109 protein-coding genes and 2 tRNA genes (2 of these 111 cut by a window edge) are annotated in these 115,343 nt (G+C 35.0%); 49 read left to right on the plus strand and 62 right to left on the minus strand.

What is annotated here, in order from left to right; all coding sequences use genetic code 11:
- Together LUA91_RS10840 and LUA91_RS10845 are read right to left on the minus strand one after the other, a co-directional pair.
- A protein-coding gene (locus tag LUA91_RS10840) for a ferritin-like domain-containing protein (protein ID WP_231426063.1) crosses the window boundary here: on the minus strand, positions 1-690 show its 5' portion. 171 nt of this gene lie to the left of the window's left edge; 690 of the gene's 861 nt are visible here — the first part of the coding sequence; it begins with the start codon at positions 688-690; its stop codon lies off the left edge, out of view.
- A 17-nt stretch (positions 691-707) separates the two neighbouring features.
- A complete protein-coding gene (locus tag LUA91_RS10845) occupies positions 708-1,430 on the minus strand; it encodes a ferritin-like domain-containing protein (RefSeq protein WP_231426064.1) in 723 nt (240 codons plus the stop codon).
- A 123-nt stretch (positions 1,431-1,553) separates the two neighbouring features.
- On the opposite strand from LUA91_RS10845, the gene LUA91_RS10850 reads away from it, so the two are divergent.
- The 5 genes from LUA91_RS10850 to LUA91_RS10870 all read left to right on the plus strand — a co-directional run bounded on the left by LUA91_RS10850 (position 1,554) and on the right by LUA91_RS10870 (position 7,621).
- Positions 1,554-2,339 carry a LytTR family DNA-binding domain-containing protein gene (locus LUA91_RS10850; protein ID WP_231426065.1) on the plus strand — a complete coding sequence of 262 codons (786 nt, stop codon included), beginning with the start codon at positions 1,554-1,556 and terminating at the stop codon, positions 2,337-2,339.
- 121 nt (positions 2,340-2,460) lie between these two features.
- The gene (locus LUA91_RS10855; RefSeq protein WP_231426066.1) at positions 2,461-5,331 is read left to right on the plus strand and encodes a two-component regulator propeller domain-containing protein; all 2,871 of its coding nucleotides are present in this window, start codon (positions 2,461-2,463) and stop codon (positions 5,329-5,331) included.
- A gap of 251 nt (positions 5,332-5,582) precedes the next feature.
- Positions 5,583-6,149, plus strand: coding sequence for an SMC-Scp complex subunit ScpB (gene scpB, locus LUA91_RS10860; RefSeq protein WP_231426067.1), 567 nt, complete (start codon positions 5,583-5,585; stop codon positions 6,147-6,149).
- An 88-nt stretch (positions 6,150-6,237) separates the two neighbouring features.
- Positions 6,238-6,429 carry a hypothetical protein gene (locus tag LUA91_RS10865; RefSeq protein WP_010601824.1) on the plus strand — a complete coding sequence of 64 codons (192 nt, stop codon included), beginning with the start codon at positions 6,238-6,240 and terminating at the stop codon, positions 6,427-6,429.
- A gap of 73 nt (positions 6,430-6,502) precedes the next feature.
- Positions 6,503-7,621 (plus strand): GNAT family N-acetyltransferase, encoded by a 1,119-nt coding sequence (locus LUA91_RS10870; protein ID WP_231426068.1) that lies wholly within the window; start codon positions 6,503-6,505, stop codon positions 7,619-7,621.
- Between the two features lie 111 nt (positions 7,622-7,732).
- Here the strand turns inward: LUA91_RS10870 and LUA91_RS10875 are convergent, their stop codons facing one another.
- From LUA91_RS10875 to mce, 11 genes are all read right to left on the minus strand, one after another.
- Positions 7,733-8,053 carry a helix-turn-helix domain-containing protein gene (locus tag LUA91_RS10875; RefSeq protein WP_231426069.1) on the minus strand — a complete coding sequence of 107 codons (321 nt, stop codon included), beginning with the start codon at positions 8,051-8,053 and terminating at the stop codon, positions 7,733-7,735.
- Positions 8,053-9,405: a UDP-N-acetylmuramate--L-alanine ligase gene (murC, locus tag LUA91_RS10880; protein WP_231426070.1), complete on the minus strand. Its 1,353-nt coding sequence runs from the start codon at positions 9,403-9,405 to the stop codon at positions 8,053-8,055. The genes LUA91_RS10875 and murC overlap by 1 nt, the downstream gene beginning before the upstream one ends.
- Positions 9,406-9,500: 95 nt before the next feature.
- A complete protein-coding gene (gene prmA, locus LUA91_RS10885) occupies positions 9,501-10,340 on the minus strand; it encodes a 50S ribosomal protein L11 methyltransferase (protein ID WP_231426071.1) in 840 nt (279 codons plus the stop codon).
- Complete coding sequence (tpiA, locus tag LUA91_RS10890; RefSeq protein WP_231426072.1) at positions 10,340-11,101, minus strand: triose-phosphate isomerase; 762 nt, start codon at positions 11,099-11,101, stop codon at positions 10,340-10,342. Before tpiA ends, prmA begins: the two co-directional genes overlap by 1 nt.
- 43 nt (positions 11,102-11,144) lie before the next feature.
- Positions 11,145-12,317, minus strand: a complete 1,173-nt coding sequence (locus LUA91_RS10895; protein WP_231426073.1) for a putative sugar nucleotidyl transferase — start codon at positions 12,315-12,317, stop codon at positions 11,145-11,147.
- A gap of 72 nt (positions 12,318-12,389) precedes the next feature.
- On the minus strand, positions 12,390-12,638 hold the full coding sequence (locus tag LUA91_RS10900) for a type B 50S ribosomal protein L31 (RefSeq protein ID WP_025142617.1): 249 nt from the start codon (positions 12,636-12,638) through the stop codon (positions 12,390-12,392).
- A gap of 240 nt (positions 12,639-12,878) precedes the next feature.
- Entirely contained in the window at positions 12,879-13,568 is a 690-nt protein-coding gene (locus tag LUA91_RS10905; RefSeq protein WP_231426074.1) for a hypothetical protein, read from the minus strand.
- A 93-nt stretch (positions 13,569-13,661) separates the two neighbouring features.
- Complete coding sequence (locus tag LUA91_RS10910) at positions 13,662-14,309, minus strand: response regulator transcription factor (protein ID WP_231426075.1); 648 nt, start codon at positions 14,307-14,309, stop codon at positions 13,662-13,664.
- Between the two features lie 59 nt (positions 14,310-14,368).
- The gene (locus LUA91_RS10915; protein ID WP_231426076.1) at positions 14,369-16,117 is read right to left on the minus strand and encodes a tetratricopeptide repeat-containing sensor histidine kinase; all 1,749 of its coding nucleotides are present in this window, start codon (positions 16,115-16,117) and stop codon (positions 14,369-14,371) included.
- 41 nt (positions 16,118-16,158) lie between these two features.
- A complete protein-coding gene (locus tag LUA91_RS10920; RefSeq protein ID WP_231426077.1) occupies positions 16,159-16,443 on the minus strand; it encodes a hypothetical protein in 285 nt (94 codons plus the stop codon).
- Positions 16,444-16,646: 203 nt separating this feature from the next.
- On the minus strand, positions 16,647-17,057 hold the full coding sequence (mce, locus tag LUA91_RS10925) for a methylmalonyl-CoA epimerase (RefSeq protein ID WP_231426078.1): 411 nt from the start codon (positions 17,055-17,057) through the stop codon (positions 16,647-16,649).
- A 116-nt stretch (positions 17,058-17,173) separates the two neighbouring features.
- Between mce and LUA91_RS10930 the strand changes: the two genes are divergently transcribed.
- From LUA91_RS10930 to LUA91_RS10960, 7 genes are all read left to right on the plus strand, one after another.
- Complete coding sequence (locus tag LUA91_RS10930) at positions 17,174-18,385, plus strand: IscS subfamily cysteine desulfurase (protein WP_231426079.1); 1,212 nt, start codon at positions 17,174-17,176, stop codon at positions 18,383-18,385.
- Between the two features lie 175 nt (positions 18,386-18,560).
- Complete coding sequence (gene iscU, locus LUA91_RS10935) at positions 18,561-18,974, plus strand: Fe-S cluster assembly scaffold IscU (protein ID WP_010602054.1); 414 nt, start codon at positions 18,561-18,563, stop codon at positions 18,972-18,974.
- Between the two features lie 83 nt (positions 18,975-19,057).
- Entirely contained in the window at positions 19,058-19,384 is a 327-nt protein-coding gene (locus LUA91_RS10940) for an iron-sulfur cluster assembly accessory protein (protein WP_025142623.1), read from the plus strand.
- A gap of 324 nt (positions 19,385-19,708) precedes the next feature.
- On the plus strand, positions 19,709-21,625 hold the full coding sequence (locus LUA91_RS10945) for a long-chain fatty acid--CoA ligase (RefSeq protein ID WP_231426081.1): 1,917 nt from the start codon (positions 19,709-19,711) through the stop codon (positions 21,623-21,625).
- Between the two features lie 149 nt (positions 21,626-21,774).
- On the plus strand, positions 21,775-22,233 hold the full coding sequence (locus LUA91_RS10950; RefSeq protein ID WP_231426082.1) for a MaoC family dehydratase: 459 nt from the start codon (positions 21,775-21,777) through the stop codon (positions 22,231-22,233).
- A gap of 117 nt (positions 22,234-22,350) precedes the next feature.
- On the plus strand, positions 22,351-24,060 hold the full coding sequence (gene lysS, locus LUA91_RS10955) for a lysine--tRNA ligase (protein WP_231426083.1): 1,710 nt from the start codon (positions 22,351-22,353) through the stop codon (positions 24,058-24,060).
- A 104-nt stretch (positions 24,061-24,164) separates the two neighbouring features.
- On the plus strand, positions 24,165-24,377 hold the full coding sequence (locus LUA91_RS10960; protein ID WP_231426084.1) for a hypothetical protein: 213 nt from the start codon (positions 24,165-24,167) through the stop codon (positions 24,375-24,377).
- Between the two features lie 93 nt (positions 24,378-24,470).
- On the opposite strand, the gene LUA91_RS10965 is transcribed toward LUA91_RS10960, so the two are convergent.
- From LUA91_RS10965 to LUA91_RS10975, 3 genes are all read right to left on the minus strand, one after another.
- On the minus strand, positions 24,471-25,025 hold the full coding sequence (locus tag LUA91_RS10965) for a pyridoxamine 5'-phosphate oxidase family protein (RefSeq protein WP_231426085.1): 555 nt from the start codon (positions 25,023-25,025) through the stop codon (positions 24,471-24,473).
- Between the two features lie 223 nt (positions 25,026-25,248).
- Positions 25,249-26,496 (minus strand): sodium:proton antiporter, encoded by a 1,248-nt coding sequence (locus LUA91_RS10970; protein WP_231426086.1) that lies wholly within the window; start codon positions 26,494-26,496, stop codon positions 25,249-25,251.
- 148 nt (positions 26,497-26,644) lie between these two features.
- Positions 26,645-27,184: a DUF2892 domain-containing protein gene (locus LUA91_RS10975; protein ID WP_231426087.1), complete on the minus strand. Its 540-nt coding sequence runs from the start codon at positions 27,182-27,184 to the stop codon at positions 26,645-26,647.
- Between the two features lie 115 nt (positions 27,185-27,299).
- Between LUA91_RS10975 and LUA91_RS10980 the strand changes: the two genes are divergently transcribed.
- Positions 27,300-27,818, plus strand: coding sequence for a thioredoxin family protein (locus tag LUA91_RS10980; RefSeq protein ID WP_231426088.1), 519 nt, complete (start codon positions 27,300-27,302; stop codon positions 27,816-27,818).
- A gap of 77 nt (positions 27,819-27,895) precedes the next feature.
- Positions 27,896-28,576: a uracil-DNA glycosylase gene (gene ung, locus LUA91_RS10985; protein WP_231426089.1), complete on the plus strand. Its 681-nt coding sequence runs from the start codon at positions 27,896-27,898 to the stop codon at positions 28,574-28,576.
- 257 nt (positions 28,577-28,833) lie between these two features.
- On the opposite strand, the gene LUA91_RS10990 is transcribed toward ung, so the two are convergent.
- Entirely contained in the window at positions 28,834-29,304 is a 471-nt protein-coding gene (locus tag LUA91_RS10990; protein ID WP_056850310.1) for an Lrp/AsnC family transcriptional regulator, read from the minus strand.
- Positions 29,305-29,430: 126 nt separating this feature from the next.
- Between LUA91_RS10990 and LUA91_RS10995 the strand changes: the two genes are divergently transcribed.
- Together LUA91_RS10995 and LUA91_RS11000 are read left to right on the plus strand one after the other, a co-directional pair.
- Positions 29,431-30,093, plus strand: coding sequence for a metal-dependent transcriptional regulator (locus LUA91_RS10995; RefSeq protein ID WP_231426090.1), 663 nt, complete (start codon positions 29,431-29,433; stop codon positions 30,091-30,093).
- Complete coding sequence (locus tag LUA91_RS11000) at positions 30,080-31,942, plus strand: Nramp family divalent metal transporter (protein ID WP_231426091.1); 1,863 nt, start codon at positions 30,080-30,082, stop codon at positions 31,940-31,942. The genes LUA91_RS10995 and LUA91_RS11000 overlap by 14 nt, the downstream gene beginning before the upstream one ends.
- Here LUA91_RS11000 and LUA91_RS11005 read toward each other — a convergent pair whose 3' ends face one another.
- Positions 31,943-32,422, minus strand: coding sequence for a redoxin domain-containing protein (locus tag LUA91_RS11005; protein ID WP_231426092.1), 480 nt, complete (start codon positions 32,420-32,422; stop codon positions 31,943-31,945).
- Positions 32,423-32,644: 222 nt separating this feature from the next.
- Here LUA91_RS11005 and smpB point away from each other — a divergent pair, with 222 nt between their 5' ends.
- Positions 32,645-33,094 (plus strand): SsrA-binding protein, encoded by a 450-nt coding sequence (gene smpB, locus LUA91_RS11010; RefSeq protein ID WP_231426093.1) that lies wholly within the window; start codon positions 32,645-32,647, stop codon positions 33,092-33,094.
- Positions 33,095-33,161: 67 nt separating this feature from the next.
- Here smpB and LUA91_RS11015 read toward each other — a convergent pair whose 3' ends face one another.
- Positions 33,162-33,818: a protein-L-isoaspartate(D-aspartate) O-methyltransferase gene (locus LUA91_RS11015; protein WP_231426094.1), complete on the minus strand. Its 657-nt coding sequence runs from the start codon at positions 33,816-33,818 to the stop codon at positions 33,162-33,164.
- A 189-nt stretch (positions 33,819-34,007) separates the two neighbouring features.
- On the opposite strand from LUA91_RS11015, the gene LUA91_RS11020 reads away from it, so the two are divergent.
- Positions 34,008-34,688, plus strand: coding sequence for a hypothetical protein (locus LUA91_RS11020; protein WP_231426095.1), 681 nt, complete (start codon positions 34,008-34,010; stop codon positions 34,686-34,688).
- Here LUA91_RS11020 and priA read toward each other — a convergent pair.
- Both priA and LUA91_RS11030 read right to left on the minus strand, forming a co-directional pair.
- A complete protein-coding gene (gene priA / locus LUA91_RS11025; protein ID WP_231426096.1) occupies positions 34,685-37,165 on the minus strand; it encodes a primosomal protein N' in 2,481 nt (826 codons plus the stop codon). The two genes, LUA91_RS11020 and priA, sit on opposite strands and share 4 nt — an antisense overlap.
- The gene (locus LUA91_RS11030; protein ID WP_231426097.1) at positions 37,165-37,551 is read right to left on the minus strand and encodes a DUF423 domain-containing protein; all 387 of its coding nucleotides are present in this window, start codon (positions 37,549-37,551) and stop codon (positions 37,165-37,167) included. The genes priA and LUA91_RS11030 overlap by 1 nt, the downstream gene beginning before the upstream one ends.
- Positions 37,552-37,639: 88 nt before the next feature.
- Here LUA91_RS11030 and LUA91_RS11035 point away from each other — a divergent pair, with 88 nt between their 5' ends.
- Both LUA91_RS11035 and LUA91_RS11040 read left to right on the plus strand, forming a co-directional pair.
- A complete protein-coding gene (locus tag LUA91_RS11035) occupies positions 37,640-39,208 on the plus strand; it encodes a hypothetical protein (protein ID WP_231426098.1) in 1,569 nt (522 codons plus the stop codon).
- Positions 39,209-39,237: 29 nt separating this feature from the next.
- A complete protein-coding gene (locus LUA91_RS11040; RefSeq protein WP_231426100.1) occupies positions 39,238-40,650 on the plus strand; it encodes a DUF5723 family protein in 1,413 nt (470 codons plus the stop codon).
- 1 nt (position 40,651) lies between these two features.
- On the opposite strand, the gene tsaB is transcribed toward LUA91_RS11040, so the two are convergent.
- The 7 genes from tsaB to LUA91_RS11075 all read right to left on the minus strand — a co-directional run bounded on the left by tsaB (position 40,652) and on the right by LUA91_RS11075 (position 45,250).
- Positions 40,652-41,338, minus strand: a complete 687-nt coding sequence (gene tsaB, locus LUA91_RS11045) for a tRNA (adenosine(37)-N6)-threonylcarbamoyltransferase complex dimerization subunit type 1 TsaB (protein WP_231426102.1) — start codon at positions 41,336-41,338, stop codon at positions 40,652-40,654.
- A gap of 62 nt (positions 41,339-41,400) precedes the next feature.
- A complete protein-coding gene (gene yidD, locus LUA91_RS11050) occupies positions 41,401-41,631 on the minus strand; it encodes a membrane protein insertion efficiency factor YidD (RefSeq protein ID WP_231426103.1) in 231 nt (76 codons plus the stop codon).
- Positions 41,615-42,013: a ribonuclease P protein component gene (locus LUA91_RS11055; protein ID WP_231426104.1), complete on the minus strand. Its 399-nt coding sequence runs from the start codon at positions 42,011-42,013 to the stop codon at positions 41,615-41,617. Before LUA91_RS11055 ends, yidD begins: the two co-directional genes overlap by 17 nt.
- Positions 42,014-42,080: 67 nt before the next feature.
- Complete coding sequence (gene rpmH / locus LUA91_RS11060; protein WP_010601723.1) at positions 42,081-42,239, minus strand: 50S ribosomal protein L34; 159 nt, start codon at positions 42,237-42,239, stop codon at positions 42,081-42,083.
- A 406-nt stretch (positions 42,240-42,645) separates the two neighbouring features.
- Entirely contained in the window at positions 42,646-43,380 is a 735-nt protein-coding gene (locus LUA91_RS11065) for a LytTR family DNA-binding domain-containing protein (RefSeq protein WP_231426105.1), read from the minus strand.
- The gene (locus tag LUA91_RS11070) at positions 43,358-44,419 is read right to left on the minus strand and encodes a sensor histidine kinase (RefSeq protein ID WP_231426106.1); all 1,062 of its coding nucleotides are present in this window, start codon (positions 44,417-44,419) and stop codon (positions 43,358-43,360) included. Before LUA91_RS11070 ends, LUA91_RS11065 begins: the two co-directional genes overlap by 23 nt.
- Before the next feature lie 69 nt (positions 44,420-44,488).
- Positions 44,489-45,250 carry a LiaF domain-containing protein gene (locus tag LUA91_RS11075; protein ID WP_231426107.1) on the minus strand — a complete coding sequence of 254 codons (762 nt, stop codon included), beginning with the start codon at positions 45,248-45,250 and terminating at the stop codon, positions 44,489-44,491.
- A 128-nt stretch (positions 45,251-45,378) separates the two neighbouring features.
- On the opposite strand from LUA91_RS11075, the gene LUA91_RS11080 reads away from it, so the two are divergent.
- Positions 45,379-46,251 carry a ChaN family lipoprotein gene (locus LUA91_RS11080; protein WP_231426108.1) on the plus strand — a complete coding sequence of 291 codons (873 nt, stop codon included), beginning with the start codon at positions 45,379-45,381 and terminating at the stop codon, positions 46,249-46,251.
- 40 nt (positions 46,252-46,291) lie between these two features.
- On the opposite strand, the gene mscL is transcribed toward LUA91_RS11080, so the two are convergent.
- The gene (mscL, locus tag LUA91_RS11085; protein WP_231426109.1) at positions 46,292-46,741 is read right to left on the minus strand and encodes a large conductance mechanosensitive channel protein MscL; all 450 of its coding nucleotides are present in this window, start codon (positions 46,739-46,741) and stop codon (positions 46,292-46,294) included.
- A 163-nt stretch (positions 46,742-46,904) separates the two neighbouring features.
- On the opposite strand from mscL, the gene rpoN reads away from it, so the two are divergent.
- Positions 46,905-48,377 (plus strand): RNA polymerase factor sigma-54, encoded by a 1,473-nt coding sequence (rpoN, locus tag LUA91_RS11090; RefSeq protein ID WP_231426110.1) that lies wholly within the window; start codon positions 46,905-46,907, stop codon positions 48,375-48,377.
- A gap of 52 nt (positions 48,378-48,429) precedes the next feature.
- Here rpoN and LUA91_RS11095 read toward each other — a convergent pair whose 3' ends face one another.
- Positions 48,430-49,440: a type IX secretion system membrane protein PorP/SprF gene (locus LUA91_RS11095; RefSeq protein ID WP_231426112.1), complete on the minus strand. Its 1,011-nt coding sequence runs from the start codon at positions 49,438-49,440 to the stop codon at positions 48,430-48,432.
- A gap of 2 nt (positions 49,441-49,442) precedes the next feature.
- On the minus strand, positions 49,443-52,934 hold the full coding sequence (locus tag LUA91_RS11100; RefSeq protein ID WP_231426113.1) for a PKD domain-containing protein: 3,492 nt from the start codon (positions 52,932-52,934) through the stop codon (positions 49,443-49,445).
- A gap of 268 nt (positions 52,935-53,202) precedes the next feature.
- Here LUA91_RS11100 and LUA91_RS11105 point away from each other — a divergent pair, with 268 nt between their 5' ends.
- Positions 53,203-53,613, plus strand: coding sequence for a hypothetical protein (locus LUA91_RS11105; protein WP_231426114.1), 411 nt, complete (start codon positions 53,203-53,205; stop codon positions 53,611-53,613).
- 11 nt (positions 53,614-53,624) lie between these two features.
- On the opposite strand, the gene LUA91_RS11110 is transcribed toward LUA91_RS11105, so the two are convergent.
- From LUA91_RS11110 to LUA91_RS11120, 3 genes are all read right to left on the minus strand, one after another.
- Positions 53,625-53,822: a hypothetical protein gene (locus LUA91_RS11110; protein ID WP_231426115.1), complete on the minus strand. Its 198-nt coding sequence runs from the start codon at positions 53,820-53,822 to the stop codon at positions 53,625-53,627.
- A 91-nt stretch (positions 53,823-53,913) separates the two neighbouring features.
- Entirely contained in the window at positions 53,914-54,054 is a 141-nt protein-coding gene (locus LUA91_RS11115) for a twin-arginine translocase TatA/TatE family subunit (RefSeq protein WP_231426116.1), read from the minus strand.
- 64 nt (positions 54,055-54,118) lie between these two features.
- Complete coding sequence (locus tag LUA91_RS11120; protein WP_231426118.1) at positions 54,119-54,973, minus strand: HD domain-containing protein; 855 nt, start codon at positions 54,971-54,973, stop codon at positions 54,119-54,121.
- 215 nt (positions 54,974-55,188) lie between these two features.
- On the opposite strand from LUA91_RS11120, the gene LUA91_RS11125 reads away from it, so the two are divergent.
- Positions 55,189-55,842, plus strand: a complete 654-nt coding sequence (locus LUA91_RS11125; protein ID WP_231426120.1) for a TetR/AcrR family transcriptional regulator — start codon at positions 55,189-55,191, stop codon at positions 55,840-55,842.
- A 5-nt stretch (positions 55,843-55,847) separates the two neighbouring features.
- On the plus strand, positions 55,848-57,152 hold the full coding sequence (locus tag LUA91_RS11130) for an AarF/ABC1/UbiB kinase family protein (protein WP_231426122.1): 1,305 nt from the start codon (positions 55,848-55,850) through the stop codon (positions 57,150-57,152).
- Here LUA91_RS11130 and LUA91_RS11135 read toward each other — a convergent pair whose 3' ends face one another.
- Positions 57,153-57,509 (minus strand): two-component system response regulator, encoded by a 357-nt coding sequence (locus tag LUA91_RS11135; protein ID WP_231426124.1) that lies wholly within the window; start codon positions 57,507-57,509, stop codon positions 57,153-57,155.
- Between the two features lie 424 nt (positions 57,510-57,933).
- On the opposite strand from LUA91_RS11135, the gene LUA91_RS11140 reads away from it, so the two are divergent.
- A complete protein-coding gene (locus LUA91_RS11140) occupies positions 57,934-58,536 on the plus strand; it encodes a GIN domain-containing protein (protein ID WP_231426125.1) in 603 nt (200 codons plus the stop codon).
- 91 nt (positions 58,537-58,627) lie between these two features.
- Here LUA91_RS11140 and LUA91_RS11145 read toward each other — a convergent pair whose 3' ends face one another.
- The 6 genes from LUA91_RS11145 to LUA91_RS11170 form a co-directional block, all read right to left on the minus strand.
- A complete protein-coding gene (locus LUA91_RS11145; protein ID WP_231426126.1) occupies positions 58,628-61,042 on the minus strand; it encodes a GAF domain-containing protein in 2,415 nt (804 codons plus the stop codon).
- Positions 61,043-61,182: 140 nt separating this feature from the next.
- Positions 61,183-64,788 (minus strand): BamA/TamA family outer membrane protein, encoded by a 3,606-nt coding sequence (locus tag LUA91_RS11150; RefSeq protein ID WP_231426127.1) that lies wholly within the window; start codon positions 64,786-64,788, stop codon positions 61,183-61,185.
- Positions 64,789-64,827: 39 nt separating this feature from the next.
- Positions 64,828-65,733, minus strand: coding sequence for an SdiA-regulated domain-containing protein (locus LUA91_RS11155; RefSeq protein WP_231426129.1), 906 nt, complete (start codon positions 65,731-65,733; stop codon positions 64,828-64,830).
- An 11-nt stretch (positions 65,734-65,744) separates the two neighbouring features.
- Positions 65,745-67,787 (minus strand): polyphosphate kinase 1, encoded by a 2,043-nt coding sequence (gene ppk1 / locus LUA91_RS11160; protein WP_231426130.1) that lies wholly within the window; start codon positions 67,785-67,787, stop codon positions 65,745-65,747.
- On the minus strand, positions 67,787-69,004 hold the full coding sequence (locus tag LUA91_RS11165) for a Pycsar system effector family protein (RefSeq protein WP_231426131.1): 1,218 nt from the start codon (positions 69,002-69,004) through the stop codon (positions 67,787-67,789). Before LUA91_RS11165 ends, ppk1 begins: the two co-directional genes overlap by 1 nt.
- A 195-nt stretch (positions 69,005-69,199) precedes the next feature.
- On the minus strand, positions 69,200-70,561 hold the full coding sequence (locus LUA91_RS11170; protein WP_231426132.1) for a putative sensor domain DACNV-containing protein: 1,362 nt from the start codon (positions 70,559-70,561) through the stop codon (positions 69,200-69,202).
- Between the two features lie 239 nt (positions 70,562-70,800).
- On the opposite strand from LUA91_RS11170, the gene LUA91_RS11175 reads away from it, so the two are divergent.
- The 7 genes from LUA91_RS11175 (at position 70,801) to LUA91_RS11205 (ending at position 76,544) form a co-directional block, all read left to right on the plus strand.
- Complete coding sequence (locus tag LUA91_RS11175) at positions 70,801-71,085, plus strand: hypothetical protein (protein WP_231426133.1); 285 nt, start codon at positions 70,801-70,803, stop codon at positions 71,083-71,085.
- A gap of 24 nt (positions 71,086-71,109) precedes the next feature.
- Positions 71,110-71,313 carry a hypothetical protein gene (locus tag LUA91_RS11180; protein ID WP_231426134.1) on the plus strand — a complete coding sequence of 68 codons (204 nt, stop codon included), beginning with the start codon at positions 71,110-71,112 and terminating at the stop codon, positions 71,311-71,313.
- Between the two features lie 69 nt (positions 71,314-71,382).
- Entirely contained in the window at positions 71,383-71,727 is a 345-nt protein-coding gene (locus LUA91_RS11185; RefSeq protein ID WP_231426135.1) for a hypothetical protein, read from the plus strand.
- A gap of 207 nt (positions 71,728-71,934) precedes the next feature.
- Positions 71,935-73,020 carry a glycosyltransferase family 4 protein gene (locus LUA91_RS11190; protein ID WP_231426136.1) on the plus strand — a complete coding sequence of 362 codons (1,086 nt, stop codon included), beginning with the start codon at positions 71,935-71,937 and terminating at the stop codon, positions 73,018-73,020.
- Entirely contained in the window at positions 73,020-74,168 is a 1,149-nt protein-coding gene (locus LUA91_RS11195) for an acyl-CoA dehydrogenase family protein (RefSeq protein WP_231426137.1), read from the plus strand. Before LUA91_RS11190 ends, LUA91_RS11195 begins: the two co-directional genes overlap by 1 nt.
- A complete protein-coding gene (locus LUA91_RS11200) occupies positions 74,155-75,480 on the plus strand; it encodes a bifunctional PIG-L family deacetylase/class I SAM-dependent methyltransferase (protein ID WP_231426138.1) in 1,326 nt (441 codons plus the stop codon). The genes LUA91_RS11195 and LUA91_RS11200 overlap by 14 nt, the downstream gene beginning before the upstream one ends.
- Positions 75,481-75,485: 5 nt before the next feature.
- Positions 75,486-76,544 (plus strand): glycosyltransferase, encoded by a 1,059-nt coding sequence (locus tag LUA91_RS11205; RefSeq protein WP_231426139.1) that lies wholly within the window; start codon positions 75,486-75,488, stop codon positions 76,542-76,544.
- 85 nt (positions 76,545-76,629) lie between these two features.
- On the opposite strand, the gene LUA91_RS11210 is transcribed toward LUA91_RS11205, so the two are convergent.
- Entirely contained in the window at positions 76,630-77,832 is a 1,203-nt protein-coding gene (locus tag LUA91_RS11210) for a glycosyltransferase family 2 protein (protein ID WP_231426140.1), read from the minus strand.
- 392 nt (positions 77,833-78,224) lie between these two features.
- Here LUA91_RS11210 and LUA91_RS11215 point away from each other — a divergent pair, with 392 nt between their 5' ends.
- The 5 genes from LUA91_RS11215 to LUA91_RS11235 are packed head-to-tail and all read left to right on the plus strand — an operon-like array spanning position 78,225 to position 82,456.
- The gene (locus LUA91_RS11215) at positions 78,225-78,734 is read left to right on the plus strand and encodes a DUF892 family protein (RefSeq protein ID WP_231426141.1); all 510 of its coding nucleotides are present in this window, start codon (positions 78,225-78,227) and stop codon (positions 78,732-78,734) included.
- 54 nt (positions 78,735-78,788) lie between these two features.
- Positions 78,789-78,995 (plus strand): hypothetical protein, encoded by a 207-nt coding sequence (locus tag LUA91_RS11220; RefSeq protein WP_231426142.1) that lies wholly within the window; start codon positions 78,789-78,791, stop codon positions 78,993-78,995.
- 38 nt (positions 78,996-79,033) lie between these two features.
- Positions 79,034-80,164 carry a UDP-galactopyranose mutase gene (glf, locus tag LUA91_RS11225; protein ID WP_231426143.1) on the plus strand — a complete coding sequence of 377 codons (1,131 nt, stop codon included), beginning with the start codon at positions 79,034-79,036 and terminating at the stop codon, positions 80,162-80,164.
- A gap of 1 nt (position 80,165) precedes the next feature.
- Positions 80,166-81,311: a glycosyltransferase gene (locus LUA91_RS11230; RefSeq protein ID WP_231426144.1), complete on the plus strand. Its 1,146-nt coding sequence runs from the start codon at positions 80,166-80,168 to the stop codon at positions 81,309-81,311.
- Entirely contained in the window at positions 81,311-82,456 is a 1,146-nt protein-coding gene (locus LUA91_RS11235) for an amine oxidase (RefSeq protein WP_231426145.1), read from the plus strand. Before LUA91_RS11230 ends, LUA91_RS11235 begins: the two co-directional genes overlap by 1 nt.
- Before the next feature lie 69 nt (positions 82,457-82,525).
- On the opposite strand, the gene LUA91_RS11240 is transcribed toward LUA91_RS11235, so the two are convergent.
- The 5 genes from LUA91_RS11240 to LUA91_RS11260 form a co-directional block, all read right to left on the minus strand.
- Positions 82,526-83,107, minus strand: coding sequence for a hypothetical protein (locus LUA91_RS11240; protein WP_231426146.1), 582 nt, complete (start codon positions 83,105-83,107; stop codon positions 82,526-82,528).
- Between the two features lie 146 nt (positions 83,108-83,253).
- On the minus strand, positions 83,254-83,871 hold the full coding sequence (locus LUA91_RS11245; RefSeq protein WP_231426147.1) for a hypothetical protein: 618 nt from the start codon (positions 83,869-83,871) through the stop codon (positions 83,254-83,256).
- A 159-nt stretch (positions 83,872-84,030) separates the two neighbouring features.
- Positions 84,031-84,210 (minus strand): hypothetical protein, encoded by a 180-nt coding sequence (locus LUA91_RS11250; protein ID WP_231426148.1) that lies wholly within the window; start codon positions 84,208-84,210, stop codon positions 84,031-84,033.
- Positions 84,211-84,321: 111 nt separating this feature from the next.
- Entirely contained in the window at positions 84,322-84,819 is a 498-nt protein-coding gene (locus LUA91_RS11255; RefSeq protein ID WP_231426149.1) for a DUF4385 domain-containing protein, read from the minus strand.
- A gap of 23 nt (positions 84,820-84,842) precedes the next feature.
- Positions 84,843-85,619: a DUF72 domain-containing protein gene (locus tag LUA91_RS11260; RefSeq protein ID WP_231426150.1), complete on the minus strand. Its 777-nt coding sequence runs from the start codon at positions 85,617-85,619 to the stop codon at positions 84,843-84,845.
- A gap of 118 nt (positions 85,620-85,737) precedes the next feature.
- Between LUA91_RS11260 and LUA91_RS11265 the strand changes: the two genes are divergently transcribed.
- On the plus strand, positions 85,738-86,085 hold the full coding sequence (locus LUA91_RS11265) for a hypothetical protein (RefSeq protein ID WP_231426151.1): 348 nt from the start codon (positions 85,738-85,740) through the stop codon (positions 86,083-86,085).
- Between the two features lie 2 nt (positions 86,086-86,087).
- On the opposite strand, the gene LUA91_RS11270 is transcribed toward LUA91_RS11265, so the two are convergent.
- The 6 genes from LUA91_RS11270 to LUA91_RS11295 form a co-directional block, all read right to left on the minus strand.
- Positions 86,088-87,131 carry a PAS domain-containing sensor histidine kinase gene (locus tag LUA91_RS11270; protein ID WP_231426152.1) on the minus strand — a complete coding sequence of 348 codons (1,044 nt, stop codon included), beginning with the start codon at positions 87,129-87,131 and terminating at the stop codon, positions 86,088-86,090.
- 83 nt (positions 87,132-87,214) lie between these two features.
- Positions 87,215-87,862 carry a response regulator transcription factor gene (locus tag LUA91_RS11275; protein ID WP_231426153.1) on the minus strand — a complete coding sequence of 216 codons (648 nt, stop codon included), beginning with the start codon at positions 87,860-87,862 and terminating at the stop codon, positions 87,215-87,217.
- Between the two features lie 187 nt (positions 87,863-88,049).
- The gene (locus LUA91_RS11280) at positions 88,050-88,553 is read right to left on the minus strand and encodes an RNA polymerase sigma factor (RefSeq protein ID WP_231426154.1); all 504 of its coding nucleotides are present in this window, start codon (positions 88,551-88,553) and stop codon (positions 88,050-88,052) included.
- Between the two features lie 264 nt (positions 88,554-88,817).
- Positions 88,818-88,891, minus strand: a tRNA-Ile gene (locus tag LUA91_RS11285).
- Between the two features lie 102 nt (positions 88,892-88,993).
- On the minus strand, positions 88,994-89,497 hold the full coding sequence (locus LUA91_RS11290) for a 2'-5' RNA ligase family protein (protein WP_231426155.1): 504 nt from the start codon (positions 89,495-89,497) through the stop codon (positions 88,994-88,996).
- Positions 89,498-89,590: 93 nt separating this feature from the next.
- The gene (locus LUA91_RS11295) at positions 89,591-90,145 is read right to left on the minus strand and encodes a hypothetical protein (protein ID WP_231426156.1); all 555 of its coding nucleotides are present in this window, start codon (positions 90,143-90,145) and stop codon (positions 89,591-89,593) included.
- A 328-nt stretch (positions 90,146-90,473) separates the two neighbouring features.
- On the opposite strand from LUA91_RS11295, the gene LUA91_RS11300 reads away from it, so the two are divergent.
- The 4 genes from LUA91_RS11300 (at position 90,474) to LUA91_RS11315 (ending at position 94,774) form a co-directional block, all read left to right on the plus strand.
- Complete coding sequence (locus LUA91_RS11300; protein ID WP_231426157.1) at positions 90,474-90,815, plus strand: hypothetical protein; 342 nt, start codon at positions 90,474-90,476, stop codon at positions 90,813-90,815.
- Positions 90,816-90,929: 114 nt separating this feature from the next.
- Complete coding sequence (locus LUA91_RS11305; protein ID WP_231426158.1) at positions 90,930-91,934, plus strand: ABC transporter transmembrane domain-containing protein; 1,005 nt, start codon at positions 90,930-90,932, stop codon at positions 91,932-91,934.
- Positions 91,927-93,291, plus strand: a complete 1,365-nt coding sequence (locus tag LUA91_RS11310) for an HlyD family secretion protein (RefSeq protein WP_231426159.1) — start codon at positions 91,927-91,929, stop codon at positions 93,289-93,291. Before LUA91_RS11305 ends, LUA91_RS11310 begins: the two co-directional genes overlap by 8 nt.
- Positions 93,292-93,304: 13 nt before the next feature.
- Complete coding sequence (locus tag LUA91_RS11315) at positions 93,305-94,774, plus strand: TolC family protein (RefSeq protein ID WP_231426160.1); 1,470 nt, start codon at positions 93,305-93,307, stop codon at positions 94,772-94,774.
- Positions 94,775-94,871: 97 nt separating this feature from the next.
- Here the strand turns inward: LUA91_RS11315 and LUA91_RS11320 are convergent, their stop codons facing one another.
- Positions 94,872-97,310 carry a PAS domain S-box protein gene (locus LUA91_RS11320; RefSeq protein WP_231426161.1) on the minus strand — a complete coding sequence of 813 codons (2,439 nt, stop codon included), beginning with the start codon at positions 97,308-97,310 and terminating at the stop codon, positions 94,872-94,874.
- A 189-nt stretch (positions 97,311-97,499) separates the two neighbouring features.
- Here LUA91_RS11320 and LUA91_RS11325 point away from each other — a divergent pair, with 189 nt between their 5' ends.
- Entirely contained in the window at positions 97,500-98,294 is a 795-nt protein-coding gene (locus LUA91_RS11325; protein ID WP_231426162.1) for an HAD-IIA family hydrolase, read from the plus strand.
- Between the two features lie 46 nt (positions 98,295-98,340).
- On the opposite strand, the gene LUA91_RS11330 is transcribed toward LUA91_RS11325, so the two are convergent.
- The 6 genes from LUA91_RS11330 to LUA91_RS11355 form a co-directional block, all read right to left on the minus strand.
- On the minus strand, positions 98,341-102,369 hold the full coding sequence (locus LUA91_RS11330; protein WP_231426163.1) for a two-component regulator propeller domain-containing protein: 4,029 nt from the start codon (positions 102,367-102,369) through the stop codon (positions 98,341-98,343).
- A 50-nt stretch (positions 102,370-102,419) separates the two neighbouring features.
- Entirely contained in the window at positions 102,420-103,496 is a 1,077-nt protein-coding gene (locus LUA91_RS11335) for a cellulase family glycosylhydrolase (protein ID WP_231426164.1), read from the minus strand.
- Positions 103,497-103,536: 40 nt separating this feature from the next.
- Positions 103,537-104,583 carry a family 43 glycosylhydrolase gene (locus tag LUA91_RS11340; RefSeq protein WP_231426165.1) on the minus strand — a complete coding sequence of 349 codons (1,047 nt, stop codon included), beginning with the start codon at positions 104,581-104,583 and terminating at the stop codon, positions 103,537-103,539.
- 1 nt (position 104,584) lies between these two features.
- Entirely contained in the window at positions 104,585-105,667 is a 1,083-nt protein-coding gene (locus LUA91_RS11345; protein WP_231426166.1) for a family 43 glycosylhydrolase, read from the minus strand.
- 168 nt (positions 105,668-105,835) lie between these two features.
- Positions 105,836-107,371 (minus strand): RagB/SusD family nutrient uptake outer membrane protein, encoded by a 1,536-nt coding sequence (locus LUA91_RS11350; protein WP_231426167.1) that lies wholly within the window; start codon positions 107,369-107,371, stop codon positions 105,836-105,838.
- 17 nt (positions 107,372-107,388) lie between these two features.
- Complete coding sequence (locus LUA91_RS11355; RefSeq protein ID WP_231426168.1) at positions 107,389-110,556, minus strand: TonB-dependent receptor; 3,168 nt, start codon at positions 110,554-110,556, stop codon at positions 107,389-107,391.
- Between the two features lie 426 nt (positions 110,557-110,982).
- On the opposite strand from LUA91_RS11355, the gene LUA91_RS11360 reads away from it, so the two are divergent.
- Positions 110,983-111,831, plus strand: a complete 849-nt coding sequence (locus LUA91_RS11360; protein WP_231426169.1) for a hypothetical protein — start codon at positions 110,983-110,985, stop codon at positions 111,829-111,831.
- Here the strand turns inward: LUA91_RS11360 and LUA91_RS11365 are convergent.
- Both LUA91_RS11365 and LUA91_RS11370 read right to left on the minus strand, forming a co-directional pair.
- On the minus strand, positions 111,828-112,346 hold the full coding sequence (locus tag LUA91_RS11365; protein ID WP_231426170.1) for a DinB family protein: 519 nt from the start codon (positions 112,344-112,346) through the stop codon (positions 111,828-111,830). The two genes, LUA91_RS11360 and LUA91_RS11365, sit on opposite strands and share 4 nt — an antisense overlap.
- Positions 112,347-112,430: 84 nt before the next feature.
- Positions 112,431-112,667 carry a hypothetical protein gene (locus LUA91_RS11370; protein ID WP_231426171.1) on the minus strand — a complete coding sequence of 79 codons (237 nt, stop codon included), beginning with the start codon at positions 112,665-112,667 and terminating at the stop codon, positions 112,431-112,433.
- A 142-nt stretch (positions 112,668-112,809) separates the two neighbouring features.
- Here LUA91_RS11370 and LUA91_RS11375 point away from each other — a divergent pair.
- The 4 genes from LUA91_RS11375 to LUA91_RS11390 form a co-directional block, all read left to right on the plus strand.
- A tRNA-Cys gene (locus LUA91_RS11375) sits at positions 112,810-112,881 on the plus strand.
- A 16-nt stretch (positions 112,882-112,897) separates the two neighbouring features.
- Positions 112,898-113,686, plus strand: a complete 789-nt coding sequence (locus LUA91_RS11380; protein WP_231426172.1) for an SDR family oxidoreductase — start codon at positions 112,898-112,900, stop codon at positions 113,684-113,686.
- Between the two features lie 218 nt (positions 113,687-113,904).
- Positions 113,905-114,711: a phytanoyl-CoA dioxygenase family protein gene (locus LUA91_RS11385; protein ID WP_231426173.1), complete on the plus strand. Its 807-nt coding sequence runs from the start codon at positions 113,905-113,907 to the stop codon at positions 114,709-114,711.
- A 156-nt stretch (positions 114,712-114,867) separates the two neighbouring features.
- Positions 114,868-115,343: the 5' portion of a CDP-alcohol phosphatidyltransferase family protein gene (locus tag LUA91_RS11390; protein WP_231426174.1), read on the plus strand. Its footprint extends 196 nt past the window's final position; the window shows 476 of its 672 coding nt (coding positions 1-476); its start codon is at positions 114,868-114,870; its stop codon lies off the right edge, out of view.

The following is a 115,343-nucleotide window of genomic DNA, read 5'->3' on the forward strand; positions in this document are numbered from 1 at the left end:
AGGATCTACTTGAGGAACTCCAGTATCGTTAGAAACTCCATTTGCACCTAAACCTACCCATGGTTTCAGCGGAACATTTAAAAATGCTGCCGTCATTTGGCGTAAGTGTGAAGCGTGACGTGCTTCTACTGAGTGAATTTGTAATGCAGTAGTTAACACTGGCATGCCTTTTAATATAGGCGCCTGACCTTTGTAAGCTCTAACACCAGTATCTTCGAAAGCTGTAGCAACTTTTAAGAATGTTCCGTAGTTTGTGAAAACATCGCCAAAAGTATTTCCAGCAGTAAAATCAAAGTTAGCCTCAGTTAATGCAATTGGTGTACCACCTGCACCTGTAATTGCGCTTCTCAATAAGTTAACGTGAGCCAACTCATGTGTACGAATTGTAGTAATTGCAGTTGTTGCAGCACCAGCCGGAATTAAACCAGTACTTAATAAAGCTCTGTTGTAAAAGTTATATTCTAAATGCTCCAATGCCAATGCAAAGTTTAATACTTCGGTAACATTTGCCGGGTTTGATTGTCCGTAAGCTTTTTGAAACATAGAACCTAAAGCCAATGGTAAAGCTGCCAAAGAAATTTTCTTTCCAACGTTGAAGAAACTCTTCATTGCTGCTCTACGTGGATTTAATCTTTCATAGATCTCTCCATCAACTTTTTCAATTTCGTCTAATATATTTATGATATTCATGATTTCTGAGTTTAAGATTATAGGTTGATAACGTTAATTTTTGTTTTGATGAATGGAGCAGCTAATGGCAACACTTTATCTGGTGTTAATGCACCATCTAATCCATTTGCATCTACAGCGCCGAAAGCAGTAAGTGTACCTAAATCAGCAAATGTACCGTTAGAAATCTGATCTCTAACATATGCAGCATGACGTGCTTCAACAGAAACAATCTGACCAGCCAATACTAAATAAGCAGTTTCTTTCAATCTTACTCCAGCACCGTTATAAGCCGCAACACCTAAATCTTCAAATGTTTTTGCAGTAGCTAAAACACTTGCACCACTAGTGAAATCTACAGCCGAGAAGTTAACTTCTAAGCTACCAATTGCAGCTGTACCCAACGCTTTTTTGAAAAACTCCCTGTGAGCAATTTCATGAAATTGAACATCTTGGAAATATGCTTTTTGTGCTGTAGTAAATCCTGATGGATTAGAGTTAGCAACCTGAATGTAAAATGCTGCTTCTAATTGCTCTAATGCATAAGCATAATTTAATACACCAAAATCATCTTTAAAATCAAGCGTTACACCAGCAACAGGGTCGGTATAATTACGATCTTTTCTACAACCTGCTGCTACTAAAGCTAAAACGGCTGCACTTGCACCAGCATATTGAAGAAAGGATCTCCTACCTACTGTGCTTTTTAATAAACTTTCCTCTTGAAGTTCACTTTTTGTTTCTAGTTCATTGTTTTTCATAGTGACTATGTTTAGGGTTTTTTGAATTCGTTGATGATACATACGTGACAATTCTATGCCCGGTTTTTTGTTTTTACATTTTTTTTTATTAATCGATTTTGATACATTCACAAACCCATAAATATGACTGTATTTAAAGCCATTATTGTTGATGATGAGGAGTTTGCACGATCATCATTATTTTTTTTGCTTCAGCAAAATTGTCCTGAAGTAGAAATTACCGGCATAGCTAGATCTGTTGCAGAAGCAAAAGATATTTTAGCCCATCATCCCATCGATTTAATTTTTTTAGATATTGCCATGCCTGGCGGAAATGGCTTTGATTTAATACCTGATGCACAAAAGCATAATGCTGCAGTTATTTTTACAACAGCTTATGATCAATATGCGCTAAAAGCGATAAAGGCGAATGCTTTGGATTATTTATTAAAGCCTATCGATATTGATGAATTGAAAATTGCGGTTGACAAAGTATCGCAACACATTAAATTATTTAAAAATCAAAATGCAAACGATGAAAGGATAAGCAATCTGGCATCGAACCTGGCATCAAAATCAGAAATCAGAAAATTGACTTTACCTTACGGACAGGGCTTTAAAATGATTGATGTTGATGATATTATTTATATCGAAGCTGATAGTAATTACTCCATTGTTCATCTGAGCAATCAAGAAAAAATTACAGTTTCAAAGGTTTTAAGAGAATTTGAGGAGTTACTACCTACAGAACAGTTTGTTCGGGTACATAAATCTACCATCATCAATTTAAATCATTTAAAAGAATACAATTCGAAAAATGGATTGCAGGTATTTTTAAAGAATGGCGAAAGTATTAATATCTCAAGAAGAAGAGCTAGCGATTTTTTTGATAAAATAAAATCTTTTATAAAGGCGGGCAGTGATCATTAAACAAAATAAGTGTGAAAATAAAATAGCCTCCAGTGCTTCCTTCCTATATTTTAGGAACTACTTCTTCATTGCTTGTTTATTTTTTATAAGCATCACACAAAGCCAAGTTGCTACAGCTCAAATGACATATTTGCCGCACTATACCTCTAAAAATGGTTTGGCAAGCAATAATTGTTATTTTATCCTTCAAGATCAAAAAGGCTTTATCTGGATTGCAACGGATAATGGAATAAGTCGTTTCGATGGTACAAATTTTCAAAACTTTACCATTGAAGATGGATTGCCCGATACCCAAATTCTTCAAATGAAGGAAGATCAATTTGGAAGAATTTGGTTTTTTGCACTAAACGGGCAACTGAGCTATTTACAAGATGGAAAATTTTATAATCGCGATAATAGCGAGCTTTTAAAAAAATTAAGTCTGAATACTGTTATTGTTTCTTTTTTAATGGATAAGCAAGGTAGAATCTGGCTGGGAACAAATTCAAATTTGATTGTTTGTTGGGATGGAAAAAGAATAAATAAATACGTTTCTCCTAATGCAAATGATAAATTTATCAATGCTTTTATCCACGAAGATGATAAGGGAGACATCTATTCTTATAGTGATTTAAGTATTCAAAAGTTTGATGGAAAAACCTTTTCGGTGATTAAATCAGATGTTCAGCCACTCTCTTACATGACTGCGGTTAACACCAAAAACAAATCGCTTTTATATTTAGATAAGGGTGGATTAAAGGAATTGGATAAAGGAAAAATCACCTCCATCATTCCAATCCCGCAAAACCTGATTAAAAACATGTCGGGCTATTTTTATTATGATAATGATGCGAAGGAAGTTTGGATTGCCAATGCAAATGGTTCGTTCGCACTGGATAAAAATGGGAAAACTGTTCAATACCTTCAAGATATTCCGGTTAATCAGGTTATAAAAGATAGCAACCAAAATATGTGGTTTGCTACAAGCATTGGAATTTACATGTTGCCAAATGCAAATAATCGTTTATCTATCATCGATGCAGAATCTGGTTTGAGCAGTAATGTAATTAAAAGCATTACAAAGGATGGAAAAAACAGACTTTGGCTAGGCACTGATGATGCTGTTATTGATGTTTTAACCATCAGTAATTATCAGGTTAATGAAATTGGATTGGATGATTTTAAAAAATACAAAACGGTAAAACAGCTAAACTTCGATCCAAAAAACCAATCGATATATTTTTCCTCTGATTATGGAATGGGGGTTTTTAAAAACATTTACAATACCACCAATGAGGTTGCCTATTTAAAGGAAACCAATAATTCCATGTTTGTAATTAAACATTTTAGTGTAGATGAAAAAAGTAACCATTTGGCTTTGGCGCTTTCATCAGGAGTGGTTTTTCTTTCCGATCGGTTGAATAATTTTGAATTCAACTCCTTAAAATATAGGGAGAAAGAAGATTTTTTTAAAGATCGCTCCTATCATGTTTTCTATGATCGTAATGGTAGTTTATGGTTTTCAAACATCAACGGCCTGTCGCAATTTGCCAACGGAAAACTGATCAAACATTTTGAAAAAAATCCCTTGTTAACAAAAAGGATCAATGATATTCAACAACTAAGTGATGGCACATTAATTTTGGCCACCGATGGTTATGGATTGCTATTTTATAAAAATGATCAAATTATAAAACAGATTACGCTGAAAGATGGCTTAACCAATAACATTTGCACCAAAATTTTTATCAAGAACAATGAAATTTGGGTATTAACAAATAAGGGCGTAAACAAAATTGCAAATTACCCTAGGCAGCCTAGTGTGGCGAATTTTGATTATGGGAAAGATTTGCTAAGCGATGATATTAACAGTTTATTTATTGATGACAGCACAGCTTATTTTGCTACCAATAAAGGTTTAATACTTTTCAAATACAATAATAAAAACATCAGCCGGAATTTACCTAAAGTTTATGTTACTTCCATAATTAAGGATAATGAAAGATTACCAGTTAACCAGAAAAATTTTACCTTCGAAACTGGTAATAACACCATTTTATTTACTTTTAGTGCAGTTGATTTTACTACGAGCGATATAACCTATCGTTATCGGTTAAGCGAAAATTCGGCTTGGGTAGAAACCAGAACAAGGCGACTGGATTTCTCTTCTCTTCAATCGGGAGATTATAATTTCGAAGTTTCTGCAAAAAGCCAAAACGGAAATTGGGGTCCATCAGCAAAAATCGCATTCACTATTACTAAACATTTTTGGCAAAGCTTATGGTTTTTATCTATCCTAATTCTCCTGGTGGCTTATATTTTTTACAAGGGCGCAGTTTATATAACCAGGAAACAGAAAGACAAGGAGCAAGAACAATTATTGCTAAAAAACAAAGTGCTGATGTTGGAGCAACAGGCTTTGCAGGCTATGATGAATCCACATTTTGTTTTCAATGTAATGAATTCAATTCAGCACTACATTAACACACAAAATACGGCTTCGGCAAATAGGGTGTTAACAGGCTTTGCCCGATTGATAAGAAAGAATTTAGAAATTTGCACCAAAAGTTATATCACACTTGATGAAGAGCTTGAATATTTAAATCTCTATTTAAAATTGGAAAAAAATCGATTTGGAGAGAAGCTAAAATATAGTTTTTCTATTGATGAAGAGATAGATAAAGAAGAAACTTTAATCCCATCAATGTTATTGCAACCTTATGTAGAAAATGCTATATGGCATGGCATTATGCCGAAAGAAACAGGAGGAGAAATTCAGATTAATATTAAAATACATCATACTGATTATTTAAATATCGACATTATTGATGATGGTATTGGGATTAATAATTCGTTACGTGATAAAAAGGAAACACACACAAGTAAAGGAATGCAGATGACCAAAGAGCGTTTGAATCTTTTAAGCCAGATTGGAGCAAAACCTATACACTTAAATGTAAAACAATTGGCTACCAATGGTACAATTGTATCTATATCAATTCCCTTAAAATAACAAATTTACCGTTTACTCAATTATTAATACCACTCACTAAATAGAAGTTACACTGCACCATGTTTAGCCTTAAACTTGTGTTAGAAATAAACGATAGTGTTTATCAAAACGTTCTTATAGAATTGATATAGATATTTAATAACCTAACCTAAAACTATATCTTAATTCAGGTTTCATTTGTGTGTTGAAAGCGGTCTTGTTTTTTAAAAGCGAGACCGCTTTTTTTATGGCCAAAAATTATATTTTTGTGTATGCCCCAAATTAATATCACCAGGCACATAGAAGCCCTTATATTTTCTTCAGTTCAAAGCATTACCGTACAAGAAATCTTATTGGCATTAAATGCAGTTTTTGAAACAGAACATATTGAGCAACAAGTTTTCGAAAGCTTGGATCATATTCAAGAAAAATATAACCATGAAGATTTTGCAATTGAATTGGTAAATCTGAACAAGGGTTATCAGTTTTTAACCAAAAAAGATTACCACGAAACGGTAAATCAGCTGCAATTACATCGCTCAAAGAAAAAACTTAGTCAGGCAGCGATGGAAACACTGGCCATAATTGCTTATCGCCAACCCATTACCAAGTTAGAAATCGAACAAATTAGAGGTGTAAATTCTGATTATTCAGTACAGCGATTGCTGGAAAAAGAATTGATCAGCATTGATGGCAAGGCTGAAACTCCTGGTCGCCCGATACTGTACAGCACCAGCGGTATTTTTATGGATTATTTTGGTTTAAATCACATCAATCAACTTCCACAATTAAAAGATATCGCCAAAGAAGAAAATACCGTTGGAGAAAATGTTGATTAGAATAATTTAATTTATTTGTTTTCAGGTTGTTATTAGAAAAAGTTTTTTTGTATTTTTAAAGTATAAAAGCAATTTTTATTTTTGTGATATGAAAGCGCCAAAGAAACTCCCTACTAAGCCGACTACCAAAAAACAGGTAGATGAAGATGATGATCTTGAAGATGACGATATTCAAACTACGAAAAAGAAATCTCAAGATGAAGACGAAGATGATTTTGATATGCCATTAGATGATCTTGATAATTTCGACAACTTCGATGACGATGATGACGATTACTAATCATTAAAAAACTATATATTTGAAGGAGCATCCTGCCATTTGGCTGGATGCTTTTTAATTTTAAAATCTGCCCATGCAAATTATATCAGTAAGCAATTCATCTCTTAAAAAAGATTTCTTAACCGTTCCAAAAATCCTTTATAAAAACGATAAAAACTTTATTTGTCCTTTAGATAGTGAAGTAGAGAATGTCTTTAATCCTGAAAAAAACAACTTCTTTAATCACGGCAAATGTACTCGTTGGATTTTGAAAGATGATGGAGGAAATTTAATCGGACGTGTGGCGGCATTTATTAACGAAAAAAAAGCCCACAATTATGAGGATCCTACTGGTGGAATGGGCTTTTTTGAATGTATTGACGATGAGAAAGCAGCTTTCTTATTATTTGATACTGCAAAAACCTGGTTAATTGAAAACGGCATGAAAGCCATGGATGGACCTATAAACTTTGGAGAAAATGATTCGTTTTGGGGTTTATTAGTAGAAGGTTTTACACCTCCATCTTTTGGAATGAACTATAATTTTCCATATTATCAAAAGTTCTTTGATGCTTATGGCTTCGCAACTGAATACGAGCAGCTAACCAACCACATCAATTTAACCATTCCATTTCCAGAACGTTTTACCAAAATAGCCAATTGGGTAAGAAATAAACCTGGCTATACTTTTGAATATTTTAGCAAGACAAATTCTGAGAAATACATTAACGATTTAATGGAAATTTACAACGATGGTTGGCAGGATTTTGAAAATTTCGTTCCCATAAAGAAAGAAACTTTGGAAGAAAGCTTTAAAAGTATGGAACCCATAATGGATGAGCATTTAATTCAATTTGCCTATTTTAATGGAGAGCCAGCGTCTTTCGTGGTACTGATTCCAGATGCGAACCAAATGATTAAAGGCTTTGATGGCAAATTAGGCTTACTAGAGAAACTGAAATTTGCTTATCGCCGTTGGGTTGGAGTTACGCGTATGCGGGCAATTGTGATGGGAACAAAACCTAAATTCCAGAAGCACGGATTAGAATCAGTTCTCTTCATCAGGTTAGGAGAATATGTATTACCAAAAAATCAGTACAAAGAATTGGAATTAAGCTGGGTTGGCGATTTTAACGAGCAAATGATTGCTATACACAAAGCTACCGGCGCCACTTTTGGCAAAAAGCACTTAACTATGCGGAAGGTTTTTTAATAGGAATAATGAGCAAGGAATAAAGATTCAAAATCTAAAGAGTTAAATCCGTTATTCTTTTATTATTTATCTTTGCTCTTTTATCCTTGTTCTTTCTCCTTGCACCTGCTGCTACACCCCCAATTTATCATAGAGCTCAATAACCTTTTTGCGAAGTTTATTGAGCTCTTCATCTTTTTCCAGGAGCTGTTGTTTCAAGTCTGATACATCTTCCAAAGATTCAGTTCCTGCAGCCATACCTGTAATTAATTCTGCCGCTGAAATTTTAAATAATTTAGATATTTGGAGTAATCTGGAGAGGTTTAAATCCGTTTGGCCAGTTTCTATTTTACAAAATGCCGGAGTGGAAATGTTAAGAAGTTTTGCTACATCAGCCTGACTTAAACCTGATTCTACCCTACACTTCTTGATATGATCACCGATGCTCTTCATTATTTTGTTAACGAAGCTGCTAACTCAGGCAAATCAAAACCTGCATAATTGCCCGAACTCATCATTAAAAGATTGGCATCCTTATAATTTAAACTTAACAAATAAGCTTTCAATTTGGACGCCTCATTAAAAAATTTAAGATTTGGGTTAGCAAAAGCTTGCTGAACATCGTTTTCTGAAAAAGGTTCCATTCGTTTTTGCTCAAAGGATTTCAGATCAATAAATACGATAGCCTCATCAGCTTTATCCATTGCTCCTGCATATTCCTTTAAAAAATCCTTATTTAAACTGCTAAAAGTATGTAGTTCGATACAGGCCACTAACTTACGATTGGAAAATTGTGATTTAACGGCATCAATAGTTGCTTTAAGTTTTGATGGAGAATGTGCAAAGTCTTTGTAAACATTTGTCGATTCATCTGCCGAAATAACTTCCAAACGCTTTGCAGCGCCAGTAAATGATGCAATTGCTTCATTAAAATCATTTGCACTAATATTCAATTTCTGGCAGACTAATTTTGCAGCATTTAAATTCATCAGATTATGGTCGCCAAATATTTTTAACGCCGTCTTATTTGGCAATAAATAAGTGATTCCATTTACGATTTCATGGTTTGGAATTCCATAACCGATTTTATTGATTTTAGCTGTCGACTTTATTGCAATCTCATTTAAATCATGATCAGCCTCACAATATATTAGAGTACCATTTTCTTCAATCGTATTGATAAACTTATCAAATTGCGAAGTATAATCGGCATAAGTTGGAAACACATTGATGTGATCCCATGCAATACCGCTAATCACAGCAACGTTGGCTTTGTAAAGATGAAACTTTGGTCTCCTATCAATTGGAGAAGATAAATATTCATCTCCTTCAATAATCATAACAGGTGCCTCTTCAGTAACTTTAACCATAGTTTCGAAACCGGCCAGCTGTGCACCAACTAAATAATCAAAATCGCGATTATAATAATTCAGCACATGCAAAATCATGCTGGTTATGGTTGTTTTACCATGACTCCCGCCAATTACTACCCTCAATTTATTTTTACTTTGTTCGTAAATATATTCAGGATATGAATAAATTTTAACACCCAGTTCCTGCGCTTTTAGTAATTCAGGATTATCAATTCTGGCATGCATTCCTAAAATTACAGCATCAAGATGGGTAGAAATACGATTCTCATTCCAACCCATTTCAGCAGGCAATAAACCATATTTATCCAAGCGGGATTTAGCTGGCTCGAAAATCACATCATCCGAACCAGAAATTTGATAACCTTTTTTATGTAGTGCAATGGCTAAATTGTGCATCGCACTTCCACCAATTGCAATAAAATGTATACGCATATGAATTAATTATTGGATGAATAAATAATTGAATGATAGAATGGGAATGCATCGAAAACTCAGCTTCCAACATTCAATCATTCAAAATTCAATCCTTATTTTTTCTCAAACTGAGCCGCAACCCAATCGCCATTTTGCTTATGATCCAAATATTTAATTCCATATTTGGCACATTCAGCCGTAATCATTCCCAAATCGGGATCTAGATAAAATCCACTGAAAAAGATTTTTCCTTCTGCCTTTAAAACTTCAGCATAACGATGAATCTGATCAAGGAGGATATTTCTGTTGATATTAGCAAAAATCACATCGTATTGTTCGCTTGGAATAACCTCTTTACTCCCGCAAATTGCTTGTAGATTATCTACATTGTTCAAAGCTGCATTTTCGATAGTACTTTCGTAGCAAATATCATCATAATCAATAGCAACCAAGCTTTTAGCGCCTAGCTTAGCAGCTAAAATTGCCAGAATAGCCGTTCCGCAGCCCATATCCAATACTTCCTTATCCTTTAAATCGGCAGCTAAAATATACTGCATCATCATGGTTGTAGTTTGATGATGCCCTGTACCGAACGACATTTTCGGATCAATCACAATTTCATACGGGTACGACGGTTGTGGCTCGTGAAAAGTAGCTCGCACATAGCACACATCATCAATAACCAGCGGACTGAAATTCTTTTCCCATTCTGCATTCCAATTTTCATCGCCAACATCTTCTAAAAGATAATCAGAAGCGAAATCGTCAGCATAACGGTAAAGCAAACCTTGTAATTCCTGTTCGCTAAAATTATCTTTCATGATAAATGCAGTGAAACCGTTTTCACTGTCTTCGAAAGTATCAAATCCCAGTTCAGCAAGATCACTAATAAGCAAATCTTGCTGAAATTCTTCGATATTTTCGAATTTAAATACTGCTTTTATATATTGCATTAGCTATTTAATGCTTTAATAATATCTGTAAAATCACGAGATTTTAATGATGCGCCACCAATTAAGCCTCCGTCAATATCTTTTTGAGCAAACAGACTAGCTGCATTACCTGGATTACAACTTCCGCCATAAAGTATTGTAGTATCATCGGCAATATTAAATCCATAATTGGCTTCAATCTCACTACGAATAAAAGCATGAATATCTTGTGCTTGCTCCGGTGAAGCCGTTAAACCTGTTCCAATGGCCCAAACTGGCTCATAAGCAATAACAATTTTAGAAAAATCAGTATCGCTTAAACTGAAAACACCTTCTACCAATTGTTTCTTTAATACTTCGAAATAACTTCCATTATTGCGCTCATCTAAAGTTTCGCCGATGCAAAAAATTGGTGTTAAGCCATTAGCCAAAGCAATTTTAGTTTTTGCCGCTAAAAGTTCATTACTTTCAGCTTGATATTGTCTGCGTTCTGAATGGCCTAAGATTACATATTCAACACCAACAGATTTTATCATTTTAGCAGAAATTTCGCCAGTATAGGCGCCACTTTCTTTATCATGGATATTTTGAGCGCCAATTTTCACATCGTTTCCTCCCAATTTCGCTAAACTGTTCAGATGAATAAACGGAGCACAGATAATAGCCAATTGATCGCCTTTGCGTTCATCTTTAACCATATTAACAATTTCGCTGAATAACGAAATGCCTTCGTTATAATCTAAATTCATTTTCCAGTTACCTGCAACTATTTGTTTTCTCATTGTATATATTGATTTAATGATCTTTGTATAGACCGTGGTTATATTAAAAATTTCTGTAAGTAGCCGTTAACTCATAGATTTTAGTTAAAATATTTTTATCTAAATCGTTAAATTTTAGATTTTTACGGGCTAAAACTTTTTCTGTTGTGTCGAACATTTTATGGAGCTTATAGCTTTCGAAACCATCGGCACCTCCCCAACTAAAATCAGGAATATGACTTGGCGGCAAACCACCACCAAAAACATTTGCACTAACGCCAACAGTAGTACCTGTATTGAACATGGTATTGATACCCGATTTAGAATGATCGGCCATGATTAGCCCACAAAACTGCAAATTTGTATTACGCATATTTTTGTTTTCATAATCATAAAGCTTTACCTCGGCATAATTGTTTTTCAAGTTAGAGTTATTGGTATCTGCTCCAATATTACACCATTCGCCAAGCACCGAATTTCCTAAATACCCATCATGCCCTTTCGCCGAATTCCCCCAAATAACTGAATTGTTAATTTCACCACCCGCCCGACTATTAGGGCCAATGGTTGTACCTGAATAAATCTTAGCACCCATTTTAATAGATGAATTTTCACATAGTGCAAAAGAACCACGAATCAAACTTCCTTCCCAAATTTCGGCATTTTTACCTACATAAATTGGACCATAGCCACTATTTAAAACGCTACATTCGGCTTTTGCACCTTCCTCAAAAAAGACATCATCTCCTAATAATTGGTTTGTACTACTTATTTTAGCCGAAGTACGTCCTTTTGTTAGCAGTTCAAAATCCTTTCTAATTTCTGAAGGATTATTAGTGAAAATATTTTCAAGAAAATTGATCTTTACAAAATCAGTTCCGTAATTAATTGGCTTAAGTTGTTGCCTGGCCTGTTCATACGTTAAATTTTCATTAACTGCATAGGCAATTATAATATCACCAGATAAGAGAACGTCTCCGGTTTTAAGAGCAGAAATGGCGCTGAGTAAATTATGATCAGGACATATGGATCCATTAACAAATAAGCTCGCATTTGATTTTGAAGCATATTTTATGGAAAGATAATCTTGAGTATTAAAACCGAAATCGGCATCGAAATATTTTGCCCATTTTTCTGCGATGGTTAAAATACCAATACGCAAATCAGCAACAGGTCTTGTAAAAGTAAGCGGACGGAGAGACGCCCAACTCGCATCATCAAAAAAATTGATTGTCATAAGCAACAAAAATAAAAAAAGTCCCGATGCTTTTGGCAAAGGGACTTTAAAAAATGCTTTTTACAGCTAAAATTATTTCTTAGCGTAACGGTTTTTGAATTTATCGATACGTCCTGCAGTATCAACCAATTTCATTTTACCAGTATAAAAAGGGTGTGAAGTGTGAGAAATCTCTAATTTATATAGAGGATATTCGTTACCATCTTCCCATTTAATAGTTTCTTTAGTATCTACACAAGATTTTGTTAAGAAAGCATATTCGTTAGACATATCTTTGAAAACAACTGGTCTGTAGCTTGTAGGGTGCAAATCTTTTTTCATCGTATTTTTATTTTCTTTTAATTTTGATGAAGCTATCTCGCTAACGCTTCGATGGTTTCATCTGAATATTATATTAAGTTATTTGTGCGAAAACATCAAGAACATTCTTGCAATTTGCTGGCAACAACGCTTATGACATTTTCTATTATTCTTTTATACCTCTATTTTAGAGGATGCAAATATCCTAATTTTATTTTTGATTTACAAGGGAGTATTAAAATATTTTCTCAGGAATTAATTTTAAAAAGGTTTGGCACTGCCAAATATCTGAAATAATTCTTTACCCCTGGTAATGGCCAGAAAATCTTGCGCTGTAATTGCCGTCGAAAGCCCATCGCTTTCTACAATAACCCTGCCCTGCCCTTCTTTAATAAAAGTTGCATCACTGCCATTTTTGTTTGAGATACAGATCAAGCCATATTTAAATCCCCGAATAGTTTTGTTTTCTAGCGTTCCCGAAAAAATTATTGCAAATTCTGCAACCTTACCTCCTTGAGTAGATTTAATTTTGCCATATACGGTAAAATTATTTCCAGTACCAGAAACTGCAGTTACCAAACTGGTATCTCTACTCGATACAAAATTTTTCCCTAACAACTTAATACTAAAATCGTCTTTTTGCTGCGACAAATTAACTCTTGCATCTGCAAACTTGTAACCTATAACGTAATCGCCTTTAATATTGGTTGATTGAAGAATCAGCGGATTGATGGCATAATTTCCTTCAACATTTACGGGAGAAACTCCGGTATTTATGGTTAACCCTAATTTTTTCAATGAATCTAAATATTGATCTGGGATAACCTGTTGAATTTGTTTTTTCTGAATTTCAGCTTGATTAATTTCTTCCGTAAGTTCTTTGTTTTTCGAGCATGATGATAGTCCCAAGACAACAATTGCAACAATAATGGTAAAATTTAAAGATTTCATGAGATTTGATTTTAGTTTGCGATAATTAATTTACACCACAAAACTCAATCAAATTAAAGGGATTAGAAATACCACATTGAGTGATTTTTAAGACTAAAACAATCCTTGCTGTTTAGCCTTTAAAATAGCTTCAGATCTGGAAGCAACATGAAGTTTTTTATAGATGTGCTTAACATGTGTACGAACGGTTTCATAACTTATAAAAGCCTTGTCTGCAATTCCACGATAGTTATTTCCATCAACCATTAATGATAAAATTTCCTTTTCCCGGGCGCTAAGTTCAAAATCAGTTTCTTCTGGCTGAACTAAAATCACGTTTTTTCGCACAAAGAACTGCATCACTTTTTGTGCGATAGCCGATGACATTGATGCCCCTCCATTATAAACCTCCTCAATGGCCTGTAAATGCTTTACAGGAGAATCAGTTTTTAAAATGTAGCCAGAAGCTCCAGCACAAAGCGCATTGAATATTTTATCACTATCGTTGAAAACAGTTTGAATCAGCACCTTAACTTCAGGAAATTGTTCAGTAATAATTTTTGTCGCTTCAATGCCTGTCCTCCCTGGCATTTCTATATCCATGAGCACCACATCGGGTCGACTAAACAAAATATCAGCTTCAACTTGATTTACATTAGGAAATGTTCCCGAACATACAAAACCAGGCGTTCCATTTATAATGGTTTGCAAAGCCTCACGAATGAGTTTATTGTCTTCGAAGATTGCTATTTTTATTTCCATTGTTGATTGTAAACATCAAATATGAGCATGACTAATAAGTTTTGACATACCTCATTGGGTTATTTAATTGATAGGCGGATTTTGGTTCCAAAACCAATTATGCTCTCCATTTTCAAATCTGCATTAATTTCCCTTGCCCTACTCGCCATGTTAGTCAAACCGTTTCCCTTTCTCACTTCATCAATCAAAAACCCACTGCCATCATCGTTTATAATAATTTGAATGAGCCTTTGATAATGAGTAACTTTCACTATTATAGTTTTGCAATTACTGTACTTAACCGCATTGTTAATACCTTCTTTACAAATGAGATAAATATTTTTTCTCTGTTCCATGCTTAATTTTAACATGGCAAGAGATTCAGAAATATCAAATACGAGTTGAATATTTTTAACAGTGGTTAATTGAGCAGCAAAATCTTTCAATCTCTCCAAAAGGGAAAATAAATTATCCTGGTGTGGATGAACAGCCCAAACAATATCGTTCAGCTTGGCTACCATTTCGCCAGCGTTGTCTTTAATTATATCAAGAGAATTGTTAACCGAATCATGTTCTTGATTTTTGATTTGTTCTTTTGTAATGTAACTATACATAGCAATGCCGCTTAAAGTTGCACCAACTTCATCATGTAAATCCTGACTGATTTTACTCCTCAAATTAGCCAATCGTAAACGTTGTAAGGCATAATAGCGATAAGCGATAAATGCAATAATTATAGACAACAACACCAATAACAATACATAAACTCTTGTATTTGCCAAACTTTGTTTATTTTCCGATTCGGCAAGTTCCAAATTAAAGATCAGTTTTTCGTTTTTTAAACCTGTTAGCAACAAGGTTTGAATTTGAGTATTGTTCCTGGCATATGTAGACGTTTGAATACGATTTTTCAATTCAAGCGTTTTAATAAGCTTTATTTGATCATTATATTTCTTGTATAGTTTGATGGCTGTTTCTAAAAACATCAAGCTGTAAAAATCATTTAATTGAGGATACTTTTTGAGCAACATGAACCCCATTTCCAACTTTGAGAGCGCTTCTTTTTCCTGATCGTATGCTGCAGCACAATTTGCCAATCCGCTGTAACTATTTAATTCAACATCAAAATCATTTCCTGCTAGGGCAGCAATTCGGGTAGATTCAAAATATTTCTTCGCACTATCGATATTATTTTTCTGAAAATAAGCATTCCCTAAATTTAAGAAAGCCGTTGCTGTACCACGTTTGGAATTTATTTGTTTTGATTCAGTTAATGATTCCCTGCTGTAGTATACGGCACTATCAGATTGATGCAGCTTTTCAAAAGCCTCTGCTAAATTACCGTTGATGTGATGCGGTTTAGAAAGTTCGATATATTCTGCCGGGTATGGTGGCTGATGTGCAAATTTTAAACCCTTTCTAAAATATTTTACAGCATCTTTTAACTTATTATTATTCATATAAAACAAGCCTATGAAATTGCATGCATCGGCCATGAGAATGCTATCCTTTAATACGGAGGCGATGTTTTCTCCTTTAAAGGCTTCCTGTAAACCAAGTTCATGCAAATTATTATAATAGTAAACCTCCGCTTGCCTGGAGGTTAAGAAATAAGAGAAGAGTGATGGTTTACGATAACTAACTTTTAGATAAATTTTATTTAGCCAAAGTTGCGCCGAATCATAGTGATCGGAGTTCATGTAATTATCAGCATTGTTAAATGCTTTTAAAATAAATTGCTCATCTTGCTTATTTAGATCGGGATTTGAATGCCCTTGGGCCGAAACAAATAAAGGGAACAATAAGAGTATGAGGAGGCGGCAATTCATTGATTAAAGATATTAAAATATCAAACAATCAATTCATTAAATCAAATTTGTGTTTTACTATATTTTTTCCAGGTTTCGAGTTTAGCCATTTGTCGGACTATATAAGCATCGGCAATTATTTCTGCAGAGCTTTTCCCTTCCACCGTTTCCAGCAGTTCTTTAAGTTTGTATTGATCAACATCAGCTTTATATAAAATCTGAATCAGTTTCTGGAAATCGTTATCTATCAGATAGGTAAAGGCATCAACCATTGCTGCCCTCAATTGATTTTCTGTGAGATTTTCATTGATGTCGAAATCTTTGCTGATAATTTGAATTAATGACACTGAACTGGATTTTTACGTTAATAGATTTTAAGATTATTGTTGGCCATTTAGTATTAAGCAATGAAACATGAACAAGATTTTTAGGATTTAGAGATTTTAAGATTATAGTTGACCACTTCGCATTAACCATTTCCCATCTTCCATTTTCCACTTCCTATTTTCCATTCCCTATTAACCATTTCCCATTTTACCTCTACCATCCCTTAAATCCATTTAATTTCCTGACAAAGCTCTATTAAAACCCCATTTGTACTTTTAGGATGCAAGAAACAAACCATTTTATTATCGGCACCTTTTTTTGGCACCTCATTTAGCAACGTAAAACCATTTGCTTTCAGTCGCTCCATTTCTTCGAGAATATTATCAACCGCAAAGGCAATATGATGAATCCCCTCTCCTTTTTTCTCTAAAAATTTAGCGATTGCGCTATCATCAGATGTTGCTTCCAAAAGCTCAACTTTATTTTCACCAGTTTTTAAAAACGCTGTATTTACATGCTCTGAAGCCAAGATTTCGGTTTTATAACACGAAGTATTTAACAAAAGTTCGTAAAGCGGAACAGATTTATTCAGGTTGTTTACGGCAATACCAATATGTTCTATCTTGTTCATCATTTAAAAAGGTTGGTTGAATGTAAAAATGCATGTTTTATCTATAACCTCATAGGGATTATTTATAATTGTTCGAAAAGTTTTTTCGTATCTTTGTTTTAATAATTAACAGAACAGAGATGAAACAGCCGATATATTTAGATAATAACGCCACAACACCTTTAGATCCTAGAGTGTTGGAAGCGATGCTACCTTACTTTACTGAGAAATTTGGAAATGCCGCAAGCCGTAATCACGCTTTTGGATGGGTGGCTGAAGAAGGAGTAGATTATGCTCGTGAGCAAGTAGCCAAATTAATCGGCTGTACTGAGAAAGAAGTGATTTTTACATCGGGCGCAACCGAAGCTGATAACTTGGCAATTAAAGGCGTGTTCGAAATGTACAAAGATAAAGGAAACCACATTATTACTGCGGTTACTGAACATAAAGCTGTATTGGATACTTGTAAACACCTTGAAAAAAATGGTGCAAGAGTAACTTATTTAGGCGTTAAAGAGGACGGTTTAGTTGATTTAGCTGAATTAGAAGCGGCGATGACTCCTGAAACGATTCTAGTATCGATTATGTATGGCAATAACGAAATTGGTGTTATCCAACCGGTTAAAGAAATTTCGGCAATTGCACACAAGTATGGTGCTTTATTTATGACTGATGCAACGCAGGCGGTTGGTAAAATTCCGGTTGATGTTAATGCAGATGGAATTGACTTAATGGCTTTTTCAGCACACAAAATGTATGGCCCTAAAGGTGTTGGTGCACTTTATGTTCGTAGAAAGAACCCAAGAGTAAAAGTAACTTCGCAAATGGATGGTGGTGGCCACGAACGTGGAATGCGTTCTGGTACGTTGAACGTTCCAGGTATTGTTGGTTTAGGTAAAGCTTGCGAACTTTGCCGTTTAGAAATGGAAAGCGAAACCATTCGTTTATCTGCATTACGCGATAAACTTGAATCGACTTTAAATAAAATGGAAGAAAGTTATGTGAATGGTAATACACAACATCGTTTACCACACGTAGCAAATATCTCTTTCAAATATGTTGAAGGTGAAGGTTTAATGATGGCAATGAGTGATTTAGCGGTATCTTCAGGCTCGGCTTGTACTTCAGCTTCTTTAGAACCATCTTACGTTTTAAAAAGCTTAGGTTTATCTGATGATTTAGCACACTCTTCTATCCGTTATGGTTTAGGAAGATTTACTACTGAAGAAGAAATTGATCAGGCCATTGCAGTAACTCAAAAAGCAGTTAATCACCTAAGAGAACTTTCTCCACTTTGGGAAATGTTTAAAGAAGGAATTGACTTGAGCAAAATTGAGTGGGCGGAACATTAATTTGATTGACGATTGTAGATTTACGAATTACGATTTGCGACCTACATAGTTAAAAAAAAATAAGATTGTAGATTCTTTCATTAAACTTTTTAAGCTACAATCAAATAGAAATATAAATTTAATATTTTACGTTTGAAGGGCAATCTAAAATCGTAAATCTAAAATCTAAAATATCATGGCATATTCAGAAAAAGTAATTGACCATTACAATAACCCACGTAACGTAGGTACATTAAATAAAGACAGTAAATTTGTTGGCACAGGCCTTGTTGGTGCACCAGAGTGTGGCGACGTGATGCGTTTGCAAATTGAAGTGAGTGAAGATAACGTAATCACTGATGCTAAATTTAAAACATTTGGCTGTGGTTCGGCTATTGCATCTTCATCTTTAGCTACAGAATGGTTAAAAGGAAAAACAATTGATGAGGCTTTATCTATCGATAACATGGATATAGTTGAAGAATTGGCTTTACCTCCAGTAAAAATTCACTGTTCTGTGTTAGCAGAAGATGCAATTAAATCGGCTATTAATGACTATCGCGTTAAAAATGGCTTAGAAGCAATTGTATTAGAAAAATCGCACCACTAAACAGAATTTAGATTTTAGGTTGACGAATTACGATTTGCTATTCGTTTAAATCTAAAATTGTAAATCTAAAATCGTAAATCAATATGATTACAATAACAGATAAAGCAAAAGAAAAAATCACCCACTTAATGCAGGATTCTGAAATGGGTTCTGATTATTTTTTACGCGTATCAGTAAAAGGTGGCGGTTGTTCTGGATTATCTTACAATCTGGATTTTGATAACGAGGAACAAAAAGGTGATCAATTTTTTGAAGATAGAGGAATTAAGATTGCGCTGGATATGAAATCATTTCTTTATTTGGCAGGAACTGAACTAGACTTTACTGATGGATTAAACGGAAAGGGTTTTAACTTTATCAACCCAAATGCAAGCCGCAGTTGCGGTTGTGGCGAAAGTTTTTCAGTTTAAAACTCACTTATTAAAATATTTGAAGGCTTCGAAAATTTCGAAGCCTTTTTTGCTAATACATTTTTTTGGTTCTCGCAGATTCAAAATAATTCTTCGCTAAAAAGATAAAATAGCTTCCCTATTATTTCTAATGCTCGCGATATTAAAAAATTTAGCTGCGTAAATCCCTTTGATCTGCGGGAAATATCATGACCAAATCTGAGTAAATCATCATTAATCTATTTGAAATATTATTACAATTAAATTGGTTACAAACATCAATTTGCAATATTAAACCAAAAAGCATTATTATTGTTAATTATATCGAATACCAAATAAAGAGCGATGCCATTAATTAACGAATTTTCTACTGTACCAACCCTTTTAAGGAATGTTGTAAAGAACATTCACAAACCTGAAGAAACCTTTTTAATACATAAACAAGGTGCAGAATGGGTTGAAATTTCATTCGAGGATACGCTAAAAAGGGCTGATGCAGTTTCTGCATTCTTCTTAGAAAAAGGCATAAAAAAAGGAGATCGCTTAGGTTTAATGATAGAGAATTCACCTGAATATGTTTATTACGACCAGGGTATTCAGCAAATTGGTGTTATTAATGTTTCCATTTATCCAACGCTATCTGAACAGGAAGTTGCATATATTATTAACGATTCGGGTATAAAAGGAATTTTAGTTGGGAATAATTTTCTTTATCGTAAGGTGCTTAAAGTTGCCTCCAATTGTCCAGCTTTAAAATATATTATTCCAGCTTTTAAAGATTTTGAAAAGGTAAATGTTCCTGCGGATGTTAAAGTGGAAATAATTGCTTTCTCTGATATATTGGCACTTAAGCATCAGGTTACAGCAGCCGAAAAAGCCGATATTGATCAATGCAGGACTTTGGTATTGCCTGAAGATGTTTCTTCATTAATTTACACATCAGGCACCACAGGAACCCCAAAGGGTGTAATGCTAACCCACCATAACTTTGTTAAAAATGTGGAAGTTTGTTTGCAACAAATTCCAGTGATAGATAAAACAGAAACCTTTTTATCATTCTTACCTCTGTCGCACGTATTTGAGCGCACTGCAACTTATCATGTTTGCTGTGCTCAAGGCTGTAAAATTGCTTTCGCTCAAAGTTTAGAGCTGTTGGCAAAAAACATGGGCGAAGTTCGTCCAACGGTAATGAGTTGTGTTCCAAGATTATTAGAACGCATACATGATAAAGCCATAAAATCAGGAACTGCAGGTGGCGGCACTAAAGCAAAAATATTCACCTGGGCATTAGAAACCGGCAAAAAATTTAGGGTGAAAAAAGAAGCGGGTGAAAATCCGGGCATCATTCTATCAACCAAAAAGGCTGTTGCAGAGAAACTTGTTTTTAGTAAAATTAAAGAGAAAACCGGTGGCAGATTAAAATTTATGATTTCTGGAGGTGCTGCCTTACCTAAAAATGTTGGTGAATTTTTTGGTGACTTAGGGATTAAAATTTTAGAAGGATTTGGTTTAACCGAAACCTCACCAGTAATGTCGGTTACAGAATACCACCGTCAGGTTTATGGAACCGTTGGTCGAATTATTCCCGGTATAGAAGTTGGCATTCAGGATGTGGAAACTAAGGAAATTATTAATATCCAAACACATGATACATTTAATGAAGAATTTGAGTGTGCAGAAGGTGAAGTAATTGTTCGCGGTCATTGCGTAATGAAAGGCTACTTTAACAAAACTGCAGAAACCGCTGAAGCCATTGATCGTGAAATGTGGTTTCATACGGGCGATATCGGTCGTTTTTACAAAGGCAACCTTCAAATTACCGATCGTTTAAAAAACATGATTGTAAACGCCTATGGAAAAAACGTTTATCCAACTCCGGTAGAAAACATCTATTTAAAAAGCCCAAAAATTGATCAGTTATTCTTAATAGGCGATAAACGTGAATTTATTACTGCTATTATTATTCCAAACAGAGAAACACTCGAGGAAACCTTTAAGCTAAAACCTTCCTTTTTTGATGATGCTGATCCATTTATTCGCGAGCAGGAAATTATCGATTGGATGGAACAAGACATCAAAAAAATCTCTAATGAACTGGCTAAGTTTGAGCGTATTAAAAACTTCAAAATTAAACGTAATCCATTTAATATTGATGATGGAGAGATTACACCTACAATGAAGATAAAACGAAGAATTGTTGAGAAGAAATACGCAGAAACTATTGATGAAATGTATAAGGAGGAAGTTGAAGCAGACTCTTAACGTTTCATAATAACTTGTTTTGGATACAGATATCTTCAACAATTAATTCAATCGATATAATTTCTTTAATAATATAAAATTTACCTACCTTCCAACTGTCAGAGTAATGTAATCTACAAATCTCTTTAAATGTGGCAATTGGTAAAAATATGGTGATAATTAATAGTTTTAAAGAGTACGAGTCATACTTAGGTACACAAATTGGTGCTTCCCAATGGCACAAAATCAATCAACAACAAATTGATAAATTTGCCGAGGCAACATTAGACTTTCAATGGATTCATTGTGATGAAGAAAAGGCAAAAAATAGTGGCCCTTTTGGTTCTACAATAGCTCATGGCTATTTAACCTTATCACTCATCCCCTATTTATGGAAGCAAATTGCAGATATTCAAAACGTAAAAATGGAGGTGAATTATGGGATCGAAAAATTTAAGTTTAACAAACCTGTGCTGGTAAATGATGAAGTACAGTTGAGGGCCAAACTCATTGCCATTTCAGATTTAAGAGGAATAACAAAGGTGATTATTGAAGCTAATCTTGATATTAAAGGCCAAACTAAAACTGCTTATACCGGAAATGTTGTGTTTTTATATCATTTCAATTAATTAAAAATATTCACTAAATAGTCAATAAATAGATAATATCCCTATCTATCTTTTTAAGGGCTAAATACTATTATTAAACATCTTGCAAAATTCTTACTTTTGCAAAAAATACCCGAAATGAGTATAGGATTATCAGAACAAGAAATATTACGACGTGAGTCGCTAAAACAACTACGTGAATTGGGCATCGAGCCCTACCCTGCAGAATCTTACGATGTAAATGTTACTGCTGCAGATATTTTAGAAAACTACGAAAAGGATAAAACTGCTTATAAAACGGTTAGCTTGGCTGGTCGGATCATGGGTCGTAATATTATGGGTGCAGCTTCTTTCGCTGAAATTCAGGATTCTACGGCTCGTATTCAGGTATATTTAAAAAGAGATGAACTTTGCCCTGGTGAAGACAAAACATTCTATAACACAGTATTTAAAAAGCTTTTAGATATTGGCGATTTCATTGGCATTAAAGGTTATGTTTTCACAACGCAAACTGGTGAGATTTCGATTCACGTTACTGAATTTAAGGTTTTAGCAAAATCTCTTCGTCCGCTTCCTATTGTTAAACGCGATGATGAAGGCAATGTATACGATGGATTTACCAATCCGGAATTGCGTTATAGAATGCGTTATGTAGATTTAACGGTTAATCCAGATTACAAACAAATCTTCATTAAACGCAGCAAAGTGATCAACTCCATGCGTAATTATTTCGATAATCAGGGCTGGATGGAAGTGGAAACCCCTATTCTTCAGCCTATTCACGGAGGTGCAGCTGCCCGTCCGTTTGCCACGCATCATAACACTTTAGATATGCCGCTTTATTTGCGTATTGCAAATGAGCTATATTTAAAACGCTTAATTGTTGCCGGTTTCGATGGTGTTTATGAATTCGGTAAAATGTTCCGTAATGAAGGAATGGATCGTACGCACAACCCAGAATATACCTCAATGGAAATCTATGTGGCCTACAAAGATTATATCTGGATGATGGCTATGGTAGAAGAATGTTTAGAAAAAGTGGCCATTGCAACCAATGGTTCTGCAGTTGTTAAAGTTGGCGAAAACGAAATTAATTTCGAAGGACCTTACGAAAAGCTTACCATGTACGAGTCGATCCAGAAATATACCGGCATTGATGTTTCGGCAATGAATGAAGAAGCGTTGATTCAAACTTGTAATGAGTTGGGTATTGAAACCGATTCTACAATGGGTCGTGGTAAATTGGTGGATGAGATTTTTAGTGAAAAAGTAGAAGCAAACTTAATTCAGCCAACTTTCATTACTGATTATCCAATCGAAATGACTCCATTGGCCAAGAAACATCGCTCCGCTCCAGGCTTGGTAGAACGTTTCGAAATTTTTGTTAATGGTAAAGAAATTGGTAATGCTTATTCTGAATTAAATGATCCGATTGACCAAAAAGAACGTTTTGAAGATCAGTTAAAATTAGCCGATCGTGGTGATGCAGAGGCAATGGCGATGGATGATGATTTTGTTCGTGCCCTAGAATATGGCATGCCACCAACTTCAGGATTAGGTTTTGGTATCGATAGAATTGTAATGTTGATGACCAACCAAAGTACCATTCAAGAGGTGCTTTTCTTCCCACAAATGCGCCCTGAGAAAAAGAAAATCGAGTTAACGCCAGAAGAAACAGAGTTATTTGCCTTAGTAAAGGAAGGCGAACAAGCGCCATTAACTGATATTAAAGCAAAATTAACAGATTGGAGCAATAAGAAATGGGATACCACTTTGAAGGCACTTACTGGTAAAGGAATTCTTAAAGTTTCTAAAACTGACGATGGCTTATTCCTGTCGCACAAATAGTTAGGGTTAACAAAAACATAACATAAACTTAAAAGGCTTGCTAACAATTGTTTAGCAAGCCTTTTCTATATTTACAGCAATCGATAAATAAATATGATTGCCTTATGAATACTTCAAGCTTAGAAATTAACGAAAGAGAATACTGCATCAAACTAAGTAAAGATGCTTTTGATTTAACCCTTGTTCGCCAATTGATTAAAAGAATCCAGGCCGAAGCACTTTTTTTCTCTAGGTCTCAAACGGAAGAAGATGATATCTTAAGTAAAAGATCACAAAGAGAAGAACTAGAAGGATACGATAGCTTAGAAGATAAATAGCTGATGAGTTGCCTGTTACGAGTTACAGGTGATGCGTTATTCATGGCGCAATATGATACACTTTCAACTTTTAACCCTAAACTTTCAATCCTATTAATCAATATCCAAAGTTCCCTCAACCGAATCATCCATTGTTTTTCCTGTAATTACAGATGCTGCTATTTTCAAAAATGCCACAGCAGTTCCGTTCTTGGTATCCCAATAATATCCTTCCGAGGGAATAACTTTAATTAACGTAATATTCGGATCTTCTTTCCCACCTTGAAACCATGTTTTAATAAACGGACTCCAAAGTTCATCAATTTTAGCCTGATCACGACTGATTTCTGATATTCCATAAATATTTACAAAGCCAGAATGTGCACCAGCCTGAAAAAGTAAATGTGTAAATGGGTCTGCAGATATTTCGTCATTTTTATGACTATCCTTCATGCTCATAAACCAAATATTTCCTTCATCGTCCACTTGCTGTATTGCCATTGGCCTTACCGAAAGCGGAACTCCGGTTTTAATATTGGTACAAAAGAAACAGCTTTCGGCTTTCTCTGCCAAACCGCGTAATTTCTCGATTGCTTCCTTGCCACCTAAATCTTTAATGTTGCCTTCTTCTTGAGTATTGTTAGTACTTCCTTCTTGTGATGTTGCCATAATGTAGATTTTCTATAAACTACAATACAAAATCCACTTTGGTTTTAATAATTTGAAAAGCAAATTTCTGCATCTATTAAAGTTTCCTCCTGTTATCACTACTATCTTTTTGTGATTGTTAACTCTAAACGATTGTTACTGCACCAAAAAGTATAGCCGTTCTATCAGGTTTAAAAATACAAAGCTGTGCTTAAAACATAAAACCAAATCAAGTATCGAATTCCTAAACCTCTTCTACCGAAAGTACTTTTTTTGCCAGTTTGCCAACGGTTAATCCTTGTACAATAATTGAAAACACCACCACGAAATAAGTAATACCAACTAACATCGGTTTATATGGTCCTTCATCCATAGATAAAACCAGAGCAATGGAAACGCCACCACGTAAACCGCCCCATACCAATACTTTTATGGTACCGCTGCTGAATTTATTTTTAAATGGAATAAGCCTTACCGGAATATAAATGGATAAGAACCTCGAGAAAAGTACAATTAAAATACAACAGATTCCAATTAACCAATAATCGGTAATGTTATGGATAATCAATAATTCAAACCCAATAAACAGGAATAATATCGCATTCAAAATCTCATCAATCAATTCCCAAAATTTATTAAGGTAATCTTTAGTAACTGCAGACATTGCCGTTCGTTTACCATAATTACCAATTACAATACCTGCTGCAACCATGGTTAAAGGACCAGAAATATGAATAGAGTGAGCAATTAAATAGCCACCCATTACCACAGATAAAGTAATTAAAACAGAAACCTTATAATCATCAATTTTTCGCATGGCATTTGATGCACCAATACCTAAAAGGGTTCCCAATAAGAAACCTCCCAAGGCTTCTTTAATCAATAACCAAGAAATATTAGTGAAACTCACATCAATATCACTCCCTTGTGCCAATTGAAGGATTACCGCAAAAATTACAACAGCAACACCATCGTTAAAAAGTGATTCTCCTGCAACTTTGGTTTCTAAAGATTTTTTAACATTTGCATCTTTTAAAACACCCATTACCGCAATGGGGTCTGTTGGTGAAATTAATGCGCCAAACAATAAACTATATATAAAGGGTACCTGGAAACCAAAAAGCGGAGAGATATAAAAAACCAATGCACCAACAGCAAATGTAGAAATAACAACACTCACAGTTGAGAAAATGATCACTGGGGCTCTTTGCTCATGTAAATCGACTAAGTTGATATGGATTGCGCCTGCAAATAATAAAAAATTCAGCATCGCACCCATCAAAACTTCTGTAAAGTCTACATCTTGAAGCAGTGTAGAAAAATGATCGAAAGTTTTAGGAAATAAGCTCCCTGTAAAAACCAAAACAATTGAACTCAACATTGCAATAATCATGATGCCAATTGTAGAAGGCAGTTTGAGATATCGCAAGTTTAAATAAGAGAAAAAGGAAGCTAAAACGATGAGAACGGAGAAAGAGTAATATAATTCCATAAATATTTTAAAGGACCGGTAAATCTCCAAAATACCAAAAAATTTCGACTCACCTAAATTTAATTTTAGATTATGACGTTAACGAGCAAAATTTTGAACACAAAAAAAGCCGACTTTCGTCGGCTTTTACTATCTCTCTAATAGAAAACTACCTGTAACGAACCTGCTGTTGCTTATCCATCATACCCATCTGATCTTTCATTTGTTTAATTTGATCAGCAAGTAATTTATTTTTATCTGCTTTTTTGGCTTCTGCTAAATACATAGTGGCTTCACGTTTATTACGTTTAGCCATTGCAATTCCGGCCAAACTTAACTTCGCCAATGCAACATTATGTTCCATTTGCATGCCTAAATTTAAGGCTGTTTTAAAATATTTTTCCGATTTTAATGGGGCAGTTCTACTTTCAATTAAGCCTACAAGCAAATTATAATAACCGTGCTGAACCCTAATTAATTGCTTTTCGTAATTTGTAATTCTATCTAAATAAGCTTTTGCTTTTGGCATATTATCTTTTCTTAAAAACCATTGTGCTAAAAGCATATTTTCATTAAAAAAGAAGGTTACCAAAACAATTAACCCTAATAAAATAGCCACAATTCCCCATGGCCAAAAACCGAAAATAAATAAAGCTACTGCGCCACCCAGTAAAGCAACCCCCGCAATTAATCTGATAATATTTGGCATAAATTTATTCTAATTATTTTTTTTTTGCAAATATCGTTTTTAAATGGCACAAATTAGATTATAAAATAATAATTTCATTAAAAATTTCAAAGTGTAAACAATTCATCAAATTAATATGAAAATTCTCTTATCCATAACCCTAATTGTACTTGCCATGAACGTTTCAGCTCAAGAAGTTAATAAAAAAATTCACGATCAAGCCAGAAATAAAGATGTTCTAATTAATGTTTGTACGAGGGAGGGTATTACAATCTTTCCTGAATTTAAAGAAATGTACGATCCAATTTATGCTGCCTATGTACCAGATGCAGCTACGATGATCGAATTGAAAAAGCTAGTAAAAAAAGAGAAAATTAAAATTGTTTTTGGCACTTGGTGTGGAGATAGTAAAGTAAATGTACCTAACTTTTTTAAAGTTTTGGATGCTTTACAGTTTAAAGAAAAAAATGTTGAAATTATAGCGGTTGATGGATCTAAAAAAGCAGAAAATGGAATTATTGATGGTTTAGATATTCAGCGTGTTCCAACATTTATCGTTTATGATAAAAAAGGAAAAGAATTAGGAAGAATTATAGAACATCCAAAAGCAACACTTGAGGCAGATTTATTAGAGATTTATAAAAAGAAATCGTAAAACTTTTGCCAATGGATATTAGTTTAATTTATAACACAAAACTATTATTCATTAATTCTTAAATTCAAAGCAATAATATGTCAGCAGCGTTAGAGCCAGGTTGGTTAGCCATTTTAGATGAAGAATTCAGCAAAGACTATATGTTAAGCCTGAAGTCTTTTTTAAAGGAAGAAAAAGAAATTGGGGCAACTGTATATCCTAAAAATGCTGATATATTCAATGCATTAAATACTACTCCTTTCAATAATGTAAAGGTTGTAATCCTCGGGCAAGATCCATATCATGGCATAGGGCAAGCCCATGGATTATCTTTTTCCGTTCAGCGGGGTATAGCTATACCTCCATCGTTAAAGAATATATATAAGGAATTGGAAACTGATGTTGAAGGTTTCAAATCTCCGAACCATGGAAATTTAACTCATTGGGCAGAACAGGGTGTATTACTTTTAAATGCAACGCTCACAGTTCGAGCATCAACACCAGGCTCACATCAAAACCGGGGATGGGAGATTTTTACTGACGAAATCATAAAAGCACTTTCAGCCAAAAAAGAGCATTTAGTGTTTTTATTATGGGGAAAATATGCCCAACAAAAAGCGGCATTAATAGATCAGAAAAAACACCATGTTTTAACTGCAGCCCACCCATCTCCATTTTCGGCTTATAATGGTTTTTTTGGCTCAAGACATTTTTCAAAGGCAAATCAGTTATTAGTTCAAAATAATTTGTCGCCAATTGACTGGAATTTGCCTGAATAAATAGGATTTTAAAAATCTTTAGTGATGGGCAAGAATTTAATATAGGAGGTATCGTCATTGCGAGTTCCGATTTTTCATCGGAACGTGGCGATCTTAATCATAAAATATACGTGTAAATAAGATTGCTCCAATCGATGAAAAATCGATTTCGCAAGGACGGAAAATAAATATGTCAATGATGATTTATTATTGCAATAGATTTTTAAGTAAAAACCTGCAAATACAATCGCAAGAAAAGCCCCTTGAATTAGTTAAGGTTAATATTCTAATGGTACAATTGGCTCCTTTTTAGTTGTAGACATAATCATCATCGTTTGAAAAGTTTTAACCACAGAAATCTTACTGATTTTCTCCATGATTAAACGCTCATATGATTTAATATCTTTAACATAAACCTTCAAAAGAAAATCCGCCTGACCAGTTACATGGTGACATTCTGTAATTTCTTTTATTTGATTAACCTCATCTAAAAAGATTTGAATGGTGTTGTTTTTATGGAAATCCAATTGAATTTGAATAAAGGTTTTAATACCTAAACCTAATTTTTCCTCATCAACCAATGCATGATAGCTTTTAATAAAGCCAGCCATTTCTAGCTTACGAACACGCTCCAAGGTTGGCGCAGGTGACAAGCCGATTTCTTGTGATAAAAGCAAGTTGGTAATTCTACCGTTTTCCTGTAAGATTCTTAAAATTTTAAAATCAATCTTATCTAATTCTGATGCCATATAAGTTCAAAGGTATTGAGAACACAAACATAACCAAATTATATTCTAAATTTTAACAAAATTTATCTAATAAATTTTAATAAAAATTTTTTAGATTTACCTAAAAATAAAATTAGATAAACATAAATGCAAAGCTTTACTGAAGAGAATTACCTCAAGATTATTTATCATCTTTCGGAAACTTCAAACAATGTTCAAACCAATGCAATTGCCGAGCAAATGCAAACAAAACCTGCATCAGTAACAGATATGATTAAGAAACTTGCAGATAAAGGTTTTGTAGATTATATCAAATATCAAGGTGTTACATTAACCGAAAAAGGTAAAAATGCGGCAATAGATATTGTGCGTAAACATAGGCTTTGGGAAGTTTTTTTAGTAGATAAGTTAAATTTTAAGTGGGATGAAGTGCATGATGTAGCAGAAGAATTGGAGCATATTAAATCTGTTGCATTAATCGAAAGATTAGATGAATTTTTAGGTTTTCCGAAGTCAGATCCACATGGCGACCCTATTCCGGATAAAAATGGAAGGTTTGCCAAAACACAGTTTACAAAGCTAATCGATCTTAAAATTGGCGACTCTGGTACAATTACCGGTGTTAGCCAACACAGTTCTGCCTTTCTAAAACATTTGGAAAAATTAGGTTTAACCCTCGGCAAACAAATTCATATTAATGATGTTACGGATTTCGATGGCTCAGTAGAAATTTCGGTAAACGGTAAACAAATCAATATTAGTAGAGAAGTGGCAAAGCATATTTTAATCAGCAATAATGGCAAAAACTGAATCGCTTAGTGAAGTACACCAAAGTGTAAACACCGATAAAAGAAAAGGTTGGCGTCGTATTTTAGCTTTTATTGGTCCCGCCTATTTGATAAGTGTTGGCTACATGGACCCAGGCAACTGGGCAACGGATTTAGCCGGAGGTAGTAAATTTGGATATCAGCTGATTTGGGTCTTGCTCATGTCGAACCTAATTGCCTTATTACTTCAATCTCTAAGTGCCCGTTTAGGCATTGTAAGAGGCCTGGATTTAGCGCAAGCATCTAAACACGCCTATCCACGTTGGGCAAACATTCCATTATTCGGCTTAGCTCAAACCGCAATTATTGCTTGCGATTTAGCAGAAATTATAGGCATGGCCATTGGTTTACAACTGCTTTTTGGACTACCCTTAATTTGGGGAATTTCTATTACCATATTTGATACCATTTTACTCCTATTCTTACTCAACAAAGGAATGAGGGCAATGGAAGGCTTTATTGTATCAATGGTTTTTATTGTAGGCATATCTTTTTTAGTAGAAATGTTTATTGTAGAACCTTCGCTAAAAGAAGTAGTTAAAGGTTTCGAGCCGTCTATTTTGGGTGGCGATGCCTTATATATTGCGATTGGTATTATTGGTGCAACGGTTATGCCACACAATTTGTATTTGCACTCATCGTTGGTTCAAACCAGGAAAATCGAACGTACAAATAAAGGTATAAAAGAGGCACTTAAATTTAATCTTATTGATACTACAGTAGCTTTAAATCTAGCTTTTTTTGTAAATGCAGCCATCTTAATACTGGCGGCAGCAGCTTTCTATAAAAATGGATTACATGAAGTTGCAGAAATTCAGGATGCCCATAAATTATTATCCAATATTTTTGGTGATGTAGCCCCTGCCCTGTTTGCAATTGCGCTTATTGCCGCCGGACAAAGCTCTACCGTAACGGGTACACTCGCTGGTCAGATTATCATGGAAGGCCACATTAATTTAAGAATTCAACCTTGGTTGCGAAGATTAATTACCAGATTACTAGCTATCGTTCCAGCATTTTTTACCATTCTTCATTATGGAGATGATGCTTTAGGTGGCTTATTGGTTTTGAGTCAAGTAGTTTTGAGTCTGCAGTTGGGTTTTGCAATTATTCCTTTAATACATTTTACATCAGATAAAAAGCTGATGAAGGATTTTGCCATTAAAACTTGGGTTAAAGTATTAGCATGGACTAGTGCTTTTGCCATTATCGCTTTAAACGTTAAACTGGTGATAGAAGAAATCAGCGGCTGGACCAATGAAGCCAATACCTGGTGGATTTATGTAATCGTTGTTCCAGCCGTAATTTTTATCGTTTTCCTTTTGTTATATGTTTTCTTCCATCCAATGATTGAAGAAAAAAATAGAAATAGACAAATGGTTCCCCATGGTAATGCTTTGGATATCGGTAAAATTGAAAAAATCAGCTATTCAAAAATCGGAATCGCAGTAGATTTTTCTAAAAATGACCGTAACACGATTCGACATGCTTTAATTCAAGGTGGAAAAGATGCTCATTATTTTCTGATCCACGTGGTAGAAACTGCTGCTGCCCGCTATCATGGACAAGATGTATTGGACCATGAAACGCAAAGTGATCGGGAAAATCTTGAAAAATACAAAGCAAACCTTGAAGATCTTGGTTATGATTCTACACCATTTATTGGTTTTGGAAGCACGGCCAAAGAAATTGCAGACATTAGTAATAAAAATGAATTGGAGCTTTTAGTAATGGGTGCCCATGGCCATAAAGGGCTTAAAGATTTGATATTTGGTACTACTGTTGATTCAGTGAGACATAAAGTAAATATCCCGGTGCTGATTATTCGATAATTAATTTTTAACCAATTTCATCATCTTTTTAATTCCTCCATCGCCAGCATTATATGCTACAAGTTTTCCACCCGGAGAGTAAAGATACATTGCAGGATACATTTTCGGCAAAAACAAAGGAATAAAGAGTTGGTTTTTATCTTGAAGGATAGTCACATTTGGTTTGGTATTCAAGCCTTTGGCATAGGTATTAAAAAATTGAGGAATAATGTATGCTTCATCCAAAGTGATCATGTAAATATTTACATTTTTGAACTGGGTATAATTGGCGCCAAGCAATTTAGTTTCTCTCTGGCAATGTTCGCAAGTAACATCAAAAAGCATAAATAGATTTTGTTTACCCGGAACTAAATTTTTATTGGAAAACGCTTTTTTATCAAGTTTAAAAAACGTGAATTGAGGTAATATAGTAGGTTGCTGTGCTTTCAGCTGAACAAAAAAGAAAAGGGATATTGCTAAAAAAATGATTCTGAATTTCATAATTGACGTTTAACAAACCAAAAATAAATAATAATTTTTTACCAATTGATTTATCTTTTAGCTTTTACAAACAGATGAACATAGAAAAGTGTTGGTATTACCCGACAGCGAAATAAATAAAAACAAAATATAACATCAAATTTTAAGATATTTGCAACCCGGCATTTTGCCGATCATTTTAAATACTGCAGACAGGAGTCTACAAATAATAATAATCAAATTTTGAAAAACGATATCAATATAAAAAACAAAAGAGCATATTTTGACTATAATTTGCTTGATAAATATGTAGCAGGAATAGCCCTTTTGGGAACAGAAATTAAAGCCATTAGACAAGGTAAAGCCAATATGACGGATGCTTTCTGCATGTTTATTGGCGGCATTTTGTATGTAAGAAACCTTCATGTTTCTGAATACAGCCACAGTTCTTTTTATCATCACGATATTAAAAGAGATAGAGCTTTGCTACTTCAAAAAAAAGAAATCAGGAAGCTAAAACTAAAAGGTGAAGAGAAAGGCTATACCATTGTACCATTAAGAATTTTCATTAACGAAAGAGGCTTTGCGAAAATGGAAATCGCATTGGCTCAAGGGAAAAAAGAGTTTGATAAACGCGATAGCATTAAAGATCGTGATACAAAGCGTGAAATGGACAGGGCTTTGAAAAGATAACTCAATAGCAATATTCACTTAGACAACAACGATCAAATTTCGAACTTAAATTGTAGAAATGCTAATATTACCAGGCTTGATCGCCAACTAATGGCACAAACCTAAAAGTATCTAAAACAATTTTTTCATAATCTGTATCGCTAACACGGATAACCGTAACCATTTTTTGGGTTTTCTCATCGCCTACAGGGATAACCAAAATACCACCAATTTTTAGTTGTTTCAATAAAATTTCTGGAACCAATGGCGCACCGGCTGTTACAATAATTTTATCGTACGGTGCATGTTTTGCAATGCCTTTTGAACCATCTCCACAATAAAACGTTGGTCTGTAACCCATACCAGGTAACACTTGAATGGTTCTATTATAGATATTCTCCTGCCTTTCTATTGTAAAAACATTTGCACCAAGCTCCATTAAAATACAAGTTTGGTAGCCAGATCCTGTTCCAATTTCTAAAACTTTATCACCTTTTTTTATGTGAAGTAATTCACTTTGATAAGCAACGGTGTAAGGTTGTGAAATGGTCTGTCCATCTCCAATGGGAAAGGCAATATCTTTGTAAGATTGATTCCAGAAAGTCTCATCAAAAAAGAAATGGCGTGGAACTTTGCCTATTGCTTCTAGAACATTTCTATCTTCAATTCCGCGAGATTTTAGTAATTCAACCAACTTCTTTCTCGCACCACGTTCTCGGTAATTATCAACAAATTTATAGGCCATGAAGTCTCAAAATTAGCTTTTTTAAAATGGTGATACAAGATAAAGAAATCAACATTGATATAACTCACAGTAAATCAAAACTAAAACATTAAGCTAGTGAAAAGTAGAAAAAGAACTATAAATTGAGTATTGAGGAATTATTTCTACTTTTATGATCAATTACTAAAAAAACGATTTCCATCTTCATATATGAAAAAAATATTACTTAGTTTTTTTATTTCGTTTGTTACGCTAACTAGTGTAGCTCAAACAGGAGCTGATTACAACTATTCGATTGCGGTTAGGGCTTTCAGCTTAATGCAATTACCAAAAATTCTAAACCAGACAAATACTCAAGACTATACAAAAATGGGTGGAAATGGCGCCGTTCTAAAATTTAACGATAATCAAATTAGTTATAGAATTAGCGGAAATTATTTCAGAAGTACAGATGTACGGTTCCAGAATACTTGTGAAACCTGTGAAATAGGTAAGGGAAAAGTTACTGATTACTCTTTTAAAATTGGTTTCGAGAAAAACTTCAATTACTCAAGAATACAACCTTATTTCGCTTTTGATTTAGGTTATCGCTCCAATAAATTCACAGGCACATTAACCCCTACAAACCCAAGTGTGGGCACAATGAATCAATCTGCTGACGCTACTAAAAATGGGCTTGTTATGACCCCTTCAATAGGTTTCAAAATAAATATTATTCCCAATCTCTCCATTTTTGCAGAAAGCAGTTTAGACTTTAATTATTTTTATGAGAAGCAAGATTTAACACCTACAAATGTTGCCGATAGAACTGTAAATACTTACAATAAATGGGAGTTTTTATTAAATCCGGTATCTGCTGGAATTCAATTTAATTTCAACAGCAAGAATTAATAAGGATCTACGTCAATCTGTGTATAAACGCCTTTAAAATCTTTAGTTGCATTAAACTGCGTTAAAGTTTCGCGAAGTGCATCTTTAACTTTTTGGATGGCAGTGTGTTTATCTGCTTTTATTATAACCTGTTTGATGTATAAATTACGTACACGGCTAATCATTGGCTGCTCCGGACCTAATACACGTTTACCAAATTTAACTTTAAGAATATTTGCTAATGTAAGTGCCGCGTGATCCAAAACATGGGAATCTTTATGCTTAATGTAGAGGAATATCATACGTGAAAATGGCGGATAAAGGAACTTTTCTCTTTCAGCTATTTCATCATTATACATTCCTTCGTAATCGTTATTAACCACTTGTTTTATAATACGATTATCAGCATCGTAAGTTTGGATACAAACGTTTCCTTGATCAGCTCGTCTCCCAGCCCTACCTGCAACCTGTGCAAGTAATTGAAAACTGCGTTCGTAAGCCCTAAAATCTGGATAACCTAAAAGTGTATCTGCATTGATTACGCCAATTAAATTCAAGTTATCGAAATCTAAACCTTTGGCAACCATTTGGGTTCCGATCAAAATATCTGTTTTTTTCTCCTGAAAATCATTTAAAATCTTTTGCAAGCCATTCTTTGTTCGGGTACTATCCATATCCAAACGGGCAATGGTAATATCTGGATACAACAACTTTAACTCTTCCTCTATCCTTTCCGTTCCAAACCCTTTTTGCTCTACATGTACTGAACCGCAGGCAGGGCAAATATTAACACTGCTTTGCTGGTAACCACAATAGTGACAGTGAAGTTTACCACTACTTTTATGATAGGTTAAACTCACATCGCAGTTAACGCATTTTGGAGTATAACCACAAGTGGCACAAATTAAAATAGTTGCATAACCTCTACGATTTTGAAATAGGACAATTTGCTCCTTTTTTGATAAGGCCAAATCAATATCCTTAATTAAAACGCTCGAGAAGTATGAAACCATGGTTTTTCTCTTAGTTTCTTCAGCTATACTCACCACTTGCTGGTTAGGCAATTGTACCCCACCAAAACGCTCTTTCATTTCTACCAACCCATATTTCCCTTGCAAAGCATTATAATAACTCTCTAATGATGGAGTTGCAGATCCTAAAATTACTTTGGCCTGGTGTAAATGTGCGAGGTAAATTGATGCATCCCTAGCCTGATATCTTGGAGCAGGGTCATATTGTTTGTAAGAAGGTTCATGTTCCTCATCTACAACAATTAATTTTAAATGTTGGAATGGGAGAAATACAGCTGATCGAGCGCCAAGAATTACTTTATAAGCACCTGTTCTTACTTTATTCCAAATTTCTACTCTTTCACTGTTATTAAATTTCGAATGGTATACACCAATTGCATTTCCAAAATAACGTTTAATGCGTTCTACAATTTGAGTTGTTAAAGCAATTTCTGGCAATAAAAAGAGTACTTGCCCATCCGTATTCTGTATAATCTCTTCAATTAATTTAATATAAACCTGTGTTTTACCTGAAGCTGTAACGCCGTGTAGTAAAACAACATCCTTCTCCTCGAACGATTGCCTGATTTGATTTAAAGCCTTTTCTTGCCCTTCATTTAATTGAAAGTTTACACTAAATTCTTCATCGTGGTTGGCCAATCTACTTATCGGTCTTTTCATCATGATGAAAATCTCTTTATCGGTGAGTGCTTTTAATGCACCAGCACCACAATTACTTTCTTCTAAAAGCTGCTCCTTTGATATCGGAAGATTTAATTTTTGTAATTTGAGATAAGCAAGAAGCGCATCTAGTTGTTTAGGCGCTCTTTCTAAAACATTGAAAAGTTGCTTTAAATTTTCTTGGTCAGTATAGAAATCATTTAGCAGCACAAACGATTTTAAAAGTGGCTTATACTTTTGAACTACTTCTTCCGCAACCAGAATTAACTCTTTTTCAAGCAGGTGATTGATAATCGGATAAATGGTTTTTTGCCCCAGAAGTTTTGAAACATCATTTACTGTTAACTTTTCTTGTTTTTTTAAAGCTGTAATAATGATCTCTTCTTTTTCTGTAAGTTCAATTTCATTGGTAAAATCATTGCGAAGAATAAGTATTGTTTCGCTGGCTAGCTTTAAGCTGGCTGGAAGTGCTGCCGACATTACATCGCCTTCATTGCACATGTAATAATTGGTCATCCATACCCAAAACTTTAATTGTGTTGGCGTAACAACGGGTTCACTATCAATAATATCAATAATGTATTTCGCCTCATAAACTCCGGGAGGGTTTTGAGAAATGGCACTGATTAAAGCCGTATAGATTTTATGCTTACCAAATTGAACAACAACTCTTTTACCAATAGCAACCTGATCATTTAAATCAAAAGGCACTCGATAGGTGTAATTAATGGCCAGCGACAAAGGCAAAATAACTTCAACAAAAAGTGTTTCTCTCTCTGCAAAAATATCGTTTTCGAAGTTATTCATTATTTATCCTTAAATGCTGCAAAGAACAACATGATCCAGCCCAATACAAATAACAAACCTCCAATTGGAGTTAATGGACCAATTATATTAATGAAATCAAGTTTTAAAATACTTTTTGTAGCCAACAAATACAATGATCCAGAAAATAGAACAATTCCAAAAGTAAAGCAGAAATATGCGATGTTAATTAACTTGTTCCTGTATCTAGCAAAGGTGGAAAGATATAAAAGTGCAAAAGTGTGATAAAATTGATATTCTACCCCTTTCTGCCAAATTTCTAATGATGGCTTATCTATCACCGCTTTTAATCCATGAGCGCCGAAAGCGCCGAGCAAAACAGCAACCACACCAAAGAAAGAAGCAGTAAGTATAATTCGTTTATTCATAGTTATTGCTTGAAGCAAATGCTAAATTAATAAAATGACATAGAACTTCGCTGTAATCAATGTAATAAATTAAATTTGTTGCACGCACATGAAAAAGATTATCATTTTAGCCATTGCATTATTTTTGGGTATTGCAGGTATGGCGTATCTGTATTTCTCAAAATTAGGTAATGAGAAAAACGCAAAAGATTTAGCACTACAATCTGCAACAAACAATGCTGCAATAGTATTCTCATTTCAAAACGACAAAGGGTTTTATGAAATTATTTCAGCACAAAACCTGATTCAGCAAGTATTGGGTGAAGAAAAAACGATATTGTTAACCCAACTAAAGGACATTGTTATCAATGATAATATGCTTAACAAGTATATCAAAGATCAAAACATTTATATCAGTGTTCTTCCAGATTCGAACAAAACACTTAATTTTTTAATTACTGTTCAGCTTAATGCTGAAGAAGATTTGAACAAATTCAATCAAGTAATTAAATTGAACAAGAATATTGCAACTGTAAAAAACGATTTGTATAACGTAAAACTCAATGATAGTACTTCAGCTTATGCGAATATCAAAGATCGTGTAATTACCTTATCAACATCGTTAAAATTAATTAATGATGCAGCTGTTCGCTTAGCTGAAAATCCTTTCACTAATTACATAAAAGAGAATAATACTGTAAGCAAAAGTGCCTTGGCACAGGTTTATATCAATTTCAATCAAGTCCCCCTACTGTTAAAAAATATATTGGCTGGAAATATCAATGGCAATATTGAGGTTTTGAATAAGCAAAATGGATTCGCTTCGTTAGCCTATAATTTTAGTAAAGAACGGATTCTTTTCAATGGAAACACCATGCTAAAGAGCGATGAGAATTATCTGAAATTATTTGAAACGAGTGTTGCACAGGCTACCAATATTCAAAATATTTTCCCTGATCAAACGGCCAACTACGTAATTTACGCATTTGATGATTACAAAACATGGTTTAAAGCATTTAATGAACTACAAACTAAAATAAATCAGTTTAGTCAAGCTGAACGAACCATTAGTACAATCAAAAATGATTTTCGAACTGATTTAAATTCCATTTTTCCTGTTTATACTAAAAACCAATTTGCAACATTTCAATTAAATACAAATGAAAAACTAGGCGCAATACAACTTACTAATGGAGAAAAAGTGAAACAATTATTATTCGACGTAAGTACAGATTATAGTGATGAGATTAAAGTTTTCAAATCTTCCAATATTTTAAGTGTTTATTTTGGAGATGCATTTAAAAATTTCAGTAAACCATTCTATGTCATTATCGATAATTATTTAATTGTGGCTAACAATGCCAGCACTGTAGCATCTTTTTTAAATAGCTATAAAAACAATAAATTAATGATCCAAAATCCTGTATATCTCGATGCCATGAATCAAATTTCTACTACATCGAATATTAGTTATTATGTAAACCTTCAAAAATCTAAAGATATTTTAAGAGATAATATTTCATCCAAACACTATAAACATCTTCGTGCAGATAGCGGTTTGAAAACATTCGATACGTTTTGCTACCAGATGATTGCTGACAAGAATAAATTCATTACTAATGTGCTCTTTAACAAATATGTACAACAATCAATACCAGACTCACTAAGTATCCGTTAATAAGAAACCAAGCCAGAAAACTATAATACATGAAGAAACTCTTACTTGCCCTACTAGTGATTGCTAGTTTTAAAATTGCCAATGCCCAACAATATGCACTCTTCGGCACCAAAACTATGTTTGATGCCTTTGAAAACACATCTCAAAAATCGTTTACATTAGATTCATCGCGTAAGTTCTCTTCAAATTTTTTCCTGCCGTATTTTGGCATTAATGCCGCAAATACTGGCGAAGCAAGTAATGTAATCAGGAAACTTACTCAAACGGGTTATCTTGATACTGAAGGTTTGCCCATTTTAAATGGAGACGTAAATCATTTTTACCAAAACAGCAATATTTACGTTGCTACATTTAGGTTGTTTCATTCCTACAAATACCAGAAAGAAATTGGCTTAGCTTGGCAAATAAGATCTGATGCACAAATTGATTATACCAATGAAACCCTTGCTATTTTTGATTCACCAAACAGATTCCCTAGCAATACACTATTACCAGATGTTTTCAATTCTTCGGGTTATCAACAATCTTATCATCAATTCAGCTTAACTTACCGAGAAAATTATAACAAGCGATTAGCATTTGGAGTAAAAGCAAGTTTGTTGAGTGGCATTTTGTATAATAAAATTGATATTGCCGATTCTTACTTTTATTCAAATCCTGAATCGAATACAATAGAACTCGGATTAGCAGCCAATTACAGAAGCAACTTTACAGAAGGAAGAGAATTAAGAAAGAAAACATTATTGCCATTTAAAAACCCAGGCTTATCAATGAGCTTTGGAACCAATTATACTTCAAAAAAGGGTTTAATGTTGATGGCGAACATTAAGGATTTGGGCTTTATTTGGTGGAGGAAAAATACACAGGAAACGATTGTAAATACTTCGAATATTACCATTAACACATTTGCAAATCGAAATGATATAAATAACGATATAACTAATATATTTACTGGCGAACAGGAAAACAAAAAATTTCTTGCCCCAACTAATGCGAAGGCTGATATATATGTATCAAAAGTATATGGCTTTTATAAACCATCATTAATTGTATCTAAAAACCTGTTTTACAAAGGCGGAGATGTTGCTTTCGTCAATAGCTTTAATTATAAAAATTTATCTGGTAGTGTAACACCACTTTATAACTTTAATAACATTTTCATGGTCGGTTTGCAAGGAAAATATCAAACACCAAACTTCGAAATTTTCTTAGGAACTGACAATTTAATTTCTACTGCATATACCACAAAAGGAATAATTTCCAATAATGGAAGCACCGGATCTTCTACAAATGGAATAGGCGCTTCGGTGTATATGGGTATAGGAATTAAGTTCGGAAATGTTGTGAATCATCCACAATTTAGCGATATTATGCCTGGAATAAATGATAATGAAGGCGGAAGTTTCTTTAAAAATCTATTCTCTATTTTTAAAAAGAAGTAATTTAAACTTTCTTCTTTGGTTGAGTGACAACAAAATCCTTTAAATAAAAGGGTTCAAAATAAGCAACATCTTCAAAGGTTTTTGCGTTAAAAGCGGCATCTGCTAATACAGACATATATTTGGCTGAATTGAAATTTGACGCACTAAATTTAGCGTTTTCCTGATTGAGAGTTTCGGCGCATTTCGCTGCTCCATCTCCTAGAAAGGTAACTGTATTAGAAGACAAGAAATCGCTATAACTCGATTCGTCAATTATTTTAGCGGAGGTAGATTCTTTTACCTTTAATGAGATATCAAACACTGAGGTATAAACCTCCATCCTTCTGGCATCAATCATAGGGCAAATCAATCCTGAATAATGAGGATTTTCAATAATAAAACCTGCAGCCATCATTTTCAATGTTTCTATTGAAATTAATGGTTTATCCAATGCATAACATAAACCTTTGGCAGTAGAAACCCCAATTCTTAATCCGGTGTAAGATCCTGGACCTTTACTTACCGCAATAGCATCCAAATCTTGATAAACTAAACCAGCTGATTTAATAGCTTCATCAATGAAAAGCGTAAGGTTACTAGCATGTAAATTTTGACCAATTTCTTCTTTAATGGAAACAGTTTTGCCATCAACTGATAGTGCGACTGAGCAAACCTGTGTAGCAGTTTCTATTTGAAGTAATGTAGCCATTGTGCAAAGATATTAAAAATGTAAGAGGGAAAATGGATTATGGTAGATAGACCACTGCGGTTTTAAGGAACCGGATCATGGCCGTGTGCTCCCCAGGGATGGCAACGACCAATACGTTTTAGCGTCAGCCAACCTCCTTTAAAAGGGCCATGTTTCCTTATGGCTTCGATTCCATATTGAGAACAAGTTGGCGTAAACCTACAATTTGAGCCAAGCATTGGCGAAATGGCGTATTGATAAATTCTTATCAAACCTAAAAAGAGCCATCCAAATATTTTATTGATGAACTTCATTCGGCTCAGTTAAAGTTTTAAAACGCTTAAAGGCAGCAACTAATTTTTTTTGAATGAAAGTAAATTCATATTTATCTTTTCCTACAAACTGAATGGAAAAAAGCAATAAACCCTTATCACCTGGAAGTTGGCTGTAAAATTCTTCTTGTTTATTTAAGCGGTAAGCTTCGCGAATGCGACGTTTAAGCAGATTGCGGTCTACTGCCCGTTTATACCTCTTCTTTGGAACATTGATAACTACTTGTGCTTGAACGGCGGTAGGTTCATCAATAAAGATATAGGAGATGCGAAAAGGATATAATAAAAAAGAAGAACCGTTTTTAAACAGCAGATCTAAATGTTTTCTGCTGCATAACCGTTCTTCTTTCTTGAATGTGTACATCTGTTTTTGATTGATAATTGCAGATATTGATCTGCCGATTCCGAGCGTTCGGAAAAGCAATCAAAAATTATGCTTTATGCTTGCGTTCGTCAGAAACTGTTAATCTTTTTCTTCCTTTAGCACGACGTGATGCTAATACTCGTCTGCCGTTAGCTGTTGCCATTCTTTCGCGGAAGCCGTGTTTGTTTCTTCTCTTTCTTTGCGAAGGTTGGTATGTTCTTTTCATGACTGTATATTATCTTATTATAATTTCAAAATTAAGAGGTGCAAATATAAAGCGATTTCTCTACAAATGCAAGTCTGTTTGGTATTTATTTTTTATTTGAAAAGTTTTAAGCGAACTCCTTAAGAACAAATGTAGTAATTCTTTTTAAAATTCTATCCAACACTCACCTTAGGTACAAAAACGCCAGCATGTGGATACGGTTAATTAAATTATTTACGCTTTTACTATAATGAAACAACTGGTCACAAAACGAAAATAGAAGTATAAACCTTCCAAAATAAACCTGGTTGTAGCGAAATCCTTTTTGAAATAATGAATGTAAATACCACACGGCCTATCACAAAAAGATTTAAAGCGGAAAACAGGGCTAACGATAATTTTAGCTGTGTAATCGCTTTTCAAAAAATTATAAACCTAAAGAAGCTTTCAATTTCACATACCCAGTTTTACTCACCGGCAACCAAATATCTGATTTAAGTAGCACCACGTAACTATCTTTTTCTTTTAATTCGATTTTTGTAACCTGAGCCAAATTTATGATGTAAGAGCGATGGATTCGGATAAATTGGCTTGAATCTAACGTTTGTTCAAAATAAGCCATTGTTTTATTTTTATAAAATGCGCCATCAGCTGTGCTTAATTTTACATAATCATCATCTGCCTCCAGGTAGTTGATATCTCCGGTAGGAATAATTTTTATCACGCCGTCCTTCTTTACCACTACCCTATTGTTTTGGGCCGGACTTAATGCCGCAGCATCCAAAACAGCTTCGGTATTTTCACTTTGGTTTAGTCTCGAAGGCAGTTTTTTTATGGCAGCATCAAAACGGGCTTTATCAATTGGTTTAAGCAAATAATCAACTGCATTTACTTCAAAGGCTTTTATGGCATATTCATCAAAGGCGGTGGTAAATATCACAGCAGGTTTATCTTCTACCAATTCCAACATTTCAAAGCCGCTAATTTTTGGCATTTGGATATCAAGAAATATTAAATCAGGTTTATGTAATGTTATCGCTTTTAATCCCTCAAAACCATCGCAACATTCGGTAACAACTTCTATTTCAGGATGATCTGTAAGATAAAATTTAACAATATCTCTAGCTAAAGGTTCATCATCAATTAGTATCGTTCTGATCATTTGTTTGTGGGATTTTTAGGGTGGTAATATATAAATTATTTGCTTCAATTTCTGTTTGCAACAAGTGCGGATTAGCAAATAACAAATATAATCGTCGTTTAATTGCAGTTAAGCCAAATCCGGTTCCACCAGCAGCTTTCATTTCAGGGTCGAACGGATTTTGCACACGCAATTCCAAAATATCTCGGTCAACTGTTACATCAACTTTTATGGTAATTCCTGCCGAAGTGTTGTATAGACCAAATTTGATGGCATTTTCTACAATCGGCTGCAGCAATGTTCCAGGCAAACAAAGATTTAAAGTATCTTCGGCAACATTCACTTCTATATTTAAACGATGGCTGAATCGTACTTTCTCAATATCAAGATATAACTGAATGTACTCCATTTCTTCTTCAACAGAGACCCATAATTCATCATCACGCTTTAAAGTTCCGCGTAGAAACGAAGCCAGTTTCGTAATCATTACACCAGCTTCTTTCGGGTTCACCATGGTTAAAGCAAAAACTGAATTTAAACTATTAAATAAAAAATGTGGTTGAAGCTGATGTCTTAATTTATTCAGTTCTGCTTCTTTGGCCAAGCTTTTTGCTGCTGATAATCTTTCATGCGTTTCTGATTGTTCTTCTAAACGATACCACAGGATATTAGCCAACGCACACCAACCTAAGCACATAAAGGAGATTAATCCTCTAAAAGCAAATGAAAAATTATAGAAATCCAAGTATTCTTTAAAATCGGCAAATATGTAGAGTATTGCATATTTTGCAGCATAAACAATTACAAAAGTAAGCGCCAATGTAATAATCAATACATATAAAATTCTTTCATTTTTGGGTTGATAATAACCCAACATATTACTAATGCCAACACAAGCCATAACCAGCAGGAAATTACTGATAAAGCTATCGGCAACAGAAATTAACCAAGAAAAATTTACAACATAATGTAAGCCAACAGTACATAAAATGAACCAGGCAATGGCAATTGCCAATGAGGTTTTTTGTATTCGGGGTATGGATAGCGGTCTAGTAGTCAAGGGGAGATTTGATTAGTTAAAGTTTAGATAAGATGATATGGCGAGTTATTCATCCGCCATATTTTAGATTTAGAAGCTTTTGATTTCAATGCCTCCAAATAGGACTGTACCATCCAAAATCAATGTTTTTTGCATTTGATCGATAGGAAGCATGTGCCCTCTTTTATCTTCTACGCTCCCGAATATGGCAGTTACATTCGATTTTATGGCCCAATTGGGTGGAACAATTAATTTGATACCACCAAATACGGCAGTAACATCCAGCGATACAGATTCGTTAAAGTCTGCCTGCGTCATAATGATATCCGCACCACCAAAAACGGTTGTAATATCTCCACCCTTAAAATTTTTCGAGTAAACAGTTTGATTTGAGCCACCAAAAACAGCAGTTATCTCGATTATGTCGTTAGAATTCGCATTTTTATCTGCAGCTTTAAAATCTATCGCATCAGTCTCTCCTGCACCAAACTCACTTTTAAAACTATCTTTAAATGTTCTTTTATCCTTTGGTTTCAATATTAAAAATCCACCAATAATCACCAATCCAAATCCGAGGGCATATTTTGATATGTCAAAATCAAAACCCATATCATCTACGGTTTGGTAAACACCAAATAGAATAAGTATTAACCACCCAACGCCCTTAAAATTACGTCGTACCCCAATAAATACACCTAATGCAATTAGAAATGTCCAAAAGCTAAATACCCAGTGCGGTATATTTAATCCAATATTATCTAAGAGAAATGCAAGGCCGATAATTATTATGACTAAACCACTTAAAATTCTTCCTGAACTTTTAGCTGGTTTATTTTCGTTTATATTTTCCATTCTTAAATTATTATATCCAAAAGTATTCATTCCAGGCTAATTCATTTATACCATCGGTATCAAAATGAGCGTAAAGGCGGTAAGCTGCATCATTTCGTCGGCGAAAATTATTTTCCTATTTTGAGCGCATGAAATATTTACTCGTTATCATATTTGCTGGGTTATCTTTAAAAGTATTTGCACAAAATATAACATCACATTACAAGGTTTATGATGTGAAAAAGCAAAAAACAATATCTATTGATGAAATCATCACCGAAATGAAACTTGCTGATGTTGTATTTTTTGGAGAAGAGCATAATGATTCTATTGGACATATTTTAGAAGCCAGCATTTTCACAAAGCTTAACGAAAAATTTCCAAATCAAATCGCATTAAGCATGGAAATGTTCCATACCGATGTACAGCCTATTGTTAATGAATATTTATCTGATTTAATTTCTGAAAAGAATTTTGTTAAAGAAGCAAGAGCTTGGCCTAATTATAAAGACTATAAACCATTAGTGGAATATGCAAAACAGAATAAATTACCTGTCATTTCAGCAAATGCAGCAACACGTTATAGTAATGCAGTTACGAAGGGTGGTTTAGATATTTTGAAATCTTTTCCAAAATCAGCTCAGGATATTCTGCCGCCAACACCAATTGACACCGCGACAGGAAGATACCTCGAAAAATTCAGCGACTTATTAGGAGGCCATAGTATGGGTGGAATGAAAGTTTACCAAACACAAAATTTTTGGGATGCAACAATGGCCTGGTCTATTGTAAAATTTATGAAAGCGAACAAAGGCAAAAAGATACTTCAATTAAATGGTCGTTTTCATAGCGACGAAAAGCTAGGTACGATTGCCAAACTTCATCAGTATGATCAAAAATTAAAAATACTGAATATTTCAGCCTTCAGTAGCGAAGATTTTGACCAGCCAGATTGGGAGAAATATAAAATCCTAGGCGATTATATTATTATTACTGATCCGAAAATTAAAAGAAGTTTTTAAACAAAAAAGACCTGCTAAATATTAGCAGGTCTTTTTTTATTTATGCTTTTGCTTTTAGCAAATCTCTGATTTCTGTTAATAAAACTTCTTCTTTTGGCGGAGCTGCTGGCGCAACTACTGCCGCCGCTTCTTCTTTCTTTTTCATTTTATTAATGGCTTTAACCATCATAAAAACAACCAATGCCAATAATATAAAATTGATGGCTACAGTGATAAAGTTACCATAAGCAAATATTGCTGCATCCGGAGCAGCCTTTTTCGCATCAGCAAGTGATGCACCTTGTGGAATTAATTCAGCGCCTTTACCCATTGCAAAATAAATGCTGCTGAAATCTGGCTTACCTACCATAGCAGCAACCACCGGCATAATTAAATCATCAATTACTGAAGTAACAATTTTACCGAAAGCACCGCCAATAATTACCCCTACGGCTAAATCGAAGGCATTTCCCTTTATGGCAAATTCCTTAAATTCTTTTACAATACTCATAAGTTTTTGTTTAGTTTATTTAATTTGTAAAAGTAACAAACATTATACACAATACAAATGTTTAGCAAACAATTTAAAAACCGAACAATCAAATTCATTTAGATTAATTCCAAAGAATATCTGAAATGATTTGTTTATTTTTGCTCCAATTCTTATCAACAATATGCTAAAGCAACATTTACAACAAAAATTATTACAAAAGTTATCACCTCAACAAATTCAGTTTATAAAGTTGTTGCAGGTGCCAACAGTTGCTTTAGATACCCGTGTTAAAGAAGAATTAGAAGATAATCCTGCTTTAGAAGATCCGAGTTTAATGACCCAGGATGAACCAAAAAGCGAATACGATGATCTAAATGACAGTCCTGATGATTTTGACGGTCCTTCAGAAGACAATAGTATGGATGAGTTTAATGTAGATGATTACCTACAGGATGACAATACCAATGATTACAGCACAAATTACAATAATGGAGATGATGATGAAGAGAAAAAGGAAACTCCAATTGCCATTGAAAGTACTTTTTTCGAAAGCTTGCAAGAGCAACTAGATCTTATTCCTTTATCAGATCAGGATTTTATTGTTGGAAAGCAAATTATTGGCAGCTTGGATGATGACGGATATTTACGTCGCCCGCTAGGTTCAATGATTGATGATTTAGCATTTTCTCAAAATGTAATGGTTGAAGAAGAAGATGTATTGGAAATGTTAAAACTGATACAAAGTTTTGATCCTCCAGGCATTGGCGCCAGAGATTTAAAAGAGTGTCTGCTTATTCAACTGAAAAGGAAAGATCCAAATAATCCGATTATAGTTAAGGCAATGAATGTTGTAGAAAACTATTTGGATGAGTTTACCAGAAAACATTACGATAAACTAGAAAAAAGTTTAGGCCTGGATAGCGAAGAATTAAAAGAAGTTGTAAATGAAATTTTACGCTTAAATCCGAAGCCCGGAGATGCAAATCAGGTTACAACTAAACAAATGCAAATCATTCCTGATTTTCATATCAGCAATAATGATGGCGTTTTAATTTTAACATTAAACTCAAAAAATGCTCCTGAATTAAAGGTAAGCCGCTCCTATCAGGAAATGTTCGAGCATTATGATAAAGCTTCATCAAAAGATAAAAAACTAAAAGAAGCCGTTCAATTTGTGAAGCAAAAATTAGATTCAGCGAAATGGTTTATTGATGCGATTAAACAAAGGCAACAAACTTTGCTTAAAACCATGAATGCAATTATGCATTATCAATATGAATATTTTTTAACTGCTGATGAGCGTAAAATGCGCCCAATGATTTTGAAAGATATTGCTGATAAAATTGATATGGATATTTCAACTGTATCTCGTGTAGCCAATTCTAAATATGTTCAAACTGAATTTGGAACTTTTTTATTAAAATCTTTCTTTTCTGAAGCCATCCAAACCGAAAATGGAGAAGAGGTTTCAAATAAAGAAGTAAAAAAAATATTGGAAGACTGTATTGGGAATGAAGATAAACGCAAGCCTTTAGCAGATGAAAAATTGACCGATATTTTAAAAGAAAGAGGTTATAATATTGCCCGTAGAACCGTAGCTAAATACAGGGAACAAATGAATATTCCTGTGGCACGATTAAGGAAAGAGCTTTAGTCTTTGGTTTGATATTTTTATCTACACTTTTAAAAAATTAGCAAATAATCAACTACCACATTCTGATATAAGAAGGCACTTTATAAATATTGTTCAATAATAAACCCAAAACAATTTCATGACTGCCATTGCTTACCTGATTCAAATCTGATGTTGTAAAATCATAAGAATAAGTCAGGTTGACCATTTTACCAATGTTAAAACCAGCCATTGCAGAAAAAGAATCATCTTTGCGGTAACTTCCACCAAGCCAAACCTTATCTTTAAAAGCTAACTTCATATTCAAATCTATAGAAGCAGGTGCTGGCTGAACATATTTTACCATTACCGAAGGTATAGCAGCAATATCATCATCAACAAAAAATTTGTAACCTGCTGTAGCAAAAAAATGCGGAACCGCTTTGCCCTGATTGTAGGCATCATCTCCCGAAAAGCTAAGTTTCTGTGCCAATATTTGTTGTGCAGATATGCCCGCAAACATTCTGGCTCCATACAACCATAGACCAACACTCAAATCTGGTCGTAATTGATTGGTTAAAGCCCTGTTCAGCGATGGTTCATAAGGATTTTCAAATGTCAATGCATTTATATCGAGCGAAATGCTTGATAAACCTGCTGCAACTCCCGCTGATAAATTAAAATTGTTGCTCAACTGTAAATGATAAGCATAAGTTACATTAGCATCCAATCTTTTTATTGGTCCGGTTTTATCTAAAACTGCAGTAACACCCATACCATGATGCGGAGGTGACGAAGTATAGTTCTGCATATAGTTTCTATCCATCGGATTGCCTGTTTGCTCCGCAAAAGAAGTTAAGGCATTACTCCATAATTGATTATCGCCAAGCGCCCAATGCGCTGAAACAAATGAGGTTTGCGGAGCATCATTAATTCCAGCCCATTGCTTTCTGTAACCTGCTTTGAAATCAATATAATTTTCTATTCCAGAAAGTGCCGGATTGAGCAAATATTGGTTAAAAATATATTGTGTGTATTGGGGCTTTTGTTGCGAAAAAGCTTTTGCAGAAATAAGTAAAGCAAATAGTAGGATGTACTTTTTCAATTTTATCTAATTATTGTGAGCGGTCCGGTTACATTTTTTCTTCCATTTCTTGGGTTTATAATGTAATAATAAACACCAACGGGAAGTTGTTCATTTTGATAAGTCCCATCAAAAGGGTTTTTATATCCAGCACTAAAAAATATTCGGCTGCCATTGCGATTGAAAATTTCAACTGTTGCATTTGGATAACTTTCCAAATAGGTAATATTCCACACATCATTTACACCATCGCCGTTAGGTGTAAAACTACTTGGTGGATTAACGGCCTGCAAAACCCTAACAGATACTTTAGTTGTCGCTCTACATTGATCAGGATTTGTAGTAACTGTTAAAGTATATTCAGTATCCATTTCTGGCGACGCAATTGGATTCAGGATTTTATTATTATTTAAACCAGTAGCAGGCAACCATTCATACTTAAGTCCTTCGCCCGTTGCTTGGGCAGGAATTTGTATTTCCCCTCCTGCTAAGATATAAATAATTGAGCCCCCATCAACTGTTGGCGATTTATTTACAAAAATTGATTTCGTGATGGATGAATTGCATTTATTATCCGCTGTAAAGGTATACGTAATGTTATGTGCACCAACACCAGCCAATTTCGGGTTAAATGTTCCATCTTCCATCATCCCCTTTCCATCGCTCGTGTAAATCCCTGAACCTGGAACACCTGAAGTTTCATGAAATTGATTGATGATAACGTTTCCATCATTCTCACACACCGGCAAAATTTCATCGACAACTAATGTTGGCGATGCATTTAAAGTAATGGTTTTAACAACGAAATCGGAACATTGACCGCCAGAATAGGCCACCACTTTAATTTGATAATCTTTAGTTGCTGGTAAACCAAAAGTTTCATAAGTTAAATCTATCTGCTCAGGTATAGGATAAGTAAAAGTTTCGAAGATTTCTGGTTGGTTATCAAAATCTTTATAAACATCAATTTTGGTAACTTTACCAAAGTCAACAATAGACGTATTTTTAATTGATAAAATGTTATTGCTGCAATAGGTATTGCTTGCCAGTGGTTCAAAATTAGCTTTAGGAACAGAACCGTTCACTGTAAATTTTTGTTTTATTACGTCAGTACATCCATTTACATTGGTAATTGTGAGTGCCACATCATAAGTATCAGCAACGGTATAAGTATGTGACCCATCTTTGGCATTCGATGTATTTTTGGCCAAATCAGCAGTTGATAAATACTTATCTCCAAAATCCCACATATAGGATAAGCCATCAGCCGTTCCATCTACATTTACCGCAGTATTTGTAAAGTTAGCAACTGCATCTCTTAAACAAATATCCGGCATAGTAAAATCCGCTTTTGGCAATTCTGTAACATTAATTTCCCATTTCTTTACCTCGCTTGTGCAATCATTAGCCGAAGTTGTAGTTAATGAAATGGTGTATTTTCCAGTTGCAGTATATTTATGTTTTGGATTTTGATCAGTTGAAATAGCTGTTCCATCACCAAAATTCCATGTCCAGCTTTTAATGGTATTTGTGGAAACCTCATTACTTATGGTAGATAGATCCTGAATTGTAAATTCAGTATTTGTACAAGTTTCAGCAGGTGCCTTAAAAGCTGATATTGGTAATGGATAAATCTCAATTTCTTTCTCAACAGGTCCTGAATAACAACCTGTTCCAGACTTCACCGTTAACAAAACTTTATATTTGCCTTCCTTTAAAAATGTATGCTTTGGATTTTGTTCAGTTGAGGTTTTTCCATCCTTAAAATCCCAAAGCCAATTAGTAATTGAAAAATCTGGTGTTTTAGAATCGCTTTTATCTGTAAATTGAACTTCGGTGTTAGCGCAACTAGTTAATTTAGCATCGAAGGCTGTTACAGGCAAATCATATATATTAAAAACATAATTTGTGGTCACATCTCCAGTGGTACAATTATTCGCATTTGCGGGTATATGCGCAACAACCTCCAAATGGTATTCACCAATTTGAGTGTAAGTTTTACTAACTGGGTAACGATATACATAAATGATTTGTCCGTTTACGGTTTTCTTTTCCGGAACTGGGTTCAATACAGTTTCGGGTGCTCCACCCTCTAAAGTCCAGGTAATTCGATCTGGTTCATAAGGTAAATTCACTTTAAAATCTACAGTTTGCCCAATACAACCATTCGGACTTTCTTCATTTCTGGTTTCATCAACAACAGTTAAGTAATTGTTTGATGATAAGTTAGTTCCTGCAGAGTAAGAATATGATTCGGCATTACCAAAACCGTAAGCAATTGCATTAAACCCATCATCAGCTGTTAAGGTTAAACTGCTCGCAGTAACAGGAATTTGGGCGTAAGAATAGGTTGAATTACCTGTTAATGTATTCCAGGAGGTAGTTGGAACAACTCCATTAATTTTAAAGGTATTTATTTTATTTGTTCTAATGAGGATATTGAGATATTTATCTACTATCGCTTCCAAATTGGATGAAAAAACGGTAACTGTCTTTATACTAAATTCAACTGGATTCAGTATTACCATCTCAGGATCGCCAATGATGGGGCCACCAGAAGCCGATGAACAATTTTGAGTAAGCGAATATTGAGCAACACTTATTAACTTATCAGCAGATATGAAAGTAGATTGTGTTAATATTCCACTTTCGTGAAACTGTCCTTTATTTAAGGTAATAGAAACGCCATTTAAAGTGAAATTTGTATTGTCTTCCTGAGCAAGGATTCTCAAAATGTATCGTCGATCTTTAAATGGAACAATACCATAATTTCGTCCCCAGCTAACTGTTGGATATAATTGTTGATACAATGGATCTTGAGAGCCGGTGCAACCACCAATCATAATTACTGATGCACCAGAAAAAGCAGCAAATCTTTTGCATGAAGATTTTGTTTTATCTGTTTCAACATAAACACCTGTTAAATCACCAGTACCAGCCATATACTCATAAACATCACCTGCTTTTGCTAAAGTGACCGGCAGCGTACCACCACCTTTTTCATGAATAATCACACTCGTGTTATCTTCTGCTGCAACAATAGCCAAATAATTCTTTCCTTCTACAGATTGTGTATAATTCATCGAATAATAGGTTTGGCCTAAGGTTTCGAATGGAAGTATTAATGAGGCTGCAGACCTTGCCCTGCCATATATATGCGTGTATGCGGAAACTTTAGGCAAACCATCAGTTACTTTAATACGTATTGCCCTATTTGTTAAATTTGTATTTGATTCTGAATCATTAATATATGCCGATATCCGAGGCACATCAAATTGTATAGCCTGATTTGCCGGTATGGCTTTTGTTAATGACCATGTGCCACAACTTACTGTTACTTCAGTGTTAAATTTCGACGTTACAAAAACTGCAATGTTTGCTAAGCTATTTTGACTAGGTACATGAGTTGGAAATACGGCCCAAAAATCAGTGCCTTCATTGGAAACACTTTGAGCATGGATGCGCATTGAAACCAATAAAAATATTAGTAAAGCTAATAATCCAGCTCGCTTCATCGATATTAGCTAATTAAGAAAAATAGTTCATTTGGTAATAGAATAGAGACGCAATATACTATTTAATGTATAGAAGAAAAATAGCGATTTTAAAAATTAACACTTTTTAAGGATAAACAAATTCTCTTTCGTGTAATAAAACACTAAGGTTGATGTAAAAAAATATATTTTTCAAAAATGATGATAGTTATTGCGCCACAAATAGATGCGTAATCCCCTATACGCACAGTTTCCATCCCACAATTATTATTTAAATTACTGTAAAAAGATGGAAAAGTTTATCAACTCCTACCACTATTTAATTAAGAAAATATATCCTGCCCGTGTAAATGATGGTATAGATATGGAACTCTACAAGGAGGTTGAAAAAGCGCATTATAAACTGGAACATGCTTCGAAAAAGGATGAATCTTTATTTTTGAATTATAGAAATACATTCTTCTTTTTCAAAAAACATATTAATAATGCAATAAAAGATGGTTTTGGACTGATCAGAAATCAGCTCGATGATTCAGACAAGTCTCAATTGGAAGCAACGATCCAAAAGCTGGATGGCTCGTTGTATGATATTAATGAGCTTGAAGTAATTGTTTCTTACAGTAACTTAATTTTCTCTTCTTATAATTTAGACACACCCTTAAACGATGAAAATCTCAGGAAATCAAGTAAAAGCGCTTAAATAATATAAATTCAGTTGTCGGTTTCGCCTTTACTATCAAGCTTTTCAGAGTAGTTTTTGGCCTTGTCATCCGCAACGGTATCATTATGATCTTCTGGCTCAAGATTCTCATCTAATCTATCGTTCCAATTATCAATGCCTTGTATAGGAATTTCCTGATTCACTTCAGATTTGAGCTTTTTCGATTTTGATTGTTCAGGACTTTCCATTTCTTTTAATTTTAAAGGATAACATAAAACTAAACCGAAAGTTTCGAACAGGTATTTGATATTAATTAAATGTTAAAGATGTATTTCAAAACTATTTATTTATTGGATCATCTTTAGCCTTCTTGAATTCTTTTATACTGCTGCCCAAACCCCTCATTAATTCTGGCAGCTTTTTACCACCGAAAATCAATATCACTACTACACCTATCAAAATAATTTCTATAACCGACATATAATTAATATTTAATACAATATACGGTAAATTGACCTATAATGTTTAAGCTGATAAAATTTAATTAAACTAGCAATGCTTTTAAAGTTCTTGATTTTATTTTAGGCAAATCTCCGTGGCGAATATATTCTGCCAAACCGCGAAGTTGTTTTATTGATTTTATGGCTTCGTAACCCGCATAAGTAGTTCTGATTTTATTAAGTAATAAGGTATCCGTTTTAAACATGTCACTTTCTTTTAATAATCCTTTATTAAGAAAACTTTTAATTAATTCGGCCATTTTACCGTTGGCATATAAGTGAAGCGGGAGTTTAAAAACCTCATTATTTAACCTTTCGAAAACTTCATTTATCCAGGTTGCCTGCACATCATCGTTAACAGCAATTTTGCCCTCGTTCAATACAACAGCATTAAGGAATTCGCGGGCTCTTTGACGAGAAACAATTCCACCGTGAACGCCATCCCGTAAAGTATAATCTAACCTATCGGCACAAAGGGATGGCATTGGTTGTTCTAAAATATCAAAATTGCCATAGAAGATTTGATTTACATTATAGCCATAGCTCAGCAATACATCAGGGATTTCAGATTTATAAATTACTTCAGCAAAAACCTTCTCGTGATAATCTTCATCCAAATGTTCGAAAACATAATCGCCAACATGAGAAAACGCGGTATGCGAAACATCATGTAACAAACCGGCAATTTGTTCCAATTCCGATCCACCCAAAGATTTAATTAACATGGTTACGCCTATTGCATGTTCTAATCTGGAATGGCAAATATCTGGATTCACTAAAAAAATAGCCCCACTTTGATGAATTCCAGCTAAGCGCTTTAATGCTTCTGTATTTAAAAGATCAGCAAATATTTGCGGAAATTCCATTTTTCCATATAAAAAATCGTTTAGCTGAACCATAATATTACCTATTAAATGAATGACCAATATTACTAATATTTTTAGCTTTAAAGAAATTTTAATTTCCACAAAAGCGCAATATTTACTAAATTTAATAGTGTAAAAACCAACTTTCAATTATTTTGAAAGCTATTATTACAATTACATGATTAACATTTATTGTTGTAAGAAAACAAGCTTTATTATTAAACGTTATCATTGTAAAAAGACATGATATGGCAACTGCTCAGCAAATAAGGACCGCATATATTGATTTTGTTTTAATCAACAATGAAAAACCTAAAACAGTTTATAGTTTTGCTAAAAAGTTAAAAATTTCAGAAGCAGAATTTTATCAGTTTTATTCATCTTTTGAAAGCATTGAAAAAACGATTTGGTTCGAACTTACTTTCGATACCATTAGTAAAATAAAGGAGCAGGATGTATGGCATCAATATACATCTCGCGAAAAAATGCTATCCTTTTTTTATAGCTATCTTGAAAATCTTAAAAGCGAACGCAGTTTTGTTATCTATAGTCTGAAAAATTATCAAGGTAAATTTTCTACGCCCAATGTATTAGCGGGTGTAAAACCAATTTTTGAAAATTTTGCTCAGGAAATTATTGATGAAGGTTTAGATAACGGTGAACTTGCCGAACGCAAATTTCTAAGTAAACGATACAAAGATGCTTTATGGATTCAATTTGCATTTATTGTTAATTTTTGGATTAACGATGATAGTGATGGTTTCGAAAAAAGTGATGAAGCCATTGAAAAAGGAATTAATGTGACATTTGATCTTTTTCAGCACTCGCCAATCGATAATTTAATTGATTATGGAAAGTTTTTATCACGTAATGGAAAATTTAAAGAAAAGATGGGATTTTAGAATTGATGAAAGCACAAGAGAGTATTCCAACCACTAAAGTAGAGCGATCGGCAAAATTTGTAAAAACAGGTTTTCAAATCGGCGGCAATTATATTAAACATTATTCGAAAAAACTGTTTAATCCAGATATGGATAGGGAACAGTTAAATGAAGATAATGCTACAGATATTTACAAATCGCTGAGTGAACTTAAAGGTAGTGCGCTAAAAATAGCACAGATGTTAAGCATGGATAAGAACATCATGCCTAAATCATACGTAGATAAGTTTACACAATCACAATATAATGCACCTCCCCTTTCAGGACCACTTATTGTAAAAACTTTTACAAAAAACTTTGGTAAAACACCTGATCAGATTTTTGATACATTCAATCTCAAATCCAGCAATGCAGCATCTATTGGTCAGGTACACCAAGCAACATTAAATGGAAAAAAGCTAGCTGTTAAAATCCAATATCCTGGGGTTGGAGATAGTATTTCTTCTGATCTTAAACTGGTTAAACCATTCGCGTTTCGTTTGCTAGGCATGTCAGAACGTGAGCTCAATATCTACATTAAAGAGGTTGAGGAACGTTTATTGGAAGAAACCGATTATGAATTGGAAGTTAAAAGATCCATTCAATTTTCGGAAGATTGTCAAAATTTAGATCACGTAGTTTTTCCTAAATATTATCCTGAATTATCAGGAAAAAGAATTATTACAATGGATTGGCTGGATGGTTTACATTTAAAAGAATTTTTAAAAACCAATCCATCGCAGGAATTAAGGAATAAAATCGGTCAGGCGTTGTGGGATTTTTACAATTATCAGCAACATGAATTAAGGGCCGTACATGCAGATCCGCATCCGGGAAATTTTATGATTACCCCGAATGAAGATTTAGGCGTAATAGATTTTGGATGCATTAAAGAATTACCAAATGATTTTTACTATCCGTTTTTCTCGTTAATTTCTACTGATGTAATTAATGATAAACAAAAAACTATTGATGCCTTTAGAAAGCTGGATATGATTCATAATGATGATACTGAAGAGCAGGTAGAATTCTATTATAAATCGTATCGGGAAATGATTAGTCTTTTTGCTAAACCTTATATTAATAAAATATTTGATTTCAGTAAGCCCGAATTCTTTGATCAGCTATATGTTTATGGCGAAAAAATTTCAAAGATGCCTGAATTTAAACAAGCCAGAGGTGTGAAACATTTCATTTACGTTAACCGAACCAATTTTGGATTGTATCAAATATTACACGAGCTTAAGGCAACTGTAAATACTGATACTTATGAGCCAACGCTTAATAGGTAATTAAGCATTTTTCTTCACTACCTCAACCATGTGATCAATATCAAATGGTTTTTCAATATAATCATCGGCTTTACACTCTTCTGCTGTTTGAGGTAAAGTGCTCGATGTTGATGTTAATACAGCTGAAACATCTTCTGTTTCAGGATCGGATTTTAATGCTTTGATTATTTCTGATCCCTTTACTTTCCCCTTGATATGATCGTCTACGATAATCAGATCAGGATCAATTTCCTCTAAATTTTTGATGGGTTCAGTTGTTAATGATGATGTAACATCAAAACCTTCCTCATCTAAAACTTGATCCATTATATCGAGAATATCTTTATTATCCTGAACAAGTACAACCTTTTTCTTCATAAACTAATTAGGAATATTACGGTATAAATATAGCAAAAAGAATAGTCGCAAAATAGACTATTTTTTTTACATGTTTGTTATGCCGCTCGTGTAGAATCTTTGTTATTAAGCCCGATTGCAGTGGAAAGCCCGCAGCGTAGCGAGGACTTGCAACGAAAAGCGGGTGTACAGACCGCCACATATTACAGAACACTCACTTTCAAATCATGTAAACAAAAATATTCAGAACCAAGGTTTAAAAAAATCTCAGGTTTCGTCTTGAATTAATGCCTGTTCGTCGAGAATTAAATGAGGCTGGTATATTATCGACCAACTGCTTGCAACGTTTTTGATTTTGCTGCGTCTTATCTACAAAACAAAAACAAAATTACTTAAACAATTCTATAACAATTAATTAACATTTAATTATTAAATAAAAAACATTATGAAAACCTCAATCAAAACCCTAATCGCATCCTCATTAACAGCAATCGTTTTATCAACAGCTGTATTTTCAACTAACATTTCGGCCAATACAATTGCGCCAGTGAAAGTTTCGAAAGTTGGCAATTTCAAAAGAATTTCTGTTAAAGGAAATGTAGAGGTTACTTTAATCCAAAGATCGGCAGCCGGTGTTGTTTATACTGATGACAATACGGGTACAGCGAAAATTATGCAGGATGGCGACAACCTAAAAATCTCTTCATCTGATAAAGGCTTAGCAAAAGTAGTAGTTTACATCAACGATATTTTCAGAATTGAAGCATCAGAAAATGCGATTGTAAAAACTGAAGGAAAAATTACGACTAAATTCTTACAGATCTTTTTGAAAGGTAGCGCACATGCAGAAATTAATACAAGCTCAGAAGGTTTATATACCGTTATTAATGATAACGCGGATTTAAAATTAAGCGGATCGACAGATAACCATACTTTAGTGATGGGCGATAAACAAAAGTTAACTATTGATAAATTTGCCGCATTAAAAACAAGTATCAGTTCGGTAGAAACAATTGCAATTGATAAAGAAATTGCTTCGATAAAATAATCACAAAACACACAAATGTATAAAGGCTTTCTGAGATGATCAGAAAGCCTTTTTTGCTTGTAAATAAAATTAATTGATTTAAAAATATCTTCTAATTCTGCAGCATTTTAGCAATTTCTTTTTCTATCGATTTAAGCTCTTTAGGTTTTAATTTTTTATGAGCATCTTTTTTAGCCTCTAAATATTTAACACCAACACGCAGTGCTTTTAAACCTGATACACCTTGCAATTCATCCAAATCAAGTAATTCTACCTCATCATTAAGGTAACCCTGTACTTGCATGTACTTCACATATTCTAGATATTCTTTGGCTTCTTCCTGATTAAAGTACACCATAGAAATTTTATGTGGTTGCGTTAAGCGTTCGCTGGTTCCTTTAATTAAAACTTTATCAATACGTTTTTTTACCACCTCATATCGAATATTATACGCACCTTCTACATCAAAACGACGTTCATCATTTCTGAAACTGATATCAATCGCATTGGAATGGATAAATATCAATTGTGTAGTTTCTAACGGACGAGGCATTTCGCCAATTAAACTTTTAGATAAGCGGGCAATCTCTACCATTGAAGTTAATTGCCATAGGCGAATATTTTTCAAATATAACAGATCGAAAGGCTTCTCTGGTGCAATCTCCTGACCGATGTAAATATCATACTCCACACCGTCTGTTCTAAACTTAGCAAAATAGCAAGGGTAAGAAGCTTGTAAATTGGCCTGCGATTTCTCCAAGTATTGGCTCACTTCAGTGTTAATCAACTGCATGGAAATTTCCAATTGTCGTCTGTTTGCATAAGCTGCACCTGTTTCCGGAACAATCACTTGAAAGTATTCATCAACAATTTCTGTTGTTTCAGGATGATTGGTTTTGATAATCGATAAGAACGGATAGACCTCAAGCTCTAAAAATTCTCTCAATTGGTTTTCTTCATTTGATGAAGCAAAACTTCCGATTTGTTTAATCCAATCTTTACAATTAAATAAAAGTTTATCTATTAAATCAAGTTTAACTGTTTTCTTAATTGCCTTTAATGCATTAATTAAGTGATTTAAGAGTACGTTTAAATCGTCTTTTAATGCTTTATTACGCTCCGTTGTCGAATTACGAATATCAATTGCTCCAAATAATGGATACATGTGCTTGAACGTAACCGTTTCAATTTCTTTTACCTTGCTATTGCTGTTCTGGCTTTGAAGAAAATGCCAAACAGCCTCATTAAATTTCCATTGAACTGAAGGCTGTAGCGCCGTAAATTTATCCATCAACACTTCACCCATCTTCGCATCAAACTCTTCAATGCTATATTGGAAAAGCTGCCCGATTAATGGCATTGCAGGGCGTAATCTTGATAACAATTTATCATCAACCAAAACTTCATGATTGGAATAAACTTCTAATACGCCAGCCAGCTGATTATTGTAGTAAACTGGCAAAACCGAATAAGAACAAACGCCGGCTGCTTTTAAAACCCTTAAAAAAGGATCTTTGGAAATTTTATCATCATTGATTGAACTAACAAAAATTGCTTTCGGATTTTCTTTATACTTATCAACTAACGAATAAAAAACCTCTTCTTCCAGATTGGCTGCTTTTGCTGAATTGATCAGCATGCTTTGAGAAAATTCTTTATTATCGAAAACCAATTTATTGTTAACCGTTAAAAATGGCATTAAGCCAAATTCTAAATCGCCATTGCCGCTTAAACTTTTTAAAGCCTGGATAACGTGGGTATAGGCTTCTGTTTGATAATTATGGTTTACCAAAGCATCACGAATACCATCAATAGAATTTTGAAGGGTAACATCGGTTATAGAGATAATGCTAAATCCTTCGAAACAAAAGTTTTGTAGCGGAAGATGCATAACCAGGTAATCCAATTCATTATCATCCTGAAAATGCTTTCCTAATTCCTCAAAATTGATTTTTGGTAATTCGCCTTTATGCTTAATATCTACAAATTTGGTATCTGTTTGGATATTATAGTATTGCGTTAGTTTTGAATCTTCGTTAACGTGACCGTAAATAATTTCATTTTTAAGTACATAAGTGAAATTATAAAAACGACTTAAAATAATGTTGTAAATAAATTTAAGTTGTTTTTTTTCTACAGGCTCACTGTCTTTACTCACCTTATTTTTAGGATCGTGATCTTTAAAAAACTTGTAAAAAGCATTGGTACTGAAGAAAATTTGATCTGGAATTGGCGTGCTTAATGCCCAGAATAAATCGTCCTCATCGCCCATTAACGGGGTAAGTATAGTGAAAATTAATTCTAAAGTATCTTTGTATTTTGATAATTCTTCTGCGCTAATGCTTGTTAAAAGCACTTCATCTTTTTCGATTTTCTCAAGCAAAAACCTGTAAAATTCGGATTTAACAGATTTTTCTGTTTTTAATCTATCTTTTAAATACTCCACAAGGGGGCGAAAAGACAGAGAAGATTCTACCTGGCAACCTATACATTCGTTTTTATGTATTTTTATTACGTTGGTATTCATTGTATAAGTTTTGCTATAGTGTAAATTTTGGGTTATCTAATTAGTTAGTAATTCATTACAAAGATACATACTAGTAAGAGTTACTATCGTCTGTTAAACGTAATACTTGGATAATCCATCAATATATATGTTACACAAATTTAGTACCTAAAATTTAGTGAAAAGTATGGATACCAGCCATCTGATGAATGTCCCATTACAAATCGCACAACTGTTAGTGATGCCGGGGCGAAGTAAACCCCTCCTCCTACACCGTGGTGCCATGTTTGCGAAGCTTCGTTTCTTTTCCAAACCCTTCCGGTATCCCAAAAACTTAATAAACCAATTTGTCCAGGTAAAACATAACTTACTAAATCACCAAGCTTTGCTCTCAATTCTAAGTTATTGTAAAAAATATGCTCACCAGCAAACCTGAACTGGCGATAACCTTGAAGATTTCCTTGTCCGCCGAGGTATAGTGCTTGGTAAAATGCAGGTTGCCCTATTGTTACCCCACCACCAAAACGATCGGCCAAAATGAAATTTTTTCTTCCATCTAAATTTTTATATAAAGCAATACTGGCTGTAAATTGCCCAATAGAGTTTGAGTATTTATTAACTCCTTTATAGCCCAGCAATTTAAAATCTACATAACTACCCAATGTTGGCAGCAAATCATTATCGCGGGTATTGTTTGTAAAATTTACAATTGCACCTGCAAACATCTTTTCATTGCGCACAGTTAAACTATCTGCAGAGTGGAGCGCACCTTCATTTAAAATGAATCTACCTTCGTTATCCTCTCTATTAAATTTATAATATTGATAAGATGGACCTACAGAAAAAGTTGATTTTGGCCTGCGCCAGCGAATAGCAGCATCAACCTGATATAAATTAAAACGGGCACGATAATACCGAATATCATCTCCATGTTCGTCAAATTGGGTATCATTTCCTAAACCAAAGAAATTCTGTGTATTATTTGGTGCATAAGCATTTGCGTTGATGAGAAAATCGCCCTTTCCTAATGCTTTCAGCCACTCTCCTTTATAGTTAAATCGAAACGCTTTGGTAGAAAATGAATGTAAAAATGAAACAGTCTGGGAGTTTCCCCAAGGTTGTTTCCTAAAACCAGGATTGGTTTGTTTATACACTAAACCTAATAAAATTCCATCATCACGATTATAACCTGCATTTAGATTATACGATCTTCTTACATACATATCTTTAGGTACGTAACTAAAGTTTGCAGTGTCGTTCGAAATAATTTTTTTGATTTTATCCTGATCATCGCCCTGATAAGTAGCTTTATCAGTTCTACCATATAACTTAACGGTACTATTGCTATTGGCAAAATCGTAATATTTATTCCCTTTACCACCAATAATTCGGATTTTGATTTTTGAATTTTTGTTATCCAAAATCAAACTATCGTTTCCATTGTGCATGTAAATACGAAGCTCTTTGGTTACTTTCGGATCGAACTTGCGATCGAATAATTCATCTTTTATATTTCCTTCTTTGGAAATTTTATTGATTTTAACCCTTAATCCATCATTATCAGTATCACTTACTTTGATCAATTCATGTTTATTGGACATTTCAATATCAACAATGCGATTGAAGAAATGGTAATAATCATTCATTAGTTTAGGTAAACTCGCCACACGCTCCCGAAGTGTTTTCAAGAATGCATCGTGGTGAAGTGAATAGCTTGGCTCCGGAAGCTTTCTCAATGCCTTTTCAAAAACTTCATCGTTGTAATTTGAACAGAAATCCTTAACAATCTTATCAAATTCTTCCTCATCGATATTGGCTGTCCAGCGGCTGCTAATTTCTCTTCCCTCCCACAAAAACCAGTTGATGTTTTGTATCGGGCGCTCATAACCCTGCATCATTGGAAGCAGTGATGATGATTGGGTGAAGCGTTGTAATTTTCCATCTCCGCGGTAAAAAACCTGGTCACGATCGCGAGGAACTGGTGCGTAAATTGATCCATCTTTGGTTTTGGTTTCTTTCCAACGCCATTGATCTTCATGCCGATCCCAATCGCCCAGTAAAACATCCAGAGCCCGAGCCTTTACCCATGCCGGACCATCTAACTTATTATCATTATCGTCAGTTAATTTTTTATCCATTTTTGGCGAACTATCCGATTCTCCAACTGGTTCACGTTCCTCAAATAAACATAATGTATTGGCAAAGGCCGATTCGAATTCGCCCAGCCCATCATCAGGAGAGACCCACCCTATAATAGGATTGGAATGTGGTATTTTAGCAGCTTTGGCCAATTCGGGCACAACCAATGCCGAAAAAGGGTGTTGCGCCGACATGTTATCTTTAATGATATCCTTAGCGAAAGTATTTCTTAATCCTTCGGGCAATAAAACTTCAGGAAACTTTTCTACACTTCGTAACACATATTCTTTTCCATTTTTATCTTCCAAACGTAGTGAGCGGGACTGGTTACCACCGCCTCGTTGTGTGGCTTTTAAGCCGCCCATCATTTTTGATACGTGGAGCACAGGAACTTTGGTTCGCTCTGCATATTCTTTTCGATAATTCTCGCCAAAAACATAGCGGTGAAACCGACCTACGCTATCATATTCTGGTTTAATTTTAACAAAAATACTATCTGCGGTGATGGGTTTATCCCGATTACGAACTTTTGATGGTATGGTTTCAAATTTTTTGATGTAACTGTAAACTTTTTTTACGCTCGTATCGGAGTACACATAATATTCATAGCGCATATCATTATTCATTAGCTGATCTGCAACCACATAACCTTGCTCCATGGCATTAAACAAAGATGTTTTACCTTGTTTGTTAGGCGATGTTTTTGAACCTGAGCCACTAACAATTTGAAGTTGTTTCCCTTTAATTAACTGCAAACCATGTTCGTGACCAGCAACATAAGTTACATTTGGATAATCGCCAAAAACTCCGTTTACAGACCGAATCATATCTTTATATGCAGGATGATTTAAATCTTCTGGACTTAAAAGCGTAGACCTTAAAAAAGGATAAACCGAACCCAAAACCGGCATCGGGATATAAAGATTTTTATTTAGGGAAGTTAATGGAAACAGGTGATTACGCAAATTAAAGTAACCTCCATGTGGACCATAACTTTGAAACGGATGATGGGAAGCCAATAAAATTACCTTATCCTTATTCTGCTCCAATAATTCTTCCATTCGTACCAAAACTTCATCTTTAGTATTGCAATTGCACTCGCTTGCAGCATTAGCTTTATTATAAGGGAAAAGCCACCACTCACTATCGTAAGCAATAATTGTGAGTTTATCTGTTAATTTAATGGCCACTGGATCAGGGCAACCATTATCAGGAATCAGTTTTAAAAGTGGATCGCCTTGCGCCTTCAAAAAATCATCCTGTGCTTTTATTTTAGCTAAACCCTTTGGTCCAGATTTATCCCAATCGTGATTACCCGGAATGAAATAAACATTTGCACCCATTGAGCGCATAGGTTCGAATTGTGAACGCAGAATTTTCTTGGTATCCTCTTCTTCCAAACTCCCTGGCAAACCCATGCCTGTAGGATAAATATTATCTCCTAAATAAACCACAGTAGTTTTTTTCGGAATAATCTGCTTGGCAGCATTTTTAAGATCCTGCATTTGCGCCGTATTCATTTCGCCTGCATCGCCAAAAAGGATAACACGGTATTTAACATCGCTTTGCGCAAAGGCGATGAAATTTGTTAAAAGTAAAATATAAAAAAGGGTAAATTTTTTGATCATAGCCAGGCGTTTGTATAAAGATAGATAATTTTGAGCTGACTACTTTTTAAGCTTAAACATTAAAATGTTACCTGCCGATAAAGTTCCGCCTTCATTCGAAATGTAAAGATTATTATCCCTGTCAAAAGCAATTCCTTCAGGTTGATTGAAAAAGCTACCCTTAAGTGGATAAATAGCCTTGATTTTGAAACTGGCATCGGTTACCACCAATAATTTATTCATTGAAGATAGCACATACCACTCTCCCGTTGATGGATTTTTAGCCAATGCCGAAGGACGAAACTTTAATTTTGATTCTCCAGATAAACCAGCTATTTCTTTGGATGACAGCGTAAAAGTTCCATTTGGGGTAAATTTGCCACCATCGAATTTGAATGCGAAAATTTCCGTTTCATCTTTTTTACCTTTTTTCACTTCTTTCGTTAACACGTAAACTGTTCCTGTTTTTTCATCAGCAGCCAAACCTTCATATTCGGCTTTTGGCACTAAATCTTTGGTTTTGATAACATTTGCTGCCTCAGGCTTATTAATTTCGGAAATGGGAAAAGTGTGCAATTCACCATTACTTTTTAATACAATAATGTAGTTGTTTATAATGGCTAAATCTTCATAATCGCCTTTGCCACCAAATTTTGTAAATTTCGATTGCTTATCGCTCAAGCCCAAGTAAAATAAATCTCCATCTTCATCCTGAATGGCAAAAACCCTGCTCGGATCACCTTTATGAAAAACAATACCTGAAATTTCGAATAGGTTTTGCGGCATATTATATTTAACAGGATTTGCTAAGTCGTAGGGTAAATCAGATTTTGCAGGTGTAGTTTGTATTGTTTCTTCACTTGCAGCAGATTTATCATCGTGCTTATCATTCACACACGAAACCCCAACAAAAGCCAGGGCCATTAACGCTACAACGGTTGCTATTTTTGCTTTATTCTTATTCATACGATAAAATATTAATTCTTAGTCTTTAAGTATTGATAGATGGCATGTTGCGATGAAACCGGAACCTCTCCTGGCAGAACTGCCACGTTGTTCATGTTTTCATCGATAGTAACAGCTTGTACATTATCCTGCTTTTGAAGATTAATGATATCTAAAATTTCTTGTTTTATTTTTTGATCATAAATGGGGAAACAAACTTCAATCCGGCGGTAAATGTTTCTGTTCATCCAATCTGCAGAGCCCAGATAAACATCATTTTTGCCAAGATTATGAAATACAAAAACCCGACCATGTTCCAAATACCGGTCTACAATTCTTGTTACTTTAATGTTTTCACTCATTCCTTGTACACCGGGAATCAGGCGGCAAATTCCACGCACAATCATCTCCACTTTTACGCCGGCTGCAGATGCTTCGTAAAGTTTGTTAATTAGCACTTTTTCTTCGAGATTGTTCATTTTAATGGTAATAGCAGCATCCTGGCCCTTTTTTGCATGTTCTATTTCTCGATCGATCAGTGAAATAAAAGTTTGCTGCAAGTTAAATTGTGCAACCAATAATTCATCGAACTTGATGAAATTATCCGTTGTAGGTTTAACACGTTTGGCCAGGAAAATAAAGAGCAGTTCAACCTCACGAAGCATTTCCTTATTGGCAGTCATTAAGATGTGATCGGTATAAAAACCAGCTGTGCTTTCGTTAAAATTACCTGTTGCAAAAAGACCAACATAACGCATTCTTCCTTCAACCTTACGCTTTACCAAGGCAACCTTTGCATGAACTTTTAAGGCCGTTACACTGTAAATAATATCCACTCCAACGGCCTTCATTTTTTTCGCCCACTTGATATTATTTGCTTCATCGAAACGGGCTTTAAGCTCTACTAAAACTGTAACCTTTTTTCCATTTTTAGCAGCACTGATTAAAGCATTTACAATTTTCGAGTCGCTGGCTACACGGTAGAGTGTTACGTAAATTTCCTGAACAGTTTCATCAATAGCAGCCTCGTTAAAGAAACGCAAAACACTATCGTAACTTTGATATGGAGTGTGTACGATGATGTCATTTTTATAAATCGCTTCTGTTAAAGTGCCATCGATAAAATCGGTATTGCATATTTTAGGCCATGAATCATTAGAAAGTTTATCCGATTTTATCGGAAAAGCCATCAAATCTTTGAGGTTATGATACTGTCCACCTTCGATATTGTTGGCCTTTTTTAAATTGAAAATTTTCTTTACCAATTCCAGCACAAGAATAGGGATTCCAGGTTGATGAAGAAACCTTGTTGCCAATCCTAAATCTCGTTTTTGCAACTGCTTTTCTAATTGTTCTGATAAACTTCCAGAATATTCATCTTTTAAATCAATCTCCGCATCGCGTGTGATTTTGAAACTAAAACATCCCGTAACCTCATTACTGGGAAAAATACGATTCAAATGAAATCGGATAATATCATCCAGAAAAACCACGAAAGTTTCACCATTCGAATCCACCTTATAAAAACGTGGCAGCTCATTAGATGGAATATTTAAAATAACCGCCTTTAAACCAGAATTGGCTTTTAGTGTGATTAAAAAATATAGCTCATTGTTTGAAGGGAAAAAGTTGGTTTTTTCATCAATAAAAATGGGCTGAAGGAAAGCTAAAACCTGACTTAAAAAATACTGGGTAATGGGTTTTTGAATCTCAACAGGAAATGTTTCTCCATAAATGAGATTAATATTATCTTGTTTAAGCGCTGGAATAATTTTCGATTTTAAGGTTTTACCAAAACGCTGCTGCTGATCTGTAATAATTTGATTTGCAGTTTTTAATAAACCCTCTTGAATATGGATGTCATTATCCTCTCGGTTGCTTAACTTTTCCAAAGCCAGGAGCACGGGCATGCGAACCCGATAAAACTCATCAAGATTTGAAGAAAATATCGAAAGAAATTTAATTCGCTCAAGTAAAGGAACAGAATCTCGGCCTGCTTCTTCCAGCACACGATCGTTAAATTTCAGCCAGCTTAAATCTCTGTTGAAAAAGGAAGTTTCAATTATTGCAGCCATTAAAGTTTACCATAAGCTGCGTAAGCAATTACGAAAGCAAAAACCGCAGCAATTAAGCCCCACATAAAAATATTGTAGGCCAAACGGATCAATTTGTATTTTCTTCCTAATACTACACCTTGCGAATAAACATCAGTAATGAGTGTTCCATAAAGAAAATCCTTATCATTCATTACTTTTATCATTCCATCGGTATAACTAGGCAGGCTCATTTTATAAAAGTTACCAAAAAACAGAAGGTTAACTTTTTTATCATCCATATCCTGCTGGGTAAACTCTCCTTTTGGAATGGATGGACGGGTAGATAAAATGGAAACCACCACGCAGGTTAGACTTACAATAAGTAGAATGAATGTTGGGATAATCAAATTTCCATGATCTTCTAATCTTCTAAGCAATAAACTTACAATTAAGGATAACATGATCGAATTAACTGTGATTAATATATGGGCCTTATTATCGGCCATATCACTTAAACGTTGATTATTCGTCGCAGTGATCCTAAACATGGTTTCGATGCCCTTATCTGGCCGATCATCTTTATCTTTCTTCTTAACTTTCGATAAATCAATTGCTGGCGCAAAGTTTTTTGGCTCCTGTATTTCAGCACTGATTACCTGTTGGGGGGTTAGTTTACTTTTAAGTTTACTAATATTGGCCTGTTTCTGATCGTTAAGCAAGAGAATGGCATAATCCGTTTGATAGCGGTGAGACTCCATAAACTGGATATCTTTTTTGCGCCAATCCAGTTTACTGATGTCTTTTTTATGAATAAGTTCAGCTTCCTTATGCATTAATTTCCCCTTTTTCCGGAAATCGGGCAATCCAAGATGAAATAAATCAGCATCACATACAATTTTATCAATCTGATTTTTTGGCGATTGCGGAATCTTTGTAGCCAGGATGGCACTTTTAACCTGCGCTCTTATTTCAGGGGCAACCTCTTGCTCTACCAAAAATTTATCGGCCAATTCGGCACCTTTAAATTCGTGATTTAGGGCATCATCGTAATAACCCGTATCATGAAAATAAGCTGCTACTGTAACAATGAAAAAATCCTGCTCATTAAGTTGATAGTGATTGGCAATTTGCTTTGCTGCTTTTACAACCTCTTCAGTATGTTCAAAATTATGGTAAACCAATCGAGGATCGCTATGGGTATTGAAGTAATTGCTCACGTAATTTTCTACGTTTTCCTGCAATTGTTTATAGTTCATGAATATATGTAAGTTGAGGTAATTTATGTATGTGATAAAAATGCATTTTCAATAAATACTTATAATGGTGTAATTGTTTCACCATAACGTATAAAATTACAGTTAATTTTGAGAAAACTATATTAAAGAATAATACACAAATTACTAAAGATTATTTTACATTTTAATTATCCATCCATCTTAACTATTAAAGTTTTATCCCTGGCTCCTTCTTTGAGACCTACTGGTGCGATATTGTTGGGTTTTGATATTTTCCCACATGATTAGTTTATCTTCAATTTTAGAGAAAGCCCTAATTTCTCCATCTTGAGAGATTACAAAACCTAGCGCTAAAGGATGGTTCCAGCAGTATGCAATCATCGATCTGTGTCTTGTTCCATAATGCTTTGGATCATGCGGCACCAACGATTTTGGTGTAGCCGTTGAGGTATTGGCAACAAATATTTTGCGTGGCATTCGCTTTGCCCTTAATACTGCTCCAAAACCATTTGCTACCATATTTTGATTAAATAGCACAACCCCATCTACACAACTTTGAGACGCAATAAAATTAATAGCCCCCTTGATTTCATCAGAAGTTCCTTTTTTATCGAAAAAAGATTGTGTTTCTTTTTGGTATGTGTTGCGGGCTACAGATCTTTTCCCCTTTTTAAAATCGCTAAAGATTTTATTTTCTACCACAAATTCATCAATTGATGCCTTGGCGTGAGAAATCATAGCCTGCGCCAACCGATCATAATGAATTTTATATTTTACATCAAGATCGATAGTATCAGCAGCAATTAAAATTGCACCGCCATGCTGATAGTTTTGTATTTTCAACAATAATCTCGAAAACGTTTGTATCCATAAACTATCCAAAAACTCTTCCCATTCTGCATATTGTTCTGTAGGATGAAATTGATCGATATAACTCCGAAGTGCAACTTTTAAAAAATCTGCATTTTTCTTCATCATTTTAGATATCGGCCCAATGGTTAATACATCGAGATATCTTTTTACTAAAATATTTTGTTTGAGTGTAGCCAGCAACTCATAATCAAAAAAAACATGAAGCGTACCAATGTCGCTTACGGCAACCTGAAATAATCCGGGTTGTTCCGAGTACATATCCGATTCATAATTTAGAAAATTTTGATAGTGCATTGCCTGATCGATCATTCCCCAAACATACAGGCGACCTTTTTCATCAAAATACACGGCTAATGATGTGCTGGAAGGATCTGCTGCTTTCGATAATTTGGCTAATGATTTGGTAGTCATTGGTATTTTACGATCAAAAGCAATGCAGCTCCATCTTTCCGGAACAATGTGATGTGGAGGTGAAGGATCAGGATTATCGGGATTTATTAAAGTTATGGTAACTCTTATCAAATCACTTTCTTCCTTACACATGCTTGAATAGAACAAACAATCGAACAGGTTTTCCAAAACACCAAGCTCGGGTAAGGCTTGTTTGCTTCTTGTTAAACGAAGTTTATTCTGAACTAATGCAGCAAGATCAATTGGTCGGGAATTTTCCAAAGTGAGTGATTTTGGAATAAACAAAATGATCATCCAAAAGTTTTATGAAAACCCTTTTGGTTTTATGAATGCTGTATCTGTTAACCGTTATAGATTTTTTAAAATTAAACCACAGCCACTTTGAAATATACCTTAAATGATATTCCCTTGCCCAATTCACTTTCTGCATTGTTATTAGACTTGAATTTGGAATAATTTTCAAACATATTTAAAAACATCATGTTAAGTTAAAAGGCCAATTATTCTGGTAGACTTAAAAAATTTTAAAATTTATGATGAATATTAGTGATGAGGGATTATCTATTCCCAATGATTATTACAGAACTCAATTTGTAGATAGTTTTCGAGGTGGTGTTGATGGAGATAATACGATGACCTTCATTGTTAAAGATGATACTGAATTGGTTGCTTATGCTAATGCGGCAAAGTTAGTTTGGGAATCTGTTGGCGATTATCCATCTAGCTTTAAAGGAATTGTAAGAACTAAAACTGGAAATTCCTTTGCAACTTTCGAATATGTTGGCGCTTTAAATGAGTCTGTTACAGCTGTAGGTTAAATAAACTATTTAAACAAATCAATCATGAAAATAAAAATATTAGTTTTTGGCTTGGCCATTTGTTGTTCTTTTGCCGCGTGTAATGGAAAGCAGGCAGATCAGGAAAATGCAGATAAAATGAATCAATATACAGATTCTACATCTTTGGATACTACTACCATTGATAGTAACAACGCGAACAAAATGGCCGATTCCACAACGAATGCGCCAGCCGATGCGAATCATTAACTAGATTGTTTAAGTTAACTTAAAACCTTGAACACGTTATGGTGTTTGGATTACAAAAGACTTAAGATTATGACAGAAGAGAAAAAACAACAAGCAATAAAATTACTAAAACAAGGGTTGGAAACTGTTCAAGAAAGAGAATATACTGAAATAGCAGAAGTACCAACTGAAGATGATGAAAGATTTGAAGTGAAATATAGCTTCGTGCATGATGGTATTGAAGGAATATTCACAGTTGTAGGTCGCAGTAGCGAAGTTCAGGCAGAAAATGAAGAAGAGGAGATAAAAATCAGCTTGTTAAGTGAATTTGCTGACGACTCTTTGCATTATGATTCGGCCACGGCAAAAGACCAGGTAGATAACGATTTGATTAACGTAGAAGAATATCTGCATCGCCACATTAACGAAGGATAATTTACCTTCCTTTTAATTGATACAAAGGTTGTTGGTTTATTCCATCAACCTTTTTTTAATATTCAATATTTTTCCAACTATTAGCTGGCAAAATTCTGAATCAGAATATTCATTTATCTTTCTTAAATAATCGATTTTCCATTTAAAAAAAACTTATAAGCGATTTCTTGTGTCATATATTATAGGATGCATTAACATCCGTTATTTATGAAGATCGGAATCATTGCACATCTTAAACATCCTATTGTTGCGCCATTTGCCGGAGGCTTGGAAGTATTTACACATCAAATTACCAAATTACTCACCCAACGTGGCCATGAGGTTATTTTATTCGCGAGTTCAAATTCTGACTCAAATTTACCAGTACATGCCATTCTTTCAGATGACCATTACGAATCATCAACCGGGATGAGAATAAAACGGAAAGATCTTCCATCAGAATATATTGCTGAACATCATGCTTATTTCAATTTGATGAATTCAATCGATCAGTATGATTTAGATATTATCTTCAATAATTCACTGCATTATATTCCAATTACCATAGCTAATATCGTAAAAACACCCATGTTAACTGTTCTACACACACCACCTTTTTACGAACTAGCACTTGCCATTAAAGCTGAGAGGCAAAACCCAACTATAAATTACGTAACCGTATCAAAACAAAGTGCCATCAACTGGCAAGATTTGATAGCACATTGCCCGGTTATATCAAACGGAATTGAGATGGACAGTTGGACAGCATATCCCAATTCATCAGAAGAATCGTACGCTGCATGGTTTGGACGCATACATCCTGATAAGGGATTGCATTTGGCTATCGAGGCGTGTAAAAAAGCAGGCATTAAACTTAAAATTGCCGGAGGAATAGCAGATAAACGATATTACGACCAGATGATTGCCCCGTTATTAGATGAAAGCACGGAAATACTTGGCCTACAAAATCAGCAAGAATTAAATCAGCTTATTGGTGGGGCGAAAGTTTGTTTGGTAACGCCTTGCTGGCAAGAGCCGTTTGGTTTGGTGGTAGCAGAAGCAATGGCATGTGGAACACCAATTGCTGGTTTTAAAATGGGTGCCCTACCAGAATTAATTAATGAAGATTGCGGCATATTAGTAGATTTTCCAAATACCAGTGATTTAGCCGCAGCCATTCATTCTGCAATAAAACTAGATCGATTAAAAGTTATAACAGCAGCCGCTAAATTTGATATTCATCGCATGATTGAATCTTATGAACAAATGCTTGAGAAATTAGCAACAAACAAATCCATTAAAAAAGCATCCTAATGATAGAAATTAAGCATGATAATGCCACACAAACTTTTGATCAGGTTGCATTCCAAAATATACTTCAAAAAATAAAACTTGAAGCAAGTACTTCTGAAAATAATCCGGAAGGATTAAAAACAGAATTTAAATGGCTAGAAGAAATCGGTGCATTAAAAATTGTACTTCCTGGAGAATTACTCGATTTTAATAAACCCAATATGCCAGCACTTTTAAATATGCTACAGGCTATTGGTAAAGTCAATTTATCGGTAGGTAGAATTTTTGAAGGGCATATCAATACTTTATACCTGATCCATCTTTATGCCAATGAAACGCAACGCAACCATTGGTTTCAAGGTGTACGAGATTATGGTCATCTTTTTGGGGTTTGGAATACCCAGGCCCAAAACGGCATTGAATTTTCTTCACAAGCCGATCAATATATAATTAATGGCAGTAAAACCTTTTGTTCTGGTGTAGGTATTGTTAACCGGGCACTAATTACCGGAAATATAAACCACGAGAACAGAAAAGGATGGCAAATGGTAATTGTTGATATGAGTAAAATTGCTGATGATAAAATAGATAAGGAAAGCTGGAAACCCTTGGGCATGAAGGCTTCACAAAGTTATACTGTTGATTTTTCGGGATATGTTACCGATGAATCGGATATGATTGCTCATCCGGGAATTTATTTAACTCAGCCTTATTTCAGCGGCGGCGCCATTCGTTTTGCTGCCGTACATTTAGGCGGTGCAGCGGCAATTGCCGAGAATACAATCGAGTATTTAAAAGATTTTAATCGAACAGAGGATCCTATCCAGCGATTAAGAATTTCAAATATAATGATGCAATTGGTTGCTGGAAAACTTTGGCTCGAAAAGGCAGGCAAAAATTATGATGAATGGGCAGATGATAAAAACCAAGAACAAGAATTGATAGCATTTGCAAACATGACCCGTGTAACTATAGAAGATATTTGCCTTCGCATAATGGATGAAAGCAATAAGTGCATTGGTGCACGCGGGTTAATGGCTCCATACGATATGGAACGTGTTTTCAGAGATTTATCTTTTTACCTCCGACAACCAGCGCCAGATGCAACCCGTTTAAATGTAGCAGATTTTTTCATCAATAAACAAAAAGCTACCCATGAGTTTATTTGATAAAGAAACCTTTAGAGAATTGGCCGTTCAAACCAGTGATGAAGAATTAAATTTTATAAATAACTGTTTAATTTTAATACCTCATCCTGATGATGAATCATTAGCCTGCGCAGGCTTTATAGCTAAACTTGTAGAAAAAGGGGTTCATTTTAAAATTATCCTAACCACTGATGGAAGTCGTTCGCATCCAAATTCAAAAAAATTTCCAGCTGAAAAACTCACTGATTTACGTAAAAAAGAGTTAAAACAGGTTATTGCCTTACTTGGACTAGAAACTGATGTTTTAAAATGTTATGATTGCCTTGATTCGGCAATGCCTGCCCGTGGAGAACCTGGTTTTGATGAACTGGTGGCAATACTTGCGAACGATTTAAAGTCTTTTAAGCCTGATTTAATTCTGGTTCCATACGAACTTGATCCTCATCGCGATCATCGTGCAACATGGCAATTGTTAATGTCGGCACTTGAGAAAGGAACTATTACTCGTCCAATAATCTGGGAATACCCCATTTGGCTTTATGAGAACGCTGCGAAAAGCGATCTCCCTCATCTTAAACCTGATGAACTTCGTTTTGTTGATGTATCTAGTTATAGCAAACTAAAGCAAAGCTGTATTGAAGCGCATGTTTCGCAAACTACTAAAATGATTGACGATGACCCGAATGGATTTATCTTAAGTTCGGAAATGATTGCAAATTTTACTACGGGAAAGGAATACTTTATGGAGCGTAAAAAAATCAATCCAAACGCTACCCTATCCGAAGATTATTTTGAAAGCCTTTATACAAATAGTGATGATCCATGGAATTTTGAAAAGAGCGAATATGAACGTAAAAAATATGAAGCTTCATTAGCAGCCATTCCAAAGTTATTGTACATCAATGCCCTGGAAATAGGCTGTTCAATTGGTATTTTTACATCATTGCTTGGTGTTTACTGTAAAAGTCTCACAGCTATTGACATTAGTAAAACAGCCTTGGAAAAAGCTAAATTACGTTCATTAAATTCGCCACATATCAAATTTAAACTGGGGGGCATTCCTGGCGACTTTCCTAACGAGAACTTTGATTTAATTGTAATGAGCGAGGTTGGTTATTATCTTTCGATGGAGGATTTGCTTGTAACCCGAAATCTGATCGAAAATCAATTAAACAGCGATGGAATCTTATTATTGGTGCATTGGACGCATTTTGTTGTAGATTATCCCATATCGGGCGATGATGTACATGAATGTCTTAAACAATCTACTCTTACCCATTTGGAAGGTTCTCGAAGTGATGATTATAGAATAGACGTTTTTCAAAAGAAATAATCACCATGGCGGATTTTACCATAGCATTTTATGTTCACCATCATGGTTCAGGTCATTTGATGCGCACTATGCAAATTATAAAAGCACTAGGTAATTATCCAATTCTCTTGATGGGCAGCGGGCTAAAAAAATTAATTGATGTTCCATCAAACGTTCAGCTCGTTCATTTACCGCTTGATATTGCTTCGACAGGTGAAAAGGAATCGATCAACAGTAACTCTTCTATGGCTTGTCATTACGCACCTTTGGGTATCAAAGGAGGCAGAGATCGTGTAGCTATAATGACTAAAATTTTCAGTGATCATTTTCCAATGATCTTAATTGTTGATGTGTCTGTTGAAGTAACTTTACTCGCCAGGTTAGCTGGTGTTCCAACAATCGTTATGCATCAACATGGAAAACGCCAAGATTTGCCTCATCAATTAGCCTATGATAGCGCCGAACTACTAATTGCGCCCTATCCCCTTTCGATTTATATGGATAAAAAAAACGAATATTTTGCAAAAACTGTTTTTGCCGGTGGCTTTTCAAAATTTGATGAATTGGAACGCAGTGGAGAAATTAATTCTAAACGGATTTGTATTTTAATTGGAAATGGCGGTACATCCATTAATGATGAGGTTTTAAATACAATCGCTTCAGCTTGTTCCGATTACGAGTTTCATGTATTGGGATTATGCAATGAAGAAAATGACAATCCTGTTAATTTAAAATTTCATGGAAATGTAGATAATCCCCATCAATTGCTTGATCAGGCGCACATCATTATTGGCAATACCGGACACAATACCGTGATGGAAACTGCAAGTTTAAATAAACGATTTATTGGAATTCCAGAATCACGGCCATTTGATGAGCAAATTGAGAAAGCTAAAGCCATTGAAAATCGATCAGGAATAACAATTGTACTTCCAGAAGAACTGCTCCACGCGAATTGGCCGTTAATTATAAGCGAATTAAGTGAGAAGATGGTGGATTGGAATGGCGTAATCAATTCTTCGGCGATGGATATTATTGCTAAAAACATCATTAAAACTGCTAAAAAGTGTTTTCAGTTAGCCTAAACTTAATGACATGTCGATTTCATAAAGATATAATTGTTCATTTCATTACCAATTTGAAAGATCAATTCTCATGCTTTTAATAGATTTAACCTACCATTGCTTCTGAATCCATTAAAACATTATTATTTAATTCTTTAATGGTTATTTTTCTCGTTTGATGAAAGTGCATTCGTAAACTGTTAATCGCCAGATTGATCGATTGATAATGAATGGAATGGTGCAGCCCTTCATGCAAATACTGCTCAACTTTCTCCCAAAGCGATTCGAAATAAATACTGGTAGTTATTAAATTAATCAAACTTGTATGATTAATATCTGCCCATTTTGATAGTTGCACTAAACTTTGGTTCGCATTAATTAAGGATTTTCCATCGTTCCATATTTTGCGCAAATTGTTCTTGAATTCAAATTTAAAAATTAAAGTTTCCAGAGATTCGACCTGTTCCTCTTCGCTCCTTAAACTCATATCCGACCAGTGTTTTAGCTGAACAGAAAAACCAAATTTCACTCTTCCGTCTAATCTTCCGGAAGTATATATGCGTACATGTGGGGAATGGCGGATTTTTGCATCAACTCTTTTCAATGCTTTTCGGAATTCTTCATCTTCTAAATATGGTATAATTGGTAGCCTACCTGCCTTTTCATACATTTCGCAGGTAACGGCTAAACTTGGTCCGTAACACTGAAAATGCCGAGGCCAGGGATTAGATTCACATGGATCAATTGCTGATTCTAGCTGGCTTTTTAAAAACCTGTAGGTTACATCGCGTAAGTGGTGCGTTCGGCTAATCGAGGGGGTATCTTTTGGTAAAATTCTTCCACCAACAACATCTGCCCCATGGCTAATTTCCTTTAAAATGTGATAAATCCAATCTGGAGCCACTTCGCTATCTGCATCAGTAGAAACTATTATTCCTTTTTCTCCTGCCACATTCGTAAGTCGCCTGTAAGCTGCATCCATCAACAATCTTCTCGCTGTTCCAATATGAGCAGATTCTTTGTTAAGTAAAATGCGCTCAATATGTAAGTTAAATCGGGGATGATTTTGTTGATACGCTTTACAAATATTAAAAGTATCATCACTGCAATTATTGGCTAATACCAATATTTCGTATAAATCAGAGTTAATGGCAACTCCCAAATCGTTCAACTGAAAGCGTAAAGCATCAAGCGTTTGAATAATAAATGCCGATTCATTTTTTGCAGGTACAATTACCGAAAGTTTAAGTGATGGGTTAATTTTTCCATCAAAAAGAGATTTTGCTTTCGTAGGCAAATTTTGGTTCATATATCCTAGTTAAATCCAAAATCCTGCATTATGCAGAAACTTGTACAGGTAAATTTTGCTTTTGAAATAGCGGGAATGATATTTATAGTCTTTTGATAAACAGACTACGTTTAAGGAACACTATATTTTAATCAATTGTTTAATGTATTATCATGCAATTAATACGCAAAGAAATGCGTAGCAGAATAATGGAATTTAATCCTGCATCCCCATTGTTAAAAATGCATTCTCAAAAGTATCAATTTGCGAGCATCAATTACGGTGTAAATACCTGCTTTTAAAAGCGCAATACCTGATTATTTCAAAGCCCAAACCAAAGCCACTAATAAGCAGTTTTATGGATGATTGAAGCAAAAATTTTGATATTTTTTATACCATAAAACTAACTGTTGATGGCTAATAAACCATTACAAACTAGTAAAAGGCAAGCTGCCTATCAAAAGTTTGAAGATAAAGCGTTTCATCACTTTTTTGTTAGTGAGTTAGCCAAAATATATGGATTGGAAAAAGAATTATCGATTATCATTTCATTGAAACATGGTGTTATTAGCGAATTTGGCAGCACACCATATCGATTTCTACAGCAGGAAACACTGATAAAAATATTGAGGCTCGATCAGGTCTTCATGTTAATTGATGAACAACCTGTAATCCAAAATGTAAAAATATTGGGTAACTATTTTCAAACCCTAAGTCAGCAGCGAAGTGGTGAGGATACAAAAACTTTTGAAATTGGCTTTGCAATATTAAGGCTAGTACATTATAAACAACCTGTATATCGATTCTTGAAAACTTATGCCACAAAAATGAATAGATCAGATATCGCAGAGTTATTAAACCGCACTTTAAGTAACGATCAAATGCTGATCAAAACGGTTATACAAGGTTTAATCAAACATTAAATTTTAAGATGATAAAATGCTAATCAAGATAAATGACATTGCTAAACAGAAATAATGATTAACATTTCAAAGTATCGAATGCTCTCTGAAGATATTTTCGATGTAGAGGTAACTGGCCCAACAGAATTAACAATTGTAGTTAACATAGATGCAGATATTAAGGAAATAATAAAGAAAGTAAATGCTTTTAATGCTTCCCAACAATCTGAAATACAATTTTCTACCATTTATATCTATGATAACGGCAGGACGATTGAATAACTTCTAACATTTAAAACTATAGAAAACGCAATATTTATATGCAAAAAAAAGAATATGATTATTTAATAGTTGGGAGTGGCCTTTTCGGCAGCGTGTTTGCAAACGAAGCGACTAAAAGAGGTAAAAAATGTTTATTGATTGATAAGCGAAATCATATTGGTGGCAATGTTTATTGCGAAAAAATTGAAGATATAAATGTTCATAAATACGGTGCACATATTTTCCATACCAATGATAAACACATTTGGGATTATGTAAATTCTTTTGTAGAGTTTAATCGTTATACCAATTGTCCGGTGGCAAATTACGAAGGGAAACTGTACAACCTCCCCTTTAATATGAATACATTCTATCAGCTTTGGGGTGTTAAAACTCCGAAGGAAGCAAAGGAAAAAATTAAATCTCAAATTGACCAGGCTTTAATTACCGCTCCATCTAATTTAGAAGAACAAGCCATATCGTTAATTGGTAAAGATATTTATGAGAAGTTGATAAAAGGCTATACCGAAAAACAATGGGGACGGCCTGCTCATGAATTGCCTGCTTTCATCATTAAAAGATTACCAGTTCGTTTTACTTACGATAACAATTATTTCAATGACAAATACCAGGGAATACCTATTGGCGGTTATAATAAATTAATTGATGGTTTATTAGTCGATTGCGAAGTTAGAACAGGAATTGATTTTTTCAATAACAAAAGCCAATGGACTGATTTGGCTGATCATGTGGTTTTTACCGGTAATATCGATCAATTTTATGATTACAGATTCGGAAAATTAGCTTACCGAAGTTTAAGATTTGAACATGAAATTTTAGAGGAAGAAAACCACCAAGGCAATGCCGTTATTAATTATACGGAAAGAAATATTCCTTACACCAGAATTATTGAGCACAAACATTTTGAGTTTGGTACCCAGCCAAAAACGGTGGTAACAAAAGAGTACCCAGAAGAATGGACACCAGAAAAGGAAGCCTACTATCCAATTAATGATAAGCACAATAATGCATTATTCGATCAGTACAAGCGCTTAAGTCAATTGGAGCAGAATGTAATTTTTGGAGGAAGGTTAGCAACCTATCAATATTACGACATGCACCAAATCATTGGGTCGGCACTAAAAACAGCCACCGATCATTTCAATAAAACTATCCCTAACCCAATATAATATGAATATACAGAAACCACTGTTGCCTAAAAATCTACTCTGCTTTTCCCACCTTCGATGGGATTTTGTTTTTCAGCGCCCACAGCATTTAATGAGCCGCTTTGCAAAAGAAATGAACGTATATGTGATGGAAGAACCCATTTTCGATGGACAGGAATCCAGCTATTTAGCCATTGATAAAAGAGAAGAGCAACTTACCATTATTGTTCCGCACATTACTCCCGGTTTGGATCATGAGCAAGAAAATCTTTTAATGAAGAAATTGCTGACCGATTTTATAGGCGATTCTTCTTTAGCCGACTGGATATTTTGGTATTATACACCAATGGCGCTTCAATTTTCCGATCATCATGCTGCAGCATTAACCGTTTTCGATTGCATGGATGAATTATCAGCTTTTGATTTTGCACCCAAAGAACTTGTTTTACTGGAAAAAAAATTACTTAAAACTGCAGACGTTGTTTTCACCGGAGGTCATTCTCTTCACGAAGCTAAAAAAGAACAACATAATAATATTCATGTTTATCCGAGTAGCATTGATAAAAAACATTTTAGCAAAGCGAGAACGATCGAAATTGAACCAGAAGATCAGGCCGCTATTACCGGAATTAAACTCGGATTTATTGGCGTTATAGATGAACGTTTTGATGTAGCACTCATTCGGGAAATTGCCGAAAAGCGACCAGAATGGCAAATTTTATTACTTGGACCTGTAGTAAAAGTATCGATGGATAGTTTGCCAAAAGGACCGAACTTGCATTATTTAGGTCAAAAAAACTATCAAGAGCTCCCATCCTATTTATCTGGTTGGAATGTTGCACTTATTCCATTTGCCATAAATAATTCAACACGATTTATTAGCCCTACAAAAACGCCGGAATATTTAGCGGCTGGATTAAGAGTGGTTTCTACCCCCATTCGAGATGTAGTAAAGCCCTATGGAATTGAAAAATTAGTGAGTATTGGATCTAACGCTGATGAATTTATCGAAGCCATTGAACAAATTATTGCTTCAAAAGATGAGAAAAGCTGGAAAAATAATGTGGATGATTTTCTGGCGGATAAATCATGGGAAAATACTTATGAAGAAATGAAAAAGAAAATGCTATGGACATTATTTGAAACTGATAAATTATTAGCCAGTTAATGGAAAACAACAATCCATTTAAAAGCTTTTGGATGGCAGGTTTTGAATGTTCTGATCAGCTGAATCATTATGGGAACCGTGTAGATTTACTTACAGAAACCGGGCACATTAATTTAATAAATGATGATTACAAACTCATTTCGGGTATTGGCATCACTACGGTAAGAGAAGGAATTAGATGGAGCCATGTTGAGCGAAAACCTTATACCTACGATTTTTCGACCGTTGCAAAAATGATCGATGCAGGACGAAATGGTGGGATACAACAAATTTGGGATATCTGTCATTTTGGTTATCCTGACGACTTAACACCACTTCACCCACATTTTACCCAACGTTTTGTTGGTGTATGCAATGCCTTCGCAACCTTTTATCGCGATTATTGCCCAGGTGATCAGCTTATTGTAACACCTATTAATGAGGTTGGATTCATTTCGTGGCTGGGAGGCGACCATGCCAGTACAACACCTTATGCCCGTGGTATGGGTTGGAATGTTAAATATGCTTTGGTAAGGGCTTATATTCAGGCAATTAAAGCTTTTAAGGCAGTTGATCCTAATACGCTGATTATGAGTACAGAACCAATTGTAAATATTGTTCCTGCTTTAGATGCGACAATGGAAATGGTTATACAAGCAGAAGAAGCTCATGATGTACAATTCCAGGCAACAGATATGCTTACCGGAAAAATGTGCCCCGAATTAGGTGGATCGAAAGATTTGATAGATTACATGGGTTTTAATTTTTACTACAATAATCAGTGGGTGGCTAGTGATTTTTCGGGTCTGCCCTGGGCAAATAACGATCCCGACCCGAGATGGAGAGGACTTTCATCACTATTTGTAGAGGCCTACCATCGTTACGGTATTCCAATTGTATTGGCCGAAACCAGTCATCCAGGAGAACATCGCCCAAATTGGTTGGAACTGATTACCCGCGAATGTATTAAAGCCTTGCAATATGGTGTTCCACTTAAAGGCATTTGTTTATATCCAATAATTGATCGCCCAGATTGGGATCATTTACACTACTGGCATCATTCCGGATTGTGGGATGCAGATGCTGAAAATCCATTTGCACGGGTTTTATATGAACCTTATGCCGATGCCATTCAAGCGGCTATGAAAGTGATCAATATTTATTGATCAGCATTCTCTTCCAAATAAAAAGGGCAACACCTATAAGATGTTGGCCCTTTTAAAATTGAATTTAAATTATTTTACGTCGCCTTTAACCTTGTTTGCAGTACGCTGACCAGGAAGATAGATTTGAAAACCAAATGATAAATTCAAATTGTTTTGTGTAGTTGCACTACCAAAGCCTACTAATCCATTATATTTTAACAAAGTTTCTAAACCAATATTTGGTGTAATAAAATAAGCAAAACCAGGACCAACACTTAAGTTTAAGCCATTGGTATTACCACCACCTTTGCTCACGTTTACACCACCAATTCCAGCAGTTGCTTCAGCAAAGAAACGACCATGACGTAAAACTTCTACATCCGATCCTGCATAATAACGGCCTAATGCACCAACACCGTAACTTGTTGTTGTATTTGAGTTTTTAGCAGTTTCCAAACCGAAGTTTACATAACCACCCAAAGCAAGATTATCCTGTATAAACCAAGCCGCTTTTGGCGTAATATCCACACTAAAAATTTTTGGGTCGTCCAGACCAAGGTTAATGTTTGTTAAATTTCCACCAACCATTACGTTGCCTTTTTGAATTTGTGCGTTAGCCACACCAGCAAATAATGCGAAAGAAAATAAGCTCGAGATAAAAATCTTTTTCATATAAATGTTTTGTAAATAATGCCATCAATAGCGATGACTATTTGCCAAACACATGCTGAAAGATAATGTTTTGATTAATTGAAAAGGTTGACTGATTGTAAGCTAATTAGCTTTTTAAGATGATGTTAGTATGATAAATAACTATGTTAATCAGTTTTTATTAATCCTTTAATTAAACTTTTCCACTGGGGATACGACAATCCAATTCTTGCTGCGGTACCTACAATAGCATTTCGGAAATTATCTAATCCGTTACCAGTTTCCATATTGGGCGATTCATTTCTGGCATGTTCTTCGGCCAGAACAACATTTTTAATCCGCTTAATTTGAAAGGTTGATGTAGCACGATTTTTTAAAAAGTGAGCTGTTTTACCATCAGGATCTAAAGGATGAGATGATGGACGGACCCTGATTGTGAAAATATCTTCATCAAAATCAACTTCTGCAAATATGGCTTCTACCTGAACCCAATCGTAACCTTTACCAATCTTTGTACCCGGGCCAGGAATATCAATTCGAATATAGTCACCTTCTATTACCTCCCTATCGCATTTTCGGCCTGCATGATCAAAAAGCTTAAACGATGATAATGGAATATGAGACATTTCGCCCCATCGGTTTACATCCGAAAGTCTTTGCTTAACTTTTTGAAAAAATTCTAAAGCTTCGTAGTTATTATCAAATTCAACTTTTTCTATGGCATCCGTTTCAGCACCACTTTGGTGCACAGGAATATGGTCTTGGCTGATAATTTCTTTTTCCATTAGAATAAATATTTAAACTAACATAAAAACATGTAAAATTTAGATTTTGTTCCCTGTATAAGTACTGCAATTTATAGATATGATTTTAGCAAATACGCAGTTATAGGTGGGTTAAGTACCTATCTTCAAATTAGTTGTAATCCTAGCTATCTAATGCTATTAGTATTTTTTAACGGTATCTTCTGCTGTTAATCTTTTCGCCGGCTGGATAGAGTCTTTCTTTTTTGCTGTATCATCCAAATCTTTGTAATGATTTCCTTTCTCTGGTTTGTAATTGGAGCAACCTGCAATAGATGCAGACATAATAGCAATGCAAAAAATGATTGGGATGGTTTTCATAGTCTTTAGTTTAAGTAATGATTTATAAGTACAATCATCAATTTTAGACCATTGTTTTATAAATCGCTGTAATAGCCCTTTAATAACTTATTAATAATCATTTCTTAAGATTTATCCATATTTTTCCTTCCATGCTAGCTTTTGCTGTTGATAATCAGGTTGATTTTCGGCTCTTTTCCAATAGTCATAAAAAATGGCAGCAGCCTCGGCTTTCATTTCTTCGCCAGTTCCACGCTCCAATAGCGCAAAATCGTTGTCTTTATCATACTTTTTCCCACCTTTATAATTGGCATATCTTCGGGCTCGGGTATAACCCATCTGCAGGTATTTTCTCGATAAATCAGCACCAACAAAATCATCATTTGATAAATAGCTTAAAAATAATTGATATATCTTTTCCGCACTCTTAATGGCCACCTCGGGGTTCTTAAATCTCCAGAAGGGTCCAATTTCCGATTTGTATGGTTCGCAGATTAAAACCCCTTGTTCGCCCTTCCCAACTTTATATTGCGTTGGGTGTTTTCTGTAATCAATATCTGGTTTCCACTGATAATTGGTAATCTCAAAATCTACATAAGAAGGTTTTTTATTTTTTGGATGATCTGTCATGTTCGTATTAATAGTAAATCATTTCAGTTATTATCTAAATCCATTGATTCTTTAACTAATGATTGCAATAAATTTAAGTTTCCATGTGCATCGCCCATTGTATTATTAAAATAGGCGAAAACCGTTTTACCTTCTTCCATCCAGTCTTTAACATAACTGGCATATTCAGAAAGCAGTGATTCTGAATAACTTCCTTTATAATTACCACCAGGCCCATGAAATCGTAAATAAACAAATGGCGCATCACTCATCTGCATCGGACTTGCCGAATAGGCTTTATCATGAATTACAGATGCCATATTATATTCTGCTAACAGTTCGCTCACTTCTTCTACATATAGTGAAGGGTGGCGAAATTCTATTGCAATTTTCCATAACTGATTTTGATCACCATTCCTCAATTCTGCCATCAGGTTTTGTATTTGCTTAAATTGGCCAATGCGTACACTTTGCGGAAATTGAACGAGTAAACAGCCTCTTTTTTCTTCAATGTGATTAATGACCTCAAAGAACTGATGTATTTCAGCTGGGTTAAAAGCCAAGTTTTTACGATGTGTTATTTCTTTAAAAATCTTGAAGGTAAATTTGAAATTGTTTGGCACTTCAGAATACCATCTTTTTATGGTAGAGGCCTGAGGGATTTTGTAAAAAGTGCTGTTTACCTCAATACTATTCATTAAAGAACCATAGTAACACAATCTCGAACGTTCTTGATACTCTTTCGGATAAAATGCTTTATTAGGTACAGGCAGTAGCAATCCACTTGTTCCGGTATAATAATTCCCAATTGTGTTTTCCATTGCAAACTTTTATCATCAACATTGATAAGCCAGAAATTGTTGTCTAAATCAACTTAATTAAAGTAAAAATTGAATGCAAAAAACTAAAACCTAAGCGATTTTAATTGGTTATACCATTATGAAGGATTTAACGATACAACAACTGTTTGATCAATACCAGGATATTATTTTGGAAGTGGAGCTTGCCAAAAAAAACATTGATGAAACTCAACTGAAGGATCTTTCCGATGAGAAATACATTTCAGCTGAAGAGGCAGAAAAATATGTACGTGATCATGCAGACAGAGAACGCAAAATGGCCCATTTGGAAACCGTTAGTCAAGAATGGTCTGAAATTTCTGATGATCTTGCCGCAAAGCTTTGTATCATTAATACGAAAGTAATGGTACACGATAAAAGAGATAATGCCAAAGCACTGATATATTGCATAGATGGTGCTGTTATGGTAGAAGACACCGAAGATTAAACTTAATCTTTTGGAAGCTCGATGTAAAACGTTGTTCCTACTTCTTTTTCACTTACAAACCAAATTCTGCCATTGTGTAAATCAACAATATCTTTTATAATATTCATTCCCAAACCGCCTGATTCTTCCCCATTTAAACCTTTTCTTAGCACAGATTTTTCATTCTGAAAAAGTTTGGCTTTTATATGTTCCGGGATGCCAATGCCATTATCGCTTACCGCTACTACAACAGATTCTCCCCGATCTTCGGCATTCACATCAATTTGTCCGCCAAAGGCAGTAAATTTAATTGCATTTGAAATTAGATTATTAATAACCTGCATAAATTTCATGCTATCCAATTGCATGTAAATATTTTCATGTTGAGCATTAAATTGAAAATTTCGGATCTCGCGTAGGTGCGATCGTTTATAAAATCGAACGATATCTTTTAATTCCCAAATTAAATCTACCCTTTCCTTTTTAATCGCTACTACCGATGATTTTAAAAATTCGTGATTGACCATGCTTCTGATCAATTTTAAATTTCTTTCACATATATCAGCTATGAACTGCAATGTATCTTTAAATTCTTCTTCAGCAACCTTCCCAAATTTATCTTCAATTGAAGATACAGCCATTTTGATCATGCCCAAAGGTTCTTTTAAATCGTGTGAGAGCACTTCTAAAGTCACATTTTTTCTGGCGTTAATCTGTTCTATGTGAATTTTATTTTCACGACTTATGGTAATGTCTTCCAAAATACCATAAACCATTTTGCTATCTGCTTCTAAAAAGGCGGTACACTTTAAAAATTTCACACGTTCATCTGATAGCAAAATTCTAAATACATATTTTTTTGAGCCTCCGTCGGCCAATAATTCATCATAACAACTTTCTACATGGAGAATATCTTCAGGATGAATGGCTTTTAACCACAGGTTATTATCTGCCTTAAAAGAATCAGAACTACATTCAAATATGTTTATTAGTGCTTCATTGTGATAAATGATGGAAGATGAATTGGTATCAAAAATCAAATAACCATCCGTTGCGGACGAACTCATTTGACAAAAAAGCTGATTTTTATTATCAGGCATGTGCTGAATAATTATGATGGATAAAAAAAGTAAGTGTCGTTTTCGATAATCTAATCGATAATGCCATTGGCATAAGCAAAGCGCATCAAAACTGCTGTATTTCTCGCTCCGGTTTTATCAATTAAGCTTTGTCGGTGACCTTCTACCGTTCGTTTACTGATGAATAATTTATCAGCCATTTCAACATTAGTTAATCCTTGTCCAATTAATTGCAATACTTCCTTTTCACGGGAAGAGAAATCTGTACTTTTCATTTTGAAACTAGGAACCAACTCCTTTTCTATTACATGATCGATGATTGGAATAACTAAACTTGCGCAGATATAGCGCTCACCCATTAATAATCTGCCTATTGCAAAAAATAACTCTTCTGCATCAACTGATTTAGTTAAAAAACCTTTGGCACCAGCTTTTATGGTTTGGTATAAATTGGAATCACTTTCCATCATCGACATAATTAATACAGGAATATCAGGATGAGAAATTTTAATACTTTCAAGCATCGAAATACCATCCATTAACGGCATACCAATATCTGAAACAATTAAATCTGGAATTATACCTTTATTTAAAGCATCAATAACCTCCTGCCCATTATTCGCTTCCCATGTTACCTGATACTGATTTGTTGATTCCAGCAACATTTTAAGACCATTTCTAATCACTTTGTGATCTTCAGCCAATATAATTTGTTTCATTAATTTTAGGGCATTTTCATCTCTTGGCTAACATGAGTTTTAGGGAGGAAAAGTATCGTGTAAACACAAGTTATTCCAGATAGTTTTAATACTGCTGATTTATATTTTCATCAAAGAAATCACTACAAAATGCCGGATGCAATTAAGAGCTTCTACATATATTGGCATTATTCATTCAATAAATTAGCTATCTATAAATTTTAAGATATTTCTTTAAACCCAGCCTTGCCTGATGAATATGTGTTTTCACTGTGCCGATTGGAATATTCATTTCTACGGCAATTTCTTCGTATTTATATCCTTCAAAGTAACGTTGAAATGGTATTCTATATTCATCTTTAAGTGAGTTCATGGCTTTGCCAATATCCTGCATGGCAAAGGTTTGCTCTCCGCCATTTCTTGTGGCACTCTTTACCAGATGAGCACTTGTTAAATCTTCCTCAACAGTAATTACTTCCTTTTTCCTACTGTTTTTATTAAAGTCATTAATGAAAGTATTTTTCATAATAACAAATAACCACCCTTTTAAATTTGTGCCTCTATCAAACTTATCGCAAAAACGAACACCTTTAATCAAAGTTTCCTGAACCAGATCCTTTGCATCGTCTTCATCTTTGGTAAATTTAAGCGCATGGCTCATTAATTGTTTTTCGTGGCTACTAATGGCTATAGTAAATTCATGCTGATCCATAAATACATTTAATTGAGTTAGACAAATGGTTACGATTCTCTTAAGAATGAATACGCAACACGATAAAGATTAATTGGTTTTAGTTAGGAAAAAAACCAGTATAAACACCTATAGATAATTAAGTATTAAACGCATCAATGCAAGTTATACGAATTTTTAAAACGCTTTTTATTTGTAGCTAATTTGATTGAGGCTTGTGCATTAGAAGAACTACCGAGAACAAAAAAGCCCTTTAGCATTCACTAAAGGGCGACTTTTTGTATGTGGGCCCACCTGGGCTCGAACCAGGGACCAAAAGATTATGAGTCTTCTACTCTAACCAGCTGAGCTATAGGCCCGGAAAAAACTTTCGTTTTTTTGAGAGTGCAATGTTACTAAATTGCTTCGAATATTGGAAAATGTTTTTTAAAAAAATATCAACTAAATTCAATAAGCTATTTTTAAAGCCTGTTTGCAGCTTGGAATGGAAAATAGCTGACGTGTTTCCAGGGGCCGCCTAAATATTCCCAAAGATCTAAACCTAAACCTTGAATGGCGAAAGGTGTGAAATCAGATTGAAGTGTTGCATACAAGATTTTGGAAACTTCTGGCTCAACTTTGTTTTGAATCGTAATATGCGGACGGTAACCTTGTTTGTCTTGCGCTGTTAAATTATCCCAAAAACATTTGGCCAGCTTTAACCTGATATCATTTAATTCCTCACTATCGATTTTATAAGCAACACCCCTTCCCAATTGTTTCAATGCAGATACTATAAGCCAAAATGGTTCGACCTTTAGCGAGCTTAACACCTTTTCTAAATCTTTATAATTAATTAGATGATGGAATAGAGTGAGGTGTGCGTTTAACAGATTTCTTTCTATTGGAAAATAGGTTTTTCGTTGTTGATCAAAAAATGCCTGTGCTTCTTGATCTATTCTTAGTGTGAGTATGTAAACTTGCATGTAGTGAAACTAAATTCTGATTGAGCAGGATCAGTATCTCTTTGAACAGCAACAATATCAAATGGTTTTCAGATCACAACGTACAAACAAAAACTATTTATTGTTTTTATCGTAAAATTTAAAAAAGTCGTTTAATCTGAAAATTTTAGATAAAAAAGAATAATCCTGATTTATCCGGTTGTAATTTTCGAAAGCAGGTTCTTCATTATCAATATTCCCCTTTCCAAAAGTCCTATCTGGAATAAATAAGTCTGTAGTTAGAACAGGTTCGCCCAAAAGAGAAAAAATTTCCCGGCCCTCTACTTGGTACGGTTTAAACTCACGTTTTAAATCTTTTTTGGTATAAATGATATTATAGATTACATATTTAGATTTTGTTGGATTGACCACACCGTATTCCGTAGGCTCAAGGTTTAAATCTTGATTACTGATATCATAAGCTTTGCAATCAATTTTATGTTTTCCAATTTCTAAATTAACTTTTATATAGATATTTGCAGGTACTTCATAACCTTTTCCATCGATACTAACTGAAATTACTTTATTAGTTGGATTATCAATTAGGGTTGCACCATTTAGCTTTGCTTTCCAAACCAACTCGTAAAAGCCGTAGCCAACAAAAGCCAGAATAACAAATAACAGAACCAAAATTCTTGCTGCTGTATTTTTTTTGATGATGTCTCAACCGCTGCCATGTTGATATTTTTTGGTGAATGGATTTTATGATTTCTTTCCCAAAAAAATAATCCAGTCATTACTAATAAAAACATGTCGATTTATATTCACCGGCTTTAATTCCTAATTCGCGGGATATTGTTTATTAGTTTGATAAAACCTAAACGGCGATCAATTTCTAATGCCTTTTTAATAATAGTATAACAATTAAGTTATTGTATCTATAAAATAGTTGAACTTGACTTTTATATGAGCCTTAATATTCACCACAAACATTTTCGATTCTATCTTTGTATAACAAATGATGAGGCACTTAAGATATAATTTCACCAAGAGCATTTTTGGCATTTTGCTGTTGAGCATGTTGATGCTGAAATTTTTCTCTTATTCTATTTCGTCTTTTTCATCTTCGCTTAGTGCTTATTCTATTGAAAAAAATGCGGAAGATAATCATGACAAAGAAGAGGAATCATTTGATAAAGCTAAAAAGAAACTTCAACTATACGAGTCGTCTTCTATCATTCACGAAGGTTTACATTATTTTAATAGGTTACCACTTCCAACAGAAACATATAAAGGTAGCGTAATTATTTTCCTCCCACGGAATGTACCTACGCCGCCTCCAGACTATTTTACATCATAATTTCTTTAATTATTTTGAAAATTGTGATGGATAAATTGTAATATTTGCATATCCGTTAGTCCATTGCAGAGTTTCTGCAACAACTTTAACTCTATCTCTAATTTCTACATATAAATGAAAAATCATCACATTGTCGGAGCGCCAACGCCCTGGCAACGCTTGGTACGTATGCTCCATTTGGAGCGCAGAACCATCAATTACATTTACATATACGCCTTACTAATTGGTTTGATTGGCTTATCACTGCCATTAGGAACCAGTGCTGTATTTAATTTGCTTTCTAACGGTGCTGTTTACAGCTCGACCTATATTCTAATTGCTGTTATATTAGTCGGGATTGTAGTGGGCGGTATTTTATTAATTGGCCAACTTACACTGGTTGAATTTTTGGAGCAGAAAATTTTTACAAAGGCCGCTTTAGAATTTGCATTTCGTTTGCCACGAATTAAGAAAAAAGCTTTAGAAGGTGAGAATCCATCAGAATTAATCAATCGGTTTTTCGATATCTTAACGATACAAAAAGGACTAACCAAATTATTGGTAGATATTATTGCCGCAGGAGTACAAATTTTCTTCAGTGTAATTTTATTATCGTTCTACCACCCTGTTTTTATGGCCTTCGGAACATTTGTACTTTTGGTAATCATATTGGTTTTGATTTTATACTATCGCCGTGGGGTACAAACCAGCATGGAAGAATCGAGCTATAAATACGAAGTGGTTGCCTATTTAGAAGAAATTGCTGGAGATTTAGATAGCTATAGGGAAAGTAAATCTAAAAGGAAAGAAATTATAGACCGCACTGATGAGATTACAGCAAATTATATTCAGGCCCGTAATGATCACTTCACAGTATTAAGAAATTTTTTCATGAGTGCGGTTGCTTTACGTACCATTTTAATGGGTTCACTTTTATTGATGGGATCTTATTTCGTTGTGGAACGCCAAATGACTTTCGGCCAGTTTGTTGCTGCAGAGGTAATTATAGTTCAAATTAGCTATGCCATTGAAAAACTGATGACTAATTTAAATACGGTTTTTGATATGGTAACCGGAAGCGAAAAACTAGCCATAGTAACCGATTTGGAATTAGAGGAAGGAGAGCCAAATCATGGGTAGAATCAGTAATAATTTAGCTCAAATTAAAGAATGGGAGAAGCTTTCCACACATGCTAACAGGAGGATTATTGATGCTAAAGGACCAAAAAGGTTAGGTAAGGTAGCGCTATTTGTGCTTGTTTTCTTTATCGTTTTATTGTTTCTTCCCTATCGCCAAACTATACCCGGACGAGGAACTGTTACCGCATTACGACCTGAAGACAGGCCGCAAACTGTACAGAATCAAATAGGTGGCAGAATAGAACATTGGGCGGTAAGAGAAGGTCAGGAAGTAAAGAAAGGCGATACCATTTTAATTATCTCTGAGACCAGTCAATCCTATTTCGATCCGGAATTGCCTACTCGACTTAGCGAACAGCTAGATGCGAAAAGAGGTAGTGAAACCGCAGCTGTACAAAAAATGGACGCCACTCGATCTCAAATAGATGCTTTGAGTGATGGCTTACGTTACCAGATGAAGGCTGCAGAAAATAAAGTTCTCCAGGCGAGAAACTATTTAAGCATTGATAGTGCCGACCTTTTAGCTGTCCAAAAATTTTATGAAACTGCAAAGGTTCGTTTAGAGCGTTATGAAGCCGGCTATAAAAATGGATTATTTTCGCTAACCGATATCGAAACAAGAAGATTAAAATTGCAGGAAGATAATGCCAAAGTGATTAGTCAGCAAAATAAATTGGGCAATTCAAGACAAAACTTGTTGAATTCAATTATCGAGTTAGACAACATTCGGGCAAAATATCAGGAATCATTGGCAAAGGCCCAATCAGATATGAGTTCGGCCATTTCCAGCCGGGCAAGTGCGCAGGGAGAAATTTCAAAACTGCGAAATGATATTTCAAATATTAACGTTAGAAGAAGTTTATACGTTGTACGTGCGCCTCAAGATGGTTATGTGGTAAAAACACTGAAAGCTGGTATTGGCGAAAATATCAAAGAAGGAGAATCGGTAGCAACATTGCAACCAAAATCGCCAATGGTAGCAGCAGAATTATATGTAAGCGCCATGGATGTTCCTTTGATTTTAGATACAAGCAATGTGCGTTTACAGTTTGAAGGTTGGCCATCCGTTCAATTTTCGGGCTGGCCATCGGTAGCTGTTGGTACATTTGCAGGACAAATATTTTCCATTGATAAAGTAAGCAGTTCTGACGGGAAATACCGCGTATTAATTAGTCAAACTAATCCAGTACCCGATAACGATGAGCCATGGCCGCCACAATTACGCCAGGGATCGGGAGTTTATGGACGAATCATTCTTAGATCGGTTCCGTTATGGTATGAAATCTGGCGTCAGCTTAATGGCTTTCCACCAAGCTTAGAAAGGGAACCTGCCAAGAGTTTGACGGATACAAAATAAAGAAGTATTTAAAATGAACATAAAATTGAAAAGCTTTGCTGTTTGCTTTATCTGGCTTTTATTAACAAGCCAATTTAGTGCGGCACAGTTAAAACCGAATCCGGTCATCAAAAAAAACATTGATACTGCTCGAGTTTTCGCTTTGGAAGATTTACAAATGTTGGTATTTAAATATCACCCGATAATTAAACAGGCAGCATTATTAAGTGAGGCTGCCCGTGCCAACGTTTTGCAATCGTTGGGTTATTTCGATCCGACGCTAAAAGCTGGTTTTGCCAGGAAACTATTTGGAAATACTGAATATTACAATAAATGGGACAGTGAGCTTAAAATTCCACTTTGGCTTGCCGGGGCCGATTTAAAAATTGGTTATGACCGCAATGTGGGTACATACGTAAATCCTGAAAGCCAAACCAATTCGCAAGGTTTATCGGCAATTGGAATCAGTATCCCCTTAGGTCAGGGATTGATTATTGATGCCCGCAGAAATACTTTGCGGCAATCGAAAATTATGGTGGAGTATGCAGAGGCCGATAGACTGAAACAAATAAATAGTGTTTGGTATGGTGTGGCCAAAGACTATTGGAATTGGTATTATGCTTATAAGCAATTTCAACTTATTGAAGAAGGTTTGGAACTGGCCGACCGACGTTTTAAAGCCTTGAGTACACAAACCATTATAGGTGATAAACCTGCGATTGATTCGGTAGAAGCTTATATTACGGTTCAAGAGCGAATTATTCAGAGAGAAAAAACTGCGATTGAATTGCAAAATGCCCGTTTGGTTTTATCAAATCATTTATGGAATGATGAAGGAAATCCGCTTGAATTACCTGCAGATGCCATTCCTCAATATGTTAATCAGGCGCCAAATCGGCCTAACCCTTTGGTTTTAGATACCTTATTGGGGCAATCTGCAAACCTGCATCCCGATTTGGTTAAGCTGCGAACAAAAGGTGCACAACTAGAAATTGAACGGAGTTACAGGCAGGAATTGTTGAAACCTAAATTGAATGTTATTGGTAATTTAATATCCAATCGAACCAGTTTCAACAGCAATATTCCTGGTTATTATGATTTCAATTGGAGTAATTACAAAGTGGGTATTGAATTTGCATTTCCGCTGTTTTTAAGATCAGAACGTGGAAAATTAAGGGAAGTGAAAATTAAACAACAAGAACTGAATTTCGAAATTCAACAATCTGGAAGAGAAATTAGAAATAATATTGTTGCCTCTTATAATGATTTATCGGCATATTCTGCTCAGTTATCAGTTCAGCAAAAAAGCATCGAAAACCAGCAAATTCTCGTTAACGGAGAAAACCAAAAATTTACACTTGGAGAAAGTAATTTATTTTTGATTAATAGTAGAGAAACGAAGTTGATTGAAATGAAAATTAAACAGGAAAGTATGATTTCCAGTTATCAAAAAACCATAGCAGAACTATATTATAAAGCAGGAACGAATCAGATTACAAATTAAAGCCATTAAAATACAACCCTAAGTAATACAGAAATAACTTAGGGTTTCTTTTATTTATAGCAAGCATTACAGAAAGGAAATCAATCTTTATTTTTTCCTAAATGCTGAAATAAAAAGTTGAGCCAGTTCCCAACTCGCTTTCTACCCAAATTTTACCGCCATGTCGTTCAATTATTTCTGCCGATAGATATAGTCCAATTCCAAATCCTGAAATAATGTTTGTTTTTTCATTTTGAACTCGATAATATCGGTCAAAAAGTTTAGGTATATCATCACTGGAAATTCCTGTTCCGGCATCGCGTACGCTTAGCACAACCTGCTGGTTAACTTTTTCGCATTGCAGATAAATTTTTGAATTTGTGGGAGAATATTTAACCGCGTTACTTAATAAGTTATTGATTACCAGCGAAATTTTATCCTCATCAGCATGTACCCAAAATTCACTACATGGTGAATAAACAATTTGATGCGTGGTTATTAACGCTTCATATTCATTTTTAAGATCGTTCGCTAAAGCACAGAGATCGAAATTACTTTTGTTTAGCTGTATTTTACCAGATTCCAACCTGGAAATATTTAAAAAACCATTGATCATGGTATTCATTTTCTTTACTTGAATCTGAATCTTATCTACAAAGGAATGGCCATCAAACGCTGCTATATTTTTGGTTTTATGCTGAAGAAGCTGAATATAGCCTTTAATAGAAGTTAATGGGGTTTTAAGTTCATGGCTAACCATGGCAATGAAATCATTTTTTCGCTGTTCATCTTCTTTTTGGCCAGTTACATCCATTACAACGGCATTTACCCTTTCATTTATACCTTCTTCATCCTGATATACTTTTCCAACCACTCGCATCCATCTCCGTTCGCCAGTAATTAAATGTTTAATTGCATAAGTGCTATCTACCGGAGTACCAAATTCTATTGCGTGGTGCAATACGGTATTAACTTCATCTAAAAACTCAGGCTCAACAGCTTCTAATACCATTTCCCAAGAAATATCATCCTCAAGGGGAAGGCCGTATTGCTTTCTGTATCGAACGGACATATCTGCTTTACCCGTTTTCAGATCAAGCGTACAACTTCCTAACTCGCCTGCATCAAAAGCTGTTAGTAAACGCTCTTCGCTATCAATAAGTCGGAGATTTGCATTCACCAACTGATCATTGGCATGAACCAATGCTTTATTTATATATTCAATTTCTAAGAAATGTTGCTTCTCATCAGTGATATCAATGCCAGAACAGATATATCCGATAAAATCTCCCTCGGTATTTAATCTCGTAGTCCCTCTTAACCGAATCCACCTGTAATTTCCATCACTATCCAGTAATCTAAACTCATTAACAAAATCCTGTTGCTTTTCAAATACCTTAAAAAAACGCTGCATGATATCAGCATGATCATCGGGATGTAAGTAATTTTCCCAGTTAAAGGTTTGCAGATTACTGTCAGACCATCCTGTTAAAATGTACCAGGCATTATTGAGGTATTCCAATTGCCCTTTATCATCAATAAGTGAGATTAAAATATCGCTTTTTTCGGCCATATTCCGAAACCTGGCTTCGCTTTCAACAATAGTTTGTCGGGCCAAAACCTGCGGCGTAACATCAATAGCAATACCTAAAACTCCTGCTACTTGATCATGATCATACAATGCTCTGTAAATCACATCATAGTAACCTGCTGTTTTTACCCCATCCCGAACCAAATCCACCTTTTCGGCATATATTTCCAATGGCTTACCTGTGTTATATACGCCATAAAGTGCTTCTACAATTGGTTGACCAACAATTTCGGGAACACCTTCAAATAATGATTTCCCAATGATGTCGGATGTTTTACCCAGAAATTGAAGCATGGCATCATTAACGATTTCAAAAGTCATGTCTTTACCCCTGAAAACCTGCATCGCTACAGGACTGTGCTCAATAACATTCCGATATTTTCGCTCACTTGCCAAAAGTTCTTCTGTTCGGTTTATCACATCCGATTCCAGCGATATGTTTAATGCGATCAATTCATCATGGGCAGAGGCTAAATTTTTATTTAGTGCATCCACCTGCTGCAAATTAGCTTGGTTATCATCACGACTCTGCTCCGCATCTAATCTTGATAATATTTGCTCTGTTACGTTATTTACCGATTGAATGATATAGAAAAGTTCGCCATCTTCAGTAAAAATTGGCGTATGTGTAGGTTCCCAATACCTCACTATAAACTTATCAGGATGGTTACTATCCACAATATCATATCGTTGCACAGACATTAAATGAGTTTTGCCGTGGGCAACAACATATTTAAGAGAAGCAAGAATATTGTTTTCTCCGTCTGCATCTTTAATACTAGGATTATCTGAAAAAGCATCGAAGATATATTTACCAATTATATTTTCTCTGTTTGAATTTGTGGCCTGCAAAAAAAGGTCACTCGCGGTGAGAATATAAAAATCAACAGATAATACGAGAAACATTGCAGGCGCAGCTTCCAGCGCTTTAAGTGTTTCAAATGATGGGATTTTACTTTGAGGCATGAAAATGATAAACAATGGAGATCAATTCAAAGATAAGGAGTTTAGCTGATTTATTTTAGGTGTACAACCATAAGTACTACATCGCGTAAAATTTATTAACCCATCTGCAACTTAACTTAATAATGACTACCAATTAATCTCTCCTAAATACCAAAAACTGTAAGTTTGCTTAATAGATATATTTGGATTATGAAAGAAGGACTATTAATAGATATGGATGGGGTGATCTACAGCGGAGAGGCTCTTATTTTTGGCGCTGATCGATTCATCAAATTTCTGATTGATCAGGAAATTCCTTTTGCTTTTATGACCAATAACAGTCAGCGGACAGCTTTGGAAGTTGTGCGTAAGTTGAAAGCATTAGGCATAAAGGTTGATGAATCGCATGTGTATACCAGTGCAATGGCAACCGCTAAATTTTTGAGTGATCAAAGTCCAAAAGGTACTGCTTATGTACTTGGCGAGGGTGGCTTGTTGAGCAGCCTGCACGACCATGGCATTACGCTTGTAAATACCGACCCCGAATTTGTGGTACTTGGTGAAGGTAGAAATTTCACTTTGGAAATGGTTCAAAGAGCCGTGGATATGATTTTAGCTGGAGCAAAATTTATTACCACAAACCGAGATCCATCGCCAAAAAAACCGGGTTGGAACAATTTAGGAATAGCTGCCACCACGGCAATGATTGAGGAAGCTACAGGAAGAAAGGCTTTTGTAACAGGTAAACCTAGTCCGGTAATGATGCGCTCTGCAAGGAAATTTTTAGGACTTGAAACCAGTGAAACCACAGTAATTGGCGATACAATGGAAACCGATATTCAGGGTGGTGTACAAATGGGATATAAAACCATTTTAGTGCTTTCAGGAATTTCAAGCAAAGATACTTTAGGTCAATACGCATTTAAGTCAGATATGATTGCAAGTTCTGTTGATGAAATTAAATTCCCTTTGCCGTGGTGGGAAGGCACACAGGCATCAAAATAAATTAACTGGAGCGCTAACCTTTAACTTTAGAGGCTAATGCTCCATTTTAATCAACCGGAATATCTCGCTTATATTTCTCTGCAAATTCGGTAGGGGTTAATTCGAATTGCGTAAAAAAGCACTTGCTAAAGTATGAATGGGAATTAAAACCTACCATGTAGCCTATTTCAGCAATGGTATATTCTTGCTCAACCAATAATTTAGCAGCCGTTTTTAATCTAATCAGCCTTACAAATTCGTTAGGCACATGGCCTGTTTTAGCCTTTATTTTTTTGTATAAGCTCGATCGGCTCAGGCCAACTTCCCTTCCCAAATCTTCAACCGAAAGTTGTGGATCAGAAATTCTGGCTTCAATAATTTGAGTGATTTTTTCCAGGAATTTTTTATCGCGATTTCCACTGATTAATATTTCTGTTCCTTCCAGCGGACTTTGCGCAAACCTTTGTTTTAAATTCGACTGCAATTCGAGCAGATTTTTAATAAGCAGCGAAAGCTGTTTCCATTTAAATGGTTTGGAAATGTATGCATCTGCCCCACTCTCTAAACCTTGTATTTCGGCATCGGTATTGGTTTTGGCAGTTAATAAAACCACTGGTAAATGACTATAATCGATATCATTTTTAATAATTTTACAAAGTTCAATTCCATCCATAACGGGCATCATGACATCAGAAATAACCAGATCTACCTGATGGTTGTCCAATTGTTTCAAGGCTTCCTTGCCGTTTTTAGATCTGATGGTATGATAACCCTCGGCAATAAAACTTTTTGATAGAAATTCTAATAATGATGGATCATCCTCTACGATCAAAACCGTTTGTTTGCCATCCCTTTCCTCATTAATTTCTTCAAAATCAGTATTTAAAGCAATTTCATTTTGAACGAATGGAATTAGAACAGTGAAGGTAGTTTTTACACCCTCCTCACTTTTTACATCGAGCTTGCCACCATGTTTTTCACTTAAAGATTTTGCAAGGGCTAATCCGATACCTGTGCCCCCCAAATTGGTATAATGATGCTCTTCTGTTGAAACTTTAAAGAACTTTTTAAAAATCGAATCCAGCTGCGCTTTTGGAATGCCAATTCCGTCATCTTCTACGCTGATTGAGATCATCTGCAAACCATCATTAGTTGTATGAATCTCGTTTACGTTTATCTGCAGTTTATTTCTGGCAAATTTGAAGGCGTTGATTAATAAATTACTCAAAATCTTCATCAGCGCTTCTGGATCTGCATTGATATCGAGTTTTTGAATTGGACTATGTACAGAAAACTCCAAACCTCTCTTAATGGCAATTGGAGAGAAGCGATCGCGAATGCTATTGATGAGATAAATTAATTCTATAGGTTCGGGATGGATTTCGAAAATATCACTTTCAATGCGTCTAAAATCAAGCAGTTGGTTTACCAAAGTAAGCAATCGATCAGAGTTTTCTTCCATTACCTGCAACTGATCCATGGCTTCTACATCTTTTTCCTTTTTGGAGAGGAGCCTTTCTAATGGCGCAATGATTAATGAAAGCGGTGTTCTAATTTCATGCGCCATTGCAGTAAAAAATTCTATCTTTTGTTTATAAAAATCCTGCTCGTTTTTATTTTTAAGTCGTTCCAGCTTGATTTCATTGCGTTTACGTTCCTTATCATATACATAACGCCTAAGCCATACAGCACCAAATACGAAAACCAAAAAGTAAAAAATATATGCAGGGATAGTTTTATAGAATGGTGGTAAAATCTTGATTTTGATACTGGATACTTTGCCTACATCTGTTCCCAGATCATCAATTACCTTCACCTGAAAATTGTATTCTCCGGCAGGTAAATTGGTATAAGTAGCTTTCCTTTGACCGCCAACATTGTTCCATCCTTTATCAAATCCTTCCATTTTAAAAGCATACTGCAGCTTGTTTGGTGCAATAAAACTTAAAGACGCATATTCGATACTTAATACAGATTGATTATAATCCAGCACCACTTCATCAGTATAATTAATGGAGCTTTTGAGTGGACTTTTATCATTATTTAAATCCAGATCCTTATTAAAAAGCTGAAAGTTGGTAAATGAAACCTTTGGTGTTGAGGCACTAATCTGAACCTCGCTTGGATAAAATGCATTGAAACCATTTATCCCACCGAAATATAATTTTCCTGATGAATCTTTGTAATAAGCTTTGTAATTGTATTGCTGGCTTTGGAGGTTATCCCATTTACCAAAACTTCTTTTAATTTTTGATTTAGGATCAAATTCGAAAATACCATTGTTGGTGGAGAACCACATTTTACCAGCATTATCTTTTACAATGCCATAAACCACTGCACTTTTAATCCAGTTTTCTTCCTCATACGATTTAAATTTCCCAGTTTTTTTAATTAATACATTTAAGCCACTTCCATCGGTACCCAACCACAAGTTACCCTCGTCATCATCGAGCATGCAGATTACTTTGTTAGCACTAATGGATCCTGGTTGCTTTGAGTATGCATATTGCGTAAGCTGATTATTGGTGTCCATCCGAATTAAACCATTATCATAAGTGGCTATCCAAATGATATTTTCTTTATCCTGATAAACCTGATAGATACAGCTCTTATCAAGATTTTTCCCTCTAATTCTAATAAAACGATCATTTTTTTGATCATATAAATTTAAGCCTGAAATTGTAGAAACCCAAATTCGTCCTTGCCTGTCTTCATCGATGGAATAAACACTGTTATCACTTAAAGAAACGGGATTATTGGGATCGCTTTTGTATCTTTTAATTTTCCCTGTTGATGGATTAAGCACATTTAAACCTCCGGTGTACATACCAATCCAGATGTTGCCCGATTTATCTTTATAAAGTGCATGAATATTGTGGTAAGAAAGACTGTCTTGCCCTGCCGAAAAAGGAAATTTCTTGAATGTTTTATCTGCAGTATTAAAATAGTTCAAACCACCATCCTCGGTTCCAATCCACATCTGGCCTGGTTTTGTTTCTAAGAAAGCACTTACGGCATTGCCCGAGAGGGAATTTTTAACACCAGAAGGATAATAAAACTCAAAACCTGAACTGCCCTCGTGGTAATAATTTAAACCACCGAAATACGTTCCAACCCAAATCCCCCCCTCTTTATCTTTGAAAACATTATAAACTGCATCATCATTGATGCTAAAAGGATCATTATTTTTATTTTGATAAACCGTAAACCGATTATTCTTACGATCAAAAATGTTCAAGCCTTTTTCTGTTCCCAAACAGATATAACCTGGCTTAGGCTCATAAATGGTTCTAATGATATTATCGCTGATGGAATTACCCGATGATTTCTGATAAATGGTAAAACGATCTGATTGTTTGTTCCACAGATTTAATCCACCAGCCATGGTGCCAATCCAGATATCGCCATTGGCATCCTTATACAAATCAAGAATTACATTGCTCGAAAGTTTTGCTTTTGATGTGGTGGTGTAATGCCTGATTTGATTGGTTTTGGGATTTAAAACATCAATCCCTTTGCCGTAAGTGCCTAACCAAATATCTCCGGCATCATCTTGTAATAGCTTAGGCACCTCATTCGATGATATTTTTACAGCTGATGATGTAGAAAAATTTTTTAACTTTTTAGTTTGTGGCGAAAAGCAATAAACACCCTTTTCTTTGGTTGCAATCCAGATGTTTCCATCTTTAGATCGGATTACATCGTTTATAAAATAATTTTGAAGTGGTTTAAAAAGCGTAAACTTTTCTGTTTCCAGATTAAAAATATAAATCCCTTCATCAGTTCCTATCCAAAAAGTTTTCGCATCGTATTTAAATATTTTGCGGATGAAATTATTTCCTATACTTCCAGAAACTCCTTTTTGATATTGAAAAGATTTGAAATCGTAACCATCAAACCGGCTTAAACCGTATTTTGTACCAAACCACATGTACCCTTGTTCGTCTTGCTCAATATCCCAAATGGTATTGGCGCACAAGCCATCGGTAACGGTGTAATGCCTAAAAAAAATCTTTTGGGCAGACAACGTTTGTACTAAAAAAAAACTAAAAAAAAGTAGCAGGGCTATCGCCCTGCTTAATTTTTTGATTTTCATAAATGGTCAGATAGGGTTCACAAGATAGCGAACTTTACTGTTTTCATTGGTTATTTTATATCATTAAGTTTCTTGATTACATCAACCTCTTCCTGTTTGTATGGTGTGCCATCTTTTCTAAAAACTTCGTGAAACCATTCCTTAGGTTCTTCACCATTTGGAAGCGGAGTATCCCATGCATATTTTGTATTTGATTTTCCATCAACTAAACCCCAATTTATGGCGCCGATATTTTCCTTCTTTAAAATTGGCATTACATTTTCAAATCGGCTGCCACGTGTGCGGGCCATATATTCAGTGCAAATCATCGGTCTTCCGTGCGATCTTAACATATCGATCACTCTTTGATGCCATTGCGGCTCCTCGTAATCATGATAGGTTATTATATCGGAATTTAAAGCTTGAAATGCATTTAATTCTTTGTAATCCCAAGCCCATAATCCAACACTGATTGGTTGCTCCGGGTTTACTGCCCTAGCCCAAGTAAATACTGCTTTTAACAATGGATAAGAAGTGGTTAACTTACCTGAATTGCCTGGTTCATTGTATAAATCCCACAACAAAATTCGCTTATCTGTTTTGAAGCGTGTCATCACATCTTTTACGTATTTTTCTAAAGCAGGGAAATTGGCTTCGTTTTTCGAATCTGGATCTCCCGGATCCTGAACCCATCCAGAATTGTGAATGCCTGGTTTTGGTGCTGGTTGTTTGCCTGGTTTTGCTTGCTTGTTCCAACAATCATCAAAAAAAACGAAAATAGTTTTAATCTTATGCTTATCGGCGATGGTTAGGTATTGATCAACTCTTTTCTTGAATCCTTCTTTATCCTGTTTCCAGGCTAAACTGTGCAAATAAACCCGCATGGTATTAAAGCCAATGCCTTCTGCCCAACCTAATTCTTTATCAATAGTTGCGGCATCAAAAGTGTCAGACTGCCACATCTCCAGTTGGTTTATGGCAGTACTAGGAAGAAAATCTGCACCATTAATCCATTTGTATTGTTTGTACCAGGCGTTTGCTTTTTCTATCGACCAAACTTTTCCAACAACAGGTGTGGCTTCTTGTGCATTTGCCACTGTGGTAATGCTTAAAAATGCCAGAAGGAGATAATTGAAATATTTTTTCATAGTTTATATTTAATAGTGAAATCGGTTATTGCCGAACTTATTATTTTTTTTGTGATGGAATATTTAGCTCCTCATCCGTTTTAACCGGAATTCCAAAATTTGGTGAACCATCGGCATTCCAGGTAAATTTTTGTGCTCTTGGCGAACGTTTTCCACCGCAGCCCTGACCAGGACCAGAATTCGCATGGTAAAGAATCCAATCCTCTTTTCCATCAGGAGATTTAAAGAATGAATTATGGCCTGGTGCATAAATGCCATTTTCTGGCGATTGCTTAAAAACTGGTTGGGTACTTTTTTCCCATGAGTTAACATCCAACAGATCTTTACCTTTTAAAGTGAGCATTCCGAGCGCATAAAAATCTGTCCAACAACCACTTGCCGAATAAATCAGAAAAACTTTATCCTTATTTACAAGAATCTGCGGACCTTCATTTACATCTACATGAGGTGGATTTCCAGGATCATTTAAATCGCCATGCTTTTCCCACTCAAATTGTGGCGTCGAAATTTTATGTCTTTCGCCATCAATGGTCCATGGATTTTTCATCTTTGCAATATAAATTTCCTGCTTTTGGTTGATGTCTCCCTCCCATCCGGCCCAAATCATGTAAAGTTGTTTTTGATAGGTAAATACTGATCCATCAATTGCCCATTTATCAGAAGCATCGCCTACTTTTCCTTTAAATACCCAATTGCCTTTTAATGGATCTTTCGATGAATTTTCCAGTACATACATCCGGTGATTATTATTATTACCATCATCAGCAGCAAAATAAACATACCATTTACCGCCGATAAAATGAATTTCTGGTGCCCAAAGTTCTTTCGAATAATTAGTATTGGGCGGTGGGGTAAAAATGGTTTTCTTCTCCGCTGTTTTTAAATCAGCCAGATTTTTGGTTTTCCAGATCACCAGTTTGTTTTGCATAGAATGAGTATAATAATAATACCCATCTTTATAAATACTCCATGGATCGGCTCCCGAAGGCAGCAATGGATTTGTAAAAGTTTGCGCAACACTTAATTGTGTAATAAACAGAACCAAAAAGGCAAGCGCAATTTTTATGTTTTTAATGTGTTTATTCATATTATTTTTCTCCTGATGGTCTAGCAATTTGCAATCCGGTAGCTACAGGTACTCCAAAATCAGGACTACCATCAGCTTTGTATGTAAATTTTTGCATCCTCACATTTCTTTGATCAGCACAGCCTTGGTTGGTTGCAGAATTTGCATGATAAATAATCCAATTCTCTTTACCATCTGGAGATTTGAAAAATGAATTATGACCCGGGCCAAAAGCATTGCTTTGAGGCATTTTACTAAATACCGGTGTTGTGGCTTTTGTCCAATCAGCTTTAACCAATGGATTTCCTCCTGCTTTTAACGCCAATTGACCTAAAGTGTAATCATCTGTTCCGCAATAACTTGCCGAATAAATTATAAAGGTTTTGTTATCTGGAGATATAAGTGCCTGCGGACCTTCGTTTACGCCAAATCCATTTTTTTCCCATGCAAATTCTGGTTCAGTTAATTTCGTTGCTGTTCCTTCTAAAGTATAGGGATTTGTCATTTTAGCGATGTAAATATTTTGTGTCAAGTTTACATTTGTTACATCTGGGCGTCCGCACCAAATAAAATACCTGCTTCCATTTACTTCAAGAACTGAACCATCAATAGCCCAGAAATCGGCACTCGTACTAAAAATCTTACCCTTATCAACCCAGGTTCCTGTAGTTGGATCAGGACTGCTATTCTCCAAAACCCATGTTCTTTGACTAATATCTGCACCGTTTCCTGCGGTGTAGTAGATATACCATTTTCCATCAAAAAAGAATAATTCTGGTGCCCAAACATTTCTTGAATTGGCTGCTCCGGCTGTAGGTGTAAAAACTGTTTTTGGTATTGAAGAGCTTAATTTAGACATTGCCGTTGTAGACCATAGATTAATAGAAACGCCATTGGTTTGCAGATAGTAATAAACACCATCTTTTTGGAATACCGATGGATCAGCACCTTGCATTAATGGATTGGAAAAGGTACTTACCGTTGTCGGTGGTTCGGGATCTACTGGTGTTGGATTACTAGATTTTCCGCAAGAAAGACCCACCGTTACAAAAAGTGCGAGCCAAAGCATGTGAATTTTTAATCCCTTTGATGTGAATTTGTTCATAATTGGAGATGTTTAAAAATCTGGAGTCTCAAAATTTAATTTAATAACAATCATTTATTTCGACTGCTAATACCTTCATTGCGAGGAACGAAGCAATCTCACTTTAAAAGTCAGATTGCTTCAGCTCACACATGCCCGGCTTCGCAATGACGACCGGATTGTGTAAAATTAATATTTAGGATTTTGCGTTAAGTTCGAATTTAAATCAATATCACCCTGTGGTATTGGATAAACCTCATGTTTACCAATAATAAACCCAGTGAAATCAGCATCTCTGGTTGCCAAAGCTGGTCCTAAATCGCCCCAACGTTGTAAATCTGCCCATCTCCAACCTTCACCTGCCAACTCTGTTAAACGTTCGTGTTTTAGTTGTGTTAAAAATTGTGCCTGATTTAAACCCGGTTTCGCAACAGTTAAGGTCGCTAATCCAGCTCTTTGGCGCACTCTATCTACGTACGGGTAAGCCTCAGCTGTTCTATTTAAACCATTTAATGCTTCTGCATACATCAACAAAACATCTGCATAGCGAATTAAACGGTAATTATTTGGCGAGCGGAAACCTTCTTGATTTTTCCAATGATCGTTTAACAATTTGCGGAACCAAACCCCATTTGCATCAGGTCCATTACCATAACGACTTTGGAAAGTTTGTCCGTAAACAATTGTGGCTGTTGGCCCGGCAGGGTTAGCATTGTTAAAGATAAAGGATGCGGCCAAGCGTGGATCTTGAGCATTGGCAACCGTTCTTTCTTGTAAAAATTCATCAACCACCCATCTGCGGGCAGCACCATCAGAAAACCCAACTCCCGGAGGCGCAAAGAATTGCGAAATTGATGTACCTGTATTGTTTATTGCACCTTCATTTACATCATCATCAGTGTTTTCATTTACATTTTCATTAAACTGAATTTCAAAAATCGATTCACTGTTGTTCTCTCTTGTAATAATGAAATTATCACGGTAATCTACTGTTAACGAATAAGTTGAAGCACCAGCACCCGTTACCAAATAAGCGAAAGCATCTGCCGCCTGCTGATACATTCTTTGCTGCAGGTAAGTTTTACCTAAAAGCGCATACGCTGCACCTCTTGTGGCTCTTCCTAAATCAACTGCCGCATAACTTACAGGTAAATCTGCAATGGCTTCGGTTAAATCTTTTGCTACCTGAGCATAAGCTTCTGCTGTTGTTGCATTTCTAGGAACATCTTTTGGCTGCGATGGCGCCAACATTAACGGCGGACGGCCATAATAAAGAGTTAGATTAAAATAAAACAATGCTCTTAAGAATTTAGCCTCTGCTATAATTCTCTTCTTGTTTGTTTCATTCATGGATATGTTAGGCACATTTGCAATTACCTGATTGGCTCTAAATACCCCAACATATAGCGTTTGCCATGTATCGGCAGTTAAGCCATCATTATAATTGGTTTGGTTGAAACGCATTAAGTTATTTAATCCGCCATCTCCTCCAGATCCAAAACCTTCATCAGATTTTAAAATTCCATGGTAGAACATCCATCGAGAATATAAACTTGCTGTGCGGTAAAATGTGCCGTAAACAGCATTAATACCTTTAGTAGCGTCCGTTTCATTTTTCCAGAAACTGGCAATTGTTGGTGCATTAGGATTAACTGCATCGAAATCTCTTTTACAACTTGATAAAGCTATAATAGATACAGTTAATATGACTATATATTTTTTCATGATTCTATCTATTAAAATTAAAAACCTACACTTAAACCAAATGATATAATTCTTGATGAAGGATAATTTCCGTTATCTACACCTGGCTCAAGATTTGGATTTGCGCCCACCACATCAGGATCTAAACCACTGTATTTTGTAATGGTAAATAAGTTTTGTCCACTTACATATAACCTTGCGCTGCTGATATTTGCTTTTGAAATCAATTTTTGAGGAAAACTATAACCCAACTCAACATTACGTAATCTTAAGAACGAACCATCTTCTACCCATCTATCACTATTTCCTCTTGCATTTTCATTGATACCCCTATCGTTAGCAGCAAACTGGTAACCCAACCTAGGGAAGGTAGTATCAGTATTAGTTGGCGACCAAGGATTAATATCTCTTCTGTAATTTGAGTTGCCATAACTATCCAAATCCCTCAACACATCGTTATACAATTTTTGTCCGAATGCGCCATAAAGCTGGATTGAAAGACTGAAATCTTTATATCTCGAATTAAATTGCAAACCAGATGTGAATTTAGGAAAAGCCGAACCTGCGTAAACGCGATCCTTATCATTGATATCATCATTTGTGCCACCATCTAAAGTATTCTGGTAGCGGATATCTCCAGGTTTTGCGTAAGCGCTTTGTGCCCTGTGTGCGTTGATTTCAGCTTGGTTTTGGAAAATTCCATCTGATTTCAAAACAAAATATTCACCAATTGAGCGGCCAACCTGCGTTCTGGTATTGCCCGATTGGATATAATCTTTTGGCAAACCTGTTTCAGTATCAATACCTAAATTACCTAATGATAATACCTTGTTTCTTACAATACTGATGTTACCAGCAATATCCCATTTAAAATCACCTTCTAATTTCGGGCGATAACCTAAATTAAGTTCTACCCCTTTATTTTGGATGGAGCCAATATTTACGATTGGATCTCCTTGTAAATTTCCTAAATAACGTGGCAATGGCTGACTCAACAATACATCTTCGGAAACTGATCTGAAAACATCAAAATTTACGGTTAGCTGATCTTTAAATAATGATGCATCAAAACCTAAATTGGTGGTTTTCTTTTTTTCCCATCTTAAGTCGCCCGAAGCAAGTTTAGCCTGGATAGCGCCAGCAGTGGTAACCTGATTAGGGCCTAAAACTACATCTGGTGCCTGATTTAAGAAACCGATAAATTGAAACGGACTCAATGTATTCACTCCAAGCACACCATAAGATCCACGCAATTTCAAATCAGAAATCCAATTTACCTTAAAAAAGTCTTCTTTAGAGATTCTCCAACCCAAAGCTCCCGAAGGGAAATAACCAGTTCTAAATTGTGGAGAGAAGCGAGAATCCTTATCTGCTCTAAAAGTAAAGGTAGCTAAGTATTTCTCATCGTAAGTATAATTCAACCTGCCCAAATATGAATCCAAAAGGCTTTTATACAAATCACCAGATGATGTTCTGCTTGCAGTTGGACTAGAAACCAGCGTGGTAAAGTACTCGCCATTCAGTTGCGTCAGGTTGTTTGCACTACCCGAAACAAAATCGGTTTGCGTGGTTTGTTGCGTATAACCCACAACACCATTTATGCTATGCTTACCAATGTTGTAATTATAATTTAAGGTGTGTTCTAATAAATAACTTAGAAATTGTGAACGGCGTTCGCCCAATTGGCTAAGTTCTGGAGATTGATTTTGGTACCAAGAACCATCTTTTCTAATCGATTTACTCTTATCAAAACTGGTTTCAATACCGGCATTAAATTTATAATTTAATCCATCGATGATTTTAAAATCGATATAGGCATTACCAATTAACTTAGCAAAGTTTGATTTTACAGAAGTGATATTTGCAATGGCCACCTGGTTACGCGAAAAAGTATTGATGTTGCCATTAGAGCCATAACCCCAACCGCCCGGATTGCTGGTACTAACTAATGTATTATCCTGAACTGGAATTAATGGAACACTCGAAAACATATCGTACCAAGGGTTGCCTGCAAAAGCTCCACCTTGAAATGGCGATCTTGAGGTAGACGAAGAAAAAGCTAAGTTTTCTCCAAATTTAAATCGGCCTTTTGTAGTTTCAGTATTTACACGGAAAGAGGCACGCTCAAATTCCCGGGCAATTAAAACACCTTTATCTTTAAAATATCCTCCAGAAATTAAATATTTTGAGCCGTTGCCGCCACCAGAAATACTGGCATTGTAATCTTGAACAGAACCTGTTCTTAACGTTTCATCAACCCAATCGGTGTTGATACGGCCATTATAATTGGCAACACCAGGTTGAATAGCCATTCCTGATGCCTGATAAGCACGGGTATTTGTAGCTGCATATTCTGCAGCATCCATCATATCATACGTATTTGGCACTTGCGAAATACTGTATCTTGATGTGATATTGATTTTTGCAGGTCCTTCCTTACCTTTCTTAGTGGTGATTAAAATGACACCATTACCAGCTCTGGAGCCGTAAATTGCTGCCGCTGATGCATCTTTTAAAATTTGAATGTCTTCTACGTCATTCGGACTTACTGTAGTATTTGGATCAGCAATCATTCCATCAATAACATACAATGGACTAGCATTTCCAAAGGTTGCCAAGCCACGAATATTTACAACAGCCTCTTGTCCGGGAGCACCGCCATTTCTTACTGAAACGCCTGGCGTTTGGCCTTGAAGTGCTTCAGGGAGAGAACGTGAAACTAATTTCTCCGTATTTCCAGTATTTACAGATCCTGTTGCACCAGTTAAATCCTTTCTTCTGATGGTTTGGTAACCGATTACAACCACATCGTCCAAGGCTGTATCAGAAGATTCTAAAGTGACATTGATAACAGGATTTGAACCCACAACAATTTCTTTTGCTGTAAAACCAATATAGTTAAATACCAATGTCGAATTTTCAGGAACAGATATACTGTATTTTCCCATTGCATCGGTAACTACAGCCCTTCCGCCGCCTTTTACACTTACAGAAACACCAGGCAATGTTTCACCACTGGTTGCTTTTACTGTTCCTGTGATTTGAACATCGACTTTAAATGCCTTTATTTCGGCGGCATCTTTATAGGTTGATGTGGCATAACTCGGCGAAATTATCGCAGCCATTACCAATGGCAAAGCTAATAATCGCTTAAAGTTACCAACCTGATCAACATGAAATAAATTGAGTAAATTTCCTTTTTTCATAATGTTTACATTTGGTTTTGTTTTTTTGAGAGTAGAGATCTGTTTGCTACACGGCAGATTTTGAGCAAAGATGTTCGGCTTTTTTTCATCATTCAGAAATAAGTTTATATCGGTTAGGTTGTTAAATCAAAAAAAAGATTTAACAATAGCAATGTTACCGCTTTTGGCCTTGATGTAGGTATAAAAATTGTTTCTAAATCTATAACAAATGTTGATTTGACATTTTAAAAATCACTCCAATGCATCAAAAAAGGTGACTTTGAAAAATTCAATATTTTTAACAATTCTTTGTTGATTTTTTATCGATACACATAATCTTGATAACAATAAATTAAAACCGCTAAAACTATACATGGAAATATGGCGTTATTTAAACATCAGTGATTAAATAAATTTTATAATTTTACTGCCTAACATCAATAATTAATGCCAATCCTTTCTCTTTCATTAAAAGATCTTCCGAATTACAGTAAACAACTTTTACAATTATCTTCTACCAAAGAGAAATTTGATACCGTTAGGGAAATATATCAACGCATATCTGTTAATGAAGCCGAATTGGAAAAGTTGGAATTTGCTGTCAGTTTATTGCAGGTTCAGGGAAATTATGATTTACAAAAGGATTCGGTTAAAAAGCAGCATCAAAAATTAAAAGATATCCGCCAAACCATTGACGATAGAATTCTAATTGTTGAGCAAAAACTTTATTTAGGCATTCCTGAAGATCTGGATGAAATGGAAAGGTTAATTGTGGAGCAGGAAGCTATTGTTGCTGATCAGGAAAAACTGAATGATGATGAGCTTTCTTTGCTGGAAAGCATGAGCCAAATTGATGTTGCTTTTGGAAAGCAACTGGCTGAAATTGATCAATCAAGGTCTAATCGTGATGTACCTTTAAAAGCTAAATTAGAACGATACATATTAACCGTTGAAGAAACTGAAAAAAGAGTGCTGCTTCAATCAAAACTCTTTTCGTTTATACCTCTTTTGGTTATTCCTATTATTTTAGATTTTTTGGCCTATAAAATGGGAATAAATGGAGCAAAGCCAATTATTTTTTCTCATTACATATTTTTAATTTCTTTAGTGGGTATCCAAATATTTTTTGCTGATACCATTATTCAAAAAACATCAAGTTTTTTGGCTGATAAGCAAATAGCATTGTTCATAAAACAAATTTCTGATGATTTAAATAATCTTGAAAAAAGCAAAAGACAAATTGAAACTAAAAACAACATTAAAACCGAAGATTTGATTGCTTTAGATATGAATTAATAATCATTAAACTTTTCTTTCACCACTGCTGCAGTAACCATCAATTGCCCTAAATGTCTCATAGTATGTTCAGCACCGTGAAAAAGAAGGCCCATCACAGTTGACGGCAATCCAGCTCTGCCAATCCCCCTAAAATCCGTTAAAGTATTAATATCTGTTTCACGAAGTTGTTTCATGACAATGTTTATTCGAGCATCAAACCTACCGACCAACGCATCAACGGTGTATCCATCATCACTATCTCTTCCTTCTTCTTCCAGTTGTTCAAATTGAAACAGCATTAAGCCCTCTGCCCTGGCATAAGTAAAAACGCGATCCAAAACTCCTGATAAATGTTGCAGATGAAAACCTACAGAAGCCATTCCAGCAGGCTTAACCCACAAAAGTTGATTGGGAAAATCAGCCAAATATTCGTGCAACTCCTCTTGCGCTTGCAATAAAGCATGACCAACAGGCTGCAATAAAGGATCAAGATTCGGTAACAGACCTCTTTGCCAAACTTCTAATTTTGCCATATTTTGATTTTTTCTTCTGGCTAATTTATGAAATTTAAAAGGAAGCTTTTGCCTTTGAAGCATTAATTCCCAATGCGAAGTCAATTAATCGAGTTGCCATTTTTGTAAACCCTGCTGTACAATTGGAATCCTTTTTTCTAACTCCGGCTGAAGATCTGGCGAAATGTTTAAAAATTCAAATGAATCATTCCCATTTGTTAATTTTAATTCACCTCCGGTAGACATAATCCGTTGGATGAGATCCTTCCCAATTTCGTGTTCGATAAGGTTTCTCTTTGCTTTATTTCTTAATTCGTTTTGAAATTGTCCAATTGTTGCCATACTCTTTCTAGTTAATTTATGCAGCAAAAGTATGAAAAAAAATAAAAAGACTACAAAATCTATAGACTTTATATTTTTTATTATATCTTTGGCTTATCATTTAATAGAAGTTGATTATTTAGCTGCTATAACTGATATTTATAGTCATGTGGCCGAGTGGTTTAGGTACAGGTCTGCAAAACCTTTTACGGCGGTTCGAGTCCGCCCATGACGTCGACTAAGAATAATATATGAATACATTGCAAGGAACATTTGCCTTGGTAACCGGAGCAAGCAAAGGATTGGGTAAAGCAATTGCAAACGATTTGGCTAAAAAAGGATATTATTTATTACTTATTTCCCGTTCTGAAAATGAGCTTTCAAATTTAAGTAAGGAAGTACAAGCCAACTTTGGAATTACCGCTGCTTATTTGGCAATTGACCTTTCTCAACACGGTGCTGCAGAGAAGGTAAATGACTGGGTTATTGAAAATAATTTTACCATTTCGATACTTATCAATAATGCGGGTTATGGGTTGTGGGGAAAATTTAATGAATTATCGCTCACAACTCAAATTGAAATGTGCCATCTAAATATTGATGTTTTAGTCAAGTTATCTCATCTGTTGATTCCTCGCCTATCCAAAAATAAACAAGCATATATACTAAATGTATCAAGTACGGCTGCTTATCAAGCTGTACCAACTTTGGCTATTTATTCTGCCACGAAATCTTTTGTATTATCTTTTAGCAGGGCACTCCGTTTCGAATTGAAAGATAGCCCAATTTCTGTGAGTTGTTTAAGTCCTGGTCCGATTGACACTGGCTTTGCAAAAAGAGCTGGCTTAGATGCTTTTAGTAAAATGGCAGAAAAGTTTAATATGAAACCAGAAGATGTAGCTAAAATTGCTTTAAAGGGTTTATTTTCGAAAAAATCGGAGATTATTCCTGGTGCTACGAATTGGATCAGCACTTTCGCAACCCGAATTCTATCTAAAGGTTTCATTGAAAAAATGGCAGCCGGAATTTATAAAACCTAAAAAATAATCATCAAAAAAATTAAAGATTATTCTTTGGAATGTTAAAAAAGTGTTACGTTTGTATTAAATACTACTAAATCTATAGATTATGTATAATAAAACATCCCTGTTTTATTCTTCACCAATACAGAACCACTCGCGAATGCGAATGTGTTGTTGCTGCGCATAATTTTCTCCAACCAATTCTCATTTCTTTTTATTTTAAAACATTTTGAACCATGGCTTCATCGTATCCAACCTTTACCCTATCCGACAAATTAACCAACGAACAAATCGATTTTTTTAACATTCATGGCTTTATTCATTTCAAGAATTTCATTACTAAATCAACTGTTTCTTCCATCATTCATGCATCAAAAGAAGTGGAGCGAAACTGGGTTGATAACGACATCAAGAAAGTAAATGGTGTACCCATTAAATATGGAAAAGATTTAAATGGCGAAAAAATTGTGCAGCGCTTTGCCTTTATCAATCAACACCACATGACATTAAGTGGCCTGTTGTTGGATCCCCGGATTTCTGCATTATTACCACTGGCTGGTGAAGGATCACGTTTAGGCACTGAGGAAAAAGATGGAATGGTTTTCAATCATTATATCAATGGACCAGAAAGCACGTTTACAAAAATGGGTTGGCATACAGATGGTTTACGTGATATTTTTTACGGAGGAAAACTCAATCCAATGTTAAATGTGGGTATTCACTTAAGCACACAAAATGAAGCAAATGGTGGTTTAAAAATCATTCCTGGCACCCATAAGCAGAGTGTTTACCAGATGCTTTTTCGCAAGAAGTATTTTTTGGATAACACTGCCGATAAAGATGAAGTATCGATTTTACCAGAGGCTGGCGATTTAACCATACACGATGGAAGACTTTGGCACAGAGTTGCGCAATCATCTATTCGCGGAGAGGAAAGCCGCAGAAGAGTGATTTACATTCCGATTATTGCAGGAAAATACGCCCCTAAAAATGAAAATAGTCCAACAGTTTTTTATCAGCGTTTTGCTGGAATAGTAAAATAACGCTATGATATTTATATTAATATTCAGCTATTTGGCAAAAAGTGGCAAACTAAAAAAACATGTTTTGAATTTCAAATCTTTCCAAAAAAGAATGGGTTCTAGAATTTTTCGCCCAGCAGTAGTGTTAATTACTGGTTGTATCATTTCAGGTTAATAATGAGTGATTTACTTACACAGCGGGAAAAGATTTTTGCCGATCGGAAAAGAACAAATGTGCTAAAAAATGGTGAGCAAAGGTTCATCCATTTTCTATTGAAACAGTTACCTAAATCGATTACGCCAAACATCCTTACTATTATAGGTTTGTTGGGATCTATAATTGTATTTGCAGCTTTTTTACTTGCCATTAATTTCAATAAAAATTTATTGCTCCTTGGCATTATAGGTCTTTTCATCAACTGGTTCGGAGATTCTCTTGATGGAAGATTGGCTTATTATCGACAAATTCCAAGGAAGTGGTATGGTTTTGCACTAGACATTATTATGGATTGGGCAAGTATTGTGTTAATTGGCTTGGGCTATTATTTTTATGTAGCAGAACCAGCGAAAATACTGGCTTTTTTGTTCGTTGTTTTTTATGGCTGGTCGATGCTTATTTCTTTGCTTCGCTACAAAATTATTGATGTTTATCG

This window comes from Pedobacter sp. Leaf250 (assembly GCF_920984735.1).
Classification (GTDB): domain Bacteria; phylum Bacteroidota; class Bacteroidia; order Sphingobacteriales; family Sphingobacteriaceae; genus Pedobacter.

Bases quoted from the DNA above. Each gene is read 5' to 3' on its own strand.
- LUA91_RS10845 (WP_231426064.1), bottom strand. From the start codon at position 1,430: ATGAAAAACAATGAACTAGAAACAAAAAGTGAACTTCAAGAGGAAAGT.
- LUA91_RS10850 (WP_231426065.1), top strand. From the start codon at position 1,554: ATGACTGTATTTAAAGCCATTATTGTTGATGATGAGGAGTTTGCACGA.
- LUA91_RS10855 (WP_231426066.1), top strand. From the start codon at position 2,461: ATGACATATTTGCCGCACTATACCTCTAAAAATGGTTTGGCAAGCAAT.
- scpB (WP_231426067.1), top strand. From the start codon at position 5,583: ATGCCCCAAATTAATATCACCAGGCACATAGAAGCCCTTATATTTTCT.
- LUA91_RS10865 (WP_010601824.1), top strand. From the start codon at position 6,238: ATGAAAGCGCCAAAGAAACTCCCTACTAAGCCGACTACCAAAAAACAG.
- LUA91_RS10870 (WP_231426068.1), top strand. From the start codon at position 6,503: ATGCAAATTATATCAGTAAGCAATTCATCTCTTAAAAAAGATTTCTTA.
- LUA91_RS10875 (WP_231426069.1), bottom strand. From the start codon at position 8,053: ATGAAGAGCATCGGTGATCATATCAAGAAGTGTAGGGTAGAATCAGGT.
- murC (WP_231426070.1), bottom strand. From the start codon at position 9,405: ATGCGTATACATTTTATTGCAATTGGTGGAAGTGCGATGCACAATTTA.
- prmA (WP_231426071.1), bottom strand. From the start codon at position 10,340: ATGCAATATATAAAAGCAGTATTTAAATTCGAAAATATCGAAGAATTT.
- tpiA (WP_231426072.1), bottom strand. From the start codon at position 11,101: ATGAGAAAACAAATAGTTGCAGGTAACTGGAAAATGAATTTAGATTAT.
- LUA91_RS10895 (WP_231426073.1), bottom strand. From the start codon at position 12,317: ATGACAATCAATTTTTTTGATGATGCGAGTTGGGCGTCTCTCCGTCCG.
- LUA91_RS10900 (WP_025142617.1), bottom strand. From the start codon at position 12,638: ATGAAAAAAGATTTGCACCCTACAAGCTACAGACCAGTTGTTTTCAAA.
- LUA91_RS10905 (WP_231426074.1), bottom strand. From the start codon at position 13,568: ATGAAATCTTTAAATTTTACCATTATTGTTGCAATTGTTGTCTTGGGA.
- LUA91_RS10910 (WP_231426075.1), bottom strand. From the start codon at position 14,309: ATGGAAATAAAAATAGCAATCTTCGAAGACAATAAACTCATTCGTGAG.
- LUA91_RS10915 (WP_231426076.1), bottom strand. From the start codon at position 16,117: ATGAATTGCCGCCTCCTCATACTCTTATTGTTCCCTTTATTTGTTTCG.
- mce (WP_231426078.1), bottom strand. From the start codon at position 17,057: ATGATGAACAAGATAGAACATATTGGTATTGCCGTAAACAACCTGAAT.
- LUA91_RS10930 (WP_231426079.1), top strand. From the start codon at position 17,174: ATGAAACAGCCGATATATTTAGATAATAACGCCACAACACCTTTAGAT.
- iscU (WP_010602054.1), top strand. From the start codon at position 18,561: ATGGCATATTCAGAAAAAGTAATTGACCATTACAATAACCCACGTAAC.
- LUA91_RS10940 (WP_025142623.1), top strand. From the start codon at position 19,058: ATGATTACAATAACAGATAAAGCAAAAGAAAAAATCACCCACTTAATG.
- LUA91_RS10945 (WP_231426081.1), top strand. From the start codon at position 19,709: ATGCCATTAATTAACGAATTTTCTACTGTACCAACCCTTTTAAGGAAT.
- LUA91_RS10950 (WP_231426082.1), top strand. From the start codon at position 21,775: ATGGTGATAATTAATAGTTTTAAAGAGTACGAGTCATACTTAGGTACA.
- lysS (WP_231426083.1), top strand. From the start codon at position 22,351: ATGAGTATAGGATTATCAGAACAAGAAATATTACGACGTGAGTCGCTA.
- LUA91_RS10960 (WP_231426084.1), top strand. From the start codon at position 24,165: ATGAATACTTCAAGCTTAGAAATTAACGAAAGAGAATACTGCATCAAA.
- LUA91_RS10965 (WP_231426085.1), bottom strand. From the start codon at position 25,025: ATGGCAACATCACAAGAAGGAAGTACTAACAATACTCAAGAAGAAGGC.
- LUA91_RS10970 (WP_231426086.1), bottom strand. From the start codon at position 26,496: ATGGAATTATATTACTCTTTCTCCGTTCTCATCGTTTTAGCTTCCTTT.
- LUA91_RS10975 (WP_231426087.1), bottom strand. From the start codon at position 27,184: ATGCCAAATATTATCAGATTAATTGCGGGGGTTGCTTTACTGGGTGGC.
- LUA91_RS10980 (WP_231426088.1), top strand. From the start codon at position 27,300: ATGAAAATTCTCTTATCCATAACCCTAATTGTACTTGCCATGAACGTT.
- ung (WP_231426089.1), top strand. From the start codon at position 27,896: ATGTCAGCAGCGTTAGAGCCAGGTTGGTTAGCCATTTTAGATGAAGAA.
- LUA91_RS10990 (WP_056850310.1), bottom strand. From the start codon at position 29,304: ATGGCATCAGAATTAGATAAGATTGATTTTAAAATTTTAAGAATCTTA.
- LUA91_RS10995 (WP_231426090.1), top strand. From the start codon at position 29,431: ATGCAAAGCTTTACTGAAGAGAATTACCTCAAGATTATTTATCATCTT.
- LUA91_RS11000 (WP_231426091.1), top strand. From the start codon at position 30,080: ATGGCAAAAACTGAATCGCTTAGTGAAGTACACCAAAGTGTAAACACC.
- LUA91_RS11005 (WP_231426092.1), bottom strand. From the start codon at position 32,422: ATGAAATTCAGAATCATTTTTTTAGCAATATCCCTTTTCTTTTTTGTT.
- LUA91_RS11015 (WP_231426094.1), bottom strand. From the start codon at position 33,818: ATGGCCTATAAATTTGTTGATAATTACCGAGAACGTGGTGCGAGAAAG.
- LUA91_RS11020 (WP_231426095.1), top strand. From the start codon at position 34,008: ATGAAAAAAATATTACTTAGTTTTTTTATTTCGTTTGTTACGCTAACT.
- priA (WP_231426096.1), bottom strand. From the start codon at position 37,165: ATGAATAACTTCGAAAACGATATTTTTGCAGAGAGAGAAACACTTTTT.
- LUA91_RS11030 (WP_231426097.1), bottom strand. From the start codon at position 37,551: ATGAATAAACGAATTATACTTACTGCTTCTTTCTTTGGTGTGGTTGCT.
- LUA91_RS11035 (WP_231426098.1), top strand. From the start codon at position 37,640: ATGAAAAAGATTATCATTTTAGCCATTGCATTATTTTTGGGTATTGCA.
- LUA91_RS11040 (WP_231426100.1), top strand. From the start codon at position 39,238: ATGAAGAAACTCTTACTTGCCCTACTAGTGATTGCTAGTTTTAAAATT.
- tsaB (WP_231426102.1), bottom strand. From the start codon at position 41,338: ATGGCTACATTACTTCAAATAGAAACTGCTACACAGGTTTGCTCAGTC.
- yidD (WP_231426103.1), bottom strand. From the start codon at position 41,631: ATGAAGTTCATCAATAAAATATTTGGATGGCTCTTTTTAGGTTTGATA.
- LUA91_RS11055 (WP_231426104.1), bottom strand. From the start codon at position 42,013: ATGTACACATTCAAGAAAGAAGAACGGTTATGCAGCAGAAAACATTTA.
- rpmH (WP_010601723.1), bottom strand. From the start codon at position 42,239: ATGAAAAGAACATACCAACCTTCGCAAAGAAAGAGAAGAAACAAACAC.
- LUA91_RS11065 (WP_231426105.1), bottom strand. From the start codon at position 43,380: ATGATCAGAACGATACTAATTGATGATGAACCTTTAGCTAGAGATATT.
- LUA91_RS11075 (WP_231426107.1), bottom strand. From the start codon at position 45,250: ATGGAAAATATAAACGAAAATAAACCAGCTAAAAGTTCAGGAAGAATT.
- LUA91_RS11080 (WP_231426108.1), top strand. From the start codon at position 45,379: ATGAAATATTTACTCGTTATCATATTTGCTGGGTTATCTTTAAAAGTA.
- mscL (WP_231426109.1), bottom strand. From the start codon at position 46,741: ATGAGTATTGTAAAAGAATTTAAGGAATTTGCCATAAAGGGAAATGCC.
- rpoN (WP_231426110.1), top strand. From the start codon at position 46,905: ATGCTAAAGCAACATTTACAACAAAAATTATTACAAAAGTTATCACCT.
- LUA91_RS11100 (WP_231426113.1), bottom strand. From the start codon at position 52,934: ATGAAGCGAGCTGGATTATTAGCTTTACTAATATTTTTATTGGTTTCA.
- LUA91_RS11105 (WP_231426114.1), top strand. From the start codon at position 53,203: ATGGAAAAGTTTATCAACTCCTACCACTATTTAATTAAGAAAATATAT.
- LUA91_RS11110 (WP_231426115.1), bottom strand. From the start codon at position 53,822: ATGGAAAGTCCTGAACAATCAAAATCGAAAAAGCTCAAATCTGAAGTG.
- LUA91_RS11115 (WP_231426116.1), bottom strand. From the start codon at position 54,054: ATGTCGGTTATAGAAATTATTTTGATAGGTGTAGTAGTGATATTGATT.
- LUA91_RS11120 (WP_231426118.1), bottom strand. From the start codon at position 54,973: ATGGTTCAGCTAAACGATTTTTTATATGGAAAAATGGAATTTCCGCAA.
- LUA91_RS11125 (WP_231426120.1), top strand. From the start codon at position 55,189: ATGGCAACTGCTCAGCAAATAAGGACCGCATATATTGATTTTGTTTTA.
- LUA91_RS11130 (WP_231426122.1), top strand. From the start codon at position 55,848: ATGAAAGCACAAGAGAGTATTCCAACCACTAAAGTAGAGCGATCGGCA.
- LUA91_RS11135 (WP_231426124.1), bottom strand. From the start codon at position 57,509: ATGAAGAAAAAGGTTGTACTTGTTCAGGATAATAAAGATATTCTCGAT.
- LUA91_RS11140 (WP_231426125.1), top strand. From the start codon at position 57,934: ATGAAAACCTCAATCAAAACCCTAATCGCATCCTCATTAACAGCAATC.
- LUA91_RS11145 (WP_231426126.1), bottom strand. From the start codon at position 61,042: ATGAATACCAACGTAATAAAAATACATAAAAACGAATGTATAGGTTGC.
- LUA91_RS11150 (WP_231426127.1), bottom strand. From the start codon at position 64,788: ATGATCAAAAAATTTACCCTTTTTTATATTTTACTTTTAACAAATTTC.
- LUA91_RS11155 (WP_231426129.1), bottom strand. From the start codon at position 65,733: ATGAATAAGAATAAAGCAAAAATAGCAACCGTTGTAGCGTTAATGGCC.
- ppk1 (WP_231426130.1), bottom strand. From the start codon at position 67,787: ATGGCTGCAATAATTGAAACTTCCTTTTTCAACAGAGATTTAAGCTGG.
- LUA91_RS11165 (WP_231426131.1), bottom strand. From the start codon at position 69,004: ATGAACTATAAACAATTGCAGGAAAACGTAGAAAATTACGTGAGCAAT.
- LUA91_RS11170 (WP_231426132.1), bottom strand. From the start codon at position 70,561: ATGATCATTTTGTTTATTCCAAAATCACTCACTTTGGAAAATTCCCGA.
- LUA91_RS11175 (WP_231426133.1), top strand. From the start codon at position 70,801: ATGATGAATATTAGTGATGAGGGATTATCTATTCCCAATGATTATTAC.
- LUA91_RS11180 (WP_231426134.1), top strand. From the start codon at position 71,110: ATGAAAATAAAAATATTAGTTTTTGGCTTGGCCATTTGTTGTTCTTTT.
- LUA91_RS11185 (WP_231426135.1), top strand. From the start codon at position 71,383: ATGACAGAAGAGAAAAAACAACAAGCAATAAAATTACTAAAACAAGGG.
- LUA91_RS11190 (WP_231426136.1), top strand. From the start codon at position 71,935: ATGAAGATCGGAATCATTGCACATCTTAAACATCCTATTGTTGCGCCA.
- LUA91_RS11195 (WP_231426137.1), top strand. From the start codon at position 73,020: ATGATAGAAATTAAGCATGATAATGCCACACAAACTTTTGATCAGGTT.
- LUA91_RS11200 (WP_231426138.1), top strand. From the start codon at position 74,155: ATGAGTTTATTTGATAAAGAAACCTTTAGAGAATTGGCCGTTCAAACC.
- LUA91_RS11205 (WP_231426139.1), top strand. From the start codon at position 75,486: ATGGCGGATTTTACCATAGCATTTTATGTTCACCATCATGGTTCAGGT.
- LUA91_RS11210 (WP_231426140.1), bottom strand. From the start codon at position 77,832: ATGAACCAAAATTTGCCTACGAAAGCAAAATCTCTTTTTGATGGAAAA.
- LUA91_RS11215 (WP_231426141.1), top strand. From the start codon at position 78,225: ATGGCTAATAAACCATTACAAACTAGTAAAAGGCAAGCTGCCTATCAA.
- LUA91_RS11220 (WP_231426142.1), top strand. From the start codon at position 78,789: ATGATTAACATTTCAAAGTATCGAATGCTCTCTGAAGATATTTTCGAT.
- glf (WP_231426143.1), top strand. From the start codon at position 79,034: ATGCAAAAAAAAGAATATGATTATTTAATAGTTGGGAGTGGCCTTTTC.
- LUA91_RS11230 (WP_231426144.1), top strand. From the start codon at position 80,166: ATGAATATACAGAAACCACTGTTGCCTAAAAATCTACTCTGCTTTTCC.
- LUA91_RS11235 (WP_231426145.1), top strand. From the start codon at position 81,311: ATGGAAAACAACAATCCATTTAAAAGCTTTTGGATGGCAGGTTTTGAA.
- LUA91_RS11240 (WP_231426146.1), bottom strand. From the start codon at position 83,107: ATGAAAAAGATTTTTATCTCGAGCTTATTTTCTTTCGCATTATTTGCT.
- LUA91_RS11245 (WP_231426147.1), bottom strand. From the start codon at position 83,871: ATGGAAAAAGAAATTATCAGCCAAGACCATATTCCTGTGCACCAAAGT.
- LUA91_RS11250 (WP_231426148.1), bottom strand. From the start codon at position 84,210: ATGAAAACCATCCCAATCATTTTTTGCATTGCTATTATGTCTGCATCT.
- LUA91_RS11255 (WP_231426149.1), bottom strand. From the start codon at position 84,819: ATGACAGATCATCCAAAAAATAAAAAACCTTCTTATGTAGATTTTGAG.
- LUA91_RS11260 (WP_231426150.1), bottom strand. From the start codon at position 85,619: ATGGAAAACACAATTGGGAATTATTATACCGGAACAAGTGGATTGCTA.
- LUA91_RS11265 (WP_231426151.1), top strand. From the start codon at position 85,738: ATGAAGGATTTAACGATACAACAACTGTTTGATCAATACCAGGATATT.
- LUA91_RS11270 (WP_231426152.1), bottom strand. From the start codon at position 87,131: ATGAGTTCGTCCGCAACGGATGGTTATTTGATTTTTGATACCAATTCA.
- LUA91_RS11275 (WP_231426153.1), bottom strand. From the start codon at position 87,862: ATGAAACAAATTATATTGGCTGAAGATCACAAAGTGATTAGAAATGGT.
- LUA91_RS11280 (WP_231426154.1), bottom strand. From the start codon at position 88,553: ATGGATCAGCATGAATTTACTATAGCCATTAGTAGCCACGAAAAACAA.
- LUA91_RS11290 (WP_231426155.1), bottom strand. From the start codon at position 89,497: ATGCAAGTTTACATACTCACACTAAGAATAGATCAAGAAGCACAGGCA.
- LUA91_RS11300 (WP_231426157.1), top strand. From the start codon at position 90,474: ATGATGAGGCACTTAAGATATAATTTCACCAAGAGCATTTTTGGCATT.
- LUA91_RS11305 (WP_231426158.1), top strand. From the start codon at position 90,930: ATGAAAAATCATCACATTGTCGGAGCGCCAACGCCCTGGCAACGCTTG.
- LUA91_RS11310 (WP_231426159.1), top strand. From the start codon at position 91,927: ATGGGTAGAATCAGTAATAATTTAGCTCAAATTAAAGAATGGGAGAAG.
- LUA91_RS11315 (WP_231426160.1), top strand. From the start codon at position 93,305: ATGAACATAAAATTGAAAAGCTTTGCTGTTTGCTTTATCTGGCTTTTA.
- LUA91_RS11320 (WP_231426161.1), bottom strand. From the start codon at position 97,310: ATGCCTCAAAGTAAAATCCCATCATTTGAAACACTTAAAGCGCTGGAA.
- LUA91_RS11325 (WP_231426162.1), top strand. From the start codon at position 97,500: ATGAAAGAAGGACTATTAATAGATATGGATGGGGTGATCTACAGCGGA.
- LUA91_RS11330 (WP_231426163.1), bottom strand. From the start codon at position 102,369: ATGAAAATCAAAAAATTAAGCAGGGCGATAGCCCTGCTACTTTTTTTT.
- LUA91_RS11335 (WP_231426164.1), bottom strand. From the start codon at position 103,496: ATGAAAAAATATTTCAATTATCTCCTTCTGGCATTTTTAAGCATTACC.
- LUA91_RS11340 (WP_231426165.1), bottom strand. From the start codon at position 104,583: ATGAATAAACACATTAAAAACATAAAAATTGCGCTTGCCTTTTTGGTT.
- LUA91_RS11345 (WP_231426166.1), bottom strand. From the start codon at position 105,667: ATGAACAAATTCACATCAAAGGGATTAAAAATTCACATGCTTTGGCTC.
- LUA91_RS11350 (WP_231426167.1), bottom strand. From the start codon at position 107,371: ATGAAAAAATATATAGTCATATTAACTGTATCTATTATAGCTTTATCA.
- LUA91_RS11355 (WP_231426168.1), bottom strand. From the start codon at position 110,556: ATGAAAAAAGGAAATTTACTCAATTTATTTCATGTTGATCAGGTTGGT.
- LUA91_RS11360 (WP_231426169.1), top strand. From the start codon at position 110,983: ATGCCAATCCTTTCTCTTTCATTAAAAGATCTTCCGAATTACAGTAAA.
- LUA91_RS11365 (WP_231426170.1), bottom strand. From the start codon at position 112,346: ATGGCAAAATTAGAAGTTTGGCAAAGAGGTCTGTTACCGAATCTTGAT.
- LUA91_RS11370 (WP_231426171.1), bottom strand. From the start codon at position 112,667: ATGGCAACAATTGGACAATTTCAAAACGAATTAAGAAATAAAGCAAAG.
- LUA91_RS11380 (WP_231426172.1), top strand. From the start codon at position 112,898: ATGAATACATTGCAAGGAACATTTGCCTTGGTAACCGGAGCAAGCAAA.
- LUA91_RS11385 (WP_231426173.1), top strand. From the start codon at position 113,905: ATGGCTTCATCGTATCCAACCTTTACCCTATCCGACAAATTAACCAAC.